99 protein-coding genes, 1 tRNA gene, 1 pseudogene and 1 riboswitch (2 of these 102 only partly in view) are annotated in these 113205 nt (G+C 70.2%); of the genes and pseudogenes, 60 read left to right on the top strand and 41 right to left on the bottom strand.

The genetic code is table 11. The features are described from left to right. The 7 genes from ASF94_RS15065 to ASF94_RS15035 all read right to left on the bottom strand — a co-directional run. Positions 1-297, bottom strand: partial view of a response regulator gene (locus ASF94_RS15065; protein WP_056668018.1) — the 5' end (the start) only. The gene continues 456 nt to the left of window position 1, outside the view; the window shows 297 of its 753 coding nt (coding positions 1-297); the start codon lies at positions 295-297; the stop codon falls past the left edge of the window. Continuing rightward, on the bottom strand, positions 294-1940 hold the full coding sequence (locus ASF94_RS15060) for an ATP-binding protein (RefSeq protein WP_056668015.1): 1647 nt from the start codon (positions 1938-1940) through the stop codon (positions 294-296). Before ASF94_RS15060 ends, ASF94_RS15065 begins: the two co-directional genes overlap by 4 nt. A 142-nt stretch (positions 1941-2082) precedes the next feature. Continuing rightward, positions 2083-2487: a hypothetical protein gene (locus ASF94_RS15055; protein WP_156382556.1), complete on the bottom strand. Its 405-nt coding sequence runs from the start codon at positions 2485-2487 to the stop codon at positions 2083-2085. 236 nt (positions 2488-2723) lie between these two features. Beyond that, the gene (proX, locus tag ASF94_RS15050) at positions 2724-3812 is read right to left on the bottom strand and encodes a glycine betaine/L-proline ABC transporter substrate-binding protein ProX (protein ID WP_369818677.1); all 1089 of its coding nucleotides are present in this window, start codon (positions 3810-3812) and stop codon (positions 2724-2726) included. Between the two features lie 41 nt (positions 3813-3853). Beyond that, positions 3854-5089 (bottom strand): glycine betaine/L-proline ABC transporter permease ProW, encoded by a 1236-nt coding sequence (gene proW / locus ASF94_RS15045; protein WP_056668199.1) that lies wholly within the window; start codon positions 5087-5089, stop codon positions 3854-3856. Positions 5090-5175: 86 nt separating this feature from the next. Further along, positions 5176-6477 (bottom strand): glycine betaine/L-proline ABC transporter ATP-binding protein ProV, encoded by a 1302-nt coding sequence (proV, locus tag ASF94_RS15040; RefSeq protein WP_056668012.1) that lies wholly within the window; start codon positions 6475-6477, stop codon positions 5176-5178. A 729-nt stretch (positions 6478-7206) separates the two neighbouring features. Further along, positions 7207-7818 (bottom strand): TIGR00645 family protein, encoded by a 612-nt coding sequence (locus ASF94_RS15035; protein WP_056668009.1) that lies wholly within the window; start codon positions 7816-7818, stop codon positions 7207-7209. 258 nt (positions 7819-8076) lie between these two features. Between ASF94_RS15035 and acs the strand changes: the two genes are divergently transcribed. Together acs and ASF94_RS15025 are read left to right on the top strand one after the other, a co-directional pair. Beyond that, entirely contained in the window at positions 8077-10110 is a 2034-nt protein-coding gene (gene acs, locus ASF94_RS15030) for an acetate--CoA ligase (RefSeq protein ID WP_056668006.1), read from the top strand. Between the two features lie 214 nt (positions 10111-10324). Then, positions 10325-10771 (top strand): annotated as a pseudogene (locus tag ASF94_RS15025) (LapA family protein); the annotation flags it as partial. Positions 10772-11009: 238 nt separating this feature from the next. Here ASF94_RS15025 and ASF94_RS15020 read toward each other — a convergent pair. Further along, entirely contained in the window at positions 11010-11315 is a 306-nt protein-coding gene (locus ASF94_RS15020) for a c-type cytochrome (RefSeq protein ID WP_056668003.1), read from the bottom strand. Between the two features lie 109 nt (positions 11316-11424). Between ASF94_RS15020 and ASF94_RS15015 the strand changes: the two genes are divergently transcribed. Both ASF94_RS15015 and ilvD read left to right on the top strand, forming a co-directional pair. Then, positions 11425-11667, top strand: coding sequence for a TIGR04438 family Trp-rich protein (locus ASF94_RS15015; protein WP_056668000.1), 243 nt, complete (start codon positions 11425-11427; stop codon positions 11665-11667). A 350-nt stretch (positions 11668-12017) separates the two neighbouring features. Beyond that, entirely contained in the window at positions 12018-13874 is a 1857-nt protein-coding gene (ilvD, locus tag ASF94_RS15010) for a dihydroxy-acid dehydratase (protein ID WP_056667997.1), read from the top strand. A 233-nt stretch (positions 13875-14107) separates the two neighbouring features. Here the strand turns inward: ilvD and bfr are convergent, their stop codons facing one another. Next, positions 14108-14587, bottom strand: a complete 480-nt coding sequence (bfr, locus tag ASF94_RS15005) for a bacterioferritin (protein WP_056667994.1) — start codon at positions 14585-14587, stop codon at positions 14108-14110. 178 nt (positions 14588-14765) lie between these two features. Between bfr and ASF94_RS15000 the strand changes: the two genes are divergently transcribed. After that, positions 14766-15461, top strand: a complete 696-nt coding sequence (locus ASF94_RS15000; RefSeq protein ID WP_056667991.1) for a cold shock and DUF1294 domain-containing protein — start codon at positions 14766-14768, stop codon at positions 15459-15461. Between the two features lie 50 nt (positions 15462-15511). After that, the gene (gene lgt / locus ASF94_RS14995) at positions 15512-16339 is read left to right on the top strand and encodes a prolipoprotein diacylglyceryl transferase (RefSeq protein WP_056667988.1); all 828 of its coding nucleotides are present in this window, start codon (positions 15512-15514) and stop codon (positions 16337-16339) included. A 34-nt stretch (positions 16340-16373) separates the two neighbouring features. Here the strand turns inward: lgt and ASF94_RS14990 are convergent, their stop codons facing one another. Both ASF94_RS14990 and ASF94_RS14985 read right to left on the bottom strand, forming a co-directional pair. Then, complete coding sequence (locus tag ASF94_RS14990) at positions 16374-17540, bottom strand: MFS transporter (protein WP_056667985.1); 1167 nt, start codon at positions 17538-17540, stop codon at positions 16374-16376. 47 nt (positions 17541-17587) lie between these two features. After that, positions 17588-18607 (bottom strand): GlxA family transcriptional regulator, encoded by a 1020-nt coding sequence (locus ASF94_RS14985; RefSeq protein WP_056667982.1) that lies wholly within the window; start codon positions 18605-18607, stop codon positions 17588-17590. A gap of 388 nt (positions 18608-18995) precedes the next feature. On the opposite strand from ASF94_RS14985, the gene ASF94_RS14980 reads away from it, so the two are divergent. The 5 genes from ASF94_RS14980 to ASF94_RS14960 all read left to right on the top strand — a co-directional run bounded on the left by ASF94_RS14980 (position 18996) and on the right by ASF94_RS14960 (position 24969). Next, entirely contained in the window at positions 18996-19685 is a 690-nt protein-coding gene (locus tag ASF94_RS14980; protein ID WP_056667979.1) for a GntR family transcriptional regulator, read from the top strand. Then, entirely contained in the window at positions 19682-21139 is a 1458-nt protein-coding gene (locus tag ASF94_RS14975) for a malonyl-CoA decarboxylase (RefSeq protein WP_056667976.1), read from the top strand. Before ASF94_RS14980 ends, ASF94_RS14975 begins: the two co-directional genes overlap by 4 nt. A gap of 135 nt (positions 21140-21274) precedes the next feature. Continuing rightward, positions 21275-22339, top strand: a complete 1065-nt coding sequence (locus tag ASF94_RS14970) for a tripartite tricarboxylate transporter substrate binding protein (RefSeq protein ID WP_082493320.1) — start codon at positions 21275-21277, stop codon at positions 22337-22339. A 46-nt stretch (positions 22340-22385) separates the two neighbouring features. Beyond that, on the top strand, positions 22386-23243 hold the full coding sequence (locus tag ASF94_RS14965; RefSeq protein ID WP_056667973.1) for an enoyl-CoA hydratase/isomerase family protein: 858 nt from the start codon (positions 22386-22388) through the stop codon (positions 23241-23243). A gap of 79 nt (positions 23244-23322) precedes the next feature. Continuing rightward, positions 23323-24969, top strand: a complete 1647-nt coding sequence (locus tag ASF94_RS14960; protein ID WP_056667970.1) for a malonyl-CoA synthase — start codon at positions 23323-23325, stop codon at positions 24967-24969. 48 nt (positions 24970-25017) lie between these two features. Here the strand turns inward: ASF94_RS14960 and ASF94_RS14955 are convergent, their stop codons facing one another. Then, a complete protein-coding gene (locus ASF94_RS14955) occupies positions 25018-25980 on the bottom strand; it encodes a LysR substrate-binding domain-containing protein (protein ID WP_056667967.1) in 963 nt (320 codons plus the stop codon). Positions 25981-26197: 217 nt separating this feature from the next. Between ASF94_RS14955 and ASF94_RS14950 the strand changes: the two genes are divergently transcribed. The 15 genes from ASF94_RS14950 to ASF94_RS14880 all read left to right on the top strand — a co-directional run bounded on the left by ASF94_RS14950 (position 26198) and on the right by ASF94_RS14880 (position 40435). Next, entirely contained in the window at positions 26198-27430 is a 1233-nt protein-coding gene (locus tag ASF94_RS14950) for an amidohydrolase family protein (protein ID WP_056667964.1), read from the top strand. A 48-nt stretch (positions 27431-27478) separates the two neighbouring features. Continuing rightward, positions 27479-28699 carry an ABC transporter substrate-binding protein gene (locus tag ASF94_RS14945; RefSeq protein WP_056667961.1) on the top strand — a complete coding sequence of 407 codons (1221 nt, stop codon included), beginning with the start codon at positions 27479-27481 and terminating at the stop codon, positions 28697-28699. 164 nt (positions 28700-28863) lie between these two features. Next, positions 28864-29739 (top strand): branched-chain amino acid ABC transporter permease, encoded by an 876-nt coding sequence (locus tag ASF94_RS14940; protein ID WP_056667958.1) that lies wholly within the window; start codon positions 28864-28866, stop codon positions 29737-29739. A 23-nt stretch (positions 29740-29762) separates the two neighbouring features. After that, positions 29763-30644: a branched-chain amino acid ABC transporter permease gene (locus tag ASF94_RS14935; RefSeq protein ID WP_056667955.1), complete on the top strand. Its 882-nt coding sequence runs from the start codon at positions 29763-29765 to the stop codon at positions 30642-30644. After that, positions 30641-31402, top strand: coding sequence for an ABC transporter ATP-binding protein (locus ASF94_RS14930; RefSeq protein WP_056667952.1), 762 nt, complete (start codon positions 30641-30643; stop codon positions 31400-31402). Before ASF94_RS14935 ends, ASF94_RS14930 begins: the two co-directional genes overlap by 4 nt. A gap of 11 nt (positions 31403-31413) precedes the next feature. After that, a complete protein-coding gene (locus tag ASF94_RS14925; RefSeq protein ID WP_156382555.1) occupies positions 31414-32136 on the top strand; it encodes an ABC transporter ATP-binding protein in 723 nt (240 codons plus the stop codon). Positions 32137-32316: 180 nt separating this feature from the next. Beyond that, the gene (locus ASF94_RS14920; RefSeq protein ID WP_200933081.1) at positions 32317-34815 is read left to right on the top strand and encodes a cation-translocating P-type ATPase; all 2499 of its coding nucleotides are present in this window, start codon (positions 32317-32319) and stop codon (positions 34813-34815) included. 1 nt (position 34816) lies between these two features. Further along, positions 34817-34954, top strand: coding sequence for a cbb3-type cytochrome oxidase assembly protein CcoS (ccoS, locus tag ASF94_RS14915; RefSeq protein WP_056667947.1), 138 nt, complete (start codon positions 34817-34819; stop codon positions 34952-34954). Positions 34955-35017: 63 nt separating this feature from the next. Further along, positions 35018-36457 carry a cytochrome-c oxidase, cbb3-type subunit I gene (gene ccoN / locus ASF94_RS14910; RefSeq protein WP_056667944.1) on the top strand — a complete coding sequence of 480 codons (1440 nt, stop codon included), beginning with the start codon at positions 35018-35020 and terminating at the stop codon, positions 36455-36457. 23 nt (positions 36458-36480) lie between these two features. Next, on the top strand, positions 36481-37113 hold the full coding sequence (gene ccoO, locus ASF94_RS14905; protein WP_056667941.1) for a cytochrome-c oxidase, cbb3-type subunit II: 633 nt from the start codon (positions 36481-36483) through the stop codon (positions 37111-37113). Between the two features lie 40 nt (positions 37114-37153). After that, positions 37154-37291, top strand: coding sequence for a cbb3-type cytochrome c oxidase subunit 3 (locus ASF94_RS14900; RefSeq protein WP_056667938.1), 138 nt, complete (start codon positions 37154-37156; stop codon positions 37289-37291). Between the two features lie 39 nt (positions 37292-37330). After that, a complete protein-coding gene (gene ccoP, locus ASF94_RS14895; protein WP_056667935.1) occupies positions 37331-38245 on the top strand; it encodes a cytochrome-c oxidase, cbb3-type subunit III in 915 nt (304 codons plus the stop codon). Positions 38246-38262: 17 nt separating this feature from the next. Then, positions 38263-39705, top strand: coding sequence for a cytochrome c oxidase accessory protein CcoG (gene ccoG, locus ASF94_RS14890; protein ID WP_056667932.1), 1443 nt, complete (start codon positions 38263-38265; stop codon positions 39703-39705). 68 nt (positions 39706-39773) lie between these two features. Continuing rightward, positions 39774-40079 carry a FixH family protein gene (locus ASF94_RS14885; protein ID WP_082493319.1) on the top strand — a complete coding sequence of 102 codons (306 nt, stop codon included), beginning with the start codon at positions 39774-39776 and terminating at the stop codon, positions 40077-40079. 89 nt (positions 40080-40168) lie between these two features. Continuing rightward, a complete protein-coding gene (locus ASF94_RS14880; RefSeq protein WP_056667928.1) occupies positions 40169-40435 on the top strand; it encodes a hypothetical protein in 267 nt (88 codons plus the stop codon). A gap of 27 nt (positions 40436-40462) precedes the next feature. Here ASF94_RS14880 and fnr read toward each other — a convergent pair whose 3' ends face one another. Beyond that, positions 40463-41182, bottom strand: a complete 720-nt coding sequence (gene fnr / locus ASF94_RS14875) for a fumarate/nitrate reduction transcriptional regulator Fnr (RefSeq protein WP_056668186.1) — start codon at positions 41180-41182, stop codon at positions 40463-40465. Positions 41183-41378: 196 nt separating this feature from the next. On the opposite strand from fnr, the gene hemN reads away from it, so the two are divergent. The 4 genes from hemN (at position 41379) to ASF94_RS14855 (ending at position 47427) form a co-directional block, all read left to right on the top strand. Further along, positions 41379-42761, top strand: a complete 1383-nt coding sequence (gene hemN, locus ASF94_RS14870; RefSeq protein WP_056667925.1) for an oxygen-independent coproporphyrinogen III oxidase — start codon at positions 41379-41381, stop codon at positions 42759-42761. 2 nt (positions 42762-42763) lie between these two features. Further along, on the top strand, positions 42764-43498 hold the full coding sequence (locus ASF94_RS14865) for a sulfite exporter TauE/SafE family protein (RefSeq protein ID WP_056667920.1): 735 nt from the start codon (positions 42764-42766) through the stop codon (positions 43496-43498). 141 nt (positions 43499-43639) lie between these two features. Then, on the top strand, positions 43640-44965 hold the full coding sequence (locus tag ASF94_RS14860; RefSeq protein ID WP_056667918.1) for an HD-GYP domain-containing protein: 1326 nt from the start codon (positions 43640-43642) through the stop codon (positions 44963-44965). Continuing rightward, positions 44962-47427: an EAL domain-containing protein gene (locus ASF94_RS14855; protein ID WP_056667916.1), complete on the top strand. Its 2466-nt coding sequence runs from the start codon at positions 44962-44964 to the stop codon at positions 47425-47427. Before ASF94_RS14860 ends, ASF94_RS14855 begins: the two co-directional genes overlap by 4 nt. A 420-nt stretch (positions 47428-47847) precedes the next feature. On the opposite strand, the gene ASF94_RS20905 is transcribed toward ASF94_RS14855, so the two are convergent. Further along, entirely contained in the window at positions 47848-48354 is a 507-nt protein-coding gene (locus ASF94_RS20905) for a cell division protein ZapA (RefSeq protein WP_082493318.1), read from the bottom strand. Next, positions 48351-48575, bottom strand: coding sequence for a hypothetical protein (locus ASF94_RS14845; protein WP_056667913.1), 225 nt, complete (start codon positions 48573-48575; stop codon positions 48351-48353). Before ASF94_RS14845 ends, ASF94_RS20905 begins: the two co-directional genes overlap by 4 nt. 36 nt (positions 48576-48611) lie before the next feature. Next, positions 48612-48878, top strand: a riboswitch (cobalamin riboswitch). Positions 48879-48960: 82 nt separating this feature from the next. Between ASF94_RS14845 and ASF94_RS14840 the strand changes: the two genes are divergently transcribed. From ASF94_RS14840 to cobT, 14 genes are all read left to right on the top strand, one after another. Then, a complete protein-coding gene (locus ASF94_RS14840; protein ID WP_056667910.1) occupies positions 48961-50814 on the top strand; it encodes a TonB-dependent receptor domain-containing protein in 1854 nt (617 codons plus the stop codon). Positions 50815-50893: 79 nt separating this feature from the next. Then, entirely contained in the window at positions 50894-52294 is a 1401-nt protein-coding gene (locus ASF94_RS14835) for a cobyrinate a,c-diamide synthase (protein ID WP_056667907.1), read from the top strand. A gap of 8 nt (positions 52295-52302) precedes the next feature. After that, positions 52303-52965, top strand: a complete 663-nt coding sequence (locus ASF94_RS14830; protein WP_082493334.1) for a bifunctional adenosylcobinamide kinase/adenosylcobinamide-phosphate guanylyltransferase — start codon at positions 52303-52305, stop codon at positions 52963-52965. A gap of 871 nt (positions 52966-53836) precedes the next feature. Next, positions 53837-54715: a helical backbone metal receptor gene (locus ASF94_RS14825; protein WP_082493317.1), complete on the top strand. Its 879-nt coding sequence runs from the start codon at positions 53837-53839 to the stop codon at positions 54713-54715. After that, positions 54715-55782 carry an iron ABC transporter permease gene (locus ASF94_RS14820; protein ID WP_082493316.1) on the top strand — a complete coding sequence of 356 codons (1068 nt, stop codon included), beginning with the start codon at positions 54715-54717 and terminating at the stop codon, positions 55780-55782. Before ASF94_RS14825 ends, ASF94_RS14820 begins: the two co-directional genes overlap by 1 nt. Further along, complete coding sequence (locus tag ASF94_RS14815; RefSeq protein ID WP_056667904.1) at positions 55779-56630, top strand: ABC transporter ATP-binding protein; 852 nt, start codon at positions 55779-55781, stop codon at positions 56628-56630. The genes ASF94_RS14820 and ASF94_RS14815 overlap by 4 nt, the downstream gene beginning before the upstream one ends. Before the next feature lie 94 nt (positions 56631-56724). Next, complete coding sequence (gene cobO / locus ASF94_RS14810) at positions 56725-57294, top strand: cob(I)yrinic acid a,c-diamide adenosyltransferase (protein ID WP_056667900.1); 570 nt, start codon at positions 56725-56727, stop codon at positions 57292-57294. Continuing rightward, positions 57294-58016: a 5,6-dimethylbenzimidazole synthase gene (gene bluB, locus ASF94_RS14805; RefSeq protein WP_369818676.1), complete on the top strand. Its 723-nt coding sequence runs from the start codon at positions 57294-57296 to the stop codon at positions 58014-58016. The genes cobO and bluB overlap by 1 nt, the downstream gene beginning before the upstream one ends. Then, positions 58009-58989, top strand: coding sequence for an adenosylcobinamide-phosphate synthase CbiB (gene cbiB, locus ASF94_RS14800; protein ID WP_056667898.1), 981 nt, complete (start codon positions 58009-58011; stop codon positions 58987-58989). The genes bluB and cbiB overlap by 8 nt, the downstream gene beginning before the upstream one ends. Further along, positions 58980-60023: an aminotransferase class I/II-fold pyridoxal phosphate-dependent enzyme gene (locus ASF94_RS14795; RefSeq protein ID WP_200933080.1), complete on the top strand. Its 1044-nt coding sequence runs from the start codon at positions 58980-58982 to the stop codon at positions 60021-60023. The genes cbiB and ASF94_RS14795 overlap by 10 nt, the downstream gene beginning before the upstream one ends. Before the next feature lie 183 nt (positions 60024-60206). Then, positions 60207-61037 (top strand): SDR family NAD(P)-dependent oxidoreductase, encoded by an 831-nt coding sequence (locus tag ASF94_RS14790; protein WP_082493315.1) that lies wholly within the window; start codon positions 60207-60209, stop codon positions 61035-61037. A 60-nt stretch (positions 61038-61097) separates the two neighbouring features. Continuing rightward, positions 61098-61256, top strand: a complete 159-nt coding sequence (locus tag ASF94_RS21595) for a hypothetical protein (protein WP_200933079.1) — start codon at positions 61098-61100, stop codon at positions 61254-61256. A gap of 1 nt (position 61257) precedes the next feature. Then, positions 61258-62784 carry a cobyric acid synthase gene (locus ASF94_RS14785; protein WP_056667895.1) on the top strand — a complete coding sequence of 509 codons (1527 nt, stop codon included), beginning with the start codon at positions 61258-61260 and terminating at the stop codon, positions 62782-62784. A 37-nt stretch (positions 62785-62821) separates the two neighbouring features. Next, positions 62822-63940, top strand: a complete 1119-nt coding sequence (gene cobT / locus ASF94_RS14780) for a nicotinate-nucleotide--dimethylbenzimidazole phosphoribosyltransferase (RefSeq protein WP_082493314.1) — start codon at positions 62822-62824, stop codon at positions 63938-63940. A gap of 311 nt (positions 63941-64251) precedes the next feature. Here the strand turns inward: cobT and mqo are convergent, their stop codons facing one another. Then, a complete protein-coding gene (mqo, locus tag ASF94_RS14775; protein ID WP_056667893.1) occupies positions 64252-65973 on the bottom strand; it encodes a malate dehydrogenase (quinone) in 1722 nt (573 codons plus the stop codon). A gap of 354 nt (positions 65974-66327) precedes the next feature. Next, a complete protein-coding gene (gene rpsT, locus ASF94_RS14770; protein ID WP_056667890.1) occupies positions 66328-66627 on the bottom strand; it encodes a 30S ribosomal protein S20 in 300 nt (99 codons plus the stop codon). Between the two features lie 125 nt (positions 66628-66752). On the opposite strand from rpsT, the gene murJ reads away from it, so the two are divergent. Then, entirely contained in the window at positions 66753-68318 is a 1566-nt protein-coding gene (gene murJ / locus ASF94_RS14765; RefSeq protein WP_056667887.1) for a murein biosynthesis integral membrane protein MurJ, read from the top strand. 76 nt (positions 68319-68394) lie between these two features. Beyond that, a complete protein-coding gene (locus ASF94_RS14760; protein WP_056667884.1) occupies positions 68395-69255 on the top strand; it encodes a SirB1 family protein in 861 nt (286 codons plus the stop codon). Positions 69256-69295: 40 nt separating this feature from the next. Here ASF94_RS14760 and ASF94_RS14755 read toward each other — a convergent pair whose 3' ends face one another. After that, positions 69296-70333, bottom strand: a complete 1038-nt coding sequence (locus tag ASF94_RS14755; protein ID WP_056667881.1) for a transporter — start codon at positions 70331-70333, stop codon at positions 69296-69298. A 160-nt stretch (positions 70334-70493) separates the two neighbouring features. Here ASF94_RS14755 and ppk2 point away from each other — a divergent pair, with 160 nt between their 5' ends. Next, positions 70494-71408: a polyphosphate kinase 2 gene (ppk2, locus tag ASF94_RS14750; RefSeq protein WP_056667878.1), complete on the top strand. Its 915-nt coding sequence runs from the start codon at positions 70494-70496 to the stop codon at positions 71406-71408. Positions 71409-71412: 4 nt separating this feature from the next. On the opposite strand, the gene ASF94_RS14745 is transcribed toward ppk2, so the two are convergent. From ASF94_RS14745 to purM, 5 genes are all read right to left on the bottom strand, one after another. Beyond that, positions 71413-72420 carry a GlxA family transcriptional regulator gene (locus ASF94_RS14745; protein WP_056667876.1) on the bottom strand — a complete coding sequence of 336 codons (1008 nt, stop codon included), beginning with the start codon at positions 72418-72420 and terminating at the stop codon, positions 71413-71415. Further along, positions 72381-73031: a DJ-1/PfpI family protein gene (locus tag ASF94_RS14740; protein ID WP_056667873.1), complete on the bottom strand. Its 651-nt coding sequence runs from the start codon at positions 73029-73031 to the stop codon at positions 72381-72383. The genes ASF94_RS14745 and ASF94_RS14740 overlap by 40 nt, the downstream gene beginning before the upstream one ends. After that, positions 73028-73594: an isochorismatase family protein gene (locus ASF94_RS14735; RefSeq protein ID WP_056667869.1), complete on the bottom strand. Its 567-nt coding sequence runs from the start codon at positions 73592-73594 to the stop codon at positions 73028-73030. The genes ASF94_RS14740 and ASF94_RS14735 overlap by 4 nt, the downstream gene beginning before the upstream one ends. Before the next feature lie 314 nt (positions 73595-73908). Next, entirely contained in the window at positions 73909-74982 is a 1074-nt protein-coding gene (locus ASF94_RS14730) for an AI-2E family transporter (RefSeq protein ID WP_082493313.1), read from the bottom strand. A 14-nt stretch (positions 74983-74996) separates the two neighbouring features. Continuing rightward, complete coding sequence (purM, locus tag ASF94_RS14725) at positions 74997-76061, bottom strand: phosphoribosylformylglycinamidine cyclo-ligase (RefSeq protein ID WP_056667866.1); 1065 nt, start codon at positions 76059-76061, stop codon at positions 74997-74999. Positions 76062-76538: 477 nt separating this feature from the next. Between purM and hda the strand changes: the two genes are divergently transcribed. From hda to folK, 4 genes are all read left to right on the top strand, one after another. After that, on the top strand, positions 76539-77237 hold the full coding sequence (gene hda, locus ASF94_RS14720; RefSeq protein ID WP_056667863.1) for a DnaA regulatory inactivator Hda: 699 nt from the start codon (positions 76539-76541) through the stop codon (positions 77235-77237). Positions 77238-77281: 44 nt separating this feature from the next. Beyond that, positions 77282-77980: an HAD family phosphatase gene (locus tag ASF94_RS14715; RefSeq protein WP_056667860.1), complete on the top strand. Its 699-nt coding sequence runs from the start codon at positions 77282-77284 to the stop codon at positions 77978-77980. Beyond that, positions 77977-79635 carry a polynucleotide adenylyltransferase PcnB gene (gene pcnB, locus ASF94_RS14710; RefSeq protein WP_056667857.1) on the top strand — a complete coding sequence of 553 codons (1659 nt, stop codon included), beginning with the start codon at positions 77977-77979 and terminating at the stop codon, positions 79633-79635. The genes ASF94_RS14715 and pcnB overlap by 4 nt, the downstream gene beginning before the upstream one ends. A 97-nt stretch (positions 79636-79732) precedes the next feature. Further along, entirely contained in the window at positions 79733-80266 is a 534-nt protein-coding gene (folK, locus tag ASF94_RS14705) for a 2-amino-4-hydroxy-6-hydroxymethyldihydropteridine diphosphokinase (protein WP_056668157.1), read from the top strand. Between the two features lie 122 nt (positions 80267-80388). Here folK and ASF94_RS14700 read toward each other — a convergent pair whose 3' ends face one another. Both ASF94_RS14700 and ASF94_RS14695 read right to left on the bottom strand, forming a co-directional pair. Continuing rightward, entirely contained in the window at positions 80389-81363 is a 975-nt protein-coding gene (locus tag ASF94_RS14700) for a tripartite tricarboxylate transporter substrate binding protein (protein WP_056667855.1), read from the bottom strand. A 244-nt stretch (positions 81364-81607) separates the two neighbouring features. Then, positions 81608-82669 (bottom strand): CDP-6-deoxy-delta-3,4-glucoseen reductase, encoded by a 1062-nt coding sequence (locus ASF94_RS14695; protein WP_056667852.1) that lies wholly within the window; start codon positions 82667-82669, stop codon positions 81608-81610. Between the two features lie 77 nt (positions 82670-82746). Between ASF94_RS14695 and ASF94_RS14690 the strand changes: the two genes are divergently transcribed. Beyond that, positions 82747-83700, top strand: coding sequence for an NAD-dependent epimerase/dehydratase family protein (locus tag ASF94_RS14690; RefSeq protein WP_056667848.1), 954 nt, complete (start codon positions 82747-82749; stop codon positions 83698-83700). Positions 83701-83742: 42 nt separating this feature from the next. Here ASF94_RS14690 and ASF94_RS14685 read toward each other — a convergent pair whose 3' ends face one another. The 3 genes from ASF94_RS14685 to ASF94_RS14675 all read right to left on the bottom strand — a co-directional run bounded on the left by ASF94_RS14685 (position 83743) and on the right by ASF94_RS14675 (position 86264). Further along, a complete protein-coding gene (locus tag ASF94_RS14685; protein ID WP_056667845.1) occupies positions 83743-84456 on the bottom strand; it encodes a DUF4124 domain-containing protein in 714 nt (237 codons plus the stop codon). A gap of 78 nt (positions 84457-84534) precedes the next feature. After that, a complete protein-coding gene (locus ASF94_RS14680; protein WP_056667842.1) occupies positions 84535-85167 on the bottom strand; it encodes a hypothetical protein in 633 nt (210 codons plus the stop codon). A gap of 185 nt (positions 85168-85352) precedes the next feature. Beyond that, a complete protein-coding gene (locus tag ASF94_RS14675) occupies positions 85353-86264 on the bottom strand; it encodes a LysR family transcriptional regulator (RefSeq protein ID WP_056667839.1) in 912 nt (303 codons plus the stop codon). Between the two features lie 113 nt (positions 86265-86377). On the opposite strand from ASF94_RS14675, the gene ASF94_RS14670 reads away from it, so the two are divergent. Further along, a complete protein-coding gene (locus ASF94_RS14670) occupies positions 86378-87016 on the top strand; it encodes an NAD(P)-dependent oxidoreductase (RefSeq protein WP_056667836.1) in 639 nt (212 codons plus the stop codon). A gap of 158 nt (positions 87017-87174) precedes the next feature. Here the strand turns inward: ASF94_RS14670 and ASF94_RS14665 are convergent, their stop codons facing one another. The 4 genes from ASF94_RS14665 to ASF94_RS14650 all read right to left on the bottom strand — a co-directional run bounded on the left by ASF94_RS14665 (position 87175) and on the right by ASF94_RS14650 (position 93652). Beyond that, the gene (locus tag ASF94_RS14665; protein WP_056667833.1) at positions 87175-88134 is read right to left on the bottom strand and encodes a chemotaxis protein; all 960 of its coding nucleotides are present in this window, start codon (positions 88132-88134) and stop codon (positions 87175-87177) included. A 235-nt stretch (positions 88135-88369) separates the two neighbouring features. Beyond that, positions 88370-90808: a membrane-bound PQQ-dependent dehydrogenase, glucose/quinate/shikimate family gene (locus tag ASF94_RS14660; protein WP_056668154.1), complete on the bottom strand. Its 2439-nt coding sequence runs from the start codon at positions 90806-90808 to the stop codon at positions 88370-88372. Positions 90809-91090: 282 nt separating this feature from the next. Continuing rightward, on the bottom strand, positions 91091-92371 hold the full coding sequence (locus tag ASF94_RS14655; protein ID WP_056667830.1) for a CaiB/BaiF CoA-transferase family protein: 1281 nt from the start codon (positions 92369-92371) through the stop codon (positions 91091-91093). 90 nt (positions 92372-92461) lie between these two features. Then, entirely contained in the window at positions 92462-93652 is a 1191-nt protein-coding gene (locus ASF94_RS14650; RefSeq protein WP_056667827.1) for an acyl-CoA dehydrogenase, read from the bottom strand. A 196-nt stretch (positions 93653-93848) separates the two neighbouring features. Between ASF94_RS14650 and ASF94_RS14645 the strand changes: the two genes are divergently transcribed. Together ASF94_RS14645 and ASF94_RS14640 are read left to right on the top strand one after the other, a co-directional pair. After that, on the top strand, positions 93849-94772 hold the full coding sequence (locus tag ASF94_RS14645; RefSeq protein ID WP_056667824.1) for a LysR substrate-binding domain-containing protein: 924 nt from the start codon (positions 93849-93851) through the stop codon (positions 94770-94772). 95 nt (positions 94773-94867) lie between these two features. After that, positions 94868-95095, top strand: coding sequence for a hypothetical protein (locus ASF94_RS14640; protein ID WP_056667821.1), 228 nt, complete (start codon positions 94868-94870; stop codon positions 95093-95095). An 838-nt stretch (positions 95096-95933) separates the two neighbouring features. Here ASF94_RS14640 and ASF94_RS14635 read toward each other — a convergent pair. Both ASF94_RS14635 and ASF94_RS14630 read right to left on the bottom strand, forming a co-directional pair. After that, a complete protein-coding gene (locus ASF94_RS14635; protein ID WP_156382553.1) occupies positions 95934-97535 on the bottom strand; it encodes a histidine kinase famiy protein in 1602 nt (533 codons plus the stop codon). A gap of 330 nt (positions 97536-97865) precedes the next feature. Then, positions 97866-97950 (bottom strand) — tRNA-Leu (locus ASF94_RS14630). A 43-nt stretch (positions 97951-97993) separates the two neighbouring features. On the opposite strand from ASF94_RS14630, the gene cysM reads away from it, so the two are divergent. From cysM to ASF94_RS14615, 3 genes are all read left to right on the top strand, one after another. Then, a complete protein-coding gene (gene cysM / locus ASF94_RS14625; protein WP_056667816.1) occupies positions 97994-98899 on the top strand; it encodes a cysteine synthase CysM in 906 nt (301 codons plus the stop codon). Between the two features lie 126 nt (positions 98900-99025). Continuing rightward, entirely contained in the window at positions 99026-99586 is a 561-nt protein-coding gene (locus ASF94_RS14620) for an NUDIX domain-containing protein (protein ID WP_056667813.1), read from the top strand. Between the two features lie 91 nt (positions 99587-99677). Then, positions 99678-99905, top strand: a complete 228-nt coding sequence (locus ASF94_RS14615) for a sulfurtransferase TusA family protein (protein WP_056667810.1) — start codon at positions 99678-99680, stop codon at positions 99903-99905. A gap of 162 nt (positions 99906-100067) precedes the next feature. Here ASF94_RS14615 and galU read toward each other — a convergent pair whose 3' ends face one another. The 7 genes from galU to hemC all read right to left on the bottom strand — a co-directional run bounded on the left by galU (position 100068) and on the right by hemC (position 109501). Further along, positions 100068-100949 (bottom strand): UTP--glucose-1-phosphate uridylyltransferase GalU, encoded by an 882-nt coding sequence (gene galU, locus ASF94_RS14610; protein ID WP_056667807.1) that lies wholly within the window; start codon positions 100947-100949, stop codon positions 100068-100070. A gap of 195 nt (positions 100950-101144) precedes the next feature. Continuing rightward, positions 101145-104102, bottom strand: a complete 2958-nt coding sequence (locus ASF94_RS14605) for a valine--tRNA ligase (protein WP_056667804.1) — start codon at positions 104100-104102, stop codon at positions 101145-101147. 195 nt (positions 104103-104297) lie between these two features. Next, complete coding sequence (locus ASF94_RS14600; protein WP_056667800.1) at positions 104298-104933, bottom strand: VOC family protein; 636 nt, start codon at positions 104931-104933, stop codon at positions 104298-104300. A 368-nt stretch (positions 104934-105301) separates the two neighbouring features. Continuing rightward, positions 105302-106579 carry a heme biosynthesis protein HemY gene (locus ASF94_RS14595; RefSeq protein ID WP_056667797.1) on the bottom strand — a complete coding sequence of 426 codons (1278 nt, stop codon included), beginning with the start codon at positions 106577-106579 and terminating at the stop codon, positions 105302-105304. Between the two features lie 23 nt (positions 106580-106602). Next, complete coding sequence (locus tag ASF94_RS14590) at positions 106603-107712, bottom strand: uroporphyrinogen-III C-methyltransferase (protein WP_056667794.1); 1110 nt, start codon at positions 107710-107712, stop codon at positions 106603-106605. Continuing rightward, positions 107709-108560: a uroporphyrinogen-III synthase gene (locus ASF94_RS14585; RefSeq protein ID WP_056667791.1), complete on the bottom strand. Its 852-nt coding sequence runs from the start codon at positions 108558-108560 to the stop codon at positions 107709-107711. The genes ASF94_RS14590 and ASF94_RS14585 overlap by 4 nt, the downstream gene beginning before the upstream one ends. 14 nt (positions 108561-108574) lie before the next feature. Beyond that, the gene (hemC, locus tag ASF94_RS14580) at positions 108575-109501 is read right to left on the bottom strand and encodes a hydroxymethylbilane synthase (protein WP_056667787.1); all 927 of its coding nucleotides are present in this window, start codon (positions 109499-109501) and stop codon (positions 108575-108577) included. Between the two features lie 169 nt (positions 109502-109670). On the opposite strand from hemC, the gene ppc reads away from it, so the two are divergent. Then, positions 109671-112604, top strand: coding sequence for a phosphoenolpyruvate carboxylase (gene ppc / locus ASF94_RS14575; protein ID WP_056667784.1), 2934 nt, complete (start codon positions 109671-109673; stop codon positions 112602-112604). Between the two features lie 55 nt (positions 112605-112659). Then, a protein-coding gene (yccS, locus tag ASF94_RS14570) for a YccS family putative transporter (protein WP_235505376.1) crosses the window boundary here: on the top strand, positions 112660-113205 show its 5' portion. 1689 nt of this gene lie beyond the right edge of the window; 546 of the gene's 2235 nt are visible here — the first part of the coding sequence; its start codon is at positions 112660-112662; the stop codon falls past the right edge of the window.

The raw sequence follows: 113205 nt of genomic DNA, 5'->3' as shown, positions 1-113205 counted from the left end.
GATCAGGCGGTCCACCTCCTCGACCCGCGCAGTCAGCAGGATGATCGGCGCCTGGGTCACGCGGCGCGCCTCGCGCAACACGGTGAGGCCGTCCGCGCCGGGCAGCATCACGTCCAGCACCGTCAGGTCGGGCGGATGGCCGGCGCCGGGTTGCGTCAGCCGGGCCACGGCGGCGGTGCCGTCGGCCAGGTGTTCGGCTTCGTAGCCGGCATGGCGCAGGTAGTCGATCAGCACGTCGGCGATGTCCTGGTCGTCTTCGACCACCAGGATGCGGGCGGATGGGGTGGCAGAGGTCATGCGGTTCTTTCCAGCAGGGGCAGTGTGAGGTGGATGCGCAGGCCGCCTAGCGGCGAGGCCTGGGCGCCGATGTGGCCGCCGTGCGCCTGCACGATGGCGCGGCAGATCGCGAGGCCCAGGCCGGAGCCGCCGCGGTCGCCGTGGGCGCGGGTGCGCGAGGCCTCGGCGCGGTAGAGGCGCTCGAAGATGCGCGGCAGCTCCGGTGCCGGCACGCCCGGCGCCGTGTCATCGAAGCGCAGCGACAGCACGGGCCGGGCGCCGTCGCCGCGCTCCACCGCGGCGCTCACTTCCAGGCGGCCGCCGCGGTCGGTGTAGCGCAGGCTGTTTTCCAGCAGGTTGAGGAACACGCGGTGCAGCTGCTGGGCGTCGCCGCGCACCAGGGGCTGCAGGCCGCCTCCGCTCAGCCCGGCCGTCTGCAGCCCGACGCCGGCCTGGTCGAAGCGCGGCTGCATGGAGGTGACGGCCTCGGCCAGCAGCGGCAGCGGGTGCACCGGGTCCATGGCGGTGGGCTGGCCGCTGCCGTCCGCATCGAGGCTGGCGCGCAGGTCGCCCACCAGATGGGTCAGGCGCATCACCTGGCGGTGCAGGCGCAGGGCGGTGTTGTCGTCGAACTGGCGCACGCCGTCCTGCACGGCCTCGATCTCGGCGCGCATGGCGGCCAGCGGCGTGCGCAACTCATGCGCCACGTCGCCGATCCACTGCCGGCGCGAGGCCTCCATGCTGGCGAGCTGCTCGGCCATGTGGTTGAAGGTGTCCACCAGCCGGGCCAGTTCGTGCCCGCCCTGCGCCGGAACCCGCGTGTCGAGCCGCCCGGCAGCGATGCTGCGCGCACCCGCCACCAGGGCGCCCACCGGCGCCAGCCAGCGCCGGCCCAGCCACCAGGACAGCACCAGCGCGAAAGCCAGGCCCGCCGCGCCGGTCCACACGACGAAGACGAGCTGCTGGCCGAGGAAGGCCTGGTCGGCCTCGCGTTCCAGCACCAGCGGCGGCGACAGCACCAGCTGGCCGATGGGCCGGCCGTCGGCATTGCGCAGCACGGTGCGGGCATGGCCGGGCTGGGGCGGGGTGCCGGCGATCAGCTGGCGGTCGTTGTCGAGCAGGCCCAGGCGCTGCGAGAGGCCGTCGGAGAAAGGGGGCGGGCGCGTGCCGCCGCCAGAAGGGCCCTGGGCGAGGCCCTGACCCTGGCCCTGCGCCGGCGACTCGGGTCGGCTGGCGCCGCCGCCGTCGCCCAGCGCCCACGGCGGCGGCACCGAGCCGTAGGGCGGTGGCCGCAGGCCCATGCCTCCGGCTGCGGGGCGGGGGTCCACCACCCAGTCGTCCAGCAGCGGCCGGCTGGCCGTGACCGGGGCGCTGGCCGGGGCGGAGCTGGGACCGAACACGGCCTGGCTGGGCATTTCGGGGCGGCGCAAGTCCAGCCACAGGTCGGGCTGGGTGCGCAGCGTCTGCCAGCCGCCGTGCTGGGCATGCAGGTGTTGCAGGCGCGCGGCGAACCAGTCCATGCGGGCCAGCTCGATCTCGGCCACATACGGTCCCATGCCCCGCTGCAGCCCGAGGCGCGACAGGCCGACGAACATCAGCAGCATGAGCGCCATGAGCGCGGACAGCGCCAGGAAGGCCTTGCGCTGCAGGGTGAGGTGTCTCATGACGGAAGGCGGGCGACGCGGAACATGGCCGTAGCTTGCCATGGCGCGCGGGCCCGGGTGAGGGTGGGGGTGGCGGCTGCGGCCACCGCTGCGGCGGTGTGGTGGAGGCCCCCGGCGGGCCGGGGCAGGCGGCGCACGCCGCTCACTGCGCGGCTGGACGTGGGCCGGGGCCGCGGTGTCCGTCGCGCGCTTGCTGGGGTGAGGCGCCAGCGGGCCGAGCGGCGAGCGCGCCGCTCTCGGTGGGCAGGCACTGGGCGGACAAGGTCTTGCCGCCTGGCAGCGTCAGGGTGACGGCCGCACCTTCGGCCTGGCCCTCGCAGGCTGCGAAAGCCTCCTGCGGCGGGCCGCGTCGCCCCTCGGCCGGTGGCTGTGCCATCGCCGTGGAGGCCGCCATGGCGATGAGCGACAGGCCCAGCCACAGGGCGGCCAGCGTGATGTGGAAGGTGGACAGCAGCGGCGCGGGACGCTCCAGCATCTCGGTGGCCGCGTCCCCGGTGGGGCGGCGGTGGGTCGGAAGGCCGGGGCCGGTGGGGGCGGTGCGATGCATGGTGTCCTCCTGTGTCGTTGCTGTGGTGGCAGGGAATGTGCCGAGCAATTCAGGAGAAAAATCGGAGCGGAAGGTTCCGCTTCCCGCATCCTCCGCCACAGGGCTCTGCCTCTGGTTTCTTGCTATCATATTAATAGCCAAGTGCCAAGGTATGTCAAGCGCCCGAGCCCGATTTGACTCGGAACTGGGCGCCCGCGGCGCACCTGCCGCTGTCCGCGCTCCGGTGGCGCCGCAGCCTACCTGGCCGCGGCCAGCGCCTGCTGGATCCATCCGTCGAAGGTGCGCTGGTGCGCGCGGATCCAGCCGTCGGCATGCCGCTGCACGTCGGACGGCTGGTTCTGGCCGTCGCGCATGGCCAGGTTCTGCGCGTTGATGTCCGCCACGGGCAGCCGCATCAGCTCGAACAGCCGCGCCGCAGCCGGGTTGGCCTCGATGAACTGGCGGTTCGCCACGATGCGCTGGTGGTTCGGAATGAAGCCGTAGTTCTTGCCGTTGGGCAGCTGCGTGTCGATGCCCGACTGGTCGCCCGGCAGCGCGGAATGCGGCACCTGCAGCCACACCACGTCTTCGCCCGGGCGCAGCACGCTGCTGACCCAGTACGGCGTCCAGGTGTAGTAGAGGATGGGCTGCCCCTGCTTGAAGCGCTCGATGGTCTCGGCCATCAGCGCGGCGTAGCTGCCCTGCACGTGGGTGACGGTGCCGCGCAGGCCGAAGGCGGTCAGCTGGTGCTCGATCACGCCCTCGCAGCCCCAGCCGGGCGTGCAGCCGGTCATGTCGGCCCGGCCGTCGCCGTTGGTGTCGAACAGGGCGGCGATCTTCGGGTCCTTCAACTGGTCGATGCGGGTGATGTGGTGCGCCTCGGCCGTCTTGCGGTCGATGAGGTAGCCCTGCACCGCGTTGCTCGAATAGAAGCCCTTGCGCCACAGCTTGGCATCGCCGCCGGCGTTTTTGTAGAAGTCGGCCTGCAGCGGGTCCCAGTGGTTGGCCATGAAGGTGGCATCGCCATTGGCAATCGCCACATGGGCGGTGGCGTACTCGATCTCGCGGATCGGCTGCACGGTGTAGCCCAGGCGCTCCAGGCCGCGGTTGACCAGCAGCGTCTGGAAGGTTTCTTCCGCCAGCGAGCTTTGCAGCGGCTGCACGGTGATGCCCTTGCCGGGCAGGTCCTGCGCCTGCGCGGCGGTGGGCGCGGCCGCGCTCAGGGCCAGGCCCAGGGCGAGAGCGAGGGCGGCCGCCGCGAGGCCGCGCGCCAGCAGCGGGGGACGGGCAAGTTGGGACGGGTGGCCAGCGCGGGTCGAGGGCAGGCAGTACGAAGGCATCGGCATGGGTTCCTTTCTCGGGTGGGGTCGGGCCGTGGGCGCCGCGCTCAGCGCGCGGCTCCGGCCAGCAGGGCGGCGGCGGGGGCGGCGGCGGCATCGACCGGCAGCGGGGCCGCTGGGGCGATATCCGCGCGGCGCGCCTGCAGCCGCCGCGTCACCAGGCCGGCGGGGCCGGTTTGCCACCAGTGGCGCACGCCCCGGCGCGGCCGGCCGAGCGACTGCGTGATGCGGTCCAGCGTGATGGCGAGCAGCACGATGCCCAGGCCGCCCACGGTGGCCAGGCCCATGTCCAGCCGCCCGATGCCGCGCAGCACCATCTGGCCCAGGCCGCCCACGGCGATCATGGAGGCGATGACCACCATCGACAGCGACAGCATCAACGCCTGGTTGACGCCCGCCATGATGGACGGCATGGCCAGCGGCAGCTGCACCTTCACCAGCATCTGCAGGGGCGAGGCGCCGTAGGCGCGCGAGGCCTCGATTAGGTCGGGCCGCACCTGGCGCAGGCCCAGGTTGGTCAGCCGCACCAGCGGCGGCAGCGCGAACACGATGGTGACCACCACGCCCGGCACGTTGCCGATGCCGAACAGCATCACCACCGGCACCAGGTAGACGAAGGCGGGCGTGGTCTGCATGGCGTCCAGCAGCGGCCGCATGATGCGCTGGGCGCGGTCGCTGCTGGCCAGCAGGATGCCCAGCGGCAGGCCGATCAGCACGCAGAAGGCCAGCGAGGTCAGCACCAGCGACAGCGTGACCATGGCCTCGGGCCAGATGCCCAGCAGGGCCACGACCATCAGCGACAGCACCGTGCCGATGGCCAGCGCCCGCCCGGCGAACTGCCAGGCCAGCAGGCCGATCAGCGCGATCATCGCTAGCGTGGGCAGGCTGGTCAGCAGCCCTTCCACCCAGCGCAGCGTGCCGTCGATGGGCGCCCGCACCGTCTGGAACAGCGGGCGCAGGTGCTGCACCGCCCAGCCCAGGCCCTGGTTGATCCAGGCCTCGACAGGCAGGGAGCCGTCCCAGAGCTGGCGCAGGTGCAGGCCGCCGTCGCCCGCGCCCGGCGCGCCGGAGGCGGCGCCATGCAGGGCGTCGGCCGGAAGGCTGAGCCAGTCGCGCGGCCCATCGCCCGACGCGCCGGACGCGGCCCAGGGGTCCACATAAGCGCCGCCGGCGGCGGCCGGGGCGTCCGGCGCGGCAGGCAGGGCCGCGGCATCGGCGGGGGCCGGCAGCGGCAGGTCGGCCGCCAGTGCGGGGCTGGTGCCGTTCCATGCGCCGGAGTCCATCGGCACGGCGGTATCGGCCTGGGCCAGCAAGGTGGGGGCGGATTGCGGGGAGGTCGTCATCGTCAGGGCGGCGTCGTGCTGAGGCTTCATGCGGGGCTCCTTTCTGGCTGGGCAGCGGCAAGGTCGGCGGTAGCGGCTGAGGTGGAGGCTGCGGCGGGGGCGTCGCCCGGCGGCGGACTGGGCGGCACGGGCGGCGTGTCGCGGTCCAGGAAGCGCAGCAGGGTGGTCTTGCTCACCGCGCCGCGGAAGCGCCCGTCGGCATCGACCACCGGCAGCGCGCAGGGCGCCTGGGCCACCTGGCCGAACAGGTCGGCCACGGGCGCGTCGGAGGCGATGGTGGTGACCTCGGGAATGAACGCATGCTGCAGCCCCAGCGGTCCGGAATGGCCGTGCAGCGCGGCGCGCAGCGAATCGGCGGACACCGTGCCCAGGTAGCGCTTCGCCGGGCTGACCACGTAGGCGAAGTTGTCGTCGTGCCCTTCGATCAGCTGCAGCGCAGGCCGGCAGCCGCGGTCGGAGTGCTCGCGCACCACGGTCAGCCGCTTGCGGGCGATGTCGCCGGCCTTGAACACCGCGGCCGCGTCCACGCCGCGCACGAAGTTGCGCACGTAGTCGTTGGCCGGGTTGCGCAGGATGTCGTCGGGCGTGCCGACCTGCACCACCTGGCCGTCTTTCATGATGGCGATGCGGTCGCCGATGCGCATGGCCTCGTCCAGGTCGTGCGAGATGAAGACGATGGTGCGGCGCTTGACCTGCTGCAGCCGCAGCAGCTCGCTCTGCATCTCGGTGCGGATGATCGGGTCCAGCGCCGAGAAGGCCTCGTCCATCAGCAGGATGGACGGGTCGGAGGCCAGCGCCCGCGCCAGGCCCACCCGCTGCTGCATGCCGCCCGACAGCTCGTCGGGATAGCTCTCGGCCCAGGCGGCCAGGCCCACCTGTTCCAGCGCCAGCGCGGCCTGGCGGCGGCGCTCGTCGCGGTCCACGCCGGCCAGCTCCAGCCCGAAGGCGGTGTTGTCCAGCACGGTCATGTGCGGCATCAGTGCGAACGACTGGAACACCATGCTGATGTCCTTGCGGCGCAGGGCGCGCAGCTGGCGGTCGCTCAGGGTGTTGATGTCCTGGCCGTCCACGACGATGCGGCCGGCCGTGGGCTCGATCAGCCGGTTGAGCATGCGCACCAGCGTCGATTTGCCCGAGCCCGACAGGCCCATCACGACGAAGATCTCGCCCGCCTCGATGGTGAAGGTGGCGTCGAACACGCCGATGGAGTTGCCGGTCTGCGCCAGGATGTCCTGCTTGCTGACGCCTTGCTCCACGAGCCGCAAAGCTTGCTCGGGCGATTCGCCGAACACCTTGAACACGCGGTCGATGATGATTTGCTTAGCCAAAAAGGGCCGTCCTTTCTTGGGGGATCGGTGGATGGACGGACTGCGCGGCGGTGGCGCCCGGCGCGCGCTGCAGCTTGGCGCCCGCCCGCTGGATCGATCAGCGGGCGCCTGCGCAATGCAGCGGCCGACGCGCCCTCCGGCAGCGTCGGCACCCCGGGCGAAAAGCGCCGGGGCAGCGCCGTGGAACGGCGCGAACGCCGCACGGCAGTCAAGGAGTCGGCCATGACGAAGATGGCCGTCGGCCCGAATGGCACGCGAGGCGGTGCGCAAGGGCCTGTGCCCGGCACCCCCGCCGCCGTCGGAAGCGAACGGGCAGGGCGGGTGCCTGGGGCTCAGCGCCGGCGACTGCCGGCCCTGATGCCAGGTGCTGCGTTGCTGGCTGAAGCCCGTGCAATCACGGGAGCCAACGGCGCTGCGGCCTGGACTTGCATCTGCCTTCGACGCACTGCGGAAGGCGGATTACCTGCGTGGCAGGTTGTAAAACACGCCGCAATTATAGGAATTGAGTATGTTTGTGTCAAAACACAGGTTTTCCTGACCTGTGCTATTCCCGTGCGGGACGCGGGCGCGGGCGGTTGGATGCCGATGGGATCAGCGCGGCGGGTCACAGGGTGCCTACGCCCAGGCAATCCTGCGAATCGCTATAGAAATAATAGCAACAGGCCCAGGCAGATCAAGCGCTGGAAGGCGAAATGGCTTGCAGCCTTGCGCCCCGGGGCACTCCCGCGTTCAGTGCCGTTCGTGCGATATGTTCAGCAGCTTGTCGGTGTAGGCAATGGCGATGGCGGACAGCAGGAACACCACGTGGATGATGGTCTGCCACATCAGCACCTTTACGTCGTAGTTGGCGGCGTTGATGAAGGTCTTGAGCAGGTGGATGGAGCTGATGCCGATGATCGACAGGCCCAGCTTCACCTTCAGCACCGAGGCGTTCACATGGCCCAGCCATTCGGGCTGATCGGGGTGCTTGTCGAGGCCCAGCCGGCTGACGAAGGTTTCGTAGCCGCCCACGATCACCATGATCAGCAGGTTGGAGATCATCACCACGTCGATCAGCGCCAGCACCACCAGCATGATCACCGTCTCGTTCAGCGCGGTGACCTCGAAACCCGGCTTGTAGCCGATGCTGGTGACCAGCGCCTGCAGCGCCTGCTGGTTGCCGAAGACGGCCTCCACCAGATGCCACAGCTCGACGAGGAAGTGCCACACATAGACGCCCTGGGCGGCGATGAGGCCCAGGTAGAGGGGCAGCTGCAGCCAGCGGCTGGCGAAGATCATCGCGGGCAGGGGGCGCAGCGGCGTGGCCACGCGATCGGGGCCGGAATAACGGGGAGAAGCCATGGGCGTGAGAGGCAAAAAAATGGGTGGATGGGCGAGCCGGACGGGATTCTAGGGGTTTGCCATGAACCCTTCGCGGCGCGTGCCAGGCCCGTGCGGCGACGTCGCCGCGGGCCGGTCGGTCGCGGGTCGCCCGACGGCTGCGGGCCGGTGTTTTGTCGGTAAGCTCGGCTCCGTCAGTAGCCTGTAAGTGCCGCCCTCGACAGTACGGGCCAGCCAGCACCGATTTCCTCCGACCCAACGATTCCAGGAGACACCACCATGACAGCCCCCGCCGCGACGCCCGCCTCAGCCACCATCGAATCCGTGCTGGTGGAAAACCGGGTGTTCCCGCCCCCTGCAGCGCTGGCCACCGCCGCCCGCGTGTCGGGCATGGCCGGCTACGAGGCCCTGTGCGCCGAGGCCGAGCGCGACTTCGACGGCTTCTGGGCGCGCCTGGCGCGCGAGAACGTGCAGTGGGCGAAGCCGTTCACGCGCACGCTCGATGAATCCAACGCGCCCTTCTTCCAGTGGTTCGCCGACGGCGAACTGAACGCCAGTGCCAACTGCCTGGACCGCCACATCGGCACGCCGGTCGAGAACAAGACCGCCATCGTCTTCGAGGCCGACGACGGCGCCGTGACGAAGGTCACCTACAAGGAACTGCTGGAGCGCGTGGCCCGCTTCGCCAACGCCCTCAAGGCCGAGGGCGTGCAAAAGGGCGACCGCGTGCTCATCTACATGCCCATGACCATCGAGGGCGTGGTCGCGATGCAGGCCTGCGCGCGCATCGGCGCCACGCACAGCGTGGTGTTCGGCGGCTTCTCGGCCAAGGCGCTGCAGGAACGCATCATCGACGCGGGCGCGGTGGCCGTCATCACCGCCAACTACCAGATGCGCGGCGGCAAGGAATTGCCGCTCAAGGCCATCGTGGACGAAGGCATCGCCATGGGCGGCTGCGACACGATCCGCAGCATCCTCGTCTTCCAGCGCACGCCCACCGCCTGCCACATGGTGGCGGGCCGCGACAAGACCTTCGATGAAGCCCTGGCCGGCCAGAGCGCCGACTGCCCCCCGGTGCCGGTGGGCGCCGAGCACCCGCTCTTCATCCTCTACACCAGCGGCTCCACCGGCAAGCCCAAGGGCGTGCAGCACGCCACCGGCGGCTACCTGCTGTGGGCCAAGCTCACGATGGACTGGACCTTCGACCTCAAGCCCGAAGACGTGTTCTGGTGCACGGCCGACATCGGCTGGATCACCGGCCACACGTACGTGGCCTATGGCCCGCTGGCCGCAGGCGCCACGCAGGTGGTGTTCGAGGGCGTGCCCACGTACCCGAACGCCGGCCGCTTCTGGCAGATGATCGAGCGCCACAAGGTGTCGATCTTCTACACCGCCCCCACCGCCATCCGCTCGCTCATCAAGGCGGCCGAAGCCGACAAGGCGGTGCATCCGTCCAGCTCCGACCTGTCGAGCCTGCGCATCCTGGGGAGCGTGGGCGAACCCATCAACCCCGAGGCCTGGATGTGGTACCACAAGAACGTGGGCGGCGAGCGCTGCCCCATCGTGGACACCTTCTGGCAGACCGAGACCGGCGGCCACGTCATCACCCCGCTGCCGGGTGCCACGCCGCTGGTGCCGGGCTCCTGCACGCTGCCGCTGCCGGGCATCACCGCCGCCATCGTCGACGAGATGGGCAACGACATCCCCAACGGCACGGGCGGCATCCTGGTCATCAAGCGCCCCTGGCCGAGCATGATCCGCACGATCTGGAACGACCCGGAGCGCTTCAAGAAGAGCTACTTCCCCGAGGAGCTCAAGGGCTACTACCTGGCGGGCGACGGCGCGGTGCGGTCCGCTGGCGGACCCTCCGGCTCCGGGGCCGACCGGGGCTACTTCCGCATCACCGGCCGCATCGACGACGTGCTGAACGTCTCCGGCCACCGCATGGGCACGATGGAGATCGAGTCCGCCCTGGTCTCCAAGACCGACCTGGTGGCCGAAGCCGCCGTGGTGGGCCGCCCCGACGACCTGACGGGCGAGGCCATCTGCGCCTTCGTGGTGCTCAAGCGCTCCCGCCCGACCGGCGACGAGGCCAAGGCCATCGCCAAGGAGCTGCGCGACTGGGTGGCCAAGGAGATCGGCCCGATCGCCAAGCCGAAGGACATCCGCTTCGGCGACAACCTGCCCAAGACCCGCAGCGGCAAGATCATGCGCCGCCTGCTGCGCTCCATCGCCAAGGGCGAAGCCATCACGCAGGACACCAGCACGCTGGAGAACCCCGCGATCCTGGATCAACTGGCGCAAGCCAACTGAGCCGGGCGGCCCCGCCGCCTACCCTCAGACCCCGAGCCGCCCCAGGGCGGCTTTCTTCATGGTGCGCGCCCCCTGTAGGACGGCGCCGGAACCATCCCCGCCGCGGCGCTTCGAGCCCGCAGGCTGGGTTACAACCTGCGCACCGCACGTCGCGGGCCCTGCCTTCGGGCCCGTCGGCGCCTCACTCCGCCTGTGCAATGGGAGAACCACAACCATGAATTTCCGCAGCATCATCCTCGTCCTCATCGTGGTCGCCATCGGCGCGCTGGCCGCGCTGAACTGGACGACGCTTTCGACACCCACGCAGATCTGGCTCGGCGTCACCTCCATCCAGGCGCCACTCGGCCTGGTGATGCTGGCGCTGACCATCCTGCTGGCCGTGTTCTTCCTCGCCTACGTACTGTGGCTGCAGGGCGCCGTGCTGCTGGAAACGCGTCGCCACACCAAGGAAATGGCCACCCAGCGCGACCTGGCCGACAAGGCCGAGGCCTCGCGCTTCACCGAACTGCGCACCTATCTCGACGGCCACTACCGCACCAGCCAGGACGCGCTGCTGGCGCGCATCGACGCGCTGGAATCGCGGCTTGCGGCCCGGGTGCAGGAATCGGACAACGCCACTGCGGCCTACGTCGGCCAGTTGGAAGACCAGCTGCGCCATCGCGGCGTGACCGGCACGCCCATGGCACAGGCCGTGACGCCCGGTATGGCGCCGGTACACGCCACGCCGCCGGTCTACCCCACCGACCCGACGCTGCGCGCCGACCCAGAGCTGCGCATCTGAGCGCCTCGGCCCGGTACCGGGCCGGTGCCTGACAGCAAAAAGCCGCCGGGCGCGATCAGCACCCGGCGGCTTTTGTCTGGTTGGGGCGGAGATGGCAGCCGAGGCGGCCGGCTGCGAATTACTTGAGCGACAGAATCCAGTTGGCCAGCTTTTTCGCGTCGGCTTCGTTCACCTGCGAATTGGCAGGCATGGGCACCGGGCCCCAGACGCCGGAGCCGCCCTTGATGATCTTCACGGCCAGCTTGTCGGCCGCGCCAGCCTGGCCGGCGTACTTGGCCGCCACGTCCTTGTACGAGGGCCCCACCAGCTTCTTGTCCACCGCGTGGCAGGCCATGCAGTTCTTGGACGTGGCCAGGGCCTGGTCGGCCATGGCAGGCGCCGCGGCCGAAAAGGCCAGGGCCAAAAGGATCGTGGTGCGCTTCATCGGGGTTTCCTGCAGGTTGGGACGTCGTTTATATTGGATTCAATGAAATTGTAGTGAACGCGGTTGACGGGCAGGTGCCCGCTGGCCTGCGTCACCTCGGGGGATCGCCATGTACGCCTTGGGTTTGGGTCTGTTGCTGGTTGTGCTGAAGTGGCTGGAGATCGGCCCCGTCGCCGCGTGGACGTGGTGGTGGGTGCTGGCGCCGTTCGGCGTGGCTGTGGTGTGGTGGACCTGGTCCGATGCCTCGGGCCGCTCGTCGCGCAAGGCGATGGAGAAGATGGAGCTGCGCAAGCGCAACCGCATCGACCGCCAGAAGGAAGCGCTGGGCATCCGGCCGCGCGATCCGCGTTGAAGCGGCGCACCGGCGCGCAGGGTGAGCGCCGGATATCGATCCGTTGCTATTAACTATATAGCGTCGTCCCGAGGATCGACCAGCGCTCCACCCGAATCGGGCAACGGCTGCCTGGGCGCCTGGCCGCTCCCGCCCCGCACCGGGATGCGCAACCTCCCAAGATGCGGCACCACCTGCCGCGTGGGGATCCGGCCGCTGCAGCGCGTGCGCCCAGGGGCGTCGTAGATAATTCGCTGCGTTTCCCATTGCCCAGGGCGCGGCTCAAGAGGTTGTTCGCACGGGCGCGCGGCGGCCGCCAATCGCGGCCCATCATCCTTTCTTCCTGCGTTTTTTTCGACCGAGCCACCACGATGCCCGCATACCGTTCCAAGACTTCCACCGCCGGCCGCAACATGGCCGGTGCCCGCTCCCTCTGGCGCGCCACCGGCATGAAGGACGACGACTTCAGCAAGCCGATCATCGCCGTGGTGAACTCGTTCACCCAGTTCGTGCCCGGCCACGTCCACCTGAAGGACCTGGGCCAGCTCGTCGCCCGCGAGATCGAGGCGGCCGGCGGCGTCGCCAAGGAATTCAACACCATCGCGGTCGACGACGGCATTGCCATGGGCCACGACGGCATGCTGTATTCGCTGCCCAGCCGCGACATCATTGCCGACTCGGTCGAGTACATGGTGAACGCGCACTGCGCCGATGCGATGGTCTGCATCTCCAACTGCGACAAGATCACCCCCGGCATGCTGATGGCCGCCATGCGGCTGAACATCCCCGTGGTGTTCGTGTCCGGCGGCCCGATGGAAGCCGGCAAGACGCGCCTGGCCAACCCCGTCACCAAGGTCATGGAGTTCAAGAAGCTCGACCTGGTGGACGCGATGGTGATCGCCGCCGACGACAAGTATTCCGATGCCGACGTGGCCGAGGTGGAGCGTTCCGCCTGCCCGACCTGCGGTTCCTGCTCGGGCATGTTCACCGCCAATTCGATGAACTGCCTGACCGAGGCGCTGGGCCTGTCGCTGCCGGGCAACGGCACCGTGGTGGCCACGCATGCCGACCGCGAACAGCTCTTCAAGCGCGCCGGCCGCCGCATCGTGGAACTGGCCAAGGAATACTACGAGCAGGACAACGACCGCGTCCTGCCGCGCTCGGTGGGCTTCAAGGCCTTCGAGAACGCGATGACGCTGGACATCGCCATGGGCGGCTCCACCAACACCATCCTGCACCTGCTGGCCATCGCCCGTGAAGCCGAGATCGACTTCAGCATGGCCGACATCGACCGCCTCTCGCGCGACGTGCCGCAGCTGTGCAAGGTCGCGCCCAACACCAACAAGTACCACATCGAAGACGTGCATCGCGCGGGCGGCATCATGGCCATCCTGGGCGAACTCGACCGCGCGGGCCGCCTGCACACCGACGCGCCCACGGTGCATGCGCCCACGCTGGGCGATGCGCTGGCGCAGTGGGACATCACCCGCACGCAGGACGAGGCCGTGCGCCACTTCTACATGGCGGGCCCCGCCGGCATCCCCACCCAGGTGGCCTTCAGCCAGAACACCCGCTGGCCCAGCCTGGACCTGGACCGTGCCGAAGGCTGCATCCGCTCGTACGAGCACGCCTTCAGCAAGGAAGGCGGCCTGGCCGTGCTGCGTGGCAACATCGCGCTGGACGGCTGCGTGGTCAAGACCGCGGGCGTGGATGAATCCATCCATGTCTTCGAGGGATCCGCGCACGTCACCGAGTCGCAGGACGAAGCGGTGGAGAACATCCTGGCCGGCAAGGTGCAGGCGGGCGACATCGTCGTGGTGCGCTACGAGGGCCCCAAAGGCGGCCCCGGCATGCAGGAAATGCTCTACCCGACCAGCTACATCAAGTCCAAGGGCCTGGGCAAGGCCTGCGCGCTGCTGACCGACGGGCGCTTCTCGGGCGGCACCTCGGGCCTGTCGATCGGCCACTGCTCGCCCGAAGCCGCTGCCGGCGGCGCGATCGGCCTGGTGCAGAACGGCGACCGCATCCGCATCGACATTCCGAACCGCACCATCAACGTGCTGGTGAGCGACGAAGAGCTGGCCCGCCGCCGTGTTGAGCAGGACGCCCGTGGCTGGAAGCCCGCCCAGCCGCGGCCGCGCAAGGTGTCCGCCGCGCTCAAGGCCTATGCCAAGCTGGTCATGTCGGCCGACAAGGGCGCCGTGCGCGATCCAGCGCTGCTCGACTGAGGCCAGGGCCTCGCCGCCGCCGCCGCGTGTACGGCGCACAAGTCGGCGGCCCGGCTCCAGACGAGACTCCCAAAAAGAAAAGCCGCACCTGGCGACAGGTGCGGCTTTCTTCATTTCGGCTTTTTCATCGGGGCACGTCGTTCGCGCGCCTTCTATCGTGGAGCCACTCGTGATGCTTTTGCCATGAATTCAGTCGCTGCAGGTGCCCGTGGATCGAGCGCCTGCGCGGCATTTCATGCGGATTCGGTGCCCATCTGCGACTGCAGGTAGTTGGGCAGGCCGATGCGGTCGATCAGGCCCAGCTGCTTTTCCAGCCAATAGGCGTGGTCTTCCTCGGTGTCCTTCAGCTGCACCAGCAGCAGATCGCGGCTCACGTAGTCGCCCACGCTCTCGCACAGCGCCATGCCGTTTTGCAGCGCGGCGCGCACTTCGTATTCGGTGTCCAGGTCCTTGCGCAGCATGTCGGGCACGGTGACGCCGGGCGTGAACTCCTTCGGGCGCATGTCGGGCCGGCCCCCCAGGAAGATGATGCGGCGCAGCAGCGCGTCGGCATGCTGCGTTTCCTCTTCCATTTCGTGGTTCAGCCGGGTGTAGAGCCGCACCAGGCCCATGTCTTCGTAGAAGCGTGAATGGGCGAAGTACTGGTCGCGCGCAGCGAGCTCGCCGCGCAGCAGGTCCTTGAAATATTCGACGACTTGGGGGTTCCCTTGCATGATCTTCTTTATGGTTGTTTCAGCCGGGAGTATCGCGGTTCGGCGTGCCTTTGTCGCGCAAACCCCCGGCCTGGCGCTCTGGTTGCGTACGGGGATCAGAAGCGTTCGCGTTGGCCGGCCTGCGGCAGGCTCAAAATGGCAGCCCCTCTCCGATTCCTTATCTGCTCAACGATTGCCCATGCGCTTCGACGGAACCCTGCAGTCCTGGAACGACGACCGCGGCTTCGGTTTCATCGAGCCGCCGGCCGGCGGCGACCCGGTCTTCGTTCACATCAAGGCCTTTCGCCCGCTGCGCGAGCGGCCCCGGCCGGGCCAGCGGGTGCGCTTCGAGGTGGAACCGGGCCGGGATGGCCAGAAGCGCGCGGTCAACGTCGAGCTGGTGGCGCAGGCGCCTAGCCCCCGGCCCGCTCGGCCCGCTCGGTCCGCTCGGCCCGCCCGGTCGACGCGGCCCGCGTCCCGCCGCGCGTCGGCCAGCAGCGGCGGAAGGGCGGGAAGCGCCGCAGCCCTCTGGGCGTTGCCGGCCTTCATGCTGATGCTGGCCGCCGGCTACATCCTCGGCCATCCGCCGCGCTGGCTGCTCTGGGTGTATCCGCTCGCAAGCCTCGTGACCTACCTCGTCTACGCGTGGGACAAGTCGGCGGCCCGGGCGGGGGCGTGGCGGGTGTCCGAGCGCACGCTGCATCTGCTGGCGCTGGCCGGCGGCTGGCCGGGCGCGGTGCTGGCGCAGCAAACCCTGCGGCACAAATCGGCCAAGGCCGCCTTTCGCGCCGTGTTCTGGCTGACCGTGCTGGCCAACGCCGCGGGGTTCTCATGGCTCGCCAGCCCGTATGGGCAGGCCCTCGGCCAGCAGCTGGGCACCTCGCTGGGCCGCTGAGGGGCGGGCGCTCGGCAGGGGCATGGTCGGCGGGCACAATACCGGCCACCATGCTCATGTACCCGCACATCGACCCCGTGGCCCTGCAACTGGGGCCGCTCTCCATCCACTGGTACGGCCTCACGTATCTCGCCGCCTTCGGTCTCTTCATGTTCCTGGGCATGCGCCGGCTGCGGCACCAGCCCTATGCCTCCTTCACCGGCGCCCAGACCTGGACGCGCAAGGACGTCGAAGACATCCTCTTTCTCGGCGTGATGGGCGTGGTGGTGGGCGGGCGGCTGGGCTATTGCCTGTTCTACAAGCCCGGCTACTACCTCTCGCACCCGCTGGAGATCTTCTACATCTGGCAGGGCGGCATGAGCTTCCATGGCGGCATGCTCGGCGTGATCGTGGCCATGGCCTGGTACGCCCGGTCGCGCCGCCGCCCCTGGCTGCAGGTGACCGACTTCATCGCCCCCTGCGTGCCGACCGGCCTCGCGGCAGGCCGCGTCGGCAACTTCATCAATGGCGAGCTGTGGGGGCGCTTTGCCGATCCGTCGCTGCCCTGGGGCATGGTGTTCCCGCAAAGCGGCTCGATGCTGCCGCGCCACCCCTCGCAGATCTACCAGTTCCTGATGGAAGGGCTGCTGCTCTTCGTGCTGCTCTGGCTGTACGCGCGCCGGGGCCGCAAGCTGGGCGAGGTGTCGGCCGCGTTTCTGGTGGGCTACGGCGTCTTCCGCTTCATCGCCGAGTACTTCCGCGAACCCGACGCGTTCCTCGGCATCCTCTCGCTGGGCATGAGCATGGGGCAGTGGCTCTGCGTGCCGATGATCGTCGCCGGCGTGGCGATGTGGGTCTGGGCACAGCGCCAGAGCCCGGCCGTTCACCGAACCGCCTGAGCCGTCGCGCGGCGCACCCGCGCACGGCGCCGGCTCAAGCCATGAGCGGCTTGGCCTTGCGCACCCACAGCGCGGCGCAGGCCAGCGCCAGCAGGGGCAGGGCGGCCAGGTTGATGGCCGTCCAGCCGACGCCCGCGAGCAGGGCGCCCGAGCCGAACGACATGGCCACGGCCGTGGCGCCATTGCACAGCTCCATCAACGCCTGGGCCGCGCCGCGTTCTTGCGGCGCGTGGTTCTCGGCCAGCAGGGTGGTGCCGGCGATCAGCATCAGGTTCCAGCCCAGGCCCAGCAGCAGCGAGCTGGCGAAGAAGTGCGCCATCTCCACGCCCGACAGCGCCGTGCAGGCGCTGGCAGCGATCGCCGCAGCCCCGACCGCCGCCACGCGGCGCGCTCCGAACCGGTCCACCAGCGGGCCGGCGAAGAAGGCCGGCAGGAACATGCCGATCACATGCCACTGGATCACCGTCGCCGCCGAAGCGGTGGAAAAGCCGCAGGCATCCATCGCCAGCGGCGTGGCGTTCATCACCAGAATCATCAGCCCATGGCCGATGGCCGTCATCAGCACGGCCGCACGCAGGCCCGGCCGCGCCATCAGCAGACGCAGCGCGCCCGGCGCGGGCCGGGGCGCCGCCGCGCCGCCCCTGGGCAGCCGCGAGACGGTGAGCAGGCCCAGCGCCGCCAGTGCGGCGATCACCAGATAGGCGCCCGCGAACGGCACGGCCAGTGCGTCGCGCGACCCCACGGCCAGCGGCGGCGCCAGCACCGCCGCACACACGCCGCCGCCCACCACCCAGGCGGCGGCACGGCCCCGGCGCTGCGGCTCCACCGCTTCCAGCGCGGCGTGCCGGTAGAAGCCCGACGACGCCTGGTAGACGCCGATGGCGGTCGCGCCCAGGCACAGCAGCGCAAAGCTGCCCTGCTGCAGCGCCACCGCGCAGAGCAGCCCGCCCGCCACGCCGACGGCCGCACCCAGCATCAGCGCCGGGCGCCGGCCATGCCGCTGCATGGCGACCGACAGCGGCATCACCGCCAACAGGTTGCCCAGCACCAGCAGCGCCAGCGGCAGCGTGGCCAGCACCGTCCACGGCGCCAGGCGCAAACCGGCCAGCGAGGTCAGCGTGATGCCGATGATGGAACAGGACCAGTAGAGCGCCTGGGCGGCAAACAGCAGGCGGAGGATGGGGTGGTTCAGCAGGAACATGGTCAGTCGGCGAGAGGGTGGGGAAATCGGGGATCTGCGCAGCGGGTTCAGAGCCCGGCAGCCGCCGCTGGCCCGAAGCGCTGCGCGAACGCCTGCGGGCTCACCGAGAGCTGCCGGTGAAAGGCCCGCCGCAGGGTTTCGGGATGCTGGAAGCCGCAAAGCCGGGCGATGGTCGCGACCGACGCCTGGCCTTGCGACAGCAAGGCAGATGCGGTTTCCACCCGCACCCGTTCGACATAGCGCGCCGGCGTGGTGCCCAGCTCGCGCTGGAACACGCGGGTGAGCGTGCGCGGGGCCATGCAGGAGCGCGCGGCCAGCGCTTCCAGCGACAGGTCTTCGCCCAGGTGGCCGGGAATCCATTCCAGCAGCGGTGTCAGGCGCGGCGTGTGCTCGGCGTCCGGCGCCACCAGCCGGCTGAACTGGGCCTGTCCGCCGGGACGGCGCAGGTAGATCACCAGGCGTCGCGCCACCGCCAGCGCCAGGGCGCGGCCCAGGTCGTGCTCCACCAGCGCCAGTGCCAGATCGATGCCGGAGCTGACCCCGGCCGACGTGAAGACATGGGCGTCGCCGTGCATGCCGGTGGGGTCGTAGGTGTGCAGCCGGTCGCCTTGCAGATCGACGCCGGGGTGGCGCTCGCGGAACTCGGCCACCCGCTCCCAGTGGGTGGTGGCCGGGCGGCCGTGCAGCAAGCCGGCTTCGGCCAGCAGCAGTGCGCCGGAACACACCGACCCCATCCGCGCCACCAGCGGCTCGGCCTGCTGCAGCCAGCGCAGCAGCGTGGCATTGCCCAACTGGCCCGACACGCCCTGACCTCCGGGCACGATCAGCGTGTGGATGCCTGCGATGGGTTCATCGCCGTAAGCGGCCTGCGCCACCAGCCCCAGACCGGCGGAGCAGGTCACCATGCCCGGCTGCTCGGCCAGCAAACGCAAGGCGTAGTGCGGCGCACGCCCCTGGCGGCTGAGTTCGTCATTCGCAGACGCCATGACCTGCCACGGGCCCACGACGTCGAGGCTCATGAAGCCGGGGTAGATCAGGCAGGCGAAGGTGAGGGGCGGCAGGGGCATGCCGCAAGTGTCGGCGGCGGGGGGTCTGGCTGCAATGACAACGAACCCACCTTCCTGGCCACCTTGGGCAGAAAGCAATCGCCAGTTCGTTGTCCCGAACGACGGTCTGCATGCGGGTAAGCCAGCAGGCTTTGCGCACTGCACGGCCTTGACCGGCTCTTCATAATTATGAGAAATTACGTGAAATGACGGCCTGCTTCACTCGCTTCCACCGCACGTCCCGCATCGCCGGCATCCCCGGTCGCGCCGCAGGCCGGGCCCGCGCTGAAGGGGCCGCGAGCGAGGCTGGCTGCGCGGCATACCGCTGCCACAGCCGGCGGCGCCGGTGGGCCTGCCCCTCCGTGCCGCCCAAGGCAGTCCCGCAACGCCATCCCCGGAATGGCTGCCCATGACGCCTGCACTCGCCGTCGTCCGCGCCCAGGCCCCCTCGCTGCACGAGGAGGCCGCAGAACGGCTGCGCGAGCAGATCTTCGCGGGGGCGCTGCCGCCGGGCAGCTTTCTCGATGAGGTGGCGCTGTGCGAGCGCCTCGCCATCTCGCGCACGCCGCTGCGCGAGGCGTTGAAGGTGCTGGTGGCCGAAGGCCTGCTGCGCCATGAGCCTCGCCGCGGCTGCTTCGTGGCCGAAGTGACCGAGCGCGACCTGGACGAGATATTTCCCGTCATCGCCCTGCTGGAAGGCCGGGCCGCGCACGAGGCCACCGACCGCGCCGGCAGCGCCGACATCGCCGCGCTGGAAGTGCTGCACCAGCGCCTGTGCGAGCACGCCGAGGCCGGCCGCATCAACGACTACTACGACGCCAACTACGCCATCCATGAGGCCTTCATCACGCTGGCCGACAACCGCTGGCTGGCGCAGGTGATCGGCGATCTGCGGCGCATCCTGCGGCTGGCGCGGCATCAGACGCTGCACGTGCCGGGCCGCCTGCAGCAGAGCCTGTCGGAACACCTGGCCGTGTTCGCCGCCCTGCAGCGCCGCGATGCCGCCGCGGCGGAGCAGGCGATGCGTGACCACGTCCTGGCGCAGCGCGACGCGTTGCGCGACATCGCCCGCAATCACCACTCCCGGATCGCACCATGAACGCTGCCTCTACCTGGATCTCGCGCAACGTGCCGCGCCTGCGCCCCGCCGACCCGAAGACCGAGGCGGCCGATGCCGGCAGCGGTGGCCCCGCTCCCAAGCCGCCCGCGCCCCGGTCCACCAACGAACGGCTGGCCGCCACCCTGCGCCGGGCGGGCGAGGGGCTGTCGCCGCGCGCCTTGCGCCGCCTGCTGGCCGACCTGCAGGGCGTGGCTGCCACCCAGGTGAGCGAAGTGGAGGGCGGCCGCCGCGCCGAGGCCGTCGCCGCCTGGTATGCCGAGGCCAAGCCCGAGGAGCGCCGCGACATGTGGCTGCTGATGTGCGAGCAGTTCTCGGCCGATGCCGAGCAGGTCAAGACGGCCCGCCAGCGCCATGAAGCCGCTGCCGGCACGGAAGACGAGGCGCATGCCGAGATGCACCTGCGCCGCGCCCTGGCCTCGCCCCGCACCCGGCTGCTGCAGCGCTTCGCCGTGTTCCCTCAGGGCATGCGCTTCCTGCTCGACCTGCGTGCGGAGTGGCTGCCGCTCCTGAAGGGCGACAAGCGCCTGCTGCCGCTGGACGCGGAACTGGAGCACCTCTTCTCCACCTGGTTCGACGTCGCTTTCCTGGAGCTGCGCGCGCTGTCGTGGGACTCGCCCGCATCGCTGCTGGAAAAGCTCATCAAGTACGAGGCCGTGCACGACATCCGCAGCTGGGCCGACCTGAAGAACCGGCTCGACAGCGACCGCCGCTGCTATGGCTTCTTCCACCCGCGCCTGCCCAACGAGCCGCTGATCTTCGTGGAGGTGGCCCTGCTCGGCGACATCTCCAGCAGCATCACCCCGCTGCTGGACGAATCGGCCGAGCCGGTGGACATCGCCCGCGCCAGCACCGCCATCTTCTATTCCATCAGCAACACGCAGACCGGCCTGCGCGGGGTGAGCTTCGGCGACTCGCTCATCAAGCACGTGGTGGAGACGCTCACCGCCGAGTTCCCTCGCCTGCGCACCTTCGCCACGCTCTCGCCCATCCCCGGCTTTCGCGCCTGGTTCGGCAAGCACTGCGCCGCCGCGCTGGACGCGCTGGACGACAAGCGCCGCGCCGAACTCGGCCGCGCCGTCGGCTTCGAGCCGCCGCAGGCCGCCCATGTGCTGGCGGCGGCCGACAAGGCGCTGGAACTGCCGCCCAAGTCGCCCGTGCGCCAGCTGCTGCTGCAGTGCGCCGCCCGCTACCTGGGGCGCGAACTGGACAAGGGCAAGCCGGTCGATGCGGTCGCGCGCTTCCACCTGGGCAACGGCGCCCGCGTCGAGCGCCTGAACTGGGCCGGCGACCCTTCGCCCAAGGGCCAGAAGCAGTCGTACGGGCTGATGGTCAACTATCTCTACGATCTGAAACGGATCGACAAACACCGCAGCCTGCTGGCGCAGGGCCGCGTACCGATGTCCAGCGACATCGACAGCCTGAGCCGCGGCTGACCGGCTGCGCGCAGCGCCCTCCCCTCGACGGGCGATGCGCGCGGCAACGAGCCGCGTACCACGGGCCATGACTCCAAGCGCCTTCCTTGCCTAGAAAAGCGTGAACGCAGACAAATACGACAGGAGACAAAAGGAATGAACCCCATCCATGCATCGGCCCGTGACGGCCACATCACGGACCACCGATCGAGCGCGCCGGACGGCGGGCCGGTCTCGCGGCGCACGGTGCTGCGCGCCGCGGGCGCGGCGGGCCTGGCCGCAGCCTCGGCCGGCGCCAGCTGGGCGCAGGGCGCTGCCGCCAGCTGGCCCACCAAGCCGGTGACGCTGGTGGTGCCGTTCCCGGCGGGCGGCGGCACCGACGCGTTCGCGCGGCCGCTGTCGGCGCAGTTCGCGAAAGCGCTGGGCAAGCCGCTCATCATCGACAACCGGGGCGGTGCGGGGGGCACGGTGGGCGCGAGCTTCGCCGCCAAGGCCGCGCCGGACGGCTACACGCTCTTCATGGGCGGCACGCACCACGTCATCGCGCCGTCGATGTATCCCAAGCTCGACTACGACATCGAAAAGGACTTCGTGCCGCTGGCGCTGCTGGCCAATGTGCCCCAGGTGCTGGTGGTGAACCCGCGCGTGGTCAAGGCCACCACCATGGCGCAGCTGCTCGAGCAGATCAAGGCCAACCCCGGCCGCATGAACTACGCCTCGGCCGGCTCGGGCTCGTCGCACCATCTGGCGGGCGAGCTGTTCAAGATCCAGACGGGCACCTTCATCACGCACATCCCCTACCGCGGCGCGGGCCCGGCGCTGCAGGACCTGATCTCCGGCAACGTGGACATGCTGTTCGACGGCCTGGGCTCCTCCGCCGCGCACATCAAGGGCGGCCGCATCCGCGCGCTGATGGTGTCGGGCAACCGGCGCAACCCCGCCTTTCCCGACGTGCCCTGCGCGGCGGAAGTCGGCCTGCCCGACTACACCGTCACCACCTGGTACGGCCTCTGGGCGCCCAAGGGCACGCCGGCTGACATCCAGGCCCGCATCGTGGAAGAGGTGCGCAAGCTCGGTACGGCCGATGAGCTGAAGGCCATCTGGGCCGGCAACGGCGCCGAGTTTGGCGGCATGACCCAGCAGCAGTTCGGCGCTTTCGTGGGGTCCGAAGTCAAACGCTGGGCCCAGGTCGTGAAGACCTCCGGCGCCAAGCTGGAGTGACCCCGTCGCCCAATGCCCGTCGATATGCCACCCCAGAGTGCCGCCCATGCCCGCCGGTGAAGTGATCGCAGGCCCCCTGGAGGGCGCGGACGGCGCGGCCGGCATCTGGCGCGTCGTGCTGCGCCACCCCGGCCGGCTCAACGCCATGTCGCGCATCATGTGGCAGCAGCTGCGCGCGGTGTTCTGCGCGCTGCAGCAGCACGAGCCAGGCGTGCGCTGCGTGATCGTGCAGGGCGATGGCGGCGCGTTCTGCGCGGGCGGCGACATCTCGGAATACCCGGGCTTCCGCTTCGACCCCGCGCAGCTGCGCGCCTTCCACGAGGGCGACGTGTGGGGCGGGCTGGCGGCCATGCTGGCCTGCGACGTGCCCCTGGTCGCCGGCATCGACGGCGCCTGCATGGGCGCGGGGGTGGAGATCGCCAGCTGCTGCGACCTGCGCATCGCCACGCCGCAGGCGCGCTTTGGCGCTCCCATCGCGCGGCTGGGCTTTCCGATGGCCCCGCGCGAGGCGCAGCTGGTGGCCAGCGCCGCCGGCGCGATGACCGCCCGCCAGATGCTGCTGGAGGCGGCCACCTTCAGCGCAGCCGAGATGGCGCAGCGCGGCTTCCTGAGCCGTATCGAGCCCGCCGAAACCCTGGAAACCGAGCTGCTGGCCACTGCCCGCCGCATCGCCGCCCTGGCACCCCAGGCCGCCCGGCTGAACAAGCAGACCCTGCGGGCCCTGTTGCTGCCCGGCCTGGTGGCGGATTCCATGCCGGATCGCCCTCTGGCGCCCGCACTATCTGGGCCTGATGCTATGAAAAAAGAAGCAGATGCGCTGGCCGACCCCTACGCCTACGCCGACAGCGCGGAGCACCGTGAGGGCATCGGCGCCTTCCTGGAAAAGCGGCCGCCCCGGTTCTGATCGGCAACGCAGCCACCCACCCGCATCGCCCTCCAACCTCCGTTTTCACCGACCCCGCACTCCAACCGATCGAAGCACCATGAGCGCACTGAACGCCACTGCCCATTCGCCCACACCCGCGCCCGCCTCCGCTGCCGCGCTTGCCTCGCAGAACCTGTTCACCGCCTTGCGCGCGGCTTTCCCGGCCGACCTGGATGCCGTGGCCGTCGAGGCCACGGCGCCGGACGGCACGCCGCTGCACTACACCTGGCGCGACCTGGACGAAGCCAGCGCCCGCATCGCCAACCTGCTGGCGTCGCTGAACCTGCCGGACGGCAGCCGGGTGGCGATGCAGGTGGAGAAGTCGGTCGAGGCCATGCTGCTCTATCTCGCCACGCTGCGCGCGGGCTACGTCTTCCTGCCGCTCAACACCGCCTACCAGAGCGCCGAGATCGAATACTTCGTCGGCAATGCCGAGCCGGCCGTGGTGGTCTGCACGCCGGGCAACTTCGGCTGGGTCTCGAAGATCGCCTTCACGGCCGGCACCCAGCATGTCTTCACGCTGGGTGACGACCGCACCGGCAGCCTGCTGGACCGCGCCGCCCAGCACGCGGGCCAGCACACGCCCGTGGCCCGCGCGGCGGACGACCTGGCTGCCATCCTCTACACCAGCGGGACCACCGGCCGCAGCAAGGGCGCCATGCTCACGCACGGCAACCTGCTGTCGAACGCGCAGGTGCTCAAGGACTACTGGGGCTGGCAGGCCACCGGAGGGCCGGACGGCGGGGGCGACGTGCTGATCCACGCGCTGCCCATCTTCCACGTGCACGGGCTCTTCGTGGCCATCCACGGCGCGCTCATCAACGGCAGCAAGATGATCTGGCTGAACAAGTTCGATCCCAAGGCCGTCATCGCCGCCATGCCGCGCGCCACCGTGTTCATGGGCGTGCCCACGCTCTACGTGCGCCTGCTGGCCGAGCCCGGCCTGAGCCGGGAGGCGGTGCGCAACATGCGCCTTTTCGTCGCGGGCTCCGCGCCGCTGCTGATCGAGACCTTCAAGGAATGGCAGCAGCGCACCGGCCACACCATCCTGGAGCGCTACGGCATGAGCGAAACCATCATGCTCACCAGCAACCCCTATGCGGCCGATGCGCGCCACGGCGGGCAGGACGAGCGGCGTGGCGCCACGGTGGGCTTTCCGCTGCCCGGCGTGGGCCTGCGCGTGGTGGGCGACGCTGGCCAGCCGATGCCCACGGGCGAGATCGGCAACATCCAGGTGCAGGGCCCGAACGTGTTCCAGGGCTACTGGCGCATGCCCGAGAAGACGAAGGAAGAGTTCGCCGAGGGGCCGGACGGCAGCCGCTGGTTCAAGACCGGCGACGTCGGCCGCATCGACGAGCGCGGCTACGTGCACATCGTGGGCCGCAGCAAGGACCTGATCATCAGCGGCGGCTACAACGTGTACCCGGCCGAGATCGAGGGCTACGTCAACGAACTGCCCGGCGTGGCCGAAAGCGCGCTGGTCGGCGTGCCGCACCCGGACTTCGGCGAGGTGGGCGTGATCGTGGTGACACCCAGGCCCGGCGCCCTGCTGGACGGCGATGCCATCCTCGCGGCGCTGAAGTCGCAACTGGCGAACTTCAAGATTCCCAAGCGCTGCTTCATCGTGCCGGAGTTGCCGCGCAACACCATGGGCAAGGTCCAGAAGAACCTGCTGCGCGATGCGCACAAGGGGCTGTTCGCCTGAGACGGCGGGGCCGAGCGGGCCGAGCGCGCCGAGCGGCCCCAGCCGGTTCTACGCGGCTTTGGCGCCGTCTTCGCAGAAGATGCATGCGGGTGGCGGCTCCTGGGCCGGGCTCTGCACCAGTCCGTGGCTGCAGCAGTGCTCCAGCCACGCCCCCACCAGCTTGTACACCGACAGGTTGGTGCGGGCGGTCGGGGCGCACAGGTAGTAGCCCAGCGGGCTTTGGAACCTGTCGCCCAGCGGTTCCACCAGGGTGCCGGCCTGCAGCTCGTCCTCGACCAGGCAGGTCGGCACGATGCCCACGCCGAAGCCCGACACCGCTGCGCGGATGATGAGCGAATACAGGTTGAAGCCCGGCCCGAAGCGGCTGCCGCTGGTGTCGCAGCCGTTGGCCACCATCCAGTCGTGCCAGGCCAGCGGCACCTCGATGTGCTGCAGCAGCGTGGCGTGCTGCAGGTCGGCAGGGGTGCGCAGGGGCAGGGCGGCCTGCAGCTGCGGGCTGCAGACGATGCTGGTTTCCTTGCCGATCAGGTAGCGTGCGTTGGCGCTGGGCCAGTTGCCGTAACCGTACTGGATGGCCGCGTCGAATTCATACGGCACCGCAAAGTCGTGCGCGTGCTGATAGCGCACGAAGTTCAGCGACACCTGCGGAAGCGTGCGCTTGAAGTGCCCGAGGCGTGGGAACAGCCACTGCGCCGCGAAGGTGGGCGGCACCGAGAAATTGAGCGCGCCGCCGCTGCCGCCATACGACATGAGCTGCGTGGTGGCCGACTCCAGCGCCGCCATGGCCGGCCGCGTGGCGTTCAGGTAGGTGGCGCCGGCATCGGTCAGCTCCAGCCCGCTGGCCTTGCGGATGAAGAGCTTCTGGCCCAGGTAGTCTTCCAGCGATGCGATGTGGCGGCTGATGGCGCTCTGCGTCACGCACAGCTCGCGCGCCGCCATCGTGAACGCCTGGTGCTTGGCGGCCGAGTGGAAGGCGTTCAGTTCCGAGATGGTGGGGCACAGGCGTCGCATGGTGGGGCATGAGTAATGGTCATGGGTGGGTGAGATTTTAGGGCGTTGCCCGCAGCCCGGATTGGCCCGATAAATGCGTCCTGTGACGGCGCTGTGACGCGGTTTACCGTGTGATCTGCTCCTTTAGCACCAAAGTTGTGCGGGGCGACCTGCGGATAACCCGAACATGCACCGCCATGAGTATTTTTCAAGCCATCGCGTTCCACCCATTTTCTCCATGACCACTTTGCTGATCGACAACTGCCGCGTGCTGGACGTGCATGCGCTCACCTTGCGCACCGGGCTCTCCGTTCTGGTGCAGGACGGGCGCATCGCCGCCGTGGGCGAGAACCTGGCGGCAGGCGACGGCGCCACGCGCATCGACGCGCGCGGCATGACGCTCATGCCCGGCATGATCGACTGCCACGTGCACGTGGTGGCGTCGTCCTTCAATCTCGGCACGGTGGCCAAGATGCCCAACGTCTTCACCATGCTGCGGTCGCTGCCGATCTTGCAGGGCATGCTCGGCCGCGGCTTCACGTCGGTGCGGGACGCGGGCGGTGCGGACTGGTCGCTGGCCGAAGCCGTGCGCACGGGGCTGGTGCAGGGCCCGCGCATCTTCCCCTCGGGCAAGGCGCTGTCGCAGACCGGCGGGCACGCGGACTTCCGCCAGCGCAACGACGACCTGGACGTCTGCTCCTGCGCCTACAAGCTGGGCAACATCGGCCGCGTGGTCGATGGCGTCGACGCCTGCCGCCTGGCGGTGCGGGAAGAGATGCTCAAGGGCGCCACGCAGATCAAGGTGATGGCCTCGGGCGGCGTGGCCTCTCCCAACGATCCGATCCAGAACCTGGGCTACTCCGAGGCCGAATTGCGCGCCATCGTGGAAGAGGCCGACAACGCCAGCACCTACGTGATGGCGCATGCCTACACGCCGCGCGCCATCGCCCGCGCCGTGCGCTGCGGCGTGCGCACCATCGAGCACGGCAACCTGGTCGATGCGCCCACCGCCGAGCTGATGGCCGAGCGGCGCGCCTTCATGGTGCCGACACTTGTCACGTATGAAGGCCTGGCCAGCGAAGGCGAGCGCTATGGCCTGCCGGCGGTGTCCATCGCCAAGATCGACACGGTGCGCGGCCAGGGCAAGAAGGCCATCGAGATACTGGCCAGGGCCGGCGTGAAGATGGGCCTGGGCAGCGACCTGCTGGCCGAGACGCACTACCTGCAGTCCGACGAGTTGCGCCTGCGCGCCGAGATTCTGGGCAACGGCCCGGTGCTGCAGCAGGCCACGCTGATCGGCGCCGAGATCCTGAACCAGCAGGGCCAGCTCGGCGAGATCACCGCAGGGGCCATCGCCGACCTGCTGCTGGTCGATGGCGACCCGCTGGCCGACATCAGCTGCCTGCTGGGCCAAGGCGAGCGCATCCGCGCGATCGTCAAGGACGGCGCCTTCGTCAAGAACACGCTCTGAGATTCCCTCGTTTCTTCTTTCGATTCCCCCGCCTCACCGGAGACCACCATGCAACGTAGAAACCTTTTGAAGCTCGGCGGCGCCGCAGCCGCCCTGCAGTGCCTGCCTTCCATCGGCTTCAGCCAGCAGGGCGACGTGTTCCGCATCGGCTCGCTCACGCCGATCACCGGCGCGGGCAGCCCCTACGGCCCGGGCATGCAGCAGGCCATTCGCCTGGCGGTGGACGAGGTCAACGCCGCCGGCGGCGCGGGCGGCCGCAAGCTCGAACTCTTCACCGAAGACTCGCAGACCAAGCCGGACGCCGCCGTGCTGGCCGCCAAGAAGCTGATCGAGGTGAACAAGGTGCAGGCCGTGCTGGGCACCTGGGCCTCGGGCGTGTCGCTGGCGGTGATGCCGCTGACCGATGCCGCCGGCCTCATCGAGATGAACGTCTCGGGCGCGCCGGCCATCTCCACGCTCGACACCAAGGACCTGGTCTGGCGCTTCCAGGCGACCAACGACCGCTTCGGCGCGGCGTTCGCCGAGATCTGCGCCAAGCGCGGCTTCAAGCGGCCCGCCACCATGGCGTTCAACAACGCCTCGGGCCTGGGCAACGTGGAAGGCTTCACCCGCGTGTGGGAAAAGCGCGGCGGCAAGGTGGCCGCGCACGTCACCTATGAACCCAGCCGCCCGAGCTACCGGAGCGAGCTGCAGAAGATCCTGGCGGCCAAGCCCGACGTGATCGTGATGGGCTCCTACCTGCCCGACACCACCATCATCCTGCGCGAGTGGTTCCAGTCCGGTGCCGACAACAAGTGGATCATCCCCGGCTGGGCGGCCAACCCCGACCTGGTGAAGGCGCTGGGCGCCGAGGTCTGCGAAGGCATCATCTCGGTGGAAACCGTGTCGAACGAGAAGAGCACGTCGTACGCCCAGTTCGATGCCGCCTTCACCAAGGCCACGGGCAAGTCCGCGGCCACCAACATCTACGCCGCCATGGCCTACGACATGGTGATCTCGCTGGCCCTGGCCATAGAAGCCGCCGGCGCCAAGGCCACGGTGGAGCAGGTCAACGCCAAGATCCGCGACGTCTCCAACGCACCCGGCACGGCCGTGTATTCCTTCGCCGAAGGCAAGGCCCAGCTGGCCAAGAAGGCCAAGGTGAACTACGAGGGCGCCTCCAGCAAGCTCGACTTCGACAAGTTCGGCGACGCCACGCCCGACTTCGGCGTGTACGTGATCGAGAAGGGGCAGCTGGTGCGCCGCGACGTGGTGTCCATCACCATGTGACGGCGCAGGCCGCGCGCGCCGCATCGTCGGCGCACGCGGCATTTTTTTCCCGGTCGCCCCTGGGCGGCCGACACAGCCCGGCACAGCCGTTCTGGCCAGGCGTCGCAACGCCGGCAGCAAGCTGGCACCGGCCGCCTGACATGGGACCTGCACGAGATGACGCAATGACCTGGATCGATTTCGCAAACCTCCTGATCAATGGATTGATCGAAGGCCTGGTGGTGGCCCTGCCTGCCCTGGCCATGACCCTGGTGATGGGCGTCAACCGCTTTCCCAACGCCGCCACGGGCGACCTGATGACGACCGGCGCCTATGCCGCCGTGGCGGTGCAGCTGCTGGGCGGCGTGCCGCTGTGGCTGGCCGCTATCGCCAGCGTGGTGGTGACGGCGCTGGTCTCGGCCGGCTCCTACCAGCTGATCTTCCGCAAGCTGGCGGGGCGGCCGATGGTGGCCTCCATGCTGGCCGCCATCGGCCTGGGCTTTCTGCTGCGCAGCCTGATCTCGTTCTTCGCCGGCCACGACCAGCGCACCTTCGACATGCCGCTGGTGCGCGCCTGGAACTTCGGCGGCCTGCGCATCCTGCCGACCGACGTGCTGATCGCGGCCATCGCCGCTGCCTGCCTGGCGGTCGTGTTCGTGCTCATCTACCGCACCAGCTTCGGCCGCCAGCTGCGCGCCGTGGCCGACAGCGCCGATCTGGCGCGGGCCAGCGGCATCCGCGCGGGCGGGCTGATGCTGAGCCTCTGGCTGCTGGTGGGCGCGCTTTCCTCCATCGGCGGCGTGCTGCTCGGCATGAAGGCGATCGTCATGCCCGAGATGGGGTGGGAGAGTTTGATCCCCGCGTTCGCCGCCATGGTGCTGGGCGGCATCGGCAGCCCGGTGGGCGCCGTGCTGGGGGCGCTGGTGCTCTGCGTGGTGCAAGAGCTGTCGGTGCCGTTGCTGGGCCCCTCGTACAAGCTCGTGCTGTCGTTCGTGGTGCTGGCGCTGGTGCTGCTGCTGCGCCCCGCCGGCCTCATGGGCCGCGTGCAGCTGGTGCGCTGAAACAGAAGAACAAGGAGGCCACCATGATTGCCTATCTCTGTGCCATCGGCATCGTCGCGCTCATCTACTGCCTGCTGGCGCTGGGCCTGAACCTGCAGTTCGGGCTGACCCGGCTGGTCAACTTCGGCGTGGTGGCGTTCTTCGCCGTCGGCGCCTACACCTCGGGGCTGCTATCGCTCAAGGGGCTGCCGCTGCCGCTGTGCTTCGCCCTGGCCGGCGTGCTGGCGGGGCTGCTGGCGCTGCCCATCGGCCTCCTATCGCTGCGGCTGCGCGACGACTACCTCGCCATCGTCACGCTCGGCTTTTCGGAAGCCGTGCGCATCACCATCCAGCAGGAGAGCTGGCTCACCAACGGCGTGCAGGGCCTGCCGGGCCTGCCCAAGCTGTTCGCCAGCTGGGGCGGCGGCGTGTCCGACATGGCCATCTTCACGGTGCTGGCGGCGATCGTGGCCCTGGTCTGCTGGGGCACGGTGCGGCTCACCCGCAGCCCGTTCGGCCGGCTGCTGAAAGCCATCGGCGACGACGAGGCCGCGCTCTCGGCCCTGGGCAAGGACCCGGCGCGCTTCAAGGTGCAGGTGTTCATGCTGGGCGCGGCGCTGGCCGGGCTGGCGGGCGCCTTCTATGCGCACTTCATCACCTTCATCACGCCCGAGCAGTTCATTCCGCTCATCACCTTCTACGTGTGGATGGGGCTGGTCATGGGCGGCTCGGGCTCGGTGCGCGGCGCCATGTTCGGCTCGCTGCTGCTGATGGTGTTCCTGGAGGGATCGCGCTTCGCCAAGGACTGGGTTCCGGGCGTGTCGGAAGTCGGCATGGCCAGCCTGCGCCTGGCCGCAGTGGGCCTGGCGCTGATCCTGATCACGCTCTACCGGCCCAATGGTTTGTTCGGAGGCTCGTCGAAATGAGCATGCTGCAAGTGGACAACGTGAGCCGGCTATTCGGCGGCTTCAAGGCGGTGGACGACGTGTCGCTGCAACTGGCCGAGCGCGAGGTGCTGGGCATCGCCGGCACCAATGGCGCGGGCAAGAGCACCCTGTTCGCTGCCATCGCGGGCCAGCAGCCGGCCGATGCCGGCCGCATCGCCTTCGCCGGGCAGGACATCACCCGCCTGCCGCCCCATCGCCGTGCCCACCTGGGGCTGGTGCGCACCTTCCAGATCCCGCGCGAATTCAAGAGCCTGACGGTGCACGAGAACCTGATGGCCGCCGCCGCCAACCCGCAGGGCGAACGCCTCGTCAACGCGTTCTTCCAGACGCGCAGCCTGCGCGAACACGAGGCGCAGCTGGCGGCCAAGGCGGATGGCATCCTGGCCTTCTTGAACCTGGCGCGCGTGCGCGACGTGCCGGCCGGGGGCCTGTCGGGCGGGCAGAAGAAACTGGTGGAGCTGGGCCGCGTGCTCATGCTGGACCCGCGCTGCATCCTGCTCGACGAACCCTTCGCCGGGGTCAACCCGGTGCTGATCGAAGAGATCTGCGACCGCGTGCGCGAGCTGCAGGGCCGCGGCATCGCCTTCATCGTCATCGAGCACCACCTGCAGGCGCTCAAGGCGCTGTCGCACCGCATGATCGTGATGGACCGGGGCCGCATCCTGGCCGAGGGCGACCCGCACACCGTGCTGGACGACCCGCGCGTGCAGGAAGCCTACATGGGAGGGGTGGTATGAGCGCAGCAGGCATGAGCAACGGAAACCACGGCGGCGAGCTGCTGCAGATCGGGCAGCTGCGCGGCGGCTATTCGGAAGTGGACATCATCCACGGCATCGACCTGGCCGTGGCGCCGGGCCAGATCGTGACCATCGCCGGCACCAACGGCGCGGGCAAGTCCACGCTGGTGAAGGCCCTGCTGGGCCTGCTGCCGCGCGTGGCGGGCAGCATTCACCTGGACGGGCGCGACATCACGCGCCTGTCTGCGGAAGACCGCTTCGACGCCGGCCTGGCCTACGTGCCGCAGGTGGCGAACGTGTTCCCCTCGCTCACGGTGCGCGAGAACCTGCAGGTGGTGCGCGGCGTCAAGCACCTGAAGCAGCGCATGGACCAGGTGCTGGCCGATTTTCCCGCGCTGGTCGAACGGCTGCCGCAGCCAGCCAGCAACCTGTCGGGCGGCGAGCGCCAGCAGCTGGCCTTCGCCCGCGCGCTGATGCCGTCGCCGCGCATCATGGTGCTGGACGAGCCCACGGCCGCGCTGGCGCCCTCGCTGGTCGGCAAGGTGTTCGACATGGTGCAGAAGCTGCCCGCTGCCGGTGTGGCCGTGCTGATGGTGGAGCAGCGCGCGCGGCAGGCGCTCGCCATCAGCCAGCAGGGCTACATCCTGGACCAGGGCCGCTGCGTGCTGCACGGCCCCGCGCAGGAGCTGCTGGAAGATCAGCGCATGGCGCAGCTGTACCTGGGCAGCCACTGAGGCGCGCTGGGACCAGGTGACGAATTGCTACTATATTTATAGCTGTAGTGCCATGCTGATCAAGCGCTAGCGCCCGATTTGGCTTGAAACGCCGGGCGTTGGCGACGCCCCGCGCCCCGCGTCCCGCGCCCTTGATGCAGGTCAATGCGCAGGCAGCGCATCGCGCCTAGCCTCCGGGGCATGCCCCAACACTCCTTCGATGGCTTCGATGGCTTCGCTGGCCCTGGCGAACCGGGCGGCGCGCCTGCGCCGCCGGAAGCTGCGCTGGCCAGCGGCGCCGCGCTGCTGGACGACCCGGCGGAATGGCCGGCTTTCGGCCGGCCGCTGACCGAGCCGGCCACCGCTGCGCCATCCCCCGACGGAGCGGAAGGCGCGGTGCCGGGGCCCCCTGCGCCCGGGCCCTGGGAATCGCATGTGGTGCTGCTGGGCATGCACTGCGCCGCCTGCGCGCTCACCATCGAAGAGGCGCTGCGCGCCGTGCCCGGCGTGGCCGCCGCCGACGTGAGCGCCGCCACGCAGCGCGCCCGCGTGGTGTGGAACCCCGCCCAGGTGCGGCCTTCGGGCTGGATCGGCGCCGTGCAGGCCGCCGGCTACCGCGCCCTGCCGGCGCTCGATGCCTTCGCCCGCGAGCATCGCCAGCGCGAGCAGCGCCGCGCCCTCTGGCGCTGGCTGGTGGCCGGCTTTTGCATGATGCAGGTGATGATGTACGCCTGGCCCGCCTACCAGGCCATGCCGGGCGACCTGAGCCTGGAGATGGAGCGGCTGCTGCGCTGGGCGTCGTGGGTCATCAGCCTGCCGGTGATGCTGTTCGCCTGCGGGCCGTTCTTCGCCAGCGCGGCGCGCGACCTGCGCCAACGCCGCATCGGCATGGACCTGCCGGTGGCGCTGGGCATCGCCATCACCTTCGCCGTCAGCACCGCCGGCACGTTCGACCCGGCAGGCCTGTTCGGCCGCGAGGTGTACTTCGACTCGCTGACCATGTTCGTCTTCTTCCTGCTGACCGGCCGCTGGCTGGAACTGCGGTTGCGCGGCCGCACCGCCGGCGCGCTGGAAGCGGTGATGAACCGCCTGCCGGACAGCGTGGAGCGCCGGGGCCCCAATGGCGTCTTCACCCGCATCGCCACCCGCCGGCTGGCGGTGGGCGACACCGTGCGCGTGCTGCCGGGCGAAGCCTTTCCGGGCGACGGCCGCATCACCTGCGGCAGCACGCAGGCCGACGAGGCGCTGCTGACGGGCGAATCCACGCCGGTCGCACGGCCGCTCGGCAGCACGGTGGCGGCCGGCAGCTACAACCTGCGGGCGGCGGTGGAGGTGCGCATCGACGGCCTGGGCCGCGACACGCGCTTCGGCCAGATCGTGGCGCTGATGGAAAGCGCGTCGCTGCAAAAGCCCCGGCTGGCGCAGCTGGCCGACCGCATCGCCCGCCCGTTCCTGGGGGCCGTGTTGCTGGCCGCCGGCCTGGCTGCCGCCTGGTGGTGGCCCAGCGACCCGAGCCATGCGCTGATGGTGGCCGTGGCGGTGCTGATCGTCACCTGCCCTTGCGCGCTGTCGCTCGCCACGCCGGTCGCCCTGCTGACCGCGTCGGGCACGCTGGCGCGCCACGGGGTGCTGGTGCGGCGGCTGCAGGCGCTGGAGGCCGTGGCGGGCGTGGACACCATCGCCTTCGACAAGACAGGCACGCTCACGCAGGGTGGCCTGGGGCTGGGCCGCATCGAGCCCGCGCCGGAAGGCGGCCTGACCGCCGACCAGGCGCTGTCGCTGGCGGCCGCGCTGGCGCGGCACTCGCTGCATCCGGCCTCCCGCGCCATCGTGCTGGCGGCGGGCCCGTTGGCGGCTGCTGCGTCCGGTGTGCGGCTGGCGGACGTGCAGGAACGGCCGGGCAGCGGCCTGCAGGCCCGCGAGGCCGATGGCGCGCTGCTGAAGCTGGGCTCCGCCCGCCATGCCGGCGTGGCGGCGGAGCCCGGCGCCGTCCCTGCCGTCGTGCTGTCGCGCCAACGGGTGAGGGCGGACGGCACGCTGGCGGCGCCGGAGAGCCTTGCGCGCTTCGCCCTCACCGAAGCCCTGCGCCCGGAAGCCGCCGGTGTGGTGGCGGACCTGCGCCGCGCGGGCGTTCGGGTGCTGCTGCTGTCGGGCGACCGCGATGCCGCCGTGCAGCGCGTGGCGCAGGCAGCGGGCATCTGCGAAGCCTGGGGCGATTGCACCCCGGACGACAAGTTGCAGCGGCTGCAGGCGCTGCAGGCGCAAGGCCGCACGGTGGCGATGGTGGGCGACGGGCTCAACGACGGCCCGGTGCTGGCGGGCGCGCATGTGTCGTTCGCCTTCGGGCGCGCGGTGCCGCTGGCCCGCGCCCGGTCCGACTTCGTCGTGCCCGGCGAGCACCTGGGCCAGGTCGCGCAGACGCTGCTGCTGGCCCGCCGCGCCACCGCCGTGGTGCGACAGAACCTGGCCTGGGCCGCAGGCTACAACGCGCTCTGCGTGCCCTTGGCCGTGGCCGGCTGCATGCCGGCCTGGCTGGCCGGGCTGGGCATGGCGGCCAGCTCGCTGCTGGTGGTGTTGAACGCATCCCGCCTGGTCCGCTGGAGCGGGGAGGGGCTGCCGTGCGCCGTGTCTGCGCCCGTCGTCGCGGACGGCAGCCCACCGCAGCCCACCGGGTTGCGGCCGGCGGGCGAGAGGGCATGACATGGACATCCTCTATTTGCTGATTCCGCTGTCCGTGGTGCTGGTGCTGGCCGTGCTGGCGGGACTCTGGTGGGCGGTCGACCGGGGGCAGTTCGAGAACGTCGACCAGGAGGCCGAGCGCATTCTGAAAGACGGTTGACGTGCGTCAACGCGCGCAACGGGTGACTGAATGAAACTGGCCCGGCAAAACAAGAGGTGCCCGATGGATTCTTCTCAAACCCGTGCCGCGCACTACGACGACTCAGTCGTGCGGCAGTTCTCGATCATGGCGGTGGTGTGGGGCGTGGTCGGTATGCTGGTGGGCTGCTTCATCGCAGCACAGCTCGCCTGGCCCGAACTCAACTTCGGCATTGGGTGGCTCAGCTACGGGCGCCTGCGCCCGCTGCACACCAACGCGGTGATCTTCGCGTTCGGCGGCTGCGGCCTCTTCGCCACCAGCTACTACGTGGTGCAGCGCACCTGCCAGACACGGCTCTTCGCCGGCGGCCTGGCGAAGTTCACGTTCTGGGGCTGGCAGCTGGTGATCGTCGCTGCGGCCATCAGCCTGCCGCTGGGCTACACCTCCGGCAAGGAATACGCCGAACTCGAATGGCCCATCGACATCCTGATCGCGCTGGTCTGGGTGTCGTATGCGGTGGTGTTCTTCGGCACCGTGGGCATGCGCCGGGTGCGGCACATCTACGTGGCCAACTGGTTCTTCGGCGCCTTCATCATCGCGGTGGCGCTCTTGCACATCGTCAACAGCGCGGCCGTGCCGGCCGGCTGGATGAAGAGCTACTCGGCCTATGCCGGCGTGCAGGACGCGATGGTGCAGTGGTGGTACGGCCACAACGCCGTGGGCTTTTACCTCACCACCGGCTTCCTGGGCATGATGTATTACTTCGTGCCCAAGCAGGCCGGCCGGCCGGTGTACAGCTATCGGCTGTCCATCGTGCACTTCTGGGCGCTGATCTTCACCTACATGTGGGCCGGCCCGCACCACCTGCACTACACCGCGCTGCCCGACTGGACGCAGTCGGTGGGCATGGTGTTCTCGCTGATCCTGCTGGCGCCCAGCTGGGGCGGAATGATCAACGGGATCATGACCCTCTCGGGCGCCTGGCACAAGCTGCGCACCGACCCCATCCTGCGCTTCCTCATCGTGTCGCTGTCGTTCTACGGCATGGCCACGTTCGAGGGGCCGATGATGTCCATCAAGACCGTCAACGCGCTGAGCCACTACACCGACTGGACCATCGGCCACGTGCACGCCGGCGCGCTGGGCTGGGTGGGGCTGATCACCATGGGCTCGCTCTACTACCTGGTGCCGCGCCTCTTCGGCCGCGACAAGATGCATTCGGTGCCCGCCATCGAGCTGCACTTCTGGATGGCCACCGTGGGCATCGTGCTCTACATCGCCGCCATGTGGATCGCCGGCGTGATGCAGGGCCTGATGTGGCGCGCCATCAACCCGGACGGCACGCTCACCTACACCTTCGTCGAAAGCGTCAAGGCGACCTATCCGTTCTACGTGATCCGCTTCCTGGGCGGGCTGCTGTATCTGGGCGGCATGGTGGTCATGGCCTGGAACGTGTGGCAGACGGCGATCTCCGGGCGCTCCGTGCGGGTGGCGATTCCCGCTGTCCGCCCCGCGCACGCCTGACGCCGAGCATCGAGGAGCATTGAATGTCTGATACCCCAACAAACGCGCCGGCCGGCTTCACCCACGAGAAGGTCGAGACCAACAACTTCCTCATGATCGTGCTGATCCTGCTGGTGGTGGCCGTGGGCGGCCTGGTTGAGATCGTGCCGCTCTTTTTCCAGAAGTCCACCACCGAGGCGGTGGACGGCGTCAAGCCGTACACCGCCACGCAGCTGATCGGCCGCGACATCTATCTGCGGGAAGGTTGCTACAACTGCCACTCGCAGATGATCCGTCCGTTCCGCGCCGAGACGCTGCGCTACGGCCACTACTCGGTGGCGGGCGAATTCGTCTACGACCACCCGTTCCAGTGGGGCAGCAAGCGCACCGGCCCCGACCTGCACCGCGTCGGCGGCAAGTACAGCGACGAGTGGCACCGCATCCACCTGAACAACCCGCGCGACGTCGTGCCCGAGTCGAACATGCCGGCCTACCCATGGCTGGAGAAGACGGCGGTGGACCCGTCCGTCGTGGCGCCGCGCATGAAGGCGCTGCGCACGGTGGGCGTGCCCTACACCGACGAAGAGATCCAAGCCGGCGCCGGCGAGCTCAAGGGCAAGAGCGAGCTGGACGCCCTGGTCGCCTACCTGCAGGTGATGGGCCGGGCGCTGAAGTAGGCGGCACGCCCCCGCACACGAGAACTCCAGGAGGACTGCCATGGACATCACCACCCTGCGCATCGTCGCCACGCTGGCATCGATGGCCTGCTTCATCGGAATCTGGGTCTGGGCCTTCCTGCACCGCAACCGGGCCCGCTTCGACGAAGCCGCGCAACTGCCTTTCGTGCAGGACTGACCGGCCACCGGCCGAACGCACAAGAAACGAGAAACCCCGATGAGTGACTTCACCCACAACTTCTGGTCCCTCTATGTCGCAGGGATCACGCTGGCCGGCATCCTGGCCTGCGGCCTTCTGCTGTGGATCACCTCGCGCAAGAAGGTCCAGGCCACGGCCGACAACACCACGGGCCATGTCTGGGACGAAGGCCTGACCGAGATGAACAACCCCATGCCGCGCTGGTGGATGTGGCTGTTCGTGCTCACCATGGTGTTCGGCTTCGGCTATTTGGCCGCGTACCCGGGCCTGGGCACCTTCGCGGGCAAGCTGGGCTGGAGCACGCGGGCCGAATACGACGCCGAGGTGGTGCAGGCCAACGCCGAGCTGCAGCCGCTCTACGCCCGCTTCGACGCGATGAAGCCCGAAGACATGGCCGGCGACGCCCAGGCCATGGCCATCGGCGAGCGCCTGTTCCTGAACAACTGCGCGCAGTGCCACGGCTCCGACGCGCGCGGCAGCAAGAGCTTTCCCAACCTGGCCGACAACGACTGGCTGCACGGCGGCTCGCCGGACCGGATCCGCCAGACCATCCATGACGGCCGCATCGGCGTGATGCCGCCCATGGCCGCCGCCGTCGGCTCGCCCGAGGACGTGCGCAACCTGTCGCACTACGTGCTGAGCCTGTCGGGCAGCCCGCACGACTCGCTGCGCGCATCGCTGGGCAAGTCGAAATTCACGGCCTGCGCGGCCTGCCACGGCATGGACGGCAAGGGCAATCAGGCCCTGGGCGCGCCCAACCTCACCGACGACGTCTGGCTGCACGGCTGGGGCGAGGCGGCCATCACCGCCATGATCAACAACGGCAAGACCAACCAGATGCCCGCGCAGGCCGGCAAGCTGACCGACAGCCAGATCGGCGTGCTCACGGCCTACGTCTGGAGCCTGTCGAACCGGGCGGGGGCGGCGCGCTGACGCCGCCTGGGCAGCCCATGAAACCCGCCGCCGGCATGCCACGCAAGGTCATCCCGATCACCCCCGCTGCGGCAGACGACCCGCAGGCCGAGGTGGTCTCGCTCTACGAGGCGCAAAAGAAGATCTACCCGCGTGCCATCAGCGGCGTGTTCGCGCGCTGGCGCTGGCTGATGGTGGTGGTCACGCAACTGGTGTTCTACGGGCTGCCCTGGCTGCAGTGGGGCGAGCGGCAGATGGTGCTGTTCGACCTGGGCGCACGGCGCTTCTACCTCTTCGGGCTGGTGCTCTATCCGCAGGACTTCATCTACCTGACGGGCCTGCTCATCATCTCGGCGCTGTCGCTGTTCCTCTTCACCGCCGTGGCGGGGCGCCTCTGGTGCGGCTTCGCCTGCCCGCAGACGGTCTACACCGAGATGTTCATGTGGATCGAGCACCGGGTGGAAGGCGACCGCAGCGCGCGGCTGCGCCTCGACAAGGGGCGCTGGACGTTCGAGAAGCTCTGGAAGAAAAGCCTCAAGCAGCTGCTCTGGATCGGCATCTCGGCATGGACGGGCTTCACCTTCGTCGGCTACTTCGTGCCCATTCGCGCGTTGGGCGTGGAGCTGATGGCGCTGCAGGGGTCCTGGCAGCTCTTCTGGGTGGCGTTCTACGGTGTCGCGACTTACGGCAACGCAGGCTTCCTGCGCGAGCAGGTGTGCAAGTACATGTGCCCGTATGCACGCTTCCAGAGCGCCATGTTCGACAACGACACGCTGATCGTCACCTACGACGAGGCGCGCGGCGAACGCCGCGGCCCGCGCAGCAAGGCCGTGGCCCCCCGAACCCAGGGGCTGGGCGACTGCATCGACTGCACCCTCTGCGTGCAGGTCTGCCCGGTGGGCATCGACATCCGCAACGGCCTGCAATACGAATGCATCGGCTGCGGGCTCTGCGTGGACGCCTGCAACACCGTGATGGACAAGATGCACTACCCGCGCGGCCTGATCCGCTTTTCCACGCAGCACGGCGTCACCCACAGCTGGAACCAGTCGCAGATGCTGCGCCGCGTGCTGCGTCCCCGGGTGCTCGTCTACGGCGCGGTGCTGGCAGCGCTGTGCATCGGCATGGTGATGAGCCTGGTGGCGCGCACCCCGTTGAAGGTCGATGTGGTGCGCGACCGCGCCGCGCTCTCCCGCATCGTGGCCGGCGGGCGCCTGGAGAACGTCTATCGCCTGCAGATCATGAATGCCACCGAGCGGCTGCAGCGCTACCGCATCGGCGCGCATGGGCTGGACGGGCTGGAGGTGGCGTCCGGGCCCGGGGTGGCCATCGGCCCGGCCGAATCCCGCTGGGTGGCGGTGCGCCTGCAGGTGCCCTACGGGGTCGTGCCGCCCGGCTCCCACCCGGTGTTCTTCGACATCCGGGCGGAGGGCGCCGCCACGCAGGTGGTGGAGAAGTCGGTGTTCCTGGTGCCGCGCTGAACCGGGCCCCGCAGCATGTCGCTGGTATCGATCGTGATCAACGCGGCGCAGGCCGCAAGGAGCTTCCCATGACCGTCGTCGTTTCTGCCGTCGCGCAGGCCCCGGCCCCGGCCCCGGCCCCGGCCCCGGCCAAACTGCAGCCCTGGTGGCGCCATGGCTATGTCTGGCTGGTGATCGCTGGCCCCGCCATCGTGGTGGTGGCGGGGTTCGTCACCCTCTGGCTGGCCGTGCGGCAGCCCGACCCGGTGCTGGCCGAGGACTACTACCAGCGCGGCCTGGACATCAACGCCACCCTGCGCCGGCAGCACGCCGGCATGGCCCCCGCCGTGAAGGGGCGCAACCATGCGGCCACGCCCGCGAAGGATCTGCCATGACCGCGCCGCGCCACCGGCGGGCGCGGGCCGCCCGCGCCCCGACGCCGCGCCGCAGCGCCGATGCGCGGGCGGGGTGGCCCCGGCGGTGGATGTGGATCGCCTGGCCGGCCTTTCTGATGGCGGGCGTGCTGGAGATGATCGTCTTCGCACTGGTCGACCCGGCCGCGCTGCACTGGTCGGAGCAGCCGGTGGCGGTGTCGCGCGAGGGCGTCTACACGATCGCGTTCTTCGTGTTCTGGTGCGTCATCATGGCGGCGGGGGCGCTGACGACGCTGCTGTCGCTGTCGCCGTTCGAGATGAACCGGTGCCCGGTGCCGCGGGGCGAGCGGCCCGCCGATTGTGCGAAGTACCGGTGACTTCGCGGGGCGCTCTCCGGCTGCCGCTCAGTGGCAGGCCTGGCTGTTCACGATGCGCTTGAGCGCGTCGGTGTCGAGGATGCGCACATGGCGCTGCTTCACCTCGACGATGCCTTCCTCGACGAACTTCGAGAAAGTGCGGCTCACGGTTTCGAGCTTCAGGCCGAGATAGCTGCCGATCTCCTCGCGCGTCATGCGCAGCACCAGCTCGGACTGCGAGAAGCCCCGGGCGTGCAGGCGCTGCACCAGGTTGAGCAGGAACGCGGCCAGGCGCTCTTCGGCGCGCATGCTGCCCAGCAGCAGCATCACACCATGCTCGCGCACGATCTCGCGGCTCATGATCTTGTGCACGTGGTTCTGCAGCGCGGTCACTTCGCGCGACAGCTCCTCGATCCGGTCGAACGGCATGACGCAGACCTCCGCGTCTTCCAGCGCCACGGCGTCGCAGCTGTGGCGGTCGTGCACGATGCCGTCCAGCCCGATGATCTCGCCGGCCATCTGGAAGCCGGTGACCTGGTCGCGCCCGTCCTCGGTGGCGACGCAGGTCTTGAAGAACCCGGTGCGGATGGCGTAGAGCGAGGTGAAGGGCTCGCCATTGCGGAACAGCGTGCCGCCGCGCTTGACCTTGCGGCGCACGGCCACGATCTCGTCGATGCGCGCCAGCTGCTGCTCGTTCAGGCCCATGGGCATGCACAGCTCGCGCAGATTGCAGTTCGAGCAGGCGACCTTGATGGATTGGAGATTCAAGTTCAAGGGGGTCTTTCCTGTGAGTGGCGCCTGCAGCGCCTGCGCTGGCCGGGCCGTCGTTCCGTGCAGCAGCGCCCAGGCTGCTGAGATGGTTGTCATTGTGGCAGCGCACTTCGCTGCAACCCTTGATCGAGATCAAGGACGGCGGGTGGGGGCTGCGGCACATTCGGTCGCAGCACACGAGGACCTTCTTGCCATGACTGCTGTTACCCCCGAGCTTCTGCGTCGCTTCGACGTGCCAGGGCCGCGCTACACCTCCTATCCCACGGCGGACCGGTTCGTCGAGGCGTTCGGGCAGGACGAGTACGTGCTCGCGCTGGAGCAGCGCAGGGTGGGGTCGGCCGCCAAGGCGCTGCCGCTGTCGCTGTATGTGCACATTCCATTCTGCGAAGCGCTCTGCTACTACTGCGCCTGCAACAAGATCATCACGCGGCACCCGGAACGCGCGGAGGTCTATCTGCGCTACCTCAGCCGCGAGATCGATCTGCACACCGCGCACTGCGGCGTGGGCCAGCCGGTGAGCCAGCTGCACCTTGGCGGCGGCACCCCCACGTTCCTCAGCGACGAGGGCCTGCGGTCGCTGATGGCCATGCTGCGGCGCAGCTTCACCTGGGTGCCGGGCGGCGAATGCTCCATCGAGGTGGACCCGCGCACCGTGACTGCGGAGCGCCTGGCTCTGCTGGCCGAGCTGGGCTTCAACCGCCTGAGCTTCGGTGTGCAGGACTTCGACCCGGCCGTGCAGAAGGCCGTGCACCGGGTGCAGCCGGCCGCGCAGGTGTTCGGGCTGAAGGAGGCGGCACGGCGCCTGGGCTTCGAGTCGGTGAACGTGGACCTGATCTACGGCCTGCCGCGCCAGACGCCGGAGTCGTTCGACCGCACGCTGGCGCAGGTGGCCGAGCTGCGGCCCGACCGCATCGCGCTCTACGCCTATGCCCATCTTCCCGAACGCTTCAAGCCGCAGCGCCGCATCGTGTCCGCCGAGCTGCCGCCGGCATCGGCCAAGGTGGCCATGCTGGCGCGCTCTCTGAACGCCTTCGAGCAGGCCGGCTACGTGTATGTGGGCATGGACCATTTCGCGCTGCCGACGGACGCGCTGGCGGTGGCCAAGCGGCAGGGCCGCTTGCACCGCAACTTCCAGGGCTACAGCACCCAGCCGGACTGCGACCTGATCGGGCTGGGCGTGTCCGCCATCGGCCGGGTGGGCGCGACCTACAGCCAGAACGCCAAGACGCTGGACGAGTACTACGACTTCATCGACCAGGGCCGGCTGCCGGTGGTGCGCGGCCTGGCGCTCACGCGCGACGACCTGGTGCGGCGTGCGGTGATCATGGCGTTGATGTGCCAGGGCGAGGTCCTGTTCGAGCCGTTCGAGCAGGCCTGGCTGATCGACTTTCGCCACTACTTCGCCGCCGAGATCGAGCAGCTGGAGGGACTGGCCGCGCAGGGCCTGCTCACCGTGGGCCCCGAGGGCATTTCGGTGACGCCGATGGGATGGTTCTTCGTGCGCGGCGTGGCCATGATGTTCGACCGGCACCTGCAGGTGGACCGCAACCGCGCGCGCTTCTCGCGCATCATCTGACCATGCCCGCCACGGCAGCCTGGACGGCACTGGCCATGGGCCTGATGGGCGGGCCCCACTGCCTGGCGATGTGCGCGGCGTCCTGTGGCGCCATCACCCAGCGGGCGGGCGCCGGCGAAGGCCAGCCGCTGCGGCGCCTGGAGCGTTCCGGCAGCCCGCCTCGCTGCAGTCCTGCGGCGCGGCCGCTGCTGGCATTCCACGCCGGCCGGCTGGCGGGCTATGCGCTGGCCGGCGGGATGGCGGCGGCGGCCATGGACCGGCTGGCGTGGCTGAGCCAGCAGAGCGCCGCGCTGCGACCGGCCTGGACGCTGCTGCATGTCGCCGTGCTGGCCTGGGCCGTTCTCATGATGGCGCAGGCGCGCCAGCCCCGGTGGATCGAAGCGCTGGGCCGCGGCGCGTGGCAGCGGGTCCGCCCGTGGCTGGACCGGCCGGGCGGCACGCTGCTCGTCGGGGCTGCGTGGGCGTTGATGCCTTGCGGACTGCTCTACTCGGCCCTGCTGGTGGCGGCACTGAGCGGCAGCGTATGGCAGGGGGCCGCCAGCATGGCGCTGTTCGGTGCAGGCGGCGCCGTCTGGCTGCTGGGCGGCCGGTGGGCCTGGAGCCAGCTGCGCGACCGGCTCGATCGGGCCCGGGGAGGGTGGGGCACCAGAGTGGCCGGGCTGCTGTTGTTCGGCTTTGCGGCCTGGGCGATATGGGTGGACGCCCAGGGGCGGGGCCTGGCGCTCTGGTGCGCCTGAAGTCCACGTGCCGGAAAGCGGCCTGGTGTCGTTGGGGTGACTCGCGCGAAGGCTGTGCCGTTTGTTACGACTCGTCGGAACTGGCGATAATCGTTGACAAGATTTGACGGTTTCAACGCCTTCGTTTGAACCCCCCGCTTCGTGAACCACACCGTTTCCATCGATATCAGCCAGTTGCGGATCGGCATGTATATCCAGCTCGACGTGGGCTGGATGCATCACCCGTTCCCGACCAGCAGCTTCAAGGTCGCCCACTCGGGGCAGATCGAGCTATTGCGGTCGCTGGGTCTGAAGCAGGTGCGGTATGTGCCAGCCAAGAGCGACGTGGATGCGGGCGCCCAGCCCGCCACGCCCGAGCCTGTTGCGCCGGAGCCGCCCGCCGGCCCGGACGCGCTGGCCCTGGACGGCGAAAGCCAGGCGCTCGCCTCTGCGGGCGGGCTTTCGGGCATTCGCGCCCGGCGCCGCGCGGCGCTGGCGGCGCTCACGGCCCAGCGCCTGTCGCTCGACCGGTGCGACCAGCGTTTCAACGAAGCCACGCGTGAATACCAGCGGCTGGCTGCCAAGGCGGCGGCCGAGCCCCGCACGGCACGCGAGCAGGCCGACGCCCTGGTGGCCGGCTGTGTGGCGGAGGTGCTCGACCACGGCGACTCGGCCATCCGCCTGCTGTCGCAGGGCGTGGGCGTGCAGCCCGCCCTGCACCCCGTCAACGTGATGGTGCTGTCGCTGCTGCTGGGCCGGGCGCTCGGCACCCCCGACGTGGGCCTGCATGGCATTGGCGTCGCGGCCCTGCTGCACGACCTGGGCAAGCAGGGCCTGCCGGCCCACATCGCCGAGCCGGCGGCCTCGCTGCCCCCCCCGGACCGCAAGCGCTACGAAGCCCATGTGGCCGAATCGGTGGCCCTGGCGCGCCGCATGGGCCTGCCCGGCCCGGCCCTCGTGGCGATCGCCCAGCACCACGAGATGGCGGACGGCAGCGGTTTTCCCCTCGGGCTGCACGCCGAGGACCTGAGCCGGGCCGGCCAGATCGTCGCGCTGGTGAACCACTACGACCGCATGTGCAACCCCCTGCACGGCGCTGCCGCCCTGACGCCGCACGAGGCGCTGTCCGTCATCTTCGCGCAGCACAAGGCGCGCTTCGACGCGGTGGTGCTGGGCGCCTTCATCCGCATGATGGGGGTCTATCCGCCGGGCTCGGTGGTGCAGCTGGTCAACGACCGGTATGCGCTGGTCATTTCCGTCAACTCGGCCCGGCCCCTGCGGCCCAAGGTGCTGGTGCACGACTCGCGCGTGCCCAAGGACGAGGCGCTGGTGCTCGACCTGGAAAAGGTGCCCGAACTCGGCATCCGCCGCAGCCTCCGGCCGGCGCAACTGCCCCGGGAGGCGCTCGACTACCTCTCGCCGCGCCAGCGCATCTGCTACTTCTTCGAGCGCGCCGTGGACGCCGGGCCGCAGGGGAGCGCGCCATGACCGCCCTGCCGCGCGACCTCGCGGGGTGGACCGCCGTGCTGGACGGCCTGGCGGAGGCCGTGTGGCTGGTCGAGCCGGCCACGCAGCGCGTGTTGCACGCCAACCGCGCCGCCGTGGACCTGACCGGACGGCCCGCGGCCAGCATGCTGGGCCAGCCGGTCCAGCAGATCGCCGAGACCCCGGAAGACCTGTTCTTCTGGGGGCAGCCCGTCGACGGGCTGGTGCAGGGAATCGATTCCCGCAGCAGCGTCGCCGCCCGGGGACGGGGCTGGATTGCGGTGGACCGGCGCGTGACGGCCGTGACCCTGCCTGCGGGCGACGTGCTGCTGATGCTGACGATGGTCAACCGTGCCAGCGAGAGCGCTTCCGAGCACGAACTGGAAACGCTGCTGGCCGAGCTGCGCGCCACGCTCGACTCCGCCGCCGACGGCATGATGGTCTGCGATCTGCAAGGCGGCGTGCGCGCCTTCAACCAGCGGCTGGCCCTGCTCTGGAACCTGCCGCGCGAGCTGCTGGTGCAGCGCGACGATGCCGCCGTCCATGCGCATCTGGAGAGCCAGGTCGCCGACGCGCCGGCCTACCGGGCGCGCCTGGCGGCGATCGCCAGCGAGCCGCTGGAGGAGACCATCGACGTCATCGGCCTGCGCAGCGGCGCGCTGATGGAGCGCCGCTCGGTGCCGCAACTGGTGCAGGGGCGCCCGATCGGCCGCGTGTTTTCATTTCGCGACATCACACGGCAGGCCGAGGCCCAGGCCGGCCTGCGGCTGGCGGCGCGCGTGTTCGAGTCGAGCCCGGATGCCATTTTCATCGCGGACCACCGGAACATCCTGGTGAGCATGAATCCCGGCTGCGAACGCCTGATCGGCGTGGGGCCGCTTTCACGCCTTGGCGAAGCCGCGCCGGCGCTCTTTCGCACCGACGCGGGCGGCGACGCCCTGATGAACGAGGTGCTTGCCGGCTGGGAACGCGAGGGATTCTGGGAAGGCGACCTGGCGCTGCCCACCGCGACGGGCGAACCCTGCGCCGTGCACCTGTCCTGGGTGGCGCTGCGCGACGAGCAGGGTGCGCTGGTTCAAAGCATCGGCTTCATGCGCGACCTGACCTCGGAGCGCGCGGCGCAGCGCCGCATCGAGGAGCTGGCCTTCAGCGACGCGCTGACCGGCCTGCCCAACCGGCTGCTTCTGTCGCGCCGCGTGGAGGCGGCCATCGAATCGACGCCACGCGACGCCGGTACGGGCTTTGCGATCCTTTTCCTCGACCTGGACCGCTTCAAGATCGTCAACGATTCGCTCGGGCACCCGTTCGGCGACCGCGTGCTGAAGCTGGTGGCCGAGCGCCTGCAGTCGTGCCTGCGCCATACCGACATGCTCTGCCGCCTGGGTGGCGACGAGTTCGTGATCTACCTGCACGGTGGCGACGCCCGCGTGGCCGAGAACGTGGCGCGCCGCATTCTCGACGACATGCTGCGCCCGTTCATGCTGGACGCGATGGGGTTCTCCATCCAGTGCAGCATCGGCGTGGCGCTCTACCCGCAGGATGGGCGCACGCTGGACGAACTCGTCAAGCAGGCCGACACCGCCATGTACCGGGTGAAGGAACGTGGGCGCGGCAGCTACGGCTTCTACCAGCCGCAGATGAACGCCAACCTGCTGGCGCGCATGAAGATGGAGCACGGCATGCGCCAGGCCCTGGGCCTGGGCCAGATGGCGGTGCACTACCAGCCGCAGGTGTCCATGGCCACCGGGCGCATCGTCGGTGCCGAGGCGCTGGCGCGGTGGAACAGTCCGGACTTCGGCGCGGTGTCGCCCGGGGTCTTCATCCCGCTGGCGGAAGAGTCCGGCTTCATCGTCACCCTGGGCGCCTGGGTGATGGAGCAGGCCATCGAAGAGGCGGCCGGCTGGCTGCGCTCGGGCACGCCCCTGGTGGTGGCGGTGAACGTCTCCGCGCTCGAGTTCCGCCAGCCGGACTTCGTCGACCGCCTCGTCGCCCTGCTGGAGCGGCACCGGCTGCCTGCCACCCTGCTGGAGCTGGAACTGACCGAAACCATCCTGCTGCAGGACGCCCAGGAGACGGAACAGCGGCTGATCACCCTGGCCCGGCTGGGCATCGGCCTCGCCATCGACGATTTCGGCACCGGCTATTCGAGCCTGGCCTATCTGAAGAAGCTGGCCATCCACAAGCTCAAGATCGACCAGTCGTTCGTGCGCGGCCTGCCGGACGACGAGGGGGACCGGGCCATCGTGAGCGCGATCACCAGCATGGGCCGTGCCCTGCACATCGAGGTGATCGCCGAAGGGGTGGAAACTGCGGCCCAGCGGGCGGCGCTGGAGCAGATGGGTTGCCAGCACTTCCAGGGCTTCCTGTGTGCCCCCGGGCTGCCGGCTGCGCAACTGCGCGCGCTGGTGGACAGCCACAAGAGCGTGGCCTGGTCGCCGGCACCGGCGAAAAAAACGCCGCCCTGACAGGGGCGAAAGACAGGGCGGGGAGAGAGGGGGAGGGGAGAGGCTGCACGACCCGGGCCGGCGTCAGGCGGGCGTCGTTCAGCAAAAGAGGGTGTCTGCGAATGCCACCGAGCCGTCATCCTGAACCGGGGGTTCAGGGGGGCGAGGGCAGCCAGGCGTTGGGTTCATCTGACGCGAGATGATCACGCTCACCGGGCAATGTACCAAGCCCTTGCTCATAGAGCATTGGTTCAAGGAAATATAAAGCCCAGCAGCACCGCAGACGAGTCCATTGTAGGCCCGGCTGCGGTGCCATGAAGGGAAAACCCGCGCAGCCGGTGTTGGCGATGGGCGGGGACTTGCCGGATGCCGCGATCGGGAGCATAAGGCCCCCCATGCGCGCCACCGCCTGCCCGCGCCGCCCTCGTCAGCCCGCCCTTGTCAGGCCGCGCGTGCGCCGCCGTCCAGGGCGTGGTCCAGCCGCTGGAGCAGCGCGTCGATGCGCTGCTGGGTGTGCTGCTTTTGGGCCTGCTGCTCGGCGCTCTCCTCCAGCGGCAAGGCGCCCTGGTCGAAGAGGCCGGGCGCGGGCAGTGCCGCGCTTGTGTCAGGTGAACCCTCGGCCGCGAATGCTGCGGCGGGCAGGGCGGCCGTTTCTTCTGCCGACGTCGGATCGGCAGACCCGTCGGCCGACGGGGCAGGATGGGCGCCGCTCGCCGAGGCTTCCAGCTCGGCCGCCTGGCGGGCCGCTTCGCGGTCGAAGACCTCGAAGGCCAGGTTGAGCGCGGCCAGCACGGCGATGCGTTCGCGGGCCCGCACCTTGCCAGCGTCGCGGATGCGCGTCATGGCGCTGTCCACGCGCTCCACCGCTTCCAGCAGGCGCTGTTCGTGCCCCTGCGGGCAGGTCAGCAGATAGCTCTGCTGCAGGATGCGAACCTCGATCTGCTTCATGGTGCGTCTTCTTTCGGGTCGGGCGTGGCCGGCAGGCGGTCGAGCAGGGCATCGACGCGCGCCCGCGCCGCGTTCAGGCGGGACTTGAGCGAATCGCGTTCCTGGGTCAGGTCCATCACCTGCTGGGCCAGCAGGGTGTTGGTGCGCTGGAGTTCGGCATGCCTGGTCAGCAGCCGCTCGACCCGCTCGGCGATTTCATCGATGGAGGAGGTGTTTGCCATAGAGCGTGGGATTGTAGGGTTGCGTTTGCGAACGCACCGTAAAATCATGTGGTTGGTGCTCGCTGCATGGTTCGCATGCCGCAGTTCAACGGGAAGCAGGGAGGCGCCCCCACCGGGTACGTGCCGAGCCTGCGCTGCCCCCGCAACGGTCAGCGACCGAATCACCCCGGGTGTCCGCACGGATCCCGGCGGTGCTTCCCTCTCTCCATCCACATGCCACTGGGCGCGTTGAACAAGCGCCTGGGAAGGCGATGGAAGGGTGTGTCGCCAGCCCGGATACCGGCCAACACGGTGGCCGCCCACGCCTTCGATGGCGCGGCGGCCGTGATGCCCACAGACCGGCGGGGAGGCCGGTCAGGGTGAATTTTCCTCGGCACACCTCGTCATGACAACCCGCCTTTGCCTTCTGCGCCTCGCCGCGCTGCCTCTCGCCGTGGGCGCCGCCTGGCCCGCTGCTTCCCAGACCCTGCTGGCGCAAGCCGCCACCGCCCCCCAGCTGCGCGACACGGTGGTGACCGCCACCCGCGTGGAACGCCCCCTCGCCGACCTGGTGGCCGACGTGTCCATCGTGGACCGCGACACCATCGAGCGCAGCGGCGCCGTGGGCGTGGCCGACCTGCTGGCGCGCCTGCCCGGTGCGGAGATCTCCCGCAACGGCGGGCAGGGCAGCAGCAGCAGCGTGTTCCTGCGCGGCGCCGAGTCGCGCTTCACCGCCGTCTACATCGACGGCGTGCGGGTCGACTCACAGACCACCGGCGGCGCGATGTGGGAGCAGATTCCCCTGGCGCAGATCGACCGCATCGAAGTGCTGCGCGGGCCCGCTGCGGCGGTGTATGGCTCCGACGCCATCGGCGGCGTGATCCAGCTCTTCACGAAGAAGGGCGAAGGCAAGCCCGCGCCCTACGCACAAGTGGGCCTGGGCAGCCGCGGCACGCGCACCGCGCAGGCGGGCGTGAGCGGCGGCGCCGGCATGGTGGACTATTCGCTGGGCATCTCGCACGAGCGCAGCGACGGCTTCAATGCCCGCACCACGCCCACCGCCAACCCGGACGACGACGGCTACCGCCGCACCTCGGGCAATGCCCGCGTGGGCCTGCAGATCGACCCGCGCCACCGCATCGAAGGCACGCTGCTGGCCAGCAACCTCGAGTCGCAGTACGACAACAGCGCGAAGGTCGACGACCGCAACCACCACCAGCTGCGCACGGGCGGGCTGTCGTGGGCGGCGCGCTGGAGCGACAGCTACACCACGCGCCTGCAGGCCACGACCTCGCGCAGCGAATACCGCACCACGCCCAGCTTCTACGAAACCGAAACCACGCTGCGCAACTACCTCTTCCAGAACGAATGGCGCCTGGGCGCGCACCTGTTCACGGCCGCGCTGGAGCGCCGCGAGGACGAGCTGCGCAATCCGGCGGCCTCCGCCAGCGCGACCGAGCTGCGCGGCGAGCGCTCGCAGAACGCGCTGGCGCTGGGCTATGGCGTGGCCCTGGGCGCGCATTCGTTCCAGGCCAACCTGCGCCGCGACGACGACAGCGAGTTCGGCGGCAAGAGCACCGGCAGCCTGGCCTATGGCCTGGCCCTCACGCCGCAGTGGCGTGCCACCGTTTCGGCGGGCACCTCCTTCCGTGCGCCCACGCTGTATCAGCGCTTCAGCGAATACGGCGTGGCCACGCTGCAGCCCGAGTCGGGCCGCAACATCGAGGCGGGCCTGCGCTGGACAGAGGGCGACAGCAGCGTGGGCGTGGTGGCGTACCGCAACCGCGTGCGCAACCTGATCAACTTCGGCGCGCCCGGCACCTGTGCCAATACCTTCGGCTGCTACGAAAGCATCGGCCGGGCGGAATACAGCGGCGTCACGCTGTCGGGCTCGCACCGCATGGCCGGCGTGAACCTGCGCGGCTCGATCGACTGGCAGGATCCGCGCGACCTCGACACCGGGCGCCAGCTGGCGCGCCGGGCCAAGCGGCACGCCTCGCTGGGCGCCGACACCGAACTGGCCGGCTGGACCTGGGGCGCCGAAGTGCAGGCCTCGGGCCGCCGATTCAACGAAGCCGCCAACACCAACGTGCTCGGCGGCTACGGGCTGGTCAACCTCTACGCCAGCACCCGCGTGGCGCGCGACTTCACCTTGCTGGCGCGCGTGGAGAACCTGAGCGACAAGCGCTATGAGACGGCGCGCACCTACGCGACCGAGGGCCGCACGCTCTACGTGGGGCTGAAGTGGGCGCCGCAGTGATGGCTGCGGTGATGGCCGCAGTGAGGGCCGCCGCATGCCGGGGCGCCTGAATCCCATGCAGGCCGGATCAGCACCCGCGATGCCCGGGAACGGGGCGGGGCCCGCGACGGGCGGCGGCGTCCGCTGCCCGGCCCTCGTCATCGCCGCCCCGGCTTCGGGCCAGGGCAAGACCACCGTCACCGCGGCGCTGGCCCGGCTGCATGCCCGCCAGGGGCGGCGCGTGCGGGTCTTCAAGTGCGGGCCCGATTTTCTCGACCCGCACTGGCACCAGCTGGCCAGCGGCGCGCCCGTGCACCAGCTCGACCTCTGGATGACCGGCGCGGCCGACTGCGCCCGCCGGCTGCACGAGGCCGCGCAGGACGCCGACCTGCTGCTCATCGAAGGCGTGATGGGCTTGTTCGACGGCGAACGCTCGGTGGCCGACCTGGCCACGCACTTCGGCATTCCGGTGCTGGCGGTGGTCGACGCCTCGGCCATGGGCGGCACGCTGGGCGCCATCGTGCACGGCCTGCGCCACTACCGCGCCGGCCTGCCCTGGGCGGGCGTGCTGGCCAACCGCGTGGCCACCGAACGCCATGCCAGCCTGCTGCGCGCGGGTCTGAACGACCCGGCCGACTGGCTGGGCGCGCTGCCCCGCGTGGCCCCGGGGGCCGGCGAGAGCGGGCCGCGCCTGCTGCCCGAACGCCACCTGGGACTGGTGGCCGCGCACGAGCTGCCCGACGCCCTGCAGCGCCTGGACGCCGCCGCCGATGCGCTCGCCGCCACGCCGCTGGGCCAGCTGGACGGGGCTGCGCTGCGGCGCTGGAGTGTCGAATTCGCTGCGCCCGGTAATGGTGCCGATGACGCCGATCCCGCGTCCCCGACGCCGCCGCTGCTCGCCGGCCGCACCGTCGCGGTCGGGGGCGATGCCGCCTTCTGCTTCGTATACGACGCCAATCTGCAGACGCTGGAGCGCCTGGGCGCGCGCGTGGTGCGCTTCTCGCCGCTGCAGGGCACCGCCTTGCCGCCGTGCGACGCCGTCTGGCTGCCGGGTGGCTATCCCGAGCTGCACGCCGAGGCGCTGGCCGCCAACACCGGCATGCAGCAGAGCCTGCGCGAGCATGTCGCCGCCCGCCGGGCCGTATGGGCAGAATGCGGCGGCATGATGGCGCTGTTCGAATCGATCACCCTGCAGGACGGCCGCCGCCTGCCGCTCTGGGGCCTGCTGCCGGGCCACGTCACCATGCAGCGCCGCCTGGCCGCGCTGGGACCGCAGCAGCTCGAGGTGCTGGACGGCCAGGTGCTGCGCGGCCACACCTTCCACTATTCCACCTGCGACAGCCCTGCCGCCGTGCGCGCCCGCACCACCCGGCCCCACGCGCCCGAGGGCGGCGCGCCCGGCGAGGCGCTCTACCGCCACGGCAGCGTGCAGGCCAGCTACTTCCACGCCTGGTTCGCCTCGAACCCGCGTGCCACGGCCGCGCTTTTCGGCGCTGAATGACCCGCACCATGTCCGCTGCTTCCCTGCTGCCTTCCCACTTCTCGCCGGCGGCTCCGCCAGCGTCATCGCCATCGTCCGTGGCCCGCTCGGAATTCATCCTGGGCGGCCAGAAAAGCGGCAAGTCGCGCCGGGCCGAGCTGATCGCGCGCGACTGGCTGGCGGCGTCGCCCGACCACCGCGCGCTGCTGATCGCCACCGGCCAGCCCTGGGACGACGAGATGCGCGAACGCATCGCCCGCCACCAGCGCGACCGGGCAGAGCGCGTGCCGGGCCTGGCCACGCTGGAGGAGCCGCGCGACCTGGCCGGCGCGCTGGCGCGGCATTCCGATGCACGGACGTTGATCGTGGTGGACTGCCTGACGCTGTGGCTGACGAACTGGCTGATGCCGGCGGAGGACGCTGTTGCTGTTGCTGCTGGCGCGGAATCTGCGCCCAATCGGGCTGCAGCGCTTGATTACCAGGCGCAGGTTGCTCTCTTTCTGGTGGCGATGTTGAAGGCGCCCGGGCCGGTGGTGCTGGTGGGCAATGAGATCGGCTTGGGCGTGATTCCGATGGGGCGGGAGGTGAGGGCGTTCGTGGATGAGCTGGGGCGGTTGAATCAGCGGGTGGGGGAGGTGTGTGAGCGGGTGACGTTGGTGGTGGCGGGGGTGGCGCTTCGGCTCAAGGGATGACGGTGGGGGCTGCTTTGGTTGCTGCTGTGCGCTTGCTTGCCTTGGGCGGGATGTCGCCTGGGTGGGTGAGTGCTTTTCTTGCGCGTTGTGCAGGACTTCGCGTGTATCTCCGGCCGTTCTGGCTGGGCTTGTCGAAGGCTGGGCTTGCTGCAGGGGCGGTGCTGGCGGGTGCTGGGCGGTGGCTTTCCGGGGCCGGGATTTCGCCCCGGCGGGCGAGTAACTTTCTTTCGTCTCGCCGAAAGAAAGTCACCAAAGAAAGGGCGACCCTGCTGTGCGTGTCCCTTCGCTGCGCTWCGGGCAACCTGCGATGCTCGCGCGTGAAGGGCTGCCGCAGAACTCACTGTCAGACAACTGCGGCAAGTCAGAGCTTGMAGCATGCGTGTCCTKCGGCACGCATGCGCCCTTCACGCGCTGCGCTTCTCGGCACGCACAGAAGGGAACCCGAACGCCCGATCCGGGCCATCGCTGCGCTCGGCCTGGAGCGCAGCGCGCAGCGCGCGCGTTGGGGGCCGAGCGCAGCGATGGCCCGAATCGTCCCCCACGCCCTTCTGTGCGTGCCGAGAAGCGCAGGGCGGCGGGTGCGTGCGTGTGCCGAAGGACACACGCACTTCGTGCTCTGACTTGCCGCAGYTGTYTGAACGGAGCGCGSCAGCGCGYAGTGAGTTCTGCGGCAGCACCCGCCGACCGAGCATCGCAGGTTGCCCCGCAGCGCAGCGGAGGGGACGCGCACAGCAGGGTCGCCTTTCTTTTGGGTACTTTTCTTTGGCGAAGCAAAGAAAAGGACCTCGCCCGCCGGGGCGAAATCCCGGCCCCGGGAGGCAACGTCCCGCCGGAAGCCGGCACAACTCAGCAACTAGAGGCTGAAAATCCCATGCCCTGCCGCATCCTCACTCTCCTGACTACCGCACTCGTCCTCGCCACAGCCACCTTGCCCGCTGTAGCGATGGACATCACCGACGCCCGAGGTCGCACCCAATCCTTCCCCAAGCCCCCCGACCGCATCGTCAGCCTCCTCCCCTCCCTCACCGAAACCGTCTGCGCCCTCGACCAGTGCCACCGCCTGGTCGGCGTGGACCGCTACTCCAACTGGCCCGAAGCGGTGCAGCGCCTGCCGCAGGTCGGCGGCGGCATCGATCCGAACATCGAGGCCATCGTTGCCCTGAAGCCCGACGTGGTGCTGCTGGCCGCCAGCTCGCGCGCCAGCGACCGGCTGGAGGCGCTGGGCATCAAGGTCGTGGCGCTGGAGCCCAAGACGCATGCCGACGTGCGCCGCGTGCTGGCCACCATGGGGCAGCTGCTGGGCGTGCCGGCGGCGCAGGGGGCCGACCGGGTCTGGCGCGTGATCGACGCCGGCGTGCAGGCGGCCACGCAGTCGCTGCCGGCGCGGGCGCAGAACGTGCGCGTGTATTTCGAGGTCAGCCGGGGGCCGTATGCCGCGGGCGAGAGTTCGTTCATCGGCGAGACGCTGACGCGGCTGGGCGTGCGCAACGTGGTGCCGGCGGCCCTCGGGCCCTTCCCCCGGCTGAACCCGGAATTCGTCGTGCGGGCCCGTCCGCAGATCATCCTGATCGGCAACCGCAGCATGCAGCAGGCGGTGTTCTACCCGGGCTGGGACAGCCTGCCCGCCGTGCGCGACAACCGCATCTGCGCTTTCGGCCCGGGCGAGGCCGACGTGGTGGTGCGCCCCGGCCCGCGCATGGCGGAGGCCGCCCGCATCATGGCGCGCTGCATCGCCGACAAGGCGCCGTGATGCCGCTGCCAGCGCCCGATGCCGCGCGGCCTGCCGCCGCTGCCCCTGCCGCCGCCGCTGCCCCTGCCGCCACGCACCGCGCCGGCTGGCTGGCCGTGGGCCTGCTCGTGGCCAGCGCGCTTTTGATGCTGCTGGGCGCCAGCGTGGGCAGCACCGGTTTCGACAGCGTGCTGCGCATGGCGCACGACCCCGTCGCGCTGCAGATCGTCTGGGACATCCGCTTGCCGCGCACGGCGGGGGCCTGGCTGGCGGGCGCGCTGCTCGGGCTGGCGGGCGCCGTCGCGCAGGGACTCTTTCGCAACCCGCTGGCCGACCCGTACCTGCTGGGCAGCGCCTCGGGCGCCGCGCTGGGCGGGGCCCTGGCGATGGCGTTCTTCGGCGTGTCGCCCACGGCCGCGCAGTGGCTGGCGCGGGTGGGCGTGACCGGCATGGCCTTTCTCGGCGCGACGGGCGCCGTGCTGCTCACCCTGGCGCTGGCGCGCGGCGTGCAGCACACGCTGCGGCTGCTGCTGGCCGGGGTGATCGTGGGCGTGGTGCTGGGCGCCGCGCGCGACCTGGTCGAGCTGGCCTCGCCCGACATCCTGCAGGCGATGCAGGCGTTCACGCTGGGCAGCACCAGCTTCGTCGGCTGGGTGGCCTGTGCGCTGATGGCCGCAGCCTGGGCGCTGTCCGCCGGGGCCGCCTGGGCGCTGGCGCGTGCGCTGGACGGGCTGACGCTGGGCGAGGCGACCGCCGCCAGCCTGGGCCTGCCGCTCGGCCCCATGCGCGCCGGGCTGGTGGCGGCCATGGCGCTGGCCACCGGCACGGCGGTGGCGCAGACCGGCCTGATCGCCTTCGTGGGCCTGGCCGCGCCGCATCTTGTGCGCTCCATCGCCCGCGTGACGCACCAGCGCCACGTGCTGCTGTCCAGCCTGATGGGGGCCACGCTGCTGCTGGCGGCCGACATCCTGGCGCGCTGGGCGCTGGCCCCGCAGGAGCTGCCCGTGGGCGTGCTGACCGCCGCGCTGGGCGGCAGCTACCTGCTGTGGCTGATGCACCGCCGCTCGGTGCAAGGCGGTGCGCTATGAAAAAAATAGCTATCAGCGCCCGTGGAATAAGCGCCCGCATCGGAAATGCCTCGATATTGCAAGGCATCGACCTGGATCTGCCCGCCGGCTGCTGGACCAGCGTGGTCGGGCCGAACGGCGCGGGCAAGTCCACGCTGCTCAAGGTGCTGGCCGGCGTGTTGCGCGCCGGGCGCGCCGGGCGCGTCGACGGCGAGGTGCGCCTGAACGGCACCCTGCTGAACCATCTGCCCGGCCGCGAACGGGCCCGCCAGATGGCCTGGCTGGGCCAGAACGAGGAAACCTCGGCCGACGAACTGACCGCCTACGACGCCGCCATGCTCGGCCGCCTGCCGCACCAGCCCTGGATGGCCCCGCCCGGCGCGGCCGACCACGCTGCGGTCGAGCAGGCGCTGCGCACCACGCAGGCCTGGGACTGGCGCCATCGGCCGCTCTCGCAGCTCTCGGGCGGCGAGCGCCAGCGCGTGCTGCTGGCCCGCGCGCTCGCCGTGCAGGCCCCGGTGCTGCTGATGGACGAGCCGCTCGCCAACCTCGACCCGCCACACCAGGCCGACTGGCTGCACACCGTGCGCGCCCTGGTCGCCGCGGGCGGCACCGTGGTCAGCGTGCTGCATGAAGTGACCCTGGCGCTGCAGGCCGACGCCATGGTCGTCGTCGCCGGCGGGCGCGTGCTGCACCATGGCGACTGCGGCGACGCCGCCACGCACGCGGTGCTGGAGGCCGTGTTCGACCACCGCATCCGCGTGCGGCAGCTGGACGGGCAGTGGCTCGCGCTGCCGCGCATCGAGGCCGCCGCTGGCGCTGCTGCGGCAGCCACCGCCCTCAGGCCGACCGGGCCGAAGGGCGACTGACACCCCGGGCTCCGGGGCCCAGGACAGCGGGCCAGCCCCGCAGCCCCGGCGCCGCCGACCGACAAACCACACGACCGCAGGAAACACAGACCCCATGGACATCGAAACCCCACCCGCCGAAAAACGTTCCGACAAAGCCGAGGGCGAGCGCCGCGGGCTCGTGCTGGTCAACACCGGCAACGGCAAGGGCAAGAGCACTTCCGCCTTCGGCCTCGCGCTGCGCGCGCATGGGCGCGGCAAGGCCGTCAAGATCTTCCAGTTCATGAAAGTGCCCACGGCCCGCTTCGGCGAACACCGCATGTTCGAGCAGATCGGCATCCCCATCGAAGGCCTGGGCGACGGCTTCACCTGGAAGAGCCGCGACCTGGACCATTCCGCCGACCTGGCCCGCGCGGGCTGGGAGCGCGCCAAGGCCGCCATCCTGGGGGGCGAATTCTTCCTGGTGGTGCTGGACGAGGTGACCTACCCGCTGATCTACGGCTGGGTGCCGCTGCAGGAGGTGCTGGACACGCTCGCCGCCCGGCCGCGCGACGTGCATGTGATGCTCACCGGCCGCCGCTGCCCGCAGGAGGTGATCGACGTGGCCGACACGGTGACCGAAATGGCGCTGGTGAAGCATGCATTCCAGGCCGGCGTGCCGGCGCAGCGGGGCATCGAGGACTAGTGGTGGCGGCCGACCAATCCCACCCGGCCTATGCCGACGGCGAGCGCGCTGCCGTCTACCGCGCCATCCGCGAGCGCCGCGACATGCGCCACTTCGCCGGCGGCCAGGTCGCGCCGGACGTGCTGGCCCGCCTGCTGGCCGCCGCGCACCATGCGCCCAGCGTCGGCTTCATGCAGCCCTGGCGCTTCATCCGCGTGAGCGACGACGCCGTGCTGCGCCAGCGCCTGCAAGCCTGCGTGGAGACCGAGCGCCAGCGCACCGCCCAGGCGCTGGGCGAGCGGCAGGCCGCCTTCCTGCAGCTCAAGGTCGAAGGGCTGCGCGATGCGGCCGAATTGCTGGTGGTGGCGCTGGCCGACGGGCGCGACGCCCATGTCTTCGGTCGCCGCACGCTGCCGCAGATGGACCTGGCCTCCGTCGCCTGCGCCATCCAGAACCTGTGGCTGGCCGCCCGGGCGGAAGGGCTGGGCATGGGCTGGGTGTCGATGTTCGACCCGGCGGACGTCGGCGCGCTGCTGGGCCTGCCGGCAGGTGCCGAGGCGGTCGCGCTGCTGTCGCTCGGGCCGGTGCACGATTTCTACGAAGAGCCGATGCTTGAGCGCGAACGCTGGGCCCGGCGCGCGCCGCTCGCCTCGGTGGTGTTCGAGGGCGCCTGGGGCCACCCGGCCGGCTGGCTGGCAGGCGAGGGCGAGGGCGAGGGCGCGGGCGAGACCACCGATGCTTGAGCCGTCGCAAGCCCCCTGGGTGCTGGCCGCCGCCGTGCCGCTGGCCTTGCTGATCGACCGCCTGTTCGGCGAGCCGCCGGCCGCCCTGCACCCGGTGGTGTGGATGGGCCACGCCCTGCAGTGGGGCGGCGACCGGGTGGCTCCGACCGCACCCACGGGGCGGGACTGGAAGTGTTTCTGGCAGGCCGCGCTCATCTGGTGCCTTCTGGCTGGGGCGGTTTCGATCGTGGCGGCCGGTGTTCAGTGGTGGCTGCTGCACCATGCGCCCGCCTGGGCCGCCGCCGCGCTGATCGCACTGCTGCTCAAACCGCTGCTCGCCTGGCGCATGCTGCGCACGGAGGTGCTGGCGGTGGAAGCCGGGCTCGCTGACTCGCTCGACGCGGGCCGCGCCCGGCTGGCGCGCCTGGTCAGCCGCGACGTGAGCGTGCTGGACGCGGTGCAGGTGCGCGAATCCGCCATCGAGTCGCTGGCCGAGAACCTCAACGACTCGGTCGTCGCGCCGCTCTTCTGGTTTGCGCTGCTGGGCCTGCCGGGCGCGGCGCTCTACCGCTTCGCCAACACCGCCGACGCCATGTGGGGCTACCCCGGCATGCGCGGCGGCCGGTGGTGGCAGTGGGCCGGCAAGTGGGCGGCCCGGGCGGACGATGTGCTCTCCTGGGCGCCCGCGCGGCTCACCGCGCTGCTGCTGTGGTGCCTGGCGCCACGCCGCGGCACCCCCACGACCTGGCAGCGGCTGCGCGCCGAGGCCCGCCGCACGCCGTCGCCCAACAGCGGCTGGCCGATGGCCGCCATGGCGCTGGCGCTGGGCGTGCGGCTGGCCAAGCCCCAGGTCTACACGCTCAACGCCGACGGGCGGGCGGCCGGGCCGACCGACACCTACCATGCAGCGCACTGGGCATCGAAAGTAGTTGTGGCGCTCATCCCCATTGCACTTATTGCTATTTTTATGATAGCAGTCCTGCCATGGCGGTGAACCACCCCGCCGAGCATGGCGGCCCCGACGCCCAGGGCGTGCCGCTGCACGACTTTTCCACCAACGCCAATGCCTGCGGCCCGTGCCCGCAGGCGGTCGCCGCACTGCGCGACGCCGACGCCGCGCGCTATCCCGACCCGGCCTACACCGCGCTGCGCGAAGCCCTCGGCGCGTTCCACGGCGTGGCGGCCAGCCGCATCGTCATCGCCGCCAGCGCCAGCGAATTCATCCACCGCGTCACGGCCCTGGCGGCGCAGCGGCGCGCAACGGCCGTGCGCCTGCCCGCCCACAGCTACGGCGACTACGCCCGCGCCGCCGCAGCCTGGGGCCTGGCCACGGTGCCGGCAGGGCAGGGCGGCGAGGCGCCGGCCGGGCCCGCGGCGGGGCTGCACTGGGCCTGCGAGCCCTCCAGCCCCCTGGGCCAGGAAGACCCGGCGCTGGCCCCCGGCTGCGCTGTGCCCGAGGGGGCGCTGCAAGTGGTCGACTGCGCCTACGCGCCGCTGCGCCTGCACGGCACGCCGCGCCCGCTGCCGCCAACGGCCTGGCAGCTCTGGACGCCCAACAAGGCCCTGGGCCTCACCGGCGTGCGCGCGTCCTATGCGGTCGCACCCGCGGGGGCCTGCGAAGACCTCGTCGCCGGCCTCGTCCGCCTGGCGCCTTCCTGGCCGCTGGGCGCCCACGGCGTCGCGCTGCTGCAGGCGTGGACGCAGCCCGCAACGCAGCATTGGCTCGCCTCCAGCCGCGACACCCTGCGCGCCTGGAAGGCCGCGCAGATCGCGCTCTGCGCCGCGCTGGGCTGGCAGGTGCAGCCGGGCAGCCTGGCCAACTACTTCACCGCCCGGCTGCCGCCGGCGCTGGCGGCCGACATGCCCGCCACGCTGGCAGCGCTGCGCGCGCAGGGCATCAAGCTGCGCGACTGCGCCTCGTTCGGCCTGCCGGGCCAGGTGCGGCTGGGGGTGCTGGGGCCGGAGGCGCAGGCGGCCTTGGGCTGCGCCGTCCTCGCTGCCGACTTGACAGCTGCCGACGGCGGGTGACCGAGGGCTGCTGAGCTCCTCGCCGGGGGTTGGACGTCCATCCACACGCGGGTGGCGTGGCGGCTGACATCGCAACGCGCGCCTGGCGGCCGGGCCGTCCGCCCCGGGCACAGGAGGATTTCGGGCTGTCGCACGGCCTGCCACGGCCGCCCGTTCAGTTCCCTACCCGACCCAGGAGCCGCAATGCCCGCCACCGATTCCCACGCAGATTCCTCCTCCTCCACCACCCCGTCGCCCGCCACGCTGCAAGCGCAGCGCTTCGCCGGCAAGGTCGTCATCGTCACCGGCGCGGGCTCCGGCATCGGCGCTGCCACCGCCCGGCGCTTTGCGCAGGAAGGCGCGATGGTGGCCATCGCCGACCTGAGCGACGACAAGCTGGCTGCCACGCGCGGCGACCTGCCGGCGGATCGCACGCTGGCCCAGGCCACCGACGTGTCGAAGTGGGAAGACGTGCAGGCGCTGGTGGAGGCCACGGTCCAGCGCTTCGGCCGGCTGGACGTGATGGTCAACAACGCCGGCATCGCCGTGCAGGGCAAGGCCACCGAAGCCAGCATCGAGGACTGGCACCGCGTGCTGGCAACCAACGTGTCGGGGGTGTTCCATGGCGCGCGCGCTGCGTTGCCGCACCTCATCCGCGCCAAGGGCTGCATGGTCAACACCTCGTCGGTGTCGGGCTTGGGCGGTGACTGGGACATGAGCTTCTACAACACGTCCAAGGGCGCGGTCTCCAACCTGACCCGCGCCCTGGCCATGGACCATGGCAAGGACGGCGTGCGGGTGAACGCGGTGGCGCCCAGCCTGACGTTCACCGGCATGACGGAAGACATCAAGAGCAACCCGGAGCTGCTGGCCAAGTTCGCCGAGCGCATTCCGCTGGGCCGGGGCGCCGAGCCGGAAGAGATCGCCTCGGTGATCGCCTTCCTGGCGAGCGACGATGCGCGCTTCGTCACCGGCGTGATCCTGCCGGTGGACGGCGGGGTGTCGGCGTCGAACGGCCAGCCGCCGCAAGCCTGACCCGCGGCGCCGGCAGACAGGCCGGCACGGGGGACAATGGCGGGCTCCACCAGGCCCGCCATGACGTCTTCGAATCGCTTCCTCTCCGCCACCGCCACCGCCACCGCCACCGCCAACGCTGCCTCCGCTGCCTCCGCTGCCTCCGCTGCCGAGGCCACCACCGCAGCCGCATCCGCATCCGCAGCCGCCTGTGCCGCCGCGCTCCGGAGGGCGGGCTGACATGGCGGCGCATTGCGTCATGGTGCTGGGCACCTCCAGCGGTGCCGGCAAGAGCTGGCTGACCACGGCGCTGTGCCGCTGGTACAGCAACCAGGGCCTGAAGGTGGCGCCTTTCAAGGCGCAGAACATGAGCAACAACGCCCGCGTGGTGCCGGTGGCGGGCGCCGGCGGGGCGGGCGGCAGCGGTTTCGCGGCCTGGGGCGAGATCGGCAGTGCGCAGTATTTCCAGGCCCTGGCCGCGCGGGCCGCGCCCGAGGTGCGCATGAACCCGCTGCTGCTGAAACCCGAGGCGGACACGCGCAGCCAGGTGGTGCTGATGGGGCAGGTGAGCGCCGAGCTGTCGGCCCTGCCGTGGCGTGGCCGCAGCGCCCGCGTGTGGCCGCAGATCGCCGCCGCGCTGGACGCGTTGCGTGCCGAGAACGACGTGGTGGTGATCGAGGGCGCCGGCTCGCCGGCCGAGATCAACCTGCATGCCAGCGACGTGGTCAACATGCGCGTCGCCCGCCATGCCCAGGCCCGCTGCCTGCTGGTGGCCGACATCGACCGGGGCGGCGCCTTCGCCCACCTCTACGGCACCTGGGCGCTGCTGCCGCCCGAAGAGCAGGCGCTGATCCACGGCTTCGTGCTGAACAAGTTTCGGGGCGACCCCGCCCTGCTGGCGCCCGCGCCCGAGATGCTGCGCGAACGCACCGCCGTGCCGGTCGTCGCCACCGTGCCCATGCAGTGGGGCCACGGCCTGCCGGAAGAAGACGGCGTGTTCGACGACGCCGCGCAGGGCCGCGCCGGCGCGGGCGGCGCGCTGCACACCACGGTCGCCGTGGTGGCCTATCCGCGCATCAGCAACCTGGACGAGTTCCAGCCGCTCAAGAGCGTGCCCGGCTTGCGCCTGCTGTGGGCGCGCGCGCCCGCCGACCTGGCCGGCGCCGACTGGATCGTGCTGCCCGGCTCCAAGGCCACTGCGGCCGATCTGGCCTGGCTGCGTGCGCAGGGGCTGGACGCCGCCATCGCCGCCCACGCCGAGCGCGGCGGCCAGGTGCTGGGCGTGTGTGGCGGCCTGCAGATGCTGGGCGAGGCGCTGATCGACACGCACGGCGTGGACGGCAATGCTCCGGGCCTGGGCCTGCTGCCGCTGGTCACGGCCTTCGCGCCGGAGAAGACGGTGCGCCACACCCGCACCACCTTCGGCGCGCTGCAGGGCGGCTGGCAGGCGCTGTCGGGCACGGCGGTGGCGGGCTATGAGATCCACCACGGCCAGACCGCGCAGCACCCCGCGATGGCGGCGGCGGGCGACGTGGCTCGGGAAGTCATCCCGGGCCTGGCCTGGCAGAACGCCCGGGGCAACGTGCTGGGCCTGTACCTGCACGGCCTGTTCGAAGACGCCAACGCGCTGCACGCCCTGTTCGGCGCTGCGGCACCCACGCTGGAGACGGTCTTCGACCGGCTGAGCGCCGGGGTGGACACCTGGTTCGCCCCGGGCGTGCTGGAGTCGCTCGTTTCCATGCCAAATCATGCTCCAGCGCTTGATTGATCAGCGCGGGCAGCTATCTTTTCAGGAGTGATTGGCCATGCAGCCAAGCTTGAACCCTTGCCGGGCCGGTGACATTCCCGGTCCCGCCGAACCCACCGACGTCTCAGACATCGATGACATCCCCGACATCGCCGACCCTGCGCTGGCGGCGCGGCTGCGGCACCTGATCGACCACAAGACCAAGCCTTTGGGCGCGCTCGGCCGGCTCGAAGCGCTGGCGCTGCGCATCGGCTGCGTGCTGGGCTCGGAGGCGCCGGCCCTCGATCAGCCGCAGATGCTGATCTGCGCCGCGGACCACGGGCTGGCTGCGCGCGGGGTGTCCGCCTATCCCAGCGACGTGACCTGGCAGATGGTGGAGAACTTCCTGGCCGGCGGTGCGGCCGTGAGCGTGCTGGCACGCCAGCACGGCCTGGCGCTGACGGTGGTGGATTGCGGCGTGGCCCGCGAGATCGCGCCGCGCGCACCCGCCCCCGGGCAGCCCCGCCTGCTCACGCACCGCGTGGCGCCCGGCACGGCAGACGCCTCCATCGGCCCGGCGATGACCGGGATGCAGTGCGCCACGGCCGTCGCCAACGGCCGGGCCGTGGTGCGTGCCCTGCCCGGCAATGCGCTGCTGCTGGGCGAGATGGGCATCGGCAACACGTCGGCCGCGTCGCTGCTGCTGGCGCGCCTGTGCGGTGTGCCGCTCTCGGAATGCACCGGCGCCGGCACCGGCCTGGACGATGCCGGCATCGCCCGCAAGCGGGCCGTGCTGGAGCAGGCCCTGGCGGCCAATGCCGCGGCCACCACGCCGCTGGCCGCCCTGGCCGCGCTCGGCGGGCTGGAGATTGCGACGCTGGTGGGCGCGGTGCTGGAAGCCGCCCGCCAGCGGCGCGTGATCGTGGTGGACGGCTTCATCACCAGCGCCGCCGTGCTGGTCGCGAGCCGGCTGGCGCCGCAGGTGCTGCAGCGCTGCGTCTTCGCCCACCAATCGGGCGAACGCGGCCATGCGCTGATGCTGCAGCGCATGGGCGCGGAGCCGCTGCTGGACCTGGGCCTGCGGCTGGGCGAAGGCTCGGGCGCGGCGCTGGCCTGGCCGCTGCTGGTGTCGGCCTGCGCGGTGCTGCGCGAGATGGCGAGCTTCGAGTCGGCGAGCGTGGACGGGCCGCTGGCCTGAGCTGGCCCATCAGGGCCGGGCGGCGGGTGCTGGGTCGCATCCAGCGACCGAAGCCCGGGCGCGCGATGCGCCGACGGGGCAGGTGGGCGGCCGGCGCGTGCCTGCGCACCATTGCGCAGCGCGTGCGCAGTGCATGTGCAGTGCGTGTGCAGTGCGTGTGCAGTGCGTTTGCGCCGTGCGCCGTGCTGAACGGCCTGGCCGGCGGCTGATCCCGCCGCCCGCCGGGGCGTGCCCATGGAAAAAGCCCCGCGCTGCGGTGCAGGGCGGGGCTTGGCGTGCCGGCGGAAGGCCGGCGCGGGCGGCAGCGCGGATCAGAGCGCCTGCATTTCCTTGTTCAGCGTGCCGCCGGCCGGCGCAGCCGGCGCAGCCGGCGCAGCCGGTGCCGATGGCGCCGCTGGTGCCGCCACGGCAGGCAGGGTGGCCACATCGGCCGGCACCTCGAGGTACGGCAGATTCAGCGCGGAGCTGGTCATGCGGCGGATCTCGTTGGTGAGCGCCGGCGTGTCGTTGATCTTGCGGCCGTAGGACGGCACGATCTGCTGCAGGCGCGGCTTCCAGCCCGCGTCGGTCATCTGCTGCGGGAACACCCGGGTCATCAGGTTGATCATGATGTGCGGCGCGGTGGATGCGCCGGGCGATGCGCCCAGCAGCGCGGCGATGGTGCCGTCCTGGTCGGAGACGATCTCCGTGCCGAACTGCAGCACGGCGCCTTCCTTGGGGTCGCGCTTGATGACCTGCACGCGCTGGCCGGCCACGGCCAGGCGCCAGTCTTCGCGCTTGATGTTGGGGAAGTATTCCTGCACCGCGCGCTGGCGGTCGTCATCGGTCAGCACGGCCTGCTGCACCAGGTACTTCACCAGATCCAGGTTGTGGATGCCCACGCGCAGCATGCCGCCGATGTTGTCGTGGTTGATCGACGAGAACAGGTCGAACCAGGAACCCTGCTTCAAGAACTTGGTGGACTGCAGCGCGAAGGGGCCGAACAGCACCACGTCCTTGCCGTCGAGCTTGCGGGCATCCAGGTGGGGCACCGACATCGGGGGCGAGCCTTCGGCGGCCTTGCCATAGGCCTTCACGTCGTGACGCGAGGTGATGGCGGGGTTCTCGATGGCGAGCCATTCGCCGCCCACCGGAAAGCCGGCGTAGTTGCGCGACTCGGGAATGCCGGAGGCCTGCAGCATCTTGAGTGCCGCGCCGCCCGCACCGACGAAGACGAATTTCGCCTTCACGGTCCGCTCCTTGGCGCCGTCCGCCAGATCGGCCACGGTCACGTTCCAGGTCTTGTCGGCGTTCTGGCGCAGGGCGCGCACTTCATGCTGCAGCTTCAGGGTGAAGTTCGGGCTCTTTTGCAGGCTCTGCATCAGCTGGTTCGTCACCACGCCGTAGTTCACGTCGGTGCCCAGCGGCATGTACGTGGCCGCCACCTTCTGCGCGGGGTCGCGCCCCTCGATCAGCAGCGGTGCCCAGGCCTTGATCTGGGACTGGTCCTGCGAGAACTGCATGCCGTAGAAGAGGGGGTTCTTCGTCAGCGCGGCATGGCGTTTGCGCAGGTATTCGATGTTGGCGTCGCCCCACACGAAGCTCATGTGCGGCGTCGGGTTCACGAAGGTCTGCGGCTGCTGCATGTGGCCGCGGCCGATCTGGTGCGCCCAGAACTGGCGCGACACTTCGAACTGCTCGGCGATGCCGACGGCGCGCTTGGTTTCGATCGTGCCGTCGGGCAGCTCGGGCGTGTAGTTCAGCTCGGCAAAGCCGGAATGGCCGGTGCCGGCGTTGTTCCAGCCGTTGGAGCTTTCCAGCGCCACGCCGTCCAGCCGCTCGAACACCTCGATCTTCCAGTCGGGCTCCAGTTCCTGCAGATAGGTGGCCAGGGTCGTGCTCATCACGCCCGCGCCCACCATCACCACGTCCACCGGCTGCTCGTTGTCCGCGGCGGGCACCGAACGGGGCACCAGCGGCCACGTGAGGAACAGTACGGCCGCCACCACCAGCGCCAGCAGGGCCACCGCCAGCGTCTTGATCGATTTCTTCATGTCTTCCCTTGGCTGAATCAATAAAAAAGGCCCGCAAGCGCATTGCAGGCCTTGTTTCGGCTTTCGTCGGGTGAAAGCTTCCTCCAGCGGAGGATTGTCGCCGGGGTGTCAATTTTTGACTTTAGTCAATTGGTGTTAGTAGGGGGTAGGTGGGCGGGCAGGCGGGCGGAGTGTGGTGCCGGCGCCGTCGCGGCCTGAGCGGCACGTGGCGGCGAGGCACAGAAATGCACCTCCAACGACATTCGGAGCGGAAACGAAAAAACCGCCCGAAGGCGGTCTTTTCTATTCGCTGACAGCGCACCCGTTACAAACGGCGGATGGCGGTGAGGCCATCCGGGCTGTTTGCCTGAAAGGTCAGGCGGCCAGGGCCAAGGCTTTCACCTTGGAAGACAGACGGCTCTTGTCGCGAGCAGCCTTGTTCTTGTGGAAGATGCCCTTGTCGGCGACGGTGTCGACGACAGCTTGCATCTTCGCAAACAGTTCGGTGGCCTTCGTCTTGTCGCCGGCCAGGACGGCCTTCTCGACGTTCTTGACGGCGGTGCGGTACTTGGAACGCAGCGAGGTGTTGGCGGCGTTCAGCTTCACGTCCTGGCGGACGCGCTTGCGGCCGGAGGCGAGACGGGGGTTCTTTTTCTTGGGCTTGGCGGATGCCATATATGTATTCCTTGAGTTGTCTGAGGATGATGTCGGCGAAGCCCGCGATTATAGCCCACCGCTGGATCAGGCCCGCCACGGGCGCGACGGCCGGCGCCTGCGGGCCAGGGCATACACTCGCGGCCGTGTCTCTGCTCAAAGCCGCCTCCACCGTATCCCTGCTGACCCTGGCCTCCCGCGTGACGGGCCTGGCGCGCGACCTGCTCATGGCTTCGATGTTCGGCGCCAACGCGCTGACCGACGCCTTCAACGTCGCCTTCCGCATTCCCAACCTGTTTCGCCGGCTGTTCGCCGAGGGCGCCTTCAGCCAGGCCTTCGTGCCGGTGCTGGCCGGCCATAAGGCCCAGCATGGCGAGGACGCGACCCGCGTGCTGATCGCCCATGTGGCCACGGTGCTGTTCTGGGCGCTGCTGGCGACCTGCCTGCTGGGCGTGCTGGGCGCGCCGCTGCTGGTGTGGGCGCTGGCCAGCGGGCTGCGGCAGACGGGCGGCGGCTATGACGCCGCCGTGCTCATGACCCGCTGGATGTTTCCCTACATCGGCTTCATGTCGCTGGTGGCGCTGTCCGCCGGCGTGCTCAACACCTGGAAGCGCTTCGCCGTGCCGGCCATCACGCCGGTGCTGCTCAACGTCTGCATGATCGTGGCGGCCTGGCTGGGCGCGCCGCAGCTGGCCGCGCGCGGCATCGAGCCCATCTACGCGATGGCCGGCGGCGTGATGGTGGGCGGCGTGCTGCAGCTGGCGCTGCAGTTGCCGGCGCTGCACCGGCTGCGCCTGCTGCCCCGCATCGGCATGACCTGGGGCCGCGTGCGAAACGCGCTGGCCGACCCGGCAGTGCGCCAGATCCTGCGGCTGATGGCGCCGGCCCTGCTGGGCGTGGGCGTGGCGCAGATCTCGCTCATGATCAACACGCAGATCGCGTCCTACCTGGCGCCCGGCAGCGTGACCTGGCTCTTCTACGCCGACCGGCTGATGGAATTCCCGACCGCTTTGCTGGGCGTGGCGCTCAGCGTGGTGCTGACGCCGCAGCTGTCCGCCGCCAAGGCGGCGGGCGACGCCGAACGCTATTCGGCCATGCTCGACTGGGGCCTGCGCATCGTCGTGCTGCTGGCCGTTCCCAGCGCCGTGGCCCTGCTGACCTTCGCCGAACCCCTGGTGGCCACCCTGTTCCACCACGGCGCGCTGCAGGACCGCGACGTGGGACAGATCGCCCTGGCCCTGGCGGGCTACGGCGCCGGCCTGGTGGGCCTGGTGGCGATCAAGGTGCTGGCGCCGGGCTACTACGCCAGCCAGGACATCCGGACACCGGTGCGCATCGCCATCGCCGTGCTGGTCTTCACGCAGCTGCTCAACATCGTGCTGGTGCCCTGGATCGCCCATGCCGGGCTGGCGCTGTCCATCGGGCTGGGCGCCGTGCTGAACGCACTGTGGCTGCTGGCAGGCCTGCTGCGCCGCGGCAGCTTCCAGCCCCAGCCGGGCTGGATGCAGTTCGCGCTGCAGGTGGTGGCGGCCAGCGCGCTGCTGGCGATCTTCCTGGTGTGGGGCTCGCAGCATTTCGACTGGCTGGCGATGCGGGCCGACGGACTGCGGCGCGCGGGCCTGCTGGCGCTGCTGCTGCTGGGCGCTGCGGTCCTCTATTTCGGCGCGCTGGCGGCTTCCGGGCTGCGGCTGCGCCGCCTGCTGCGCCGGTAACGGCCGGGGCGCAGGCCACCGCGCTGAAAGCCCCTGCGCTTGACGCCCCCGCCGCGCTGACCGTACAACCTTCGCCATGGCCCTGCAATTTTCCGTCCCGACACCGCTCGAATACTTCGCCGCCCTGGTGCGGGACGGCGACGATCTGCCGCTGCTCGAGGCGGCCGCTGCCATCGCCCACGACGAATACCCCGACCTGGACGTGCAGCAGTTGCTGGGTGATGTCGACCAGCTGCAGGCCCGGCTGCAACGGCGGCTGCCGGCCGATGCCTCCGAGTTGCAGCGGCTGCGCACGCTGAACCAGTTCTTCTTCGGAGACCTGGGCTTCGGCGGCAACCTGAACGACTACTACGACCCCGACAACAGTTATCTCAACGCCGTGCTGCGCACGCGGCGCGGCATTCCGATCTCGCTTGCCATCCTGTGGCTGGAACTGGCGCAGGGCCTGGGGCTGGATGCCCGCGGTGTCTCGTTCCCGGGACATTTCATGGTGAAGGTGCTGCTGCCCAATGGCCAGGTGGTGATCGACCCGATGACCGGCCGGTCGCTGTCGCGCGAAGACCTGAGCGAGCGGCTCGACCCCTACCAGCGGCGCCATGGGCTGGTGGGTGACGACGACGTGCCCATGGGCCTGTACCTGCAGGCCGCTCCGGCCCGCGACATCCTGGCGCGCGTGCTGCGCAACCTCAAGGAGATCCACCGCTCGCAGCAGGACTGGCCGCGGCTCATCGCCGTCCAGGACCGGCTGCTGGTGCTGCAGCCCGAGGCCTGGGGCGAGTGGCGCGACCGGGGCCTGGCCCATGCCGAGCACGGCAATGCGCGCCAGGCGGTGAGCGATCTGGAGACCTATCTCGCCCAGGCGGAGGACGGCCTGGACGCCGCCGCCATCACCGAGCGGGTCGGGTCGCTGCGCCGTACGCTGGGCGGCCCCCACTGATCCGCGCCTGCGCGCGGCGCGGGCCCCGTTGCTTCTCGGTTCAGTCTCCGCTGCCCCGCCGCAGCGCCAGCCAGGCCGCCACGGCAGTGAACGCCGCCAGCACCGCCACGATCACCCAGAAGCCGTGCGGCGCATCGGCCAGCGGCACGCCGCCCACGTTCATGCCGAATAGCCCCGTGAGGATGTTGATGGGCAGGGCCAGCACGGTCACCACCGTCAGCACGAACAGGCTGCGGCTGTTGGCCTCCTGCACGTTCGCCGCCACCTCTTCCTGCAGCAGCTTGATGCGCTCCTGCAGGCCCTGCATGTCGCGCAGCACCACCGAGAACTCCTCCGATGCGTCGCGCAATTCCTGCGCATCGGCCTCCGCCATCCAGCCCGGCGGGCGCTGCAGCAGCCGGAAGAGCGCGGCGGGCTCGGGCGCCAGCAGCCGCTGCAGCCGCACCAGCAGACGACGCAGCTGGCCCAGCCGGGCGCGCTTGTGGTCCAGCCGGCCGGCCAGCAGCTCGTCCTCGATGCGGTCCAGACGCTGGGTCACGCCGCGCACGATGCCCACGAGGCCGTCGGCCTGCGTGCGCATCAGCTGCTCCAGCAGCGCGACGCTGGAACGGGGGCACTCGCCCTCGCGCACGGCAGTGCGCAACGCATCGATCGAGCGCAGCGGCTGGGTGCGCGCGGTGATGACGAGCCGCGGCGTGACGCCGATCCAGAGCGTGGCGAAATCCATCGGCTCGAACGCGAAGTCGAAGTGCACGTCGTTCAGCACGGCGATCAGCGTGTCGTCGTCGCGCTCGATGCGGGTGGAGTGGGAACCGTCGCCCAGCGCCTCGAAGAAGGCCGCTGGCAGGTCGGCGTGCCGCTGCACCCAGCGCACGGCCTGCGCATGGCTGAGGTTGAAATGCAGCCAGAGGAAAGGCGGCGGGCCGTCGTCCCCTTCCGGAGCCTCGGCGGCCAGCCACCGCGCGGCGCCGGCCGCGTCGATGGCCTGCGGCGCAGCGCCCGCGCGCAGCACATAGCCGCAGATCAGGCCGGCCGCGTCTCCGCCGTAGTGGGACGCGAGGGCTTCTGGGGCGAACATGCGGGAGCTTGTAGGAAAAGGGTCGGCAGGGGCGTGCGATTGGGGCGCGATGTTGCGCCGCCATCGTGACAAGCATGTGACGGCCGTGCAACATGTCATGAGGCTGTCACCGCCCCTCGCCACCATGGCGCGTCTTCTTTCATCGGGCCGCTTTCCTCTCATGTTTCACAACACTTCACTCGACACGCAGGATCTCATGCAGCGCATCGCCAGCGAACTGATGGACGGGTACGACGAAGAGCTGGAGTTGGAGATCGAGGACCGCGAGCGGGACGGCTCCGGCGAGGCGCTGCCCCTCGACAAGGCGGCGCGCCAGGCCTATTTCCGCGAGCTGTTCCGCCTGCAGGGCGAGCTGGTCAAGCTGCAGGACTGGGTGCAGCACACCCGCCAGAAGGTGGTCATCCTCTTCGAGGGGCGCGATGCGGCAGGCAAGGGCGGGGTCATCAAGCGCATCACCCAGCGCCTCAACCCCCGCGTGGCCCGCGTGGCCGCGCTGCCGGCGCCCAACGACCGCGAACGCACGCAGTGGTACTTCCAGCGCTACGTGGCGCACCTGCCGGCGGCCGGCGAGATCGTGCTGTTCGACCGCAGCTGGTACAACCGCGCCGGCGTCGAGCACGTGATGGGTTTTTGCACCGACGAGGAATACGAGGAGTTCTTCCGCTCGGTGCCCGAATTCGAGAAGATGCTGGTGCGCTCGGGCATCACGCTCATCAAGTACTGGTTCTCCATCACCGACGAAGAGCAGCACCTGCGGTTCCTCAGCCGCATCCACGACCCGCTCAAGCAGTGGAAGCTCAGCCCCATGGATCTGGAGAGCCGCAAGCGCTGGGAGGCCTATACCAAGGCCAAGGAAACCATGCTGGAGCGCACCCACATTCCCGAGGCGCCCTGGTGGCTGGTGCAGGCCGTGGACAAGAAGAAGGCGCGGCTGAACTGCATCGCCCACCTGCTGGACCAGCTGCCCTACACGGAAGTGCCGCACCCCGAAGTGGTGCTGCCCGAGCGGGTGCGCCACCCCGAATACTTCCGCCAGCCGGTGCCGGCCGACATGTACGTGCCCGAGCGGTACTGAGTGCCTACCGGCTGATCGCCGAGGGCGTGCCCGGCCGCCCGAACTGCCGCCACGCCCGGCGCAGCTGCAGGTCGGAATGGAAGCCCGCCAGCGCCGCCGCCTGCGTCACATTGCTGCCCGAGCGCAGGGCGGCCTCCGCCACCGCCAGGCGAATGCGGCGCAGGTATTCCAGCGGCGCGATGCCCGCATGGAGGGTGAAGAGCCGCGTCAGGTGGCGCGGCGAGGTGTGGGCCACGTCGGCCATGGCGGGCACCGTCCATTCGGCCTGCGGCTGCTGACCGACGGCGTCCTGCACGCGGTGCAACGCGGCATGCAGGTGGTTGCGGTGGTGCAGAAAGGGCGACAGTTCCGGGTCGTGCGATCCGCGCCGCATCGCCACCACCATGGTCTGCGCCACCTGGGCGGCAATGGCCGGGCCGCAGGCGGCGGCGATGCGGTCGAGCATCAGGTCGATGCCGGTGGTGACGCCGGCGCTGCTGTGCACCGGCCCGTCGGCGACGAACACCCGGTTGGCCAGCACGTCGCAACGCGGCTCGACCGACTGCAGCTCGTCCAGGTGGTGATGGTGCGTGGTGGCCTGGCGGCCCGCCAGCAGGCCGGCGTGCGCCGCCAGCACGGCTCCGGCGCAGATGGTGACCAGTTCCACCCGCCCGGCGGCCAGCCGCTGGCCGCGCAGCCAGTGCAGCACATCGCGGGCGCCCGTGCTGCGCACGTCGATGGTCTTGCCGGGCTGGCCCAGCAGCACGATCCAGGCAGGCTCGCCCGCATTCCAGCGCGCGGGCAGCGGCGCGATCTGGGCCAGCTGCACGCCGACCGAGCCGCGCGTCGTGGGCGCCGGGCCCGCGAACTCGATGCGGAAGCGCTCGGCCTGTCCGGCTGCCGCGAGGCACTGGTTGGCGATGCGCAGCGCTTCCGCCGGGCCGGCCCAGTCGAGCACCAGGCTGTCCTCCAGCAGCACGAAGACGACGCGGATCAGGCCGCTGGCTGGGCTGGCTGCGGGTTGTCGGTCCATGCGTAATCCATCTGCCGCGCCGTGCGCAGCGCCAGTGCCCGGCCGGCCAGGCGCTCGACCAGATGCAGGCTGAGGTCGATGCCGGCGCTGATGCCGGCCGAGGTGTAGAGCCGCCCGCCCGGCTGCGCCACCCAGCGCACGCCCTCGCGCACCTGCAGGTGCGGACACTGCGCACGCAGCTCGGCGATGTCCTCCCAGTGCGTGGTCGCCTCGCCTGAGGTCAGCACGCCTGCGTCGGCCAGCAGGAAGGCGCCGGTGCAGACGGACGCCGTCATGCGCGCCCCGGAGGCTGCGCGGGCGATCCAGGCCAGCGTGTCGGGACAGCGCCGCGCCGCATCGACCACCCCGCCCGGAACGATCAGCACATCGGGCTGCGCCGCATCGGCGAAGCCGGCGTCGGGCCACACGCGCAGACCGGCGCGGGCGCGCACGGCCTGGCTGGTGCGGGCCACGCAGTGCACCGCGAAAGGCGCCACTGCGCCGGGTGTCAGCCGCGCGGCCATGCGGACGGCGGTGGTGAACACTTCGTAAGGGCCGGCCAGGTCCAGCGCCTCGACATCGTCGAAGGCGAGCAGGGCCACTCGCAGCGGCGCGGCGACGGGCCCCGTCACTCGGTTTCTCCGGCCCGGGCCAGCGCTTCGTCCACGGTGCAGAGCGTGGCGAAACGGCCCGTCAGCACGGTGGCGGTGCGCGCCTTGATCTCGGCGGCGGAGAGCGGCGTGCCGTCCGGCTGCTGCATGTCGTAGGTCAGCGTGGCGTCGGTGACGTAGTCCACCTGCCAGCCCAGGTCCGAGGCGTGGCGGGTGGTGGTTTCGCAGCACTGTTCGGTGCGGATGCCGCTCACGATCAGGCGCTGGATGCCGTTCTCGGTCAGCCACACCTCCAGCCCGGTGCCGACCAGCGCGCTGTGGCGGTGCTTCACGAACTGAGCGGCCTCGTGGAAGGGCGCCAGGCCTTCGAGCGGGCGCACGTGGCCGGATTCGATGGCGAACGGGTTGGCGGGCTCGGCCGGGCCATCGGAATGGAACACCCGCACGATCGGCACACCGCGCTCCGCGCAACCGGCGATCAGCGCGTTCTGCGCGGCCAGGTACTGCGGCATGTCGCGCTCGGTGGAGTAGGGGCGATGGCGGAACGATTCCTGCACGTCGATCACAATCAGACAGGTTTTCATGGGAGGGCTTCAGCGGGGCGGTGGATGAAGTCCTCGATTCTTCCGGCGCGTGCGGCGTGCGTCCGGCCGGGGGCGGACGAAAACCGATCACTTTCAGACAGATTATGGCGCTGGGCGTCCAAGGGGGTGTTCCGGGCCAGCGGGCGTGGCCCTGGTGGCGACAGGCTCAGCCGGGACGGGTTGGGGTGGGTGTGTTGATGCGATCCAGCCAGCGCAGGCGGGCTGCGGGTCGTCGCGGCGCTCCCTGGCGGCCGGCGCCGCGCTGGCCACCGGTGCGTCCGGGGCCGGGTCGTGATCGGTCGGAACGGGCTGGCTCACACCAGCCGCGCGGCTTCCAGCTCTTTCTTCAGATATGCGTAGAAGAGTGGCGCTGCCACCAGGCCGGCGGGGCCGAACACCGCCTCGGACACGAACATCACGGACAGCAGCTCCCACACGCCCATGTGGGTGCGCACGCCCACCACCTTGGCGTTGATGACGTACTCGGCCTTGTGGATGAGGATCAGGAACGCCAGGCAGGCAGCCGCTGCCACCGGCGACACCGACAGCCCGACGATGGTGATCACCACGTTGCACAGCAGATTGCCCACGATGGGCACCAGGCCGGCGACGAAGGTCAGCGTGATCAGGGCGGGCGTATAGGGCAGGCGCAGGTCCCAGAGCGGCAGCACCAGCACCAGGAAGAGCGCGGTCAGCAGCGTGTTGAAGGCGGCGATCCAGAACTGCGCGGCGACGATCTGGCGGAAGGCCTCGCCCAGCAGCGTCACGCGCTGCGAAAGGTGGCGCACCAGCGGGCCGCGCAGGGCGTGCGGTACGCGCACGGCAGCCAGCGCGCCGATCAGCAGGCCCACGTAGGCGTAGAGCAGGGCGCCCAGCCAGGCGCGGCCGGCCACCGCCAGCGCGCCCGCCTGCGCACCCAGGTAGTTGGCGATGATGCGCTGGATCTCCTGCGCCCCTTCCGGCAACTGCGCAGCGATGTCGGCGGGAAGCTTCAGGCGCAGCTCCAGCACCGTGCGGGCCATGAAATCGAGCAGGTCGCGGTACTGCTGGGGCGCATCGACCACGTAGGTGCGCGAATGCGACAGGGCCAGCAGCACCGCCAGCACCGGCCCCACCATCACCGCAGCTGCGGCGATGACTTCGGCCGGGCGGCGGGCCAGCCGGGTGGCGCCCAGCCGCTGCGCCAGCCAGCGCGTGAGCAGAAAGCCCAGGCACACGCACAGCAGCCCCGGCAGCAGGCCGCGCCACATCACCAGCAGCAGCGCAGCCGCCATGAGCAGGTAGCTGGCGGCAGCCACGCTGCGCGCCACCGGGGGCGCTCCCGGCACGGCCAGGGCGATGTCGGTGCGGGCGGGCGTGGCGGCTGGTGCGGCGGGCGCGGGGGCCATGGGCCGGCGCGAGGTCAGGCCACCACGACGGGCGCGCCGTCTCCGCGCTCGGCGATGGTGCCGATGGCGTACACGGTCTCACCAGCGGCGCGCAGGGTCGCGGCGGTGGCCTCCGCGGCTTCCGCCGCCACCACCACCACCATGCCGATGCCGTTGTTGAAGGTGCGGTTCATCTCGATGTCGTCGATGCCGGCGGTCTTCTGCAGCCAGGCGAACAGTTCGGTCTGCGGCCAGCTGCCGGCCTTCAGGTGGGCCGCCAGGCCGTCGGGCAGCACGCGCGGAATGTTCTCCAGCAGGCCGCCGCCGGTGATGTGGGCCAGCGCCTTGATGCCGCCCGCAGCCGCAGAGTGCGGGTGCTGTGCCAGCGCCGCCAGCACGTTCTTCACGTAGAGGCGGGTGGGCTCCATGACGGCCTGCTTGAACGGCTTGCCGTCCAGGGTGGCGGGGGCGGCGTCGCCTGCGCGGTCGATGCACTTGCGCACCAGGCTGAAGCCGTTGGAATGCACGCCAGCGGACGCCAGGCCCAGCACCACGTCGCCCGCGGCCACTTCCCTGCCGGTCAGGATCTTGGATTTTTCGACCGCGCCGACGGCGAAGCCCGCCAGGTCGTATTCGCCGGCCGGGTACATGCCGGGCATTTCGGCGGTCTCGCCGCCGATCAGCGCGCAGCCCGACAGCTCGCAGCCGCGGGCGATGCCGCCCACCACGGCGGCTGCCGTATCCACGTCGAGCTTGCCGCAGGCGAAGTAGTCGAGGAAGAAGAGCGGCTCGGCGCCCTGCACCAGCACGTCGTTCACGCTCATGGCCACCAGGTCGATGCCCACGGTGTCGTGCATGTTCCATTCGAAGGCCAGCTTGAGCTTCGTGCCCACGCCGTCGGTGCCGCTGACCAGCACCGGCTCCTGGTAGCGCTTGGGCACCTCGAACAGGGCGCCGAAGCCGCCGATACCCGCCAGCACGCCCTCGCGCATCGTCTTCTTGGCCAGCGGCTTGATGCGCTCGACCAGTGCGTCGCCCGCGTCGATGTCGACGCCGGCGTCTTTGTAGGAAATGGGGGTGTTGGAGGCGGAAGAGCTCATGGAATGGAAGGGGCTGGTGGCCCGCGCGGCGGGCCGGAACCCACGGATTTTAAGCGGCTGGGCGCGGCCACCCGGCCAATGACCACGCATGGGCCGGGCCGTCTGCACGGCAGCCGCGTGCAAAGGAAAGCGCGCACCTGTCTGGGCGGCAGCTAAAATCCCTCGCCGCACGCCCGTTTCGGTAGCCAAGGCCGTGCGCCCGGTGGCCGCACGCGACACGCCCCAGGCGCTTCGCCGCTTGCGGTCCTTCAACCCGCGCAGCCCGTGCTGGCCGGCCTCATCCGTCCGTTCATCCGCTCATCCGTTCGTCCGTTCTCCCTGTTCATCCGCTGCCCCCGTTACGCCCCAGTCGTCCCACATGCCTGCACACCGCCTCCCGTCGTCCCATGCCGCCGCGCTGCCCGCGCGGCCTGCGTCGCACGGGCACGGCCGCGTGCCGTGCGCGCCTCGCGTACCTGCCGTTGGGGATGCGCGCGCATGAAGCAGCTGGCGCTGGACATCGGCCTGGCACCCGGCCCCACGCTCGACAGCTTCCATGCGGGCGAGAACACCGCCGCGCTGCAGCACCTGCGCCTGGCCGTGGGCGACGGGCCGGCAGCCGCGCCCCGCTCGCCCGTGCCCACCTATCTCTGGGGTGAACACGGCAGCGGCAAGAGCCACTTGCTGAAAGCCGTGAGCGAGGCCATCCGCGAGCAGGGCGGTGCCGTCGGCTGGCTCGATGCCTCGGTACGGTTTCCGACCGCCTTCGACGACCGCTGGACGGCCGTGGTGCTCGACGAAGTCCACCTCTACAACACCGCGCAGCAGGCTGCGGCCTTCAACTGGTTCGTCAACGCGATCAGCCCCGCCGTGGGCGCGCCGCGCTGGGTGCTGGCCGCAGGCGACCTGCCCCCGGCCGACCTGCCGCTGCGCGACGACCTGCGCAGCCGCCTGGGCTGGGGCGACGTGTTCCAGCTGCACCTGCTGGACGACGCCGAGCGCCGCGCCGTGCTGCGCGAAGAAGCCGGCGCGCGCGGCATCGCCCTGTCGGAAGAGGTGGTGGGCTTCATGCTGGCGCGCTTCTCGCGCGATCTGGGCAGCCTGATGGAATTGCTGGGCAAGCTCGACAGCTTCGCCCTGCAGACCCGCCGCGCCGTCACCATTCCGCTGCTCAAGACCATGCTGGAGACGGAGTGAGCGGGCAGCCGCCCAGCACCCGCGCCCGGCCCTTCGCCCGATACATGACCGACACGTCTTCCCGCCGTCCGCGCCTCGCCCTGTTCGACCTCGACCACACGCTGCTGCCGCTCGATTCCGACTACGAGTGGGGCGAGTTCACCATCCGGCTGGGCTGGTGCGACCGCACCGAATTCGGCCGCCGCAACGACGCCTTCTACGCCGACTACCAGGCCGGCACGCTGGATGTGCTGGACTACGTGCGGTTCGCCACCGAGGCCGTGCGCCGGCAAGGCCCCGAGGCCAGCCGCGCGGCGCATGCCCAGTTCATGCAGCAGGTCATCGCCCCGGCGATCCGCCCCGAAGCGCTGGCGCTGCTGCGCAGCCACCGCGATGCCGGCGACGAGGTGGTCATCATCACCGCCACCAACGAATTCGTAACCGGCCCCATCGCCCAAGCGCTGGGGGTGCAGCATCTGCTGGCCGTGGAGCTGCAGCGCGATGCCAGCGGCTGGATCACCGGCGAGGTGCAAGGCGTTCCCTCCATGCGCGAAGGCAAGGTGCAGCGCATGAACGACTGGCTCCAGGCCCGCGGCTGGGGCTGGAGCGACGTCGAAACGACTTTCTACAGCGACTCGCTCAACGACGTTCCCCTGCTGGAAAAAGTCGATCATCCGGTGGCCACCAACCCCGACCCGCGCCTGCGCGCGCTCGCCCAGCAACGCGGCTGGCGCATATTGGACCTGTTCCCTTCCAACCCATGATCAAGAAGTTCATCGACAAGCTGCTGGGCAAGGACTCCAGCTCCGCCCACGGCGGCAAGCACCGCTTCGGCAAGCGGGAAGAGGTGCCTGCGTCCGTCCACGGCATCGACCCCGAGCTGGTGGACCGGCGCGCGGCCGACGTGGTCCGCACGCTGAAGGAGGCCGGTTTCGAGGCCTACATCGTCGGCGGCGCGGTGCGCGACCTGTTGCTGGGCTTGAAGCCCAAGGATTTCGACGTCGCCACCAACGCCACGCCCGAGCAGGTCAAGGGCCTCTTTCGGCGCGCCTTCATCATCGGCAAGCGCTTCCGCATCGTGCACGTGGTGCACGGCCGGGGCCGCGAGCACGAGGTGATCGAGGTCTCCACCTTCCGCGCCTACCTGGACAACACCGCCATCGAGCAGCAGGTCAGCGGCAACGAGAAGACCTCGCGCGCCGCGCTGGCCGGCATGACGCATGCGGTGGACGCCAGCGGCCGCGTGCTGCGCGACAACGTCTGGGGCCCGCAGGACGAGGACGCCACGCGCCGCGACTTCACCGTCAACGCCATGTACTACGACCCGGAAACGCAGGTCGTGGTGGACTACCACAAGGGCATCCAGGACGCGAAGAAGAAGCTGCTGCGCATGATCGGCGACCCGGCCACGCGCTATCGTGAAGACCCGGTGCGCATCATCCGCGCCGTGCGCTTCTCGGCCAAGCTCGCGGCCCTGGGCTTCACCATCGAGCCCAAGACCGCCGGCCCGCTGATCGCCTCGCAGGCCCTGCTGTCCGACGTGCCGCAGAGCCGCATGTTCGACGAGATGCTCAAGCTGCTGCAGACCGGCCATGCCCTCGCCACCATCGCGCAGCTCAAAAAACTGGGCATGGCGACCGGCATCTACCCGCTGCTGGACGTGGTGGTGGAACGCGCCGATACGCCCTTCGTCCAGGCGGCCCTGACCGATACCGACCGCCGCGTGGGCGAGGGCAAGCCGGTGGCGCCCAGTTTCCTGCTGGCCTGCGTGCTGTGGCAGGACGTGAAAACCGGCTGGGACCGGCGCCTGGCGCAACGCGAGCATCCGTTCCCCGCGCTGCAGGGCGCCATCGACGACGTGTTCGACCAGCGCATCGGCGACGTGTCGGGCCGCGGCAAGCTGGCCGCCGACATGCGCGAGATCTGGGTCATGCAGCCGCGCTTCGACAAGCGCGCCGGCACCACCCCGTTCAGCATGGTCACGCACCTGCGCTTCCGCGCGGGCTTCGACTTCCTGCGCCTGCGCGCCGATGTGGGCGAGGTCGAGGAAGCGCTGGCCGAATGGTGGCAGGAGTTCCAGCAGGCCGACGAGGCCCGTCGCCAGGACATGCTGGACCAGGCACGCGAAGAGCAGCGCGCCCGCCAGAAGAAGGCCCAGCCGGTGGTGCGCCGGGTGCCCAAGCCGGCAGCGCCTGCCGCGCCGGGCAGCGTGTCCACCGCCAGCCAGCGGGACGAGGGCGCGCTGCCGGCGGACAGCCAGGCCGCAGCCCAGGATGAAAGCGATGCGCAGGACTTCGCTGGAGCCGACGGCGAGCCGGGCAGCGCCCCCAAGAAGCGCCGCCGCCGTCGCCGCAAGCCCGGTGGTGGCGCAGGCGAAGGTGCGGCGCCGGACGCAGGCCGTGGCCCAGCGCACGATTGACCGGCTGCGGCCGCCGTCTCACTGCCTATTCCGAACCCTGGACCGAACCCCGACCCCTGAACCGCGCGCCATGCAGCCGTCCTCGCCGCTCACCGACATGCCGAGGGCGCCTGCGTGTGCCCCGTCCGCCGCTGATGCCGGCACCCGGCGCGCCTGGATCGGCCTGGGCGCCAACCTGGGCGATGCGCCCGCTGCCCTGCGGGGTGCGCTGGAGGCCATGGCCTGCTGGCCCGGCAGCCGCGTGGTGCGGGTGTCTTCGCTCTACCGCAGCGCGCCCGTGGATGCGGGCGGGCCCGATTATTTCAACGCGGTGGCCGAAGTGGCCACGCCCATGGCCGCGCACGATCTGCTGCGTGCGCTGCAAACTATCGAAGAGGCCGCCGGCCGAGAGCGGCCCTACCGCAACGCGCCGCGCACCCTCGATCTGGACGTGCTGCTGTACGGGGAGGGCGAGGGTGCGGTGGAGCGCATCGACACCCCCACCCTGACCGTGCCGCACCCCCGCATGCACGAGCGGGCATTCGTTCTGCATCCGCTGGCCGAGATCGCGCCGCAGCGGGTCGATGCCGATCAGCTGGCCGCCGTGCGGGGGCAGCGGATCGAGCGGCTGGAGGGGCGGTTCTGGGGCTGAGCCTGCCTGCGGCTTACCGCTGGAACTGAAGCTCCGACAGGCCCAGGCTCAGGGCGAGCGGCGACGGGCCATCAGGCCGACCCTGCAGCCGGCAGGCACGCCCGCCCGCCCGCCCGTTCAGCTCAATCGACCTTGGCGCCCGAAGCCCTCACCACCTGCTGGTACTTGGCGCGTTCCGACGCCATGAAAGCGTCGAACTGCTCCGGCGTGGTGGGCACCGGCTCGGCCAGCAGGGCGGCGAAGCGGGTCTTGGTTTCCGGCGTCTTCAACGCGTCGGTGAAGGCCTTGTTCAGCTTGGCGACCACGGCCTTGGGCGTGCCGTGCGGGGCGACCAGGCCCCACCAGGTGTCGACGGAGAAGCCCTTGTAGAGGCTGGAGAGCGCAGGCACGCCCGGCAGCATGGGGCTGGGTTCGAGCGAGGTGACGGCCAGTGCCTTGAGCTTGCCCGCGCGGATGTTCGGCGCGGCGGCGGCCAGGTTGTCGATGTTGAAGTCGACCTCGCCGGCCAGCAGCGCCAGCTGGGCGGGGCTGGCGCCACGGTAGGGAATGTGCAGCGCGTAGATGCCGGCGCGCTGCTTGAACATCTCGCCCGCCAGGTGGCCGGCGCTGCCATTGCCGCCACTGCCGTAGTTCAGCTTCGCGGGGTTGGCCTTGGCGTAGGCGATCAGGTCTGCCAGCGAGTGGATGTTCAGCTGCTCGGCGCGGGCCGCATTCACCACCACCACATTGGGCACGCGCACCATCTGCGTGATGCCGACGAAATCCTTGGCGGCGTCGTAGGGCATGCGGGAGTAGAGCCAGGGGTTCACCGCGTGGGTGGCGGTGGCGGAGATGCCGATGGTCAGCCCGTCCGGTGCGGCCTTGGCCACCACGTCGGCGCCGATGTTGCCGCCCGCGCCGGGCTTGTTGTCGATCACCACCACCCCCAGCGACTCACGCACCCGTTCGGCCAGGGCACGCGCGGTCGCGTCGATCGGGCCGCCGGGCGCGTAGGGCACCACCAGGCGGATGGGCGCGTCCTGGGCCAGGGCCAGCGGCGCGGCGGCGAAGGAGCCGGCCAGTGCGGTGGCGCAAAGAAGAAGGTTTCTGCGGTTCATGAGCGGGAATAGGGGGCGGAGAGGACGACGGAAACGACGCAGTTGCAGGAAGCCGGTGCGCGGGCATGCTGCATCACGAAGGGGGGGCACGGGCTCTCTCCCTCGGGGACGCAGAGCCGGTGCACTGGCGCATTGTCCGCTGTCCCTGGCGTTTTCGAGGCATCTTTCCCGCCCGAAACACCGCCCAGTCCGGCGCGTCCCGTTCCGTGGAAAGCCGTTGCCCCGGCGGGCCTGGGCCTGGGGCTCAGCCGGCGTGCTTGTCGGCTTCCGAGGTGAAGGCGTCGGCGAAGAATTCGTCCGGCGGCAGACCGCGCTCTGCCGTATAGGCTGCGCGGGCCGAATCGACCACGATGGGGGCGCCGCAGGCATACACCTGGTGGCCCGACAGGTCGGCGAAGTCGTCCAGCACCGCCTGGTGCACGAAGCCCCTGCGTCCGGCCCAGGCGTCTTCCGCCAGCGCGTGCGACACCACCGGGACGTAGCGCAGGTGCGGCATGTCGGCCAGACGCTCGCGCAGCCAGCCGTCCAGGTACAGGTCGCCGGGGCGGCGGCCGCCCCAGTACAGCGTGGTGGGCCGCGCGATGCCCTTGAAGCGCATGTGCTCGATCAGCGACTTGACGGGCGCGAAGCCGGTGCCCGAGGCCAGCAGCACGATGGGTTTGTCCGAATCCTCGCGCAGGAAGAAGCTGCCGAAAGGTCCCTCCACCCGCAGGATTTCCTTTTCCTTCATGCCGGTGAAGACGTGGTCGGTGAAGCGCCCGCCGGGCATGTGGCGGATGTGCAGTTCCACGCCGGGCGCTTCGGCCTGGGTGTGGGGGGCGGTGGCCATCGAATACGCCCGCCGCGCGCCGTCCTTGAGGATGAATTCGATGTACTGCCCCGCGTGGTAGCGGAAGGTGTCGGCCGCCGGCAGCTGCAGGCGCACGATCATGACGTCGTGCGACGCACGGGTCAGCGAAGACACCCGCACCGGCAATTTCTTGATGGGGAAGGCGCTTTCGTCGGTGACGTGGCGCGACTCGAGCACCACGTCGGTCAGCGGCTGCGCGCAGCAGGTCAGCACGAAGCCGGCGTCGGCTTCGGCGGCGGACAGGGCCTTCGACTGGTGGTCGCCATGCACCACCGAGCCGCTCAGCTTCTTGCATTTGCACGATCCGCAGGCGCCGTCCTTGCAGCCGTAGGGCAGGCCGACGCCGCTGCGGATGGCGGCCGCCAGGATGGATTCGCCCGCCTGGGCCGTGAAGGTGCGCCCGCTGGGCTGCACGCTGATCTGGACTGCCGCCGCTGCGGTCTCTGCGCTCGTCATGGTGTGGGTATCCTCGGGTTCTCTGCGACGCGGTGCCGGTCGCACCGCGTTTTTCTCAGCTCGACGGACTTTCGATTTTGCCCTCAAACCAGAACCCCCTCGGCGCCCTGCCGGCGCGCTTTCGGCGCCAGCGCGTGCTCATCATCGGCTGCGGCGACGTGGGCCTGCGCGCGGCGCGGGCGCTGGGCGTGCAGGCCGGGGGCGCGCACCCGCGCGTGCTGGCGCTCACCTCCAGCCCCGAGCGCGCGCCGGCGCTGCGGGCAGCGGGCATCGTGCCGCTGCTCGGCAACCTCGACCAGATCGCCACGCTGCGGCGGCTGTCGGGCCTGGCCACGCGGGTGCTGCACCTGGCGCCGCCGCCGGGCGAGCGCGACTGCGGCCCCGAATGGTGGCGCGACAACCGCACCCTGGCGCTGGCGCGCGCGCTGCGCCTGCGCACGCTGCCCGCCGCCCTGGTCTACGGCTCCACCAGCGGGGTCTACGGCGACTGCGGCGGTGCGCTGGTGACCGAGGCCCGCCCGGTGGCGCCTGCCACGCCCCGCGCCCAGCGCCGGGTGAACGCGGAGCGCGCCGTGCGCCACCTGGGCCGCGCCGGCGTGCGCGCCAGCATCTTGCGCATTCCGGGCATCTACGCCCCCGACCGCGAGGGCGGCACGCCCGAGGCCCGCCTGCGGCGCGGCACGCCCGTGCTGGCGACCGAGGACGACGTGTTCACCAACCACATCCACGCCGACGACCTGGCCCGCGCCTGCATCGCGGCCCTGTGGCGCGGCCGGGCCCAGCGCTGCTACAACGTCAGTGACGACAGCCACCTGAAGATGGGCGACTACTTCGACCTGGCGGCCGACCTGTACGGCCTGCCGCGTCCGCCGCGCGTCGCGCGCAGCACCGCGCAGCAGTCGCTGCCGGTGTCGCTGCTGAGCTTCATGGGCGAATCGCGCCGGCTGGACCGCACCCGCATGGCGCGGGAGCTGCGCGTGCCGCTGCACTATCCGACCGTGGCACAGGGCCTGCGCGGGCAGCGGGCCTGAACCCGCAAGGCTGCCGGCACCCGCCGTGGCCGGGTCCGGCGGCTAGCGCGGGTGGATGTTGCCCTGCCGGTCGTAGCACCGGAAGACATTGCACTGCGTGATCTCCGTCGGCCGGCTGGGCGCCGGACGCGGCGGCACCACGACCACCGGCGGCGCGTAGTAGGGCTGTGCGTAGCCGGGGGCCGCAGGGTAGGGCGTGGCATAGGCCGGGCGGTTGGCGCGCGCGCGTTCGGCGTCCAGGTATTGGGCCGGAGTCAGGCAGGCCTGGTCGGCCTGGCGCTGCGCGGCATCGAGCCGGACGGCCTCGTCCACCATGCCGCGCCCCAGGGTGTCGGTCACTTCCTGCAGCTGGCGCCGGGCATTGCGGCAGGACGCGGACTGCGATGGGTCGGGCGCCGCGTCGCGGCGCGGCTGGGCGCGGCGCTCGCGGGCCTCGCGCGCATCGTCGCGACGCTGTTGCTCGGCCTCGGTCTGCAGGCGCTCCTGTTTCCGCTCCAGCGCCTCGGCGGCCTGTTCGCGCTCTTGCCGGATCTGCTCGGGCGTCTTGCGCGGCTCCACCTCGCGCGCGGCAGCGCCGCTGCTGCAACTGCCGTCGGTATAGGTGACCTTGCCGGTCGCCGGGTCGGTGCAGCGCAGCACCTGGGCCTGCGCTGCTCCCATCACGATCAGGCTGGCCGCCAACGCCGAGGCGCCCACACAGCAGCGGGCAAGACGGGCACCGACGGGCCAGGCGGCGGGATGAGCAGGCACGGGCATGGTGGATTGCGTCGGTTGCGTCGGTTGCGTCGTTGCGCGGTGAGGCGGGTCGCTGGCCTGGTCTGCGGGAGCGGGGCGTCAGCGCCAGTCCGGCTTGGGCGTGCCGCCGCCGCGGCGCCTGTTGCTCTCCATCTCCTCCCAGGTGCGGCGGTTGCGCTCGGCCTCTTCGCGGCGGGTGCGCTCTACATCCGCATTCGGGTGGGGCGGCAGGCGGTTGGCATTGCGCTGCACGTCGTCGGCCCGGCGCCGCTCGAATTCGCGCCGCTCGGCCTCGCGGCGCATGTCGTCGTTGCGGCGGCGGTCGTCGGCACGGCGGTCGGCATCGCGGCGGTCGGCGTCACGGCGCATGGCATCGCGCCGTTCGTCGTCGCGGCGGCGCGCCTCCCACGCTTGGCGGTCCCGGCGCTCGCGCCAATCGTCGTAGCCGGGCCGCTGGGTGTAGATGGGCACCGGCACGACCGTCGGATTGGAATAGATGTAGCGGGGCGACTCATACACCGTCACCGATGAACTGGTGGAGGGGTAGCTGCCGTAGGGGTAGCTGCCGCCGGAGTAACCGGCGCTCGGGTAGGGGGCGGGGCTGCTGCCTGCGGGCGGGTAATAGCCACCCTGGTCGTAATAAGGGTCGCCGGGCATGGCCGCGCAGCCGGCGAACAGGCTGGCCAGGGCCGTGGCGGCGGCGATTTTGCAGAGGGAAGCGAAGTGGCGCATGGCGTGTCTCTTTCTTGGAGGAGCGCGCAGAGCACGCGGGGCAGGCGCGGCCGCAGCCGCCGGGGCGCATCCGTGAATGAATCCGTCTGACGCGCTGGCGCCCATTTTGGTTGACTCGGGCAGTGGGGCTTTGTCGGGCTTTGCCGGGTCTTCATGGTCGTGTCCGAATGTGGACGCGCGTCGGCTCACGCCTGCACGCCCGGTTGCCGGCCCAGGTAATCGGCCAGCGCGGCGATGGCCTGGCGCACCTTGGCGGGCTGGGTGTCGCGCTGCGGCGTCACGGCCCAGATGCGCAGCCCCTCGATGGGGCCGAAGCGCCAGTCGGGCAGCAGTCGCACCAGCCGGCCCTCCGCCAGCGCCTCCTGCACGTCGATGCTGCCGACCAGCGCCAGCCCCAGGCCCGCCTCGCACATCTGCTGCACCGACAGCTGGTTGTTGCTGGCAATGCGCGCCTGCACCCGCAGGGTTTGCGACGCAGCGCCGGGCGGGTGCAGCTCCACCCTCCAGTCGCCATGGTCGGGTACCAGCCCCAGCCAGGGCTGGGCCAGCAGCTGTTCGGGGCTGCCGGGCACACCGTGGCGGGCCAGCCAGCCGGGGGCCGCGCACAGCCACCACTGCAGCGTGCCCAGCCGCCGCGCGGCCCAGGTGGAGTCGGCCAGGCCTCCGAAGCGCACGGCCAGGTCGACCCGCGCCTGGATGAGGTCGATGGGCGCGTCGTCCACCAGCAGCCGCAGGCGCAGCGCGGGGTGGGCTGCCAGCAGGCCGCCCAGCGCCGGGGCGACATGGCGGGCGAAGCCGACCGGCGCGGCCAGCCGCAACTCGCCGCTCGGGGCATCGCGCGACGCGGCCAGTTCGGCCCGCGCCTGGTCGGCTGCGGCGCACATGGCCGCGCACTGGGCGTGGTAGCGCGCGCCCGCTTCGGTCAGCGCCAGCTGGCGGGTGGACCGGTGCAGCAGCGTGACGCCACCGGCCTGCTCCAGCGCGCGCACCTGCTGGCTGACGGCCGAGGGGCTGAGCCCCAGCGCGCGGGCAGCACCGCTCATCGAGCCGTGCTGCACCACGCTGGCAAAGATGGCCATGCGTTTGAGATCGTCCACTGTGAAGCCTGTCTTCAAGGTGATGGCTTTTTGAGCCGTCTAGTCGAGCGATTGTGCAGTTATTACGATTGCGCCATCGCCTCAACGGCATCTTTTGAAAACCAGGAACTGACATGAACATCGCTTTGATCGGCACCGGCTTCGTAGGCTCTGCCGTGCTGGAAGAACTGCTGCAACGGGGCCACCGCGTGACGGTGCTGGCACGCCACCCCGAGAAGATCGCCCCGCGGGACGGCCTCACCGTGGTGGCCGCAGATGCCCAGCAGGCCGCGCAGGTCGCGGCAGCGGTGCGCGGCCACGACGCGGTGGTGAGCGCCTACAACCCGGGCTGGACGGTGCCGGACATCTACGAGCAGTTCCTGCGCGGCACCGAAGCCATCGTGGAAGGCGTGCGTTCAGCCGGCGTGAAGCGTGTGCTGATGGTGGGCGGGGCGGGCAGCCTGTTCGTCGCCCCCGGCGTGCAGCTGGTCGACACGCCCGATTTCCCGGCCGAGTGGAAGGCCGGCGCCCTGGCCGCCCGCGACGCGCTGACGCGGCTGCGCGGCGAAAAGGAGCTGGAGTGGACGTTCATGTCGCCCGCCATCCTGCTGCAACCCGGCGAGCGCACCGGCCGTTATCGCCTGGGCGGGGAGGAGCCGCTCATGAACGGCGCGGAGCCCGGCAGCATCAGCGTGGCCGATCTGGCCGTGGCCCTGGTCGACGAAGTCGAGGCGCCTCAGCATGTGCGCCAGCGGTTCACGGTGGCGCATTGAGCCTGCGGCGCATCGCGAAAGGCCGGTGCCGGATCGGCCGGCGCCAGCGGGTCGAATGCTATCAATAAAATAGCATAAGACCCTTATGGATCAAGCGCTGGAGGCCGATTTGACCTCCATTCGGCCGGCCGGGTCGCGCTGATTGGCGGCCCGCCCTCTCAGGCCGCCAGCACCCGCCGCATCGTCTCGGCCAGGTCTTCCGCGACGAACTTGGCCACATAGCCGTCCGCGCCCACGCTACGCACATGGTCTTCGTTGGCCGATCCGGACAGCGACGAGTGGATCACCACCGGAATGTGCTTGAGCCGGGGGTCCTGCTTGATGTTGCGCGTCAGGGTGAAGCCGTCCATCTCCGGCATTTCCAGGTCGGTCAGCACCAGCGACACCCGGTCGGCCACCGTCTTGCCTTCGGCCTCGGCGCTGCGGGCGATGGCGTTGAGCCGGTCCCATGCTTCCTTGCCGGACTTGGTCATCTCGTAGGGCGCGTGCAGCGCCTGCAGTTCCTGCTCGATGAGCGAGCGGGCCACGAAGGAATCGTCCGCCGCCAGGATGATGGTGCCGGGCTTGAGCTTCAGCTTGGGACCTATCTTGGAGGCATCGACCTGGTGCGTGTCGGACGGCGAGACCATCTGCAGGATGGCCTCCACGTCCAGCACCTGCGCCAGGCGCGAGCCATCGGTGTTGCCGTCCAGGCGCGCGATGCTGGTCACCAGCTTGCCGCCCGTGCCGCTGCTCTCGGCCGACAGCACCTGCTTCCAGTCCAGCCGCACGATGTCTTCCACCGACTCGACGGCGAACGCCTGCGTGGTGCGCGCGTATTCCGTCACCAGCATGATGTTCAGGCCGGTCTGCGGCTTGCAGCCCACGATGGAGGGCAGGTCCAGCACCGGGATGATCTGCCCGCGCAGGTTGACCACGCCCAGCGAATGCGGTGTGGAGCCAGCGATGGGCGTGATGTTGGGCATGGCCACGATCTCGCGGATCTTGAACACGTTAATACCGAACAGCTCGGACTTGCCCAGCGCCTCGTCCTGCCCGAGGCGGAACAGCAGCAGCTCGAACTTGTTGGTTCCGGTGAGGTTGGTCCGCTCGTCGATTTCCTGCTGTACGGCCTTCATGGCAATTTCCTTGGCAATTGTGTACCTTTGTAAATTCTAGGGGCGAAGCGCCGTTCGCGGCATGCCGGCCGCCGGTAATTCCATCCCGCGCAGGTTTCACCGGCCAGGCCGGGTGCCGGCTGTGGTCATTCGGCGACAGCCGGCCGGCCATGAAAAAAGCCGCCACCGGACTCATCGGGGCGGCTTCGCCAGGCGCCATCGCGCGAGAGGGTGGGGCAATGGCGGCCCCGCAGGTTCAGCGATCCAGCGCGTAGGCGATCACGTAGTCACCACGGTCGGGCGAATTGCGGGCGCCGCCGGCCGAGACCAGCACGTACTGCTTGCCCGTGGCGGGCGCCTTGTAGCTGATCGGCGTGCCCTGGCTGCCGACCGGCAGGCGGGCCTTCCAGATCTCCCTGCCGGTGCCGCTGTCGTAGGCGCGCAGGTAGTAGTCCTGCGTGGCGGCGATGAAGACCAGCCCGCCCTGGGTGGAGAGCGTGCCGCCGATGGTCGGCATGCCGATCGGAATGGGCAAGCCCATCTTCACGCCGAAGGGCCCGGTGTCCCTCACGGTGCCCACGGGAACCTGCCAGGCGATCTGCCGGGTTGTCATGTCCACCGCCGTCAGCGTGCCGAACGGGGGCTTCTGGCACGGGATCTCCAGCGGCGACATGAAGCGCACCTTGGCGTTGATGGCGTAGGGCGTGCCGGCCAGCGGCACCGGGCGGGTGATGGCGGCGGCCTCGTTGCCGTCCGACTTCTTGCCTGCATCCGCCGGATCGGCGGCGATCAGCTGCACCTCCAGGCCCACGCGCATGTCGTTGACGAACAGGTAGCCGCTGTTCGGATCGACCGACAGGCCGCCCCAATTCATGCCGCCCAGGGAGCCGGGCAGATTCAGCGACGGGTCGGTGCCCGGCGGCGTGAAGAGGCCGGTGTAGCGCTTGGATTTGAACTGGATGCGGCACAGCAGCTGGTCGAAGGGCGTGGCGCCCCACATGTCGGACTCCTTCAGGTCGGACGCGCCGATGCTGGGCATGCCGACCGAGAAAGGCTGGGTGGGCGAATAGGTTTCACCGGGGATCTTGCCTGCCGGCACGGGGCGTTCCTGCACTTCGGTGAGCGGCTTGCCGGTCTGGCGGTCGAGCACGAAGATCTGCCCGGCCTTGGTGCCGAACACCAGCGCCGGCGTGGTCTTGCCGCCCTCGCCGGGGAAGTCCACGAACGAAGGCTGCATGGGCACGTCGAAGTCCCAGAGGTCGTCGTGCACGGTCTGGTAGACCCACTTTTCCTTGCCGGTGGCGGCGTCCACGGCCAGCATCGACGCGCCGTACTTGCGGTCCAGCCGGTTGTGCTTCACGCCCCAGAGATCCACTGCCGCGCTGCCCACCGGCATAAAGACGGTGTTCGACTGCGGGTCATACGACATCGGCGCCCAGACATTGGGCGTGGAACGCACGTAGGTCTGGCCTTCGGGCGGTGCCGTCTGCACCTCGGGGTTGCCCGGGTCGAAGGCCCAGCGCAGTGCGCCGGTCACCACGTCGAAGCCGCGCACCACGCCGCCCGGCATGTCCGTGCTCACGTTGTCGGCCACGCGGCCGCCGATGACGATGGTCGTGCCCGCCAGCGTGGGGGCGGACGTGGGGTAGTACTCGCCCGTGTCCGCGCCCTTGCCCATGCCGGCGCGCAGATCGACGCGGCCCCCCTGGCCGAAGCCGGTGCAGAAGGCGCCGGTGTCGGCGTCCAGCGCGATCAGCTCGGGCGTCACGCTGTTCATCAGGATGCGGCGCTGGCAGGGGGCGCCGGGCGCCACGGCGGCGGGCGGCACGGGCGTGGAGCCGGCCACCGTGGGCTGCTGCAGCGGCGCCGTGGCGTCGAAGTACGCCAGTCCGCGGCAGCGCATCCACTTCTTCTGCTTGGCGTTGATCTCGGTCTTCCAGAGTTCCTTGCCAGTCGCCGCGTCGAGCGCGATGACGTTGTTGTGCGGCGTGCAGAGGAACACGCGGTCGCCGATCTGCAGGGGCGTCAACTGGTCTTCCGCACCGCCGCCGCCGGGGCTCACGGGCGTGTCGCCGGTGCGGTAGGTCCAGGCGACCTGCAGGTCCTTCACGTTGTCGCGCGTGATCTGGTCCAGCGCGGCAAACCGGCTGCCGCCCGGCGTGTTGCCGTAGTGCGCCCAGTTCACCTGCTCGGTGCCGGGCGCGACCGGCGTCGGGGCCGGGCCGCTGCCCTGTGCGGCCACCACCGCATGCGGCTGGAACATGCCCCAGACGGTCGCCAGGCACAGCACCGCCAGCACGCCGGCCACGGCCAGCGCGGGCTGCCGTGCGCTGGTCTGGCCTGCTGCGCGGCGCAGCCACGGGAACGAGGCCGCCACGGCCACGCCGATCACCGCGAACGGCATCAGGCGCGACACCAGCGGCCAGAAGTCCAGGCCGGCCTCGGCCACGGCCCAGACCGCCGTGCCCAGCAGCGCGGCTGCGAAGACCCAGGCGCCGGAGGGCCGGGCGCGCGCGATCTGCGCGCCGGCAATCACCCAGGCCGTGCCGGCGATCACGAAATAGGCGCTGCCGCCCAACGCGAGCAGCCGCGAACCGAAGAAAGCGAAGAACAGCCCTGCGGCCAGGATGACCAGCCCGAGCGCGGCCAGCCAGATCCGTGCCGCGACAGGCACGGAAGTCGGAGATTTACCCATGAAGAAACCCAATCGAGATGCCACCCAGGCGGTGGCAGGAGGGCGTCGAAGATCGCGGCGGGCGCTGGAGTCCAGCGGGCGCCAGCGTGCCGCACCAGACGTGCGGCAGCTTCGACGGACAGGGGCAGGAGTGTAGGCGTTCCCGGCCCAATCGTTAGGCAGGCATGGTGTTAACCACGTTGCCGTTCTGGGTGTCGTGTGATAGGCGGGTGCGGCGCTTCGCCGTCGGCCTGGATGGGAGTGGGGGTGGAGGTAGCGGTCGAGGTGGCGCCCGGGTATGGGCTAGACGACCCCGGCCGCGCGCCACTCGGCCAGGCGTTCGTGGCCGATGCCCCAGTCCTGCAGCACTTCGGCCGTGTGCTGGCCGAGGGCCGGCGGGGCGTGGCGCAGCACGGGCGGCGTGGCCGACAGGCGCAGGGGGCTGGCCACGGTGGCGATGGTGGCCACGCCGTCGCCGGGCGCTTGGGTGCCGTCGGCCCAGCGGGGCAGTTCCACGCGCAGCTGCCGCGCCTGCACCTGCGGGTCGTCGAAAGCCTGGGCCACGTTGTTGATGGGGCCGCAGGGCACGGCCTTGTCTTCCAGCAGGGCGACCCAGTCGGCGGTGCTGCGGGTGCGGGTCACCGCTTCCATCAAGGGGATGAGCGTACTGCGATGCTTCACGCGCAGGGTGTTGGTGGCGAAGCGCGCATCCTGCGCCCACTGGGGCTGGCCGGCCGCCGCGCAGAAGCGGGCGAACTGGCCGTCGTTGCCGATCGCCAGCAGCATGTTGCCGTCGGCGGTGGGGAAGTCCTGGTAGGGCACCAGGCTGGGGTGGCTGTTGCCCATGCGGCCGGGCGCTTCGCCCGTGGCCAGGAAGCCGGCCGCCTGGTTGGCCAGCACGGCCATGCCCACGTCCAGCAGCGCCATGTCGATGTGCTGGCCTTCGCCGGTGCCGTTCGTGGCGTTGTCGCGCACATGCAGCGCTGCCAGGATGGCGTTGCTGGCATAGAGGCCCGTGAACAGATCGATGACCGCGACACCCACGCGCAGCGGGCCGCCGCCGGGCGCTTCGTCGGCGCGGCCGGTGATGCTCATGAGCCCGGTCATGGCCTGCACCATCAGGTCGTAGCCGGCGCGCTCGGCATAGGGCCCGGTCTGGCCGAAACCGGTGACCGAGCAGTAGATGAGGCGCGGGTTCAGCGCGCGCAGGCTGGCATGGTCCAGCCCGTACTGCTGCAGCCCGCCCACCTTGAAGTTCTCCACCACCACGTCGGCCTGCAGCGCCATCTGGCGGATGAGCTGCTGGCCTTCGGCCGTCGACATGTCGATGGTGATGGAGCGCTTGTTGCGGTTGCAGGCCGTGAAGTAGGCGGCCTGGTCGGTGTCGTGGCCATCCGCATCGCGCAGGAAGGGCGGGCCCCAGTGCCGCGTGTCGTCGCCCACGCCAGGGCGCTCCACCTTCACCACGTCCGCACCCAGGTCCGCCAGCACCTGCGTGCACCACGGGCCGGCCAGCACGCGCGAGAGATCGAGCACGCGGATGCCGGCCAGGGCGCCTGCAGGGGTGGAAGCGGGTGAGGTCATGCGGTGCCCATTGGAGGGTTCAGGATGAAAATGGCCTGCAGCGCCTGTATATCAGGCGCATGCAGCTATTGATTTAATAGCAAATGGGCATCAGAACGCGGCCAGCCCGGTTTGTGCCCGGCCCAGGATCAGCGCATGCACGTCGTGCGTGCCTTCGTAGGTGTTCACCACTTCCAGGTTGACCAGATGGCGTGCCACGCCGAACTCGTCGCTGATGCCGTTGCCGCCCATCATGTCGCGGGCCAGGCGGGCAATGTCGAGCGCCTTGCCGCAGTTGTTGCGCTTGATGATGGAGGTGCCTTCAACCGACGCGATGCCTTCGTCCTTCATGCGGCCGAAGCGCAGCGCGGCCTGCAGGCCCAGGGCGATCTCGGTCTGCATGTCGGCCAGCTTCTTCTGGATGAGCTGCGTGGCCGCGAGCGGGCGGCCGAACTGCTTGCGGTCCAGCGTGTACTGGCGCGCGGTGTGCCAGCAGAATTCGGCGGCACCCATCGCGCCCCAGGCAATGCCGTAGCGGGCGCTGTTGAGGCAGGTGAAGGGGCCCTTGAGGCCCTGCACTTCGGGGAAGGCGTTTTCTTCCGGCACGAACACGTCGTCCATCACGATCTCGCCGGTGACGCTGGCACGCAGGCCCACCTTGCCGTGGATGGCCGGCGCGCTGAGGCCCTTCATGCCCTTTTCCAGCACGAAGCCGCGGATGGGGCCGACGGCGCCGCCTTCGGAGACCTCCTTGGCCCAGACCACGAACACGTCGGCCACGGGGCTGTTGGTGATCCACATCTTGGTGCCCTTGAGCTTGTAGCCGCCAGCCGTCTTGTAGGCGCGCGTGGCCATGCTGCCGGGGTCGGAGCCGTGGTCGGGTTCGGTCAGGCCGAAGCACCCGATCCATTCGCCGCTGGCGAGCTTGGGCAGGTACTTCTGCTTTTGCTCTTCAGTGCCGAATTCGAAGATCGGCACCATCACCAGCGAGCTCTGCACGCTGGCCATCGAGCGATAGCCGGAATCGACACGCTCCACTTCACGGGCGATCAGGCCGTAGGCCACGTAGCCCAGGCCCGGGCCGCCGTACTGCTCCGGAATGGTGGGGCCCAGCAGGCCCACTTCGCCCATCTCGCGGAAGATGCTGGTGTCCATCTTCTCGTGGCGGAACGCGTCCAGCACGCGCGGGGCCAGCTTGTCCTGGCAGTAGGCGGCAGCGGCGTCGCGGATGGCACGCTCGTCGTCGGTCAGCTGCTGGTCGATGAGGAAAGGGTCGTCCCATTGGAATGCTGCGTGGGCCATGGTGTGTCTCCGGAGTCGAAAGCGGGGTGGAAGAAGGGGGAAGTAGGTAGAAGAGGCGCCAGACATGCCGCGATGGCATGGCGGGGCCGCGTGGAACCGATGGTACGAGGTGATCCATGCGTGGGCAAACGACTTGTTGTCATCCAGAAATGCGCAAATGGAATGTCTGGCGGTCTCCTGGGTTAGGCTTGTGGGCATGCATCGCCATCTACCGTCCACCCAGGCGCTGGCCTGTTTCGAAGCCGCAGCCCGCCATGAGAGCTACACCCGCGCAGCGCAGGAGCTGTCGCTCACCCAGAGCGCGGTGTCGCGCCAGATCCTGGCGCTGGAAGAGTGGCTGGGTGTGCAGCTCTTTCGCCGCACGCGCCACGGAGTGGTGCTGACGCCGGCCGGCGCCCGCTACGGGCGGCAGGTGGCGCGCTGGCTGCAGGGGCTGGAGCGCGACACGCTCGACGTGATGTCCCACCAGGGCCGGGGTGGGGCGCTTTCGCTGGCGGCGGTGCCGACCTTCGCCACGCGCTGGCTGATTCCCCGCCTGCCCCGGCTGGCCGCGCTCCATCCCGACATCGTCGTGCACATCGACACGCGCACCCGCCCGTTCCTCTTTGCCGACACCACGTTCGACGCGGCGCTGTATGCCGGCACGCCGGAACAGATCGCGCAGTGGCCGGGGGTGCAGGTACAGCGGTTGATGCATGAAGACGTGGTGCCGGCGTGCAGCCCGCGTTTGCTCGCCGCTGCGGCGACCCGGGGCCCCGGTCGTGCGCACCAGCCCGTGGCGGCCGAGGCCCTAGCCCAGCTGCCGCTCCTGCAGCAGAGCACGCGGCCGCTGGGCTGGCAGCAGTGGTTCGCGGCGCAGGCCGTCGATGCCCCGCGCGCTCTCGACGGTCCGCGCTACGAGCTGTTTTCCATGCTGGCCGTGGCCGCGACCCACGGCCTTGGCGTGGCGCTCATGCCGCCGATGCTGATCGAGGCGGAAATCGCCCGGGGCGAGCTGGTCATCGCCTGCGCAAAACCCCTGCGTGGCGAGCGTGCCTACTACCTGGTCAGTCCGTCGCAGGCCCAATCGCCCGTGCTCGCGACGTTCTCCGCCTGGTTGAAGGACAACGCCGCAACTTGAGGCTTTGCAGCCCATTCGGGCCGCTGGCGGGTTGCACGCCCTGGGTCGCGGCACTACCCTTTGACCGTAGAACCACATTCAAAGGAGTTGCCTTCATGTCCGCCATCCCGTCCACCTACCATGCCCCCACGTTCGAGCCCACCCTGGACGAGATCGAGACCCTGAAACAGCTGGAACTAGGCCGCGGCATCAGCGTCCCGGAAGCGTTGAAGCACCACTTGTCCGGCCGTCTTCTCGACTGGAAACTGATCGCGCGATCGGCCCATGGCGACCTGCAGATCACCGATGCGGGCCGCGACATCATCAAGCGCCAGAACAACTGATCGCCGCTGGTGCTGGCCGGTGGCCCGCCACGGTCGCCCCAGTGTCAGCACCCGCACCCACTAAGCCGTCCCTGCCCATCGGCACCGGACGGCTTTTTTGCCTCCGGCCCCACCGCGGAGTCGCGGGTGGGCACGGCAGGCGCCGTAGTCCTACACCCGGCGGTGGTGCGCCCGGCTAAATTGCTTCCGTTCGGAACACGCCTTGGTGCGTGGACCTCTCCAGATCTCGCGCTGCAAGGAGTACCCGTGCCACTGCATCCCCGCTCTCTCCCACGCCCGTCGGCCCTCACCGCGCTGCGGTCCCCGGCCTGTGGCGTGTGCAGCGATGTGTGGCGGGCGGCAGTGGCTTCAGCAGCGCAACGGTCAGCTCAACGCCTGCCGGCATGCTGACCCCCTGTTCACCAGCGTCTTCGTATCGGTGCATGACCCATTCTCTCGTTCACACCTATTGAAGGAGCGACCAGATGAAGAAAGTCTTGACCGTGGTGGTTGGATTCATGCTGTTCTCCAGCGTCAGCATCGCCTACCTGGCCGCATCGGTCATGTACAGCGTGTGAGGTGAAGAATGGGCCAATCCTCAAGCACCCTCATGCGACGCCACGCTGGGACCCGCTCGCCGATCGCTCTGATCTCTCGGGCTGCGGCCGCTCAGTCCGGTGGCATTCCGGGGCAGCCGGTGGAGCCCGACGTGCCCGGTCCCGCGCCTGAACCGGCAGACACCCCTCCCTACATCCGCCGAGCGACGCTCCACTGAGCCGGTCTGCGCTGTACGCGCGATGACGGCAAAGGCCCCACGCGTAAGCGCGGCGGCCCAACCCCGTCCACCGGCGATGGTTTGTCAGCCGCGCACTCCGCGCCGCCCACCCGTGTGGCCTTCCAGTGCAATCCGCACCCGGCGCGCCAGGTCGCTCATGCCGTAAGGCTTTTTCAGCACGTCGAACTCCGCGCCTTCCGACACATCGCTGATGTTGCCGTCGCCCGCATAACCGGTCGTCAGCAGGATGGCGATGCGCGGATTGCGCCGCCGGATCTCGCGCGCGAGCATGAAGCCGTTCATGCCGCCCGGCATCAGCACGTCGGAGAACACCAGGTCCGGCACCAGCGGGCTGGTCTTGTGGTCGAGCCGCGCCAGCGCCTGCGCCGCATCGGTCGCGATCTCGACCTGGTAGCCGAGGCTCTCGAGCATCGCGCCGGCCAGGTCGGCCACCTCCTGGCGATCGTCCACCACCAGCACGCTCTCGGTTCCGCCACGCTCGGCGGGCCTGTCTTCCGCCGGATGGGCGGGCACGTTCATGGGCTTGCCGGTCGCGGGGAAGTAAAGGCGCACGGTGGTGCCCACGCCCACTTCCGAATAAATGCTGACAGTCCCGCCCGACTGCTTGGCGAACCCATACACCATCGACAGGCCCAGGCCGGTGCCCTTGCCCTCGGGCTTGGTGGTGAAGAACGGGTTGACCACCTGCTTGATCAGCTCGGGCGGTATGCCCTCGCCCGTGTCGGTGATGGAGATCGCCACGTACTGCCCCGGCTGCAGTCCGCCGAAGGCCACCACGTCCGCCCCGGTCACGTGCACATTGCTCGTCTGGATCGTCACCTTGCCGCCGTCGGGCATGGCGTCGCGGGCGTTGGTGATGATGTTGATGATGGCCGCCTCGAGCTGGGTCGGGTCCACCTGGCAGTTGCCCAGGTCGTCATCGAGGTCCAGCTGCAGCTGGATGCGGTCGTTCAGCGTCTCCTCCATCATGGCCCGGATGCTCTCGGCCGTGGCGTTCAGGTTGATTGGCCGCCCTTCCAGCCGCTGCTTGCGCGCGAAGGCCAGCAGCTGCTGGGTGAGGGTGGCCGCGCGTTTCACCGCCTCGGTCGCGCTGCCCACGCTGCCCAGCACCGAATCTGCGTCCTTGCCGGACTGGATGCGACGCTTGGCGATCTCCAGGTGGCCGGAGATGACCTGCAGCAGATTGTTGAAGTCGTGCGAGATGCCGCCCGTCAACTGGCCCAGCGCCTCCATCTTCTGCGCCTGCGCCAGTGCCAGTTCGGCGTCGCGCCGGCGGCTCACGTCCAGCTGCGACGCGAAGAAATACACCAGCTGCTTGTTCTTGTTGTAGACCGGCGAGACGAACAGCGCATTCCAGAACGACGAGCCGTCCTTGCGGTAGTTCAGGATCTCGGTGGTGAACTCGCGCCGGTTGGCGATGGCCTCGGCGAGCGCGCTGACCGTCGAGCGATCGGTGCCCGGCCCCTGCAGGAAACGGCAGTTGGTGCCCAGAATTTCATCGGGCGTATATCCCGTCATCGACAGGAAGGCGCGGTTGACGAAGACGATCGGGTTGTCGTGCTGCCGAGGGTCGGTCACCAGCATCGGCATGCGGGTGGTTTCGATGGCGGTGAAGAAGATGTCGTCTTCGTGGTCCCTCAACGTCCGGACATCGGAGCCGGCCATGGACACCTCGGGTGCCCGCGATCCATGTATGGGGGGCTTTTCGTCGTGCGAATTCATGCTGCATTAGAGCAGCGCCGGAGCCGTTTGGCGTAGGCGCTGGCGCCATTTTGTCTGTCGGCTCGATTCGTCCGAACATCGGCGGCACGCCCGGCATCAGACAGCGGGGCGATTGCGGCGTTGCGATGACCGAGATGGGGTGGCGTGAGGGGGAAGAAGTGCAGCGGGTGGCGACGCTGGAGGCGTGCCGGGCACCCGTGGCGGCACCCTCGAACCGGAACGCGTGGCGGAGCGAAAGCCGGAACACATTCAAAAACCATAGCTGAAGAGCCATGGTGCCCGGGGCCGGAATCGAACCGGCACGCCTTGCGGCGGGGGATTTTGAGTCCCCTGCGTCTACCAATTCCACCACCCGGGCGACGCAAAAATCAAAGAGGCGAATTATGGCACAGTAGCATCATATGAAGACCTATCCCACCATCGAAGACGCCATCGGCCGCACGCCGCTCGTGGCGTTGCAGCGCATCGGCGCGGCGGACAACCAGGCGCGCGGCAATGTCGTGCTGGGCAAGCTGGAGGGCAACAACCCTGCGGGTTCGGTGAAGGACCGGCCGGCGCTGTCGATGATTCGCCGGGCGGAAGAGCGCGGCGAGATCCAGCCGGGCGACACCCTGATCGAGGCCACCTCCGGCAATACCGGCATCGCCCTGGCGATGGCGGCGGCCGTGCGCGGCTACCGCATGGTGCTGGTGATGCCGGAAGACCTTTCCATCGAGCGGGCGCAAACCATGAAGGCGTTCGGCGCCGAGCTGATCCTGACGCCCAAGAGCGGCGGCATGGAATATGCGCGAGACCTGGCCGACACCATGGTCGCGCAGGGCAAGGGCAGGGTGCTCGATCAGTTCGCGAACCCCGACAATCCGCGCATCCATTACGAAACCACCGGCCCGGAACTGTGGGAGCAGACCGAAGGCCGCATCACCCACTTCGTCAGCGCCATGGGCACCACCGGCACCATCACCGGCGTGTCGCGGTTCCTGAAGGAGAAGAACCCCGCGATCCAGATCATCGGCGCGCAGCCGAAGGAGGGCTCGCGCATTCCGGGCATCCGCAAGTGGCCCGAGGAATACCTGCCGAAGATCTACGACCCTCGCGCGGTGGATGAAACCATCAGCGTCGGCCAGGACGATGCGGAAGACATGTGCCGCCGCATGGCCCGTGAAGAAGGCATCTTCGGCGGCATTTCCGCTGCCGGCGCCTGCTGGGCCGCGCAGGAGATCGCCCGCCGCGAGCAGAACGCGACCATCGTGTTCGTGGTGTGCGACCGGGGCGACCGTTACCTGTCCACCGGCGTCTTTCCGGCCTGACCCGCCGGAACGGTTTCCCTGTTCGGCGCGGCATATGAAGGCGAATCGCCCTCCAGCGCCCGTCAACCGGGCGGTGTTTGCTATTGAAAAGATAGCTATTTCGACCGCCCTCAGCGAGGTTCTCCCATGCTGTACGAAACACGGTTCTGCACGCACTGCGCGACGGCGCTGGCTCCCATCACGCTGATGGAAGACGGCGGGCCCACGGAGCGGCTTCGCTGCCCGGCTTGCGGATGGACGCACTGGAACAACCCCACGCCCGTGCTTGCCGCCATCGTCGAGTACGAAGGCAAGGTTCTGCTGGCCCGCAATGCCGCCTGGCCCGGCAAGGCTTTCGGGCTCATCACCGGCTTCATGGAGGCCGGGGAGAGCCCGCAAGAAGGCATTGCCCGCGAGATCAAGGAAGAAACGCAGCTCGACGTGGAGGATGGGGCGGGGGGCTTGCAGCTGGTGGGCGCCTATCCCTTCCTGCGCATGAACCAAGTGATCATCGCCTACCACGCGGTGGCGCGCGGCAGCATCCGGCTGTCGCCAGAGCTGGTCGAGTACCGTCTGATCGCTCCGTCTTCCGTCGTCTGCTGGCCGGCGGGCACGGGCTATGCGCTGGCCGACTGGCTGCGCGCGCGGGGCATCGAGCCGCGCTTTGCCGACTTCCAGGCGGCCCGCAGCGTCGATGATCCGGCGTGAGCCGCGCAGAGGTGTCGGACAGCCCTGCGGCCTGCAGCGTGCCGGCGGCACGGGCCCGGCCTAAAATCACGCCCTACGTCCAGGAAACACGATGCACATCCACCAGGAAATCGACACCCGCGGTCTGAACTGCCCGCTGCCCATCTTGAAGGCGAAGAAAGCGCTGGCCACCATGGGCAGCGGCCAGTTGCTCAAGGTGCTGGCAACCGATGGCGGCTCGCTGCGGGATTTCCAGGCGTTCGCCAAGCAGACCGGCAACGAACTGGTCGAGCAGCAGACTGTGGGCGACGAATACATCCACGTGCTGCGCCGCCGCTGATCGGCACAAGGTCGCAGGCGGCGCTGCCGGTCGCCAGGGCGGGCTGCAGAGCCCCTGTCGAGCGGGCCTCCGGCGGACGGCAGGGCGCACCACACCACCGCCGTCGCCGTGGAAAAAGGCCCGCTGCATGCGGGCCTTGTCGTTTCCGGGCTGCGAGCCGGCTCAGAGATCCAGGCTTTTGAGGTACTTGCGGAAGTCGGCGCCCAGCTGGGGGTGTTCCAGCGCCAGCTCGACGTTGGCCTCCAGGAAGCCTTCCTTGCTGCCGCAGTCGTAGCGCTTGCCGTCGTAGCGGTAAGCAAACACCTTTTCGCGGCGCATCAGCGCGGCGATGCCGTCGGTGAGCTGGATCTCGCCGCCCACGCCGCGGGGCAGGGCCGCGATCTCGCGGAACACGCCGGGCGTGAGGATGTAGCGGCCGGCCACGCCCAGGCGCGAGGGCGCATCTTCCGGCGCGGGCTTCTCGACCATGTGCGACAGCTCCAGCAGGCGGTCGTTGACCGGCTTGCCGGCCACGATGCCGTAGCGCCGCGTGTGTTCGTCAGGCACTTCCTGCACCGCCAGGATCGTGGCCTGCCACTCTGCGAACTGCTCGACCATCTGCTTGAGCACCGGCGGCTTGCCGACCATCAGGTCGTCGGCCAGCAGCACGGCGAAGGGGTCGTTGCCGACGACGCTGTGCGCGCAGTACACGGCGTGGCCCAGGCCCAGCGCCTTGGGCTGGCGGATGTAGATGCATTCCATGTCGTCCGGCACGATGGAGCGCGCCAGCGACAGCAATTCGTCCTTGCCCTTCGATTCCAGCTCGGACTCCAGCTCGTAGGCGGTGTCGAAATGATCGGGGATGGCGCGCTTGTTGCGGCCATTGATGAAGATCATCTGGCGGATGCCCGCGGCGTAGGCCTCCTCGACGGCGTACTGGATCAGCGGCTTGTCCACGACGGGCAGCATCTCCTTGGGCTGCGCCTTGGTGGCCGGCAGGAAGCGGGTGCCCAGGCCGGCGACGGGAAAGACGGCCTTGCGGATCGTTGCAGTGGAATCGGTCATGCAGTGCGTTCTGGGTGATGAAAGTCGGGGGGCATCATACGGGTGGACGCCGTAACCTCATGTAGTCGATTGCGCCAAAGCGCAGGCGCTGGCCGGGGCTGCTGACGCGCAGGTGACCCGCGCGCCTGGTCGGCAGGCCGCGCCGCCCGATCAGCGGGCGGTGCGGCCTGCCATCTGCCGGCGGCGAGCTGCTGGTCAGCCCAGCCGCGCCAGCTGGTCCTTCAGGCGGGAGAGCGTCGCGCCGAAGTCGGCCACGCGCTTCTTTTCCTGGTCGATGACGGCGGGCGGCGCCTTAGCGACGAAGGCCTCGTTGGACAGCTTGGCTCCGGCCTTGGCGATCTCGCCCTCGATGCGGGCCACTTCCTTCGAAAGGCGCGCCTTCTCGGCCGCCACGTCGATCTCCATGTGCAGGCACATGCGCGCCTCGCCTACCACGGCCACGGGCGCGGCCTGCGCGGCGGCGGCCCAGGCGGCCTCGTCGTCGAATACCTTGACTTCGCTGAGCTTGGCCAGCGCCTGCAGCACCGGCGCCGCGCCGCGCATGAATTCGGTGTCGCCGACCACGTAGAGCGGCAGACGCGTGGCGGGCGAGACGTTCATCTCGCCGCGCAGCGTGCGGCAGGCATCCACCAGCGATTTGAGCTTGGCCACATGGGCGATGGCGGCCGCATCGATTTTCTCGGGCTGCGCCTGGGGATAGGCGGCGATGCTGACCGACGGACCAGCGCGGCCAGCGACGGGCGCCACCTGCTGCCAGAGGCCTTCGGTGATGAACGGAATGATGGGATGCGCCAGGCGCAGGATGGTCTCCAGCGTGCGGATCAGCGTGCGGCGCGTGGCGCGCTGCTGCGCCGCGGTGCCGGTCTGGATCTGCACCTTGGCGATCTCCAGGTACCAGTCGCAGAACTCGTTCCAGACGAAGTCGTAGACCGTGTTGGCCACGTTGTCCAGGCGGAACTCGGCAAAGCCCTTGGCCACTTCGGCCTCGACCTGCTGCAGCAGCGACACGATCCAGCGGTCGGCCTGGCTGAACTCCAGGTAGTCGCCGTCGCAGGCGGTGGGCGCGTGGTCTTCCAGGCCGCAGTCGCGGCCCTCGCAGTTCATCAGCACGAAGCGACTGGCGTTCCAGAGCTTGTTGCAGAAGTTGCGGTAGCCCTCGCAGCGCTTGCTGTCGAAGTTGATGCTGCGGCCCAGGCTGGCCAGCGCCGCGAAGGTGAAGCGCAGCGCGTCGGCGCCATAGGCGGGAATGCCTTCCGGGAATTCCTTCTGCGTGTTCTTGCGCACGGTGGGCGCGGTCTCTGGCTTGCGCAGGCCGGTGGAGCGCTTGTCCAGCAGGGGTTCGAGCGCGATCCCGTCGATCAGATCGACCGGGTCGAGCACGTTGCCTTCCGACTTGCTCATCTTCTTGCCCTGCGCGTCGCGCACCAGGCCGTGGATGTACACGTGCTTGAACGGCACGCGGCCGGTGAAGTGCGTGCTCATCATGATCATCCGGGCGACCCAGAAGAAGATGATGTCGTAGCCCGTGACCAGCACGGAGGAGGGCAGGTAGAGGTCGTAGTCCTTGGTGGGCGACGCGTCGTCCGTTCCGCCGCCGGGCCGCCCCAAGGCGGAACGCGCCCCCTCGGGGGGCAGCGAGGACACGCCAGTGCCGAGCGTGTGGGGCTCCGCACTTTCGGGCCAGCCCAGCGACGAGAACGGCACCAGCGCGGAGGAATACCAGGTGTCGAGCACGTCGGCGTCGCGCGTCAGCCTCGCACCCGCGCCGGCCTGGGCCTGCGCCTCGGCTTCGCTCCGGGCGACGTAGACGTTGCCGGCCTCGTCGTACCACGCCGGGATCTGGTGGCCCCACCAGAGCTGGCGGCTGATGCACCAGTCCTGGATGTTGTTCATCCACTGGTTGTAGGTGTTGACCCAGTTCTCGGGCACGAACTGCACGTCGCCCGAGGCGACCGCGTCGATGGCCTTCTGGGCGATGCTCTTGCCCGTCGGGTCCTGCTCGCTCACCTTGCTCATGGCGACGAACCACTGGTCGGTCAGCATGGGCTCGACGACCTGGCCGGTGCGGGTGCAGATGGGCACCATCAGCTTGTGCTTCTTGGTTTCGATCAGGGCGCCGGCCGCTTCCAGGTCGGCCACGATGGCCTTGCGGGCCACGAAGCGGTCCATGCCGCGGTATTTCTCGGGCGCGTTGTCGTTGATGGTGGCCTGCAGGGTCAGCACCACGATCATCGGCAGGCCGTGGCGCTGCCCCACCTGGTAGTCGTTGGGGTCGTGCGCGGGCGTGACCTTGACCACGCCGGTGCCGAAGGCCTTGTCCACATACTCGTCGGCGATGACCGGGATCTCGCGGCCGACCAGGGGCAGGGTCACCGTCTTGCCGATCAGGTGCGTGTAGCGTTCGTCCTCGGGGTGCACCATCAGCGCCACGTCGCCCAGCATGGTCTCGGGGCGCGTGGTGGCCACCGTCAGCGTGCCGCTGCCGTCGGTGAGCGGGTAAGCGATGTGCCAGAGCGAGCCGTCCTTCTCCTCGCTCTCCACTTCCAGGTCGGACACGGCGGACTGCAGCTTCGGATCCCAGTTGACGAGGCGCTTGCCGCGGTAGATCAGGCCCTGCTGGTAGAGCTTCACGAAGGTGTCGGTGACCACCTTGGAGAGCTTGTCGTCCATGGTGAAGTACTCGCGGCTCCAGTCCACGCTGTCGCCCATGCGGCGCATCTGCGTGGTGATGGTGTTGCCGCTCTTTTCCTTCCATTCCCAGACCTTCTTCACGAAGTTCTCGCGACCCAGGTCGTGGCGGCTCACGCCCTGGTCCTGCAACTGGCGCTCCACCACGATCTGCGTGGCGATGCCGGCATGGTCGGTGCCCGGCACCCACAGGGTGTTGTGGCCCAGCATGCGGTGGTAGCGCGTCAGGCTGTCCATGATCGTCTGGTTGAACGCATGCCCCATGTGCAGCGTGCCCGTCACATTGGGCGGCGGCAGCTGGATGGAAAAAGCCGGCGCGTTCGCGTCGGGCTGCTGCGTGCCGCGATGGCCCGCCACGCCGTAGCCCCGGCGCTCCCACTCGGGGCCCCAATGGGCTTCCAGTGCGGCGGGCTCGAAGGATTTGGACAGGCTCTCAAGGCCGGGCTGCGAAGGGGTGTCACTCATGGCGGGCAAATGGAAAACGGCATCTTGCGCACAAGATGCCGTGGGTTGGGCTGTGGACGATGGGCCTGATTTTACCGGCCTCCCCTGCAGCGGCCCGCCAAGGCACGAACAGGGGCTCGGGGCGGGAAAAAATCAGGGCCCAATCAGCTCGTAGCGCCCGTTTTGATTGGGCTTATTGCTACGAAAAAAATAGCATCAGGGGTTGACGGCACCGTACTCGGGCCGGTCGTTCGCCTGCGGCTTCAGCGGCTCGCCCGCCTGGCCCGCCGCGCGCTGGCGGCGCCACTCTTCCTTGCGCTGCGTCCATTCGCGCAGGCGCTGGTGGGCGACCTGGCTGTCCTTGGCCATGTGTTCCTCGTCCGCCAGCTGGGCCGCCAGTTCCAGGCGAATGCCGTTGGGGTCGAAGAAGTAGATGCTCTTGAAGATATGGTGGTCGGTGACACCCAGCACCTCGATGCCGTGGGCCTCCAGGCGGGCCTTGGTGTTGGCCAGCTCTTCCACCGTGTTGACGCGGAAGGCGATGTGGTTCACCCACGCCGGCGTGTTCGGCGACGGTTCGGACTTCACGTCGTCGCCCAGGTCGAAGAAGGCGATGAACGAGCCGTCGCGCAGCCGGAAGAAGAAGTGCGTGTAGGGGCAGTATTCACCCGTGCTGGGCACATGGTCGCTCTGGATGATGTGATAGAGCGGCAGGCCCAGGATGTCTTCGTAGAAGTGCCGCGTTTCCTCCGCGTCGCGGGCCCGGTACGCGTAGTGGTGCAGCTGCTGCACGGGGGCGGGTGGAGGCAGGTCGGTCAGGGCCATGGGGGCCGGTCGGGGCAGGGCGCTCATGCAGGTCTCCTGGAATGGTGTGCGCAATTCTACTATTCGTAATCGATTTACTTAATAGAAATGAGTTGCGCGTGCCTGCATCCCGTCTGGTGCGTAGGCACGCTATCCGCGCGCTTCCGGGCCCGTCCTTGGGCACGGCTCGCCAAGCTGGACGTAGGCAGCGGCTGATTCAATTTTGAGGAGCTGTGCGGGGCGATGCCACCCGCGGCGGCGGTAAGCCCCCAAGAACGGGCTGCGTCTGGCGGAAGGTGCCCGTCTTTGAGGAGCAGCAGCGTCAAGCGCCCGGGGCCCTGGCATGCCAGGGGGCGCAGCCCGCAATGCCGTTCCGTGCCGGGCTCAGCGACAGCGGCGGCAGCGCTGGCGCCGTGTCAGTGCAGCAGGGCCGCGTTCTTCCAGGCCGTGGCGGCGGCCTCGTCGTCGCCGCGCTGCTCGGCCAGTTCCGCCAGATGGCCCCAGGCACGGCTGCGCAGAGCGTCATCGCTCAGCTGCTGAACGGCCTGGGTGAACCGCTGCTGGGCCATGCCCCACAGCTGCCGGCGCAGGCAGGCCATCGCCGACAGGTAGTGCAGACGGGCGTCGCGCGGGTTGTTCTGCTCGGCGGTTTCGATGCGCGCCAGCCACGCCGGGTCGAGCGCGTCGAGGCTGCCCTCCAGCGCCCGCACCAGCTTCAGGGCCACGGCGTCCGGCAGGCCGCCTGCGGGGTCCGTCCAGCGTTCCCACGCCGGCAGCAGCCATTGCCGCACTTGCGCAGCGTCCCCGCCCAGATGGCCCAGCCGCTGCGCGGCATGCACGGCCAGCTCGGGCATCGCGCGCTCCGCTGGTTCCAGCGACAGCCACAGGCGTTGCAGCTGGGCGGTGTCGTGCGCGCCGTCGATCAGTTCCATCGCCAGCCCGCGCACCATGCTCTGGGCTGCCGCCGGCGAAAAGGCCCGGTGCTTGCCCAGCAGGCGCGCGGTTTCCAGCGCTTCCTGGGTCTGGTGCGACAGGCGCGTGGCCTTCAGGCGTGCGCGCAGCGCCAGCGTGCGGCGCGCCGCGCCCTGCGGCAGGGCGGCCAGCCACTCCAGCGCGGCGGGTGCGTCGCGCTCGTCCAGCGACCAGCGGGCTGCGCGCAGCTGCGCACCTTCGCGCAGCTCCAGCTCGCTCAGGGGCGCGCGGTCCGGAATGTTGCGCAGCGCCTGGTCGAGGTGGGCGGCGCGCGTGGGCCGGTCCTGCAGGGCATGCGAAGCCTCGGCTGCCACCAGATGGGCCAGCGTGCGCAGCTGGCGGCCGTGGGGCGGTGCGTCGCCCGCGGCGGCCAGGGCGTTTTCCTGCCCCAGCGCGGCGAGGGCCGCCTTGCGCGAGCGCAGGAACCGGCCGGCCAGCAGCTGCGACAGGGCATCCAGCAGGGCGCCGTGCATGGCGCGTTCCTTTTGCTGCACGCGCCAGCGGCGCGCCTGGCGGGGCAGCTCCAGCAGGGCGGCCAGGCCCCGCAGGGCCGCATACAGCACGCCGAAGCCGCCGAAGAGCAGCAACAGCACCAGGTTCAGCGACAGGTCGATGCGGTAGGGCGGCCAGAACAGGGTGACCGAGCCCTGGTTGTTGCCCGCGAACAGCGCCACCGCCACGGCGACGCCGAACAATCCAAGAAGCCAGAGAGCTGCGCGCATGGGGGATCCAACGGCCCTGCGGTTCAGCGGCCGGCGGCCGCTGTCGCCAGCGCAGCCAGCGTGTCGTCCAGCGCGGGCAGCTCGGCCGTCTTCATGTGCGTTTGCGCCTGCTGCAGCGTGGTGGCGGCGACCTGCGTGCGCCGCGATGCGGGGTCGAAATACTTGTTCAGTGCGGCGCTGGCTGCGGCCAGGTCGGACCGCGCCGAATCGATCTGCCGCGCCAGCACGCCCAGGCGCGCGTTCAGCAGCTTCAGCTTGAGGTTCTCGCGCAGGAAGAAGGCTTGCTCGGGGGCGATGAGCACGGCCTCCGGCCGGTCGATGCGGGTGATGCGCAGCAGGCCCCGGGCCTCGTCGCGCACCACTTCCCACGCGGTGACCAGCACCGCCTGCCAGCGCGGCAGCCCGGCGGTGGGGACGGGGGTGTCGCCCGCTGCCTGGGCGGCGGCCATGCGCCGGGTGGCGCCGGCCTGCGCCACGGCATTGAGCAGCGGCAGGTCGTCCACCTGGCGCACCAGATCGTCGATGCGGCCCAGCAGCCCGGCCGTGTCGGTCACGGCGGCGCGGCTGAGGCGGTCCTGGTCGCGTTCGATGGCGCGCAGCACGGGCGCCAGGCGGGGCTGGGCTGCGCGGTCGATGCGCTGGTGGGCGCTGCGCAGCGCGGCCACCAGGGGCTCGAGGCTGCCGGTCAGCTGGGTCTGCTGCTGGGCCATGCGCAGGGTGGATTCGATGTCCACCACCAGGTTCTCGTCGCGCGAGCGCGACAGGCTGCGCATCAGCTCTTCCAGCTGGCCGCGCTGCAGCGCGACCTCGCTCACCCGGGTTTCGGCGACCGCTAGCCGCGCGGCGGTTTCGCGCGACACGTCCTGCGCCTGGCGCGCCATGGTGCGTGCCTCGATGGCCAGCGCGCCGGAGTCGGCGGACTGGCGCGCCAGCTGCTCCTGGATGCCCGACAGCCGCTGCCACAGCAGCACACTGGTGATCAGCGCAGCCAGCGCGACCACGGCCAGCCCGGACAGCGCCAGCCGGGCGCCGCCCGACATCTGCCCGGCAGCCGGGGCTGCGGGGACGGGCGCCGGATTCTGCGGCGCCGAAGGCGCGGGGGGCGCAAGGCCGGGAGTGGGCTCGAAACTCATCGCAGGGATTCTATCGACGCGACCACGTCGGAGAACGCCGGACGGCATTCGCGGACCAGGCCGAAACCGAGCGCTCGCGCCGCCGCTGCGATGCGCGGATGGGTGCAGAGCGCGTGGGCCGCCTGCCAGTCCTGGCCGGGCAGCGCGTCGCCCAGGTGGGCCACGGCTTCAGAGCTGCTCAGCAGCCAGACCGAGCCATCGGCTGCGGCCTCGCGCGCCAGCGCCTGCTGGTGGGCGGTGAGCCGTGGCGCGCCGCGTTCATAGACCGCCACGAATTCGACCTGGCCGCCAGCCGCTTCGATCTGCCGCGCCAGCCAGTCGCGGCCCCGGCCGCCGGTGCCGCCCGGCTCCACGGCCGCGCCGGAGGTGGTGCCGCGCACCACCAGCACCCGGTCGCCGGGCCGCACCTGCGCGGCCACCTGCTGCCAGAGCGATTCGGAATCGAACTGCGCCGCATCGGCCGCCGGGCTGTCGATGGCCGATGCGGGCACGCCCGCATCCAGCAGCGCCTGGCGTGTGCCCGGGCCGGGCGCCCATGCTCTTGCTTTTATAGCAATAAAGCCAGATAGATCAAGCGCGGAAGCCCGATTTGGTTCGAAAAAATAGTGCACCGCGTTGCCGCTGACGAACATCAGCGCGCGCCAGGCGTCCAGCTCGGCGCGCGCCCCGGCCAGCGCCTGCTGCAAGGCGGGCTGGGTGGCCGGGCCGATGGCGATCAGCGGCAGGGCCACGGCCGGCACACCGCGCGCCTGCAGGTCGGCAACCCACTGCGCCGCATCGCGCGCAGGCCGGGTGACGATGGCACGGCGCGGGGTGCGCAGCGCGCCGCGCAGAAGGCCGGCGGCCATCGGCGGCCCCGCGCTCAGCCCGCGCCGCCGGCGCGCAACTGGGCCGACACGTCGGCGCCCAGCGCTTCGGCGTCTTCGGCCAGGGCCACAGCGGCCTCTGCCGCTGCGTGCACCAGGGGACGCCGGCCTTCCGGGTCGCCCCAGGCGGCCTCCAGCCGCAGGGTGCCGCCGCCCGTCCAGCGCGCGTGCGCGGCCAGAGGCATGGAACAGCTGCCCCCCATCGCCCGGCTGACGGCGCGCTCCGCTGTCACGGCCAGCCCCGTGGGCAGGTGCATCAGCGGCATCAGCGCGGCGATCAGGTCGGCCCGCTGGGAAAGCACTTCGATGCCCAGCGCGCCCTGGCCCGCCGCAGGCAGCATCTCGCTGGGCTCGAACGTGGCGCGAATGCGGTCGGTAAGGCCCAGGCGCTTGAGGCCCGCGGCGGCCAGCACGATGGCGTCGTACTGGCCTTCGTCCAGCTTGCGCAGGCGTGTGTCCAGGTTGCCGCGCAGCGGCTGGATCTTCAGGTCGGGCCGCAGCGCCTGCAGCAGCACCTGGCGGCGCAGGCTGGAGGTGCCCACCACCGCGCCCTGCGGCAGGTCGGCCAGGCTGGCGTAGCGGGGCGAGACGAAGGCGTCGCGCGGGTCTTCGCGCTCCATCACGCAGGCCAGCGCGAAGCCTTCGGGCAGCTCCATCGGCACGTCCTTGAGCGAATGCACGGCGATGTGCGCGCGGCCTTCTTGCAGGGCGACTTCCAGCTCCTTCACGAAGAGGCCCTTGCCGCCCACCTTGCTGAGCGAACGGTCCAGGATCTGGTCGCCCTGCGTGGTCATGCCCAGCAGGCCCACCGTATGGCCGCGGGCGGCCAGCAGGCCGCGCACGTGTTCGGCCTGCCAGAGCGCAAGGCGGCTTTCGCGCGTGGCGATCGTGAGGGAGAGGGGGGAGGGGGTTTCAGGGGTCATCGGAAAGCTGTGAAACACCGCCGCCCCGCAGGAAAAAGGCGTCGGTCGAGCGCATCGGACAGAGCGCGGGGGATGCTAGCATGGTGCGCTGCAGCAGCCCGCTTGACGCAGGTCAACCGGGCGTCAGAACCACAACGACAACGCGCCCGAGCGCCTGGAGGAACCCTGCATGACCGCGACTTCCCGCAAGACCGAGGCCACCGCCGCCGGCACGTCTGCTCCCACGCCGCGCAAGGTGGACAAGGACCTGCCGCTGATCCAGGACATCCGCCTGTTGGGGCGCATCCTCGGCGACGTGATCCGCGAGCAGGAGGGCGTCGCGGCCTATGACCTGGTCGAGCAGGTGCGCAAGCTGTCGGTGGCGTTCCGCCGCGATGCCGACCAGGAGGCCGACAAGGCGCTCAAGAAGCTGCTCAAGGGGCTGACCGGCGACCAGACGGTGAGCGTGATCCGTGCGTTCACCTATTTCAGCCACCTGGCGAACCTGGCCGAGGACCGGCACCACATCCGCCGCCGCACGGTGCACGAACGCGCCGGCAGCGCGCAGGAAGGCAGCATCGAGGTGGCGCTGGCGCGGCTGCGCTGGGCCGGCATCGCGCCGCGCACCATCGCGCAGACCTTGGCCAGGAGCTATGTGGCGCCGGTGCTCACCGCCCACCCGACGGAAGTGCAGCGCAAGAGCATCCTCGACGCCGAGCGCGACATCGCCGCGCTGCTGACCGAGCGCGACGACATCACGGCCCGCGCGCAGCTCTACAACAGCGCCCGCGACGCCCTGACCCCGCGCGCGCTGGCCGCCAACGAAGCCGGCCTGCGCGCCCGCGTGGCGCAGCTCTGGCAGACGCGGCTGCTGCGCTATTCCAAGCTCACGGTGGCCGACGAAATCGAGAACGCGCTCTCCTACTACGAATCGACCTTCCTCACCGAGATCCCGAAGATCTACGCCGAGCTGGAGCGCGAGCTGGGCCAGCAGCCGGTGGCGAGCTTTCTGCGCATGGGCCAGTGGATCGGCGGCGACCGCGACGGCAACCCGAACGTGAGCGCGGCCACGCTGTCGCTCGCGCTCAGCCGGCAGGCCGAGGTGGCGCTGCGCCACTACCTCACGCAGGTGCACTACCTGGGCGGCGAGCTTTCGCTGTCGGCCCGGCTGGTGCGGGTGTCGCCCGAGATGCAGGCGCTGGCCGAGCGCTCGCCCGACAACAGCGAGCACCGGCAGGACGAGCCCTACCGCCGTGCGCTCACCGGCATCTACGCGCGCCTCGCTGCCACGTTGAAGAACCTGACCGGCGGCGATGCGGCGCGCCATGCCGTGATGCCGCAGAACGCCTACCCCTCGGCGGCCGAGTTCCTGGCCGACCTGCGGGTGATCGAGGCGTCGTTGCGTTCGCACCGCGGCAGCGCCATGGCCGCCGAGCGCCTGCATCCCCTGGTGCGCGCGGTGGAGGTGTTCGGCTTTCACCTGGCCACGGTGGACCTGCGCCAGAGTTCGGACCAGCACGAGCGGGTCATCGCCGAGCTGCTGGCCACCGCCCGCGTCGAGCCCGACTACGCCGCGCTGCCCGAAGACCAGCGCCGGGCCCTGCTGCTGCGCCTGCTGTGCGACGCCCGGCCCCTGCGCGTGGTGGGCGCGGCCTATTCCGAGCACACCACCGGCGAGATCGCGATCTTCGAGACCGCCCGCCAGATGCGCGAGCGCTTCGGCGCCGACGCGATCCGCCACTACATCATCAGCCACACCGAAACCGTGAGCGACCTGCTGGAGGTGCTGCTGCTGCAAAAGGAAGTGGGCCTGATGCAGGGCACGCTGGATGAGGGCAGTGCCCCGACGCCCGGCACCGGCGTGTCATCGCCGCCCGCCGAGGGGGCCCGGGCCGGCCAGGGGCGGCCCGGGCCCCGCGCCGACCTGATCGTGGTGCCGCTCTTCGAGACCATCGAAGACCTGCGCAATGCTGCGCCCATCATGCGCGAGCTGTACACGCTGCCCGGTTTCGCCGCGCTGGTGCGCGCCAGCGGCGCCGAGCAGGACATCATGCTCGGCTACAGCGACAGCAACAAGGACGGCGGCATCTTCACCAGCAACTGGGAGCTCTACCGCGCCGAGATCGCCCTGGTCGCCCTGTTCGACGAAATGAATGCCGCCGCGCAGCCGGCCGCGCCCATCCAGCTGCGCATGTTCCACGGCCGGGGCGGCACGGTGGGGCGCGGCGGCGGCCCCAGCTACCAGGCCATCCTGGCGCAGCCGCCCGGCACGGTGCGCGGGCAGATCCGCCTGACCGAACAGGGCGAGGTCATCGCGTCGAAATACGCCAACCCCGAGATCGGCCGGCGCAACCTCGAAACCCTGGTCGCCGCCACGCTGGAGGCCACGCTGCTGCAGCCCACCAAGCCGGCCACCAAGGCCTTCCTGGAAGCGGCCGCGCAGCTGTCGCAGGCCAGCATGGGGGCCTACCGCGCGCTGGTGTACGACACGCCCGGCTTCACCGACTACTTCTTCAACTCCACGCCGATCCGCGAGATCGCCGAGCTGAACATCGGCTCGCGCCCCGCGTCGCGCAAGCCCAGCCAGAAGATCGAAGACCTGCGCGCCATTCCCTGGGGCTTCAGCTGGGGCCAGTGCCGGCTCACGCTGCCGGGGTGGTACGGCTTCGGCTCGGCGGTGGAGGCCTTCATCAAGGCGCCCGGCGAAGACCCCAAGGCGCGCCTGGCCCTGCTGCAGAAGATGTACCGCCAATGGCCTTTCTTCGGCACGCTGCTGTCCAACATGGACATGGTGATGGCCAAGAGCGACCTGGCGCTGGCCTCCCGCTACAGCGAACTGGTGACCGACACGCGCCTGCGCCGCAAGGTTTTCAGCGCCATCGAGGCGGAGTGGCAGCGCACCGGCGACGCGCTGGTGCGCATCACGGGCGAACGCCAGCGGCTGGCCGGCAACACCGCGCTGGCACGCTCCATCCGCCACCGCTTTCCGTACATCGACCCGCTGCATCATCTGCAGGTGGAGCTGGTGCGGCGCTGGCGCGGCGGGCAGGGGGACGACCGGGTGCAGACCGGCATCCACATCTCCATCAACGGCATTGCAGCGGGTCTGCGCAACACGGGCTGACGCCAACGGCCCGGAACTTGCGAGCCGGCCCCGGTCTTCGTGAAAGTGTGGAATCGTGCAAAGTGCCATGACCGTGGGGTTGCGTCGCCTGTGGGCGCAGGATGCGTTTGTCTACAGCCTGCGGGTGTTCGTGGCGCTGAGCGGCGCCATGGCGCTGTGCTGGTGGCTGGACCGGGTGCCGCTGGTGATACCGGTGTTCCTCGGCATCATCGCCAGCGCGCTGGCGGAAACGGACGACAGCTGGCGCGGCCGGCTGCGGGCGCTGCTGGTCACGCTGGTCTGCTTTGCCGCAGCGGCCTTCTCGGTCAAGGCGCTGCTGGCGTGGCCGGCGGCGTTCGTCGCGGGGCTGGCGCTGGCCGCCTTCGGCTTCACCCTGCTGGGGGCGCTGGGCGAACGCTACCGCGCCATCGCATCGGCCACGGTGATCCTCGCGCTCTACACCGCCATCAGCGCGGCACCCGGTTCACAGGCCGATGCCTTGCCCTTCTGGCACGTACCGGCGCTGCTGCTGGCGGGTGCGGCCTGGTACGGGGCGCTGTCGCTGGGCTGGTGCGTGCTGTTCCCGCACCAGCCGGTGCGGCAGAACCTGGCGCGGCTCTAC

It is taken from the genome of Acidovorax sp. Leaf160 (genome assembly GCF_001424265.1).
In the GTDB taxonomy this organism is placed as follows: domain Bacteria; phylum Pseudomonadota; class Gammaproteobacteria; order Burkholderiales; family Burkholderiaceae_C; genus Paracidovorax.
This window is presented reverse-complemented; position numbering and strand designations above follow the sequence as displayed.

Coding starts and splice junctions, on each gene's coding strand:
- ASF94_RS15060 (WP_056668015.1), bottom strand. CDS start 1,940: ATGAGACACCTCACCCTGCAGCGCAAGGCCTTCCTGGCGCTGTCCGCG.
- ASF94_RS15055 (WP_156382556.1), bottom strand. CDS start 2,487: ATGCATCGCACCGCCCCCACCGGCCCCGGCCTTCCGACCCACCGCCGC.
- proX (WP_369818677.1), bottom strand. CDS start 3,812: ATGCCGATGCCTTCGTACTGCCTGCCCTCGACCCGCGCTGGCCACCCG.
- proW (WP_056668199.1), bottom strand. CDS start 5,089: ATGGACTCCGGCGCATGGAACGGCACCAGCCCCGCACTGGCGGCCGAC.
- ASF94_RS15035 (WP_056668009.1), bottom strand. CDS start 7,818: ATGGCTTCTCCCCGTTATTCCGGCCCCGATCGCGTGGCCACGCCGCTG.
- acs (WP_056668006.1), top strand. CDS start 8,077: ATGACAGCCCCCGCCGCGACGCCCGCCTCAGCCACCATCGAATCCGTG.
- ASF94_RS15020 (WP_056668003.1), bottom strand. CDS start 11,315: ATGAAGCGCACCACGATCCTTTTGGCCCTGGCCTTTTCGGCCGCGGCG.
- ASF94_RS15015 (WP_056668000.1), top strand. CDS start 11,425: ATGTACGCCTTGGGTTTGGGTCTGTTGCTGGTTGTGCTGAAGTGGCTG.
- ilvD (WP_056667997.1), top strand. CDS start 12,018: ATGCCCGCATACCGTTCCAAGACTTCCACCGCCGGCCGCAACATGGCC.
- bfr (WP_056667994.1), bottom strand. CDS start 14,587: ATGCAAGGGAACCCCCAAGTCGTCGAATATTTCAAGGACCTGCTGCGC.
- ASF94_RS15000 (WP_056667991.1), top strand. CDS start 14,766: ATGCGCTTCGACGGAACCCTGCAGTCCTGGAACGACGACCGCGGCTTC.
- lgt (WP_056667988.1), top strand. CDS start 15,512: ATGCTCATGTACCCGCACATCGACCCCGTGGCCCTGCAACTGGGGCCG.
- ASF94_RS14990 (WP_056667985.1), bottom strand. CDS start 17,540: ATGTTCCTGCTGAACCACCCCATCCTCCGCCTGCTGTTTGCCGCCCAG.
- ASF94_RS14985 (WP_056667982.1), bottom strand. CDS start 18,607: ATGCCCCTGCCGCCCCTCACCTTCGCCTGCCTGATCTACCCCGGCTTC.
- ASF94_RS14980 (WP_056667979.1), top strand. CDS start 18,996: ATGACGCCTGCACTCGCCGTCGTCCGCGCCCAGGCCCCCTCGCTGCAC.
- ASF94_RS14975 (WP_056667976.1), top strand. CDS start 19,682: ATGAACGCTGCCTCTACCTGGATCTCGCGCAACGTGCCGCGCCTGCGC.
- ASF94_RS14970 (WP_082493320.1), top strand. CDS start 21,275: ATGAACCCCATCCATGCATCGGCCCGTGACGGCCACATCACGGACCAC.
- ASF94_RS14965 (WP_056667973.1), top strand. CDS start 22,386: ATGCCCGCCGGTGAAGTGATCGCAGGCCCCCTGGAGGGCGCGGACGGC.
- ASF94_RS14960 (WP_056667970.1), top strand. CDS start 23,323: ATGAGCGCACTGAACGCCACTGCCCATTCGCCCACACCCGCGCCCGCC.
- ASF94_RS14955 (WP_056667967.1), bottom strand. CDS start 25,980: ATGCGACGCCTGTGCCCCACCATCTCGGAACTGAACGCCTTCCACTCG.
- ASF94_RS14950 (WP_056667964.1), top strand. CDS start 26,198: ATGACCACTTTGCTGATCGACAACTGCCGCGTGCTGGACGTGCATGCG.
- ASF94_RS14945 (WP_056667961.1), top strand. CDS start 27,479: ATGCAACGTAGAAACCTTTTGAAGCTCGGCGGCGCCGCAGCCGCCCTG.
- ASF94_RS14940 (WP_056667958.1), top strand. CDS start 28,864: ATGACCTGGATCGATTTCGCAAACCTCCTGATCAATGGATTGATCGAA.
- ASF94_RS14935 (WP_056667955.1), top strand. CDS start 29,763: ATGATTGCCTATCTCTGTGCCATCGGCATCGTCGCGCTCATCTACTGC.
- ASF94_RS14930 (WP_056667952.1), top strand. CDS start 30,641: ATGAGCATGCTGCAAGTGGACAACGTGAGCCGGCTATTCGGCGGCTTC.
- ASF94_RS14925 (WP_156382555.1), top strand. CDS start 31,414: ATGAGCAACGGAAACCACGGCGGCGAGCTGCTGCAGATCGGGCAGCTG.
- ASF94_RS14920 (WP_200933081.1), top strand. CDS start 32,317: ATGCCCCAACACTCCTTCGATGGCTTCGATGGCTTCGCTGGCCCTGGC.
- ccoS (WP_056667947.1), top strand. CDS start 34,817: ATGGACATCCTCTATTTGCTGATTCCGCTGTCCGTGGTGCTGGTGCTG.
- ccoN (WP_056667944.1), top strand. CDS start 35,018: ATGGATTCTTCTCAAACCCGTGCCGCGCACTACGACGACTCAGTCGTG.
- ccoO (WP_056667941.1), top strand. CDS start 36,481: ATGTCTGATACCCCAACAAACGCGCCGGCCGGCTTCACCCACGAGAAG.
- ASF94_RS14900 (WP_056667938.1), top strand. CDS start 37,154: ATGGACATCACCACCCTGCGCATCGTCGCCACGCTGGCATCGATGGCC.
- ccoP (WP_056667935.1), top strand. CDS start 37,331: ATGAGTGACTTCACCCACAACTTCTGGTCCCTCTATGTCGCAGGGATC.
- ccoG (WP_056667932.1), top strand. CDS start 38,263: ATGAAACCCGCCGCCGGCATGCCACGCAAGGTCATCCCGATCACCCCC.
- ASF94_RS14885 (WP_082493319.1), top strand. CDS start 39,774: ATGACCGTCGTCGTTTCTGCCGTCGCGCAGGCCCCGGCCCCGGCCCCG.
- ASF94_RS14880 (WP_056667928.1), top strand. CDS start 40,169: ATGTGGATCGCCTGGCCGGCCTTTCTGATGGCGGGCGTGCTGGAGATG.
- hemN (WP_056667925.1), top strand. CDS start 41,379: ATGACTGCTGTTACCCCCGAGCTTCTGCGTCGCTTCGACGTGCCAGGG.
- ASF94_RS14865 (WP_056667920.1), top strand. CDS start 42,764: ATGCCCGCCACGGCAGCCTGGACGGCACTGGCCATGGGCCTGATGGGC.
- ASF94_RS14855 (WP_056667916.1), top strand. CDS start 44,962: ATGACCGCCCTGCCGCGCGACCTCGCGGGGTGGACCGCCGTGCTGGAC.
- ASF94_RS20905 (WP_082493318.1), bottom strand. CDS start 48,354: ATGAAGCAGATCGAGGTTCGCATCCTGCAGCAGAGCTATCTGCTGACC.
- ASF94_RS14845 (WP_056667913.1), bottom strand. CDS start 48,575: ATGGCAAACACCTCCTCCATCGATGAAATCGCCGAGCGGGTCGAGCGG.
- ASF94_RS14840 (WP_056667910.1), top strand. CDS start 48,961: ATGACAACCCGCCTTTGCCTTCTGCGCCTCGCCGCGCTGCCTCTCGCC.
- ASF94_RS14835 (WP_056667907.1), top strand. CDS start 50,894: ATGCCCGGGAACGGGGCGGGGCCCGCGACGGGCGGCGGCGTCCGCTGC.
- ASF94_RS14830 (WP_082493334.1), top strand. CDS start 52,303: ATGTCCGCTGCTTCCCTGCTGCCTTCCCACTTCTCGCCGGCGGCTCCG.
- ASF94_RS14825 (WP_082493317.1), top strand. CDS start 53,837: ATGCCCTGCCGCATCCTCACTCTCCTGACTACCGCACTCGTCCTCGCC.
- ASF94_RS14820 (WP_082493316.1), top strand. CDS start 54,715: ATGCCGCTGCCAGCGCCCGATGCCGCGCGGCCTGCCGCCGCTGCCCCT.
- ASF94_RS14815 (WP_056667904.1), top strand. CDS start 55,779: ATGAAAAAAATAGCTATCAGCGCCCGTGGAATAAGCGCCCGCATCGGA.
- cobO (WP_056667900.1), top strand. CDS start 56,725: ATGGACATCGAAACCCCACCCGCCGAAAAACGTTCCGACAAAGCCGAG.
- cbiB (WP_056667898.1), top strand. CDS start 58,009: ATGCTTGAGCCGTCGCAAGCCCCCTGGGTGCTGGCCGCCGCCGTGCCG.
- ASF94_RS14795 (WP_200933080.1), top strand. CDS start 58,980: ATGGCGGTGAACCACCCCGCCGAGCATGGCGGCCCCGACGCCCAGGGC.
- ASF94_RS14790 (WP_082493315.1), top strand. CDS start 60,207: ATGCCCGCCACCGATTCCCACGCAGATTCCTCCTCCTCCACCACCCCG.
- ASF94_RS21595 (WP_200933079.1), top strand. CDS start 61,098: ATGACGTCTTCGAATCGCTTCCTCTCCGCCACCGCCACCGCCACCGCC.
- ASF94_RS14785 (WP_056667895.1), top strand. CDS start 61,258: ATGGCGGCGCATTGCGTCATGGTGCTGGGCACCTCCAGCGGTGCCGGC.
- cobT (WP_082493314.1), top strand. CDS start 62,822: ATGCAGCCAAGCTTGAACCCTTGCCGGGCCGGTGACATTCCCGGTCCC.
- mqo (WP_056667893.1), bottom strand. CDS start 65,973: ATGAAGAAATCGATCAAGACGCTGGCGGTGGCCCTGCTGGCGCTGGTG.
- rpsT (WP_056667890.1), bottom strand. CDS start 66,627: ATGGCATCCGCCAAGCCCAAGAAAAAGAACCCCCGTCTCGCCTCCGGC.
- ASF94_RS14760 (WP_056667884.1), top strand. CDS start 68,395: ATGGCCCTGCAATTTTCCGTCCCGACACCGCTCGAATACTTCGCCGCC.
- ASF94_RS14755 (WP_056667881.1), bottom strand. CDS start 70,333: ATGTTCGCCCCAGAAGCCCTCGCGTCCCACTACGGCGGAGACGCGGCC.
- ppk2 (WP_056667878.1), top strand. CDS start 70,494: ATGTTTCACAACACTTCACTCGACACGCAGGATCTCATGCAGCGCATC.
- ASF94_RS14745 (WP_056667876.1), bottom strand. CDS start 72,420: ATGGACCGACAACCCGCAGCCAGCCCAGCCAGCGGCCTGATCCGCGTC.
- ASF94_RS14735 (WP_056667869.1), bottom strand. CDS start 73,594: ATGAAAACCTGTCTGATTGTGATCGACGTGCAGGAATCGTTCCGCCAT.
- ASF94_RS14730 (WP_082493313.1), bottom strand. CDS start 74,982: ATGGCCCCCGCGCCCGCCGCACCAGCCGCCACGCCCGCCCGCACCGAC.
- purM (WP_056667866.1), bottom strand. CDS start 76,061: ATGAGCTCTTCCGCCTCCAACACCCCCATTTCCTACAAAGACGCCGGC.
- hda (WP_056667863.1), top strand. CDS start 76,539: ATGAAGCAGCTGGCGCTGGACATCGGCCTGGCACCCGGCCCCACGCTC.
- ASF94_RS14715 (WP_056667860.1), top strand. CDS start 77,282: ATGACCGACACGTCTTCCCGCCGTCCGCGCCTCGCCCTGTTCGACCTC.
- pcnB (WP_056667857.1), top strand. CDS start 77,977: ATGATCAAGAAGTTCATCGACAAGCTGCTGGGCAAGGACTCCAGCTCC.
- folK (WP_056668157.1), top strand. CDS start 79,733: ATGCCGAGGGCGCCTGCGTGTGCCCCGTCCGCCGCTGATGCCGGCACC.
- ASF94_RS14700 (WP_056667855.1), bottom strand. CDS start 81,363: ATGAACCGCAGAAACCTTCTTCTTTGCGCCACCGCACTGGCCGGCTCC.
- ASF94_RS14695 (WP_056667852.1), bottom strand. CDS start 82,669: ATGACGAGCGCAGAGACCGCAGCGGCGGCAGTCCAGATCAGCGTGCAG.
- ASF94_RS14685 (WP_056667845.1), bottom strand. CDS start 84,456: ATGCCCGTGCCTGCTCATCCCGCCGCCTGGCCCGTCGGTGCCCGTCTT.
- ASF94_RS14680 (WP_056667842.1), bottom strand. CDS start 85,167: ATGCGCCACTTCGCTTCCCTCTGCAAAATCGCCGCCGCCACGGCCCTG.
- ASF94_RS14670 (WP_056667836.1), top strand. CDS start 86,378: ATGAACATCGCTTTGATCGGCACCGGCTTCGTAGGCTCTGCCGTGCTG.
- ASF94_RS14665 (WP_056667833.1), bottom strand. CDS start 88,134: ATGAAGGCCGTACAGCAGGAAATCGACGAGCGGACCAACCTCACCGGA.
- ASF94_RS14660 (WP_056668154.1), bottom strand. CDS start 90,808: ATGGGTAAATCTCCGACTTCCGTGCCTGTCGCGGCACGGATCTGGCTG.
- ASF94_RS14655 (WP_056667830.1), bottom strand. CDS start 92,371: ATGACCTCACCCGCTTCCACCCCTGCAGGCGCCCTGGCCGGCATCCGC.
- ASF94_RS14650 (WP_056667827.1), bottom strand. CDS start 93,652: ATGGCCCACGCAGCATTCCAATGGGACGACCCTTTCCTCATCGACCAG.
- ASF94_RS14645 (WP_056667824.1), top strand. CDS start 93,849: ATGCATCGCCATCTACCGTCCACCCAGGCGCTGGCCTGTTTCGAAGCC.
- ASF94_RS14640 (WP_056667821.1), top strand. CDS start 94,868: ATGTCCGCCATCCCGTCCACCTACCATGCCCCCACGTTCGAGCCCACC.
- ASF94_RS14635 (WP_156382553.1), bottom strand. CDS start 97,535: ATGGCCGGCTCCGATGTCCGGACGTTGAGGGACCACGAAGACGACATC.
- cysM (WP_056667816.1), top strand. CDS start 97,994: ATGAAGACCTATCCCACCATCGAAGACGCCATCGGCCGCACGCCGCTC.
- ASF94_RS14620 (WP_056667813.1), top strand. CDS start 99,026: ATGCTGTACGAAACACGGTTCTGCACGCACTGCGCGACGGCGCTGGCT.
- ASF94_RS14615 (WP_056667810.1), top strand. CDS start 99,678: ATGCACATCCACCAGGAAATCGACACCCGCGGTCTGAACTGCCCGCTG.
- galU (WP_056667807.1), bottom strand. CDS start 100,949: ATGACCGATTCCACTGCAACGATCCGCAAGGCCGTCTTTCCCGTCGCC.
- ASF94_RS14605 (WP_056667804.1), bottom strand. CDS start 104,102: ATGAGTGACACCCCTTCGCAGCCCGGCCTTGAGAGCCTGTCCAAATCC.
- ASF94_RS14600 (WP_056667800.1), bottom strand. CDS start 104,933: ATGAGCGCCCTGCCCCGACCGGCCCCCATGGCCCTGACCGACCTGCCT.
- ASF94_RS14595 (WP_056667797.1), bottom strand. CDS start 106,579: ATGCGCGCAGCTCTCTGGCTTCTTGGATTGTTCGGCGTCGCCGTGGCG.
- ASF94_RS14590 (WP_056667794.1), bottom strand. CDS start 107,712: ATGAGTTTCGAGCCCACTCCCGGCCTTGCGCCCCCCGCGCCTTCGGCG.
- ASF94_RS14585 (WP_056667791.1), bottom strand. CDS start 108,560: ATGGCCGCCGGCCTTCTGCGCGGCGCGCTGCGCACCCCGCGCCGTGCC.
- hemC (WP_056667787.1), bottom strand. CDS start 109,501: ATGACCCCTGAAACCCCCTCCCCCCTCTCCCTCACGATCGCCACGCGC.
- ppc (WP_056667784.1), top strand. CDS start 109,671: ATGACCGCGACTTCCCGCAAGACCGAGGCCACCGCCGCCGGCACGTCT.